This window comes from Alistipes sp. dk3624 (assembly GCF_009557455.1).
Taxonomy (GTDB): Bacteria; Bacteroidota; Bacteroidia; order Bacteroidales; family Rikenellaceae; genus Alistipes_A; species Alistipes_A hominis.
On the sequence record NZ_CP045651.1, the window covers coordinates 1 to 115,343 of the forward strand.

General features: G+C 54.5%; 102 protein-coding genes, 2 tRNA genes, 1 other RNA gene and 3 pseudogenes (1 of these 108 running past the window's edge). 54 read left to right on the top strand and 54 right to left on the bottom strand.

Features of this window, described 5'->3' with window-relative positions; all coding sequences use genetic code 11:
- The 6 genes from dnaA (at position 1) to GFH31_RS00030 (ending at position 6,383) form a co-directional block, all read left to right on the top strand.
- The gene (gene dnaA / locus GFH31_RS00005; RefSeq protein WP_055204531.1) at positions 1-1,416 is read left to right on the top strand and encodes a chromosomal replication initiator protein DnaA; all 1,416 of its coding nucleotides are present in this window, start codon (positions 1-3) and stop codon (positions 1,414-1,416) included.
- Between the two features lie 148 nt (positions 1,417-1,564).
- Positions 1,565-2,026 (top strand): thioredoxin-dependent thiol peroxidase, encoded by a 462-nt coding sequence (gene bcp / locus GFH31_RS00010; RefSeq protein ID WP_055204532.1) that lies wholly within the window; start codon positions 1,565-1,567, stop codon positions 2,024-2,026.
- Positions 2,027-2,066: 40 nt separating this feature from the next.
- Positions 2,067-3,083 carry a recombinase RecA gene (gene recA, locus GFH31_RS00015; protein WP_055203983.1) on the top strand — a complete coding sequence of 339 codons (1,017 nt, stop codon included), beginning with the start codon at positions 2,067-2,069 and terminating at the stop codon, positions 3,081-3,083.
- Positions 3,084-3,211: 128 nt separating this feature from the next.
- Positions 3,212-5,440 (top strand): RelA/SpoT family protein, encoded by a 2,229-nt coding sequence (locus tag GFH31_RS00020; RefSeq protein ID WP_101570771.1) that lies wholly within the window; start codon positions 3,212-3,214, stop codon positions 5,438-5,440.
- Between the two features lie 2 nt (positions 5,441-5,442).
- On the top strand, positions 5,443-5,922 hold the full coding sequence (locus GFH31_RS00025; RefSeq protein ID WP_101570769.1) for a hypothetical protein: 480 nt from the start codon (positions 5,443-5,445) through the stop codon (positions 5,920-5,922).
- Positions 5,923-5,933: 11 nt separating this feature from the next.
- Positions 5,934-6,383: a DUF2867 domain-containing protein gene (locus tag GFH31_RS00030; protein WP_153498022.1), complete on the top strand. Its 450-nt coding sequence runs from the start codon at positions 5,934-5,936 to the stop codon at positions 6,381-6,383.
- A gap of 401 nt (positions 6,384-6,784) precedes the next feature.
- On the opposite strand, the gene GFH31_RS12830 is transcribed toward GFH31_RS00030, so the two are convergent.
- Positions 6,785-7,183, bottom strand: a complete 399-nt coding sequence (locus tag GFH31_RS12830; protein ID WP_228385772.1) for a hypothetical protein — start codon at positions 7,181-7,183, stop codon at positions 6,785-6,787.
- A 482-nt stretch (positions 7,184-7,665) separates the two neighbouring features.
- On the bottom strand, positions 7,666-8,337 hold the full coding sequence (locus GFH31_RS00040; RefSeq protein WP_153498023.1) for a recombinase family protein: 672 nt from the start codon (positions 8,335-8,337) through the stop codon (positions 7,666-7,668).
- Positions 8,338-8,851: 514 nt separating this feature from the next.
- Here GFH31_RS00040 and GFH31_RS00045 point away from each other — a divergent pair.
- Positions 8,852-8,922: transfer RNA gene (locus GFH31_RS00045), tRNA-Cys, on the top strand.
- Positions 8,923-9,325: 403 nt separating this feature from the next.
- Here GFH31_RS00045 and GFH31_RS00050 read toward each other — a convergent pair.
- On the bottom strand, positions 9,326-11,080 hold the full coding sequence (locus GFH31_RS00050) for an Ig-like domain-containing protein (RefSeq protein WP_153498024.1): 1,755 nt from the start codon (positions 11,078-11,080) through the stop codon (positions 9,326-9,328).
- Between the two features lie 1,378 nt (positions 11,081-12,458).
- On the opposite strand from GFH31_RS00050, the gene GFH31_RS00055 reads away from it, so the two are divergent.
- Positions 12,459-12,854 (top strand): hypothetical protein, encoded by a 396-nt coding sequence (locus tag GFH31_RS00055; RefSeq protein WP_147387395.1) that lies wholly within the window; start codon positions 12,459-12,461, stop codon positions 12,852-12,854.
- Positions 12,855-12,924: 70 nt separating this feature from the next.
- Here GFH31_RS00055 and araJ read toward each other — a convergent pair whose 3' ends face one another.
- The gene (gene araJ, locus GFH31_RS00060) at positions 12,925-14,073 is read right to left on the bottom strand and encodes an MFS transporter AraJ (RefSeq protein ID WP_101570746.1); all 1,149 of its coding nucleotides are present in this window, start codon (positions 14,071-14,073) and stop codon (positions 12,925-12,927) included.
- Between the two features lie 126 nt (positions 14,074-14,199).
- A complete protein-coding gene (locus GFH31_RS00065; protein ID WP_055204024.1) occupies positions 14,200-15,810 on the bottom strand; it encodes a BACON domain-containing protein in 1,611 nt (536 codons plus the stop codon).
- Between the two features lie 499 nt (positions 15,811-16,309).
- Here GFH31_RS00065 and GFH31_RS12995 point away from each other — a divergent pair, with 499 nt between their 5' ends.
- Positions 16,310-16,468, top strand: a complete 159-nt coding sequence (locus GFH31_RS12995) for a hypothetical protein (protein WP_153498025.1) — start codon at positions 16,310-16,312, stop codon at positions 16,466-16,468.
- Positions 16,469-16,510: 42 nt separating this feature from the next.
- On the opposite strand, the gene GFH31_RS00075 is transcribed toward GFH31_RS12995, so the two are convergent.
- The 11 genes from GFH31_RS00075 to GFH31_RS00125 form a co-directional block, all read right to left on the bottom strand.
- Positions 16,511-17,752, bottom strand: coding sequence for a phosphatase PAP2 family protein (locus tag GFH31_RS00075; protein ID WP_125147158.1), 1,242 nt, complete (start codon positions 17,750-17,752; stop codon positions 16,511-16,513).
- Positions 17,753-17,799: 47 nt separating this feature from the next.
- Positions 17,800-19,743: a sensor histidine kinase gene (locus GFH31_RS00080; protein WP_101571587.1), complete on the bottom strand. Its 1,944-nt coding sequence runs from the start codon at positions 19,741-19,743 to the stop codon at positions 17,800-17,802.
- A 17-nt stretch (positions 19,744-19,760) separates the two neighbouring features.
- Positions 19,761-22,127, bottom strand: coding sequence for a TonB-dependent receptor (locus GFH31_RS00085; protein ID WP_153498026.1), 2,367 nt, complete (start codon positions 22,125-22,127; stop codon positions 19,761-19,763).
- A gap of 276 nt (positions 22,128-22,403) precedes the next feature.
- On the bottom strand, positions 22,404-22,820 hold the full coding sequence (locus GFH31_RS00090; RefSeq protein ID WP_055204030.1) for an ACT domain-containing protein: 417 nt from the start codon (positions 22,818-22,820) through the stop codon (positions 22,404-22,406).
- A 24-nt stretch (positions 22,821-22,844) separates the two neighbouring features.
- Positions 22,845-24,146, bottom strand: coding sequence for a phenylacetate--CoA ligase family protein (locus GFH31_RS00095; RefSeq protein ID WP_118458662.1), 1,302 nt, complete (start codon positions 24,144-24,146; stop codon positions 22,845-22,847).
- Positions 24,147-24,202: 56 nt separating this feature from the next.
- Positions 24,203-25,519, bottom strand: coding sequence for an aminotransferase class I/II-fold pyridoxal phosphate-dependent enzyme (locus GFH31_RS00100; protein WP_101570738.1), 1,317 nt, complete (start codon positions 25,517-25,519; stop codon positions 24,203-24,205).
- Between the two features lie 19 nt (positions 25,520-25,538).
- Positions 25,539-26,132 carry an indolepyruvate oxidoreductase subunit beta gene (locus GFH31_RS00105; protein ID WP_101570735.1) on the bottom strand — a complete coding sequence of 198 codons (594 nt, stop codon included), beginning with the start codon at positions 26,130-26,132 and terminating at the stop codon, positions 25,539-25,541.
- Between the two features lie 5 nt (positions 26,133-26,137).
- On the bottom strand, positions 26,138-27,754 hold the full coding sequence (locus tag GFH31_RS00110; RefSeq protein ID WP_055204036.1) for a thiamine pyrophosphate-dependent enzyme: 1,617 nt from the start codon (positions 27,752-27,754) through the stop codon (positions 26,138-26,140).
- Positions 27,755-27,776: 22 nt separating this feature from the next.
- Positions 27,777-28,544: an amidohydrolase gene (locus GFH31_RS00115; RefSeq protein ID WP_055204037.1), complete on the bottom strand. Its 768-nt coding sequence runs from the start codon at positions 28,542-28,544 to the stop codon at positions 27,777-27,779.
- Between the two features lie 182 nt (positions 28,545-28,726).
- On the bottom strand, positions 28,727-31,294 hold the full coding sequence (locus GFH31_RS00120; RefSeq protein WP_153498027.1) for a hypothetical protein: 2,568 nt from the start codon (positions 31,292-31,294) through the stop codon (positions 28,727-28,729).
- A gap of 259 nt (positions 31,295-31,553) precedes the next feature.
- Entirely contained in the window at positions 31,554-32,228 is a 675-nt protein-coding gene (locus GFH31_RS00125; RefSeq protein ID WP_101570731.1) for a porin family protein, read from the bottom strand.
- Positions 32,229-33,101: 873 nt separating this feature from the next.
- On the opposite strand from GFH31_RS00125, the gene GFH31_RS00130 reads away from it, so the two are divergent.
- Both GFH31_RS00130 and GFH31_RS00135 read left to right on the top strand, forming a co-directional pair.
- Positions 33,102-34,067 (top strand): hypothetical protein, encoded by a 966-nt coding sequence (locus tag GFH31_RS00130; RefSeq protein WP_055204541.1) that lies wholly within the window; start codon positions 33,102-33,104, stop codon positions 34,065-34,067.
- A gap of 437 nt (positions 34,068-34,504) precedes the next feature.
- Positions 34,505-35,473, top strand: a complete 969-nt coding sequence (locus GFH31_RS00135; RefSeq protein WP_153498028.1) for a hypothetical protein — start codon at positions 34,505-34,507, stop codon at positions 35,471-35,473.
- Between the two features lie 341 nt (positions 35,474-35,814).
- Here GFH31_RS00135 and GFH31_RS00140 read toward each other — a convergent pair whose 3' ends face one another.
- Together GFH31_RS00140 and GFH31_RS00145 are read right to left on the bottom strand one after the other, a co-directional pair.
- Positions 35,815-37,047 carry an energy transducer TonB gene (locus GFH31_RS00140; RefSeq protein ID WP_172970764.1) on the bottom strand — a complete coding sequence of 411 codons (1,233 nt, stop codon included), beginning with the start codon at positions 37,045-37,047 and terminating at the stop codon, positions 35,815-35,817.
- Positions 37,044-37,616 (bottom strand): RNA polymerase sigma factor, encoded by a 573-nt coding sequence (locus tag GFH31_RS00145; protein ID WP_101570722.1) that lies wholly within the window; start codon positions 37,614-37,616, stop codon positions 37,044-37,046. The genes GFH31_RS00140 and GFH31_RS00145 overlap by 4 nt, the downstream gene beginning before the upstream one ends.
- A 117-nt stretch (positions 37,617-37,733) precedes the next feature.
- Here GFH31_RS00145 and GFH31_RS00150 point away from each other — a divergent pair, with 117 nt between their 5' ends.
- Positions 37,734-39,575, top strand: a complete 1,842-nt coding sequence (locus GFH31_RS00150) for a vWA domain-containing protein (RefSeq protein WP_153498030.1) — start codon at positions 37,734-37,736, stop codon at positions 39,573-39,575.
- A 100-nt stretch (positions 39,576-39,675) separates the two neighbouring features.
- Here the strand turns inward: GFH31_RS00150 and GFH31_RS00155 are convergent, their stop codons facing one another.
- Positions 39,676-40,206, bottom strand: coding sequence for a DJ-1/PfpI family protein (locus tag GFH31_RS00155; protein ID WP_055204054.1), 531 nt, complete (start codon positions 40,204-40,206; stop codon positions 39,676-39,678).
- A gap of 167 nt (positions 40,207-40,373) precedes the next feature.
- On the opposite strand from GFH31_RS00155, the gene GFH31_RS00160 reads away from it, so the two are divergent.
- The gene (locus GFH31_RS00160; protein ID WP_153498031.1) at positions 40,374-40,715 is read left to right on the top strand and encodes a winged helix-turn-helix transcriptional regulator; all 342 of its coding nucleotides are present in this window, start codon (positions 40,374-40,376) and stop codon (positions 40,713-40,715) included.
- 174 nt (positions 40,716-40,889) lie between these two features.
- On the opposite strand, the gene GFH31_RS00165 is transcribed toward GFH31_RS00160, so the two are convergent.
- The 8 genes and pseudogenes from GFH31_RS00165 to GFH31_RS00205 form a co-directional block, all read right to left on the bottom strand.
- Positions 40,890-42,059 carry a MalY/PatB family protein gene (locus GFH31_RS00165; RefSeq protein WP_118458626.1) on the bottom strand — a complete coding sequence of 390 codons (1,170 nt, stop codon included), beginning with the start codon at positions 42,057-42,059 and terminating at the stop codon, positions 40,890-40,892.
- 3 nt (positions 42,060-42,062) lie between these two features.
- Positions 42,063-43,496, bottom strand: a complete 1,434-nt coding sequence (locus tag GFH31_RS00170; protein ID WP_153498032.1) for an MATE family efflux transporter — start codon at positions 43,494-43,496, stop codon at positions 42,063-42,065.
- Between the two features lie 18 nt (positions 43,497-43,514).
- Complete coding sequence (locus tag GFH31_RS00175) at positions 43,515-44,381, bottom strand: DUF3737 family protein (protein WP_101570716.1); 867 nt, start codon at positions 44,379-44,381, stop codon at positions 43,515-43,517.
- Between the two features lie 11 nt (positions 44,382-44,392).
- Positions 44,393-44,962, bottom strand: a complete 570-nt coding sequence (locus GFH31_RS00180) for a DapH/DapD/GlmU-related protein (protein ID WP_101570714.1) — start codon at positions 44,960-44,962, stop codon at positions 44,393-44,395.
- A 15-nt stretch (positions 44,963-44,977) separates the two neighbouring features.
- The gene (locus GFH31_RS00185) at positions 44,978-46,024 is read right to left on the bottom strand and encodes a cyclophilin-like fold protein (RefSeq protein ID WP_118458628.1); all 1,047 of its coding nucleotides are present in this window, start codon (positions 46,022-46,024) and stop codon (positions 44,978-44,980) included.
- 240 nt (positions 46,025-46,264) lie between these two features.
- The gene (locus GFH31_RS00190) at positions 46,265-47,086 is read right to left on the bottom strand and encodes a carboxymuconolactone decarboxylase family protein (protein ID WP_153498033.1); all 822 of its coding nucleotides are present in this window, start codon (positions 47,084-47,086) and stop codon (positions 46,265-46,267) included.
- A gap of 11 nt (positions 47,087-47,097) precedes the next feature.
- Positions 47,098-47,478, bottom strand: a pseudogene (locus tag GFH31_RS00195) (putative quinol monooxygenase); the annotation flags it as partial.
- Positions 47,479-47,734: 256 nt separating this feature from the next.
- Positions 47,735-48,820, bottom strand: coding sequence for an alpha/beta hydrolase (locus GFH31_RS00205; RefSeq protein WP_101570709.1), 1,086 nt, complete (start codon positions 48,818-48,820; stop codon positions 47,735-47,737).
- Between the two features lie 167 nt (positions 48,821-48,987).
- On the opposite strand from GFH31_RS00205, the gene GFH31_RS00210 reads away from it, so the two are divergent.
- The 7 genes from GFH31_RS00210 to GFH31_RS00240 all read left to right on the top strand — a co-directional run bounded on the left by GFH31_RS00210 (position 48,988) and on the right by GFH31_RS00240 (position 55,306).
- Positions 48,988-49,884, top strand: coding sequence for a helix-turn-helix domain-containing protein (locus GFH31_RS00210; RefSeq protein ID WP_118458634.1), 897 nt, complete (start codon positions 48,988-48,990; stop codon positions 49,882-49,884).
- A gap of 19 nt (positions 49,885-49,903) precedes the next feature.
- On the top strand, positions 49,904-50,737 hold the full coding sequence (locus GFH31_RS00215; RefSeq protein WP_153498035.1) for a helix-turn-helix domain-containing protein: 834 nt from the start codon (positions 49,904-49,906) through the stop codon (positions 50,735-50,737).
- Between the two features lie 290 nt (positions 50,738-51,027).
- A complete protein-coding gene (locus GFH31_RS00220; protein ID WP_153498036.1) occupies positions 51,028-51,843 on the top strand; it encodes a helix-turn-helix domain-containing protein in 816 nt (271 codons plus the stop codon).
- A 113-nt stretch (positions 51,844-51,956) separates the two neighbouring features.
- The gene (locus GFH31_RS00225; protein ID WP_118458668.1) at positions 51,957-52,523 is read left to right on the top strand and encodes a DapH/DapD/GlmU-related protein; all 567 of its coding nucleotides are present in this window, start codon (positions 51,957-51,959) and stop codon (positions 52,521-52,523) included.
- 2 nt (positions 52,524-52,525) lie between these two features.
- The gene (locus GFH31_RS00230) at positions 52,526-53,680 is read left to right on the top strand and encodes an aldo/keto reductase (RefSeq protein WP_153498037.1); all 1,155 of its coding nucleotides are present in this window, start codon (positions 52,526-52,528) and stop codon (positions 53,678-53,680) included.
- A gap of 355 nt (positions 53,681-54,035) precedes the next feature.
- Positions 54,036-54,437: a hypothetical protein gene (locus GFH31_RS00235; protein ID WP_228385773.1), complete on the top strand. Its 402-nt coding sequence runs from the start codon at positions 54,036-54,038 to the stop codon at positions 54,435-54,437.
- Between the two features lie 155 nt (positions 54,438-54,592).
- Positions 54,593-55,306, top strand: a complete 714-nt coding sequence (locus tag GFH31_RS00240) for a flavodoxin (RefSeq protein ID WP_153498038.1) — start codon at positions 54,593-54,595, stop codon at positions 55,304-55,306.
- A gap of 225 nt (positions 55,307-55,531) precedes the next feature.
- On the opposite strand, the gene GFH31_RS00250 is transcribed toward GFH31_RS00240, so the two are convergent.
- Genes GFH31_RS00250 through GFH31_RS00260 form a run of 3 tightly spaced genes read right to left on the bottom strand, consistent with a single transcriptional unit; the run spans position 55,532 to position 57,708 of the window.
- Entirely contained in the window at positions 55,532-56,140 is a 609-nt protein-coding gene (locus GFH31_RS00250) for a flavodoxin (protein WP_153498039.1), read from the bottom strand.
- Positions 56,141-56,167: 27 nt separating this feature from the next.
- Positions 56,168-56,848: a dihydrofolate reductase family protein gene (locus GFH31_RS00255; RefSeq protein WP_153498040.1), complete on the bottom strand. Its 681-nt coding sequence runs from the start codon at positions 56,846-56,848 to the stop codon at positions 56,168-56,170.
- A 14-nt stretch (positions 56,849-56,862) separates the two neighbouring features.
- Positions 56,863-57,708 (bottom strand): SDR family oxidoreductase, encoded by an 846-nt coding sequence (locus GFH31_RS00260; protein WP_118458642.1) that lies wholly within the window; start codon positions 57,706-57,708, stop codon positions 56,863-56,865.
- Positions 57,709-58,080: 372 nt separating this feature from the next.
- Here GFH31_RS00260 and GFH31_RS13000 point away from each other — a divergent pair, with 372 nt between their 5' ends.
- Both GFH31_RS13000 and GFH31_RS00270 read left to right on the top strand, forming a co-directional pair.
- Positions 58,081-58,218 (top strand): HNH endonuclease, encoded by a 138-nt coding sequence (locus tag GFH31_RS13000; RefSeq protein ID WP_118458644.1) that lies wholly within the window; start codon positions 58,081-58,083, stop codon positions 58,216-58,218.
- A 77-nt stretch (positions 58,219-58,295) separates the two neighbouring features.
- Positions 58,296-58,457 (top strand): hypothetical protein, encoded by a 162-nt coding sequence (locus GFH31_RS00270; RefSeq protein WP_153498041.1) that lies wholly within the window; start codon positions 58,296-58,298, stop codon positions 58,455-58,457.
- Between the two features lie 87 nt (positions 58,458-58,544).
- Here GFH31_RS00270 and GFH31_RS00275 read toward each other — a convergent pair.
- Positions 58,545-59,102, bottom strand: a pseudogene (locus GFH31_RS00275) (Fic family protein); the annotation flags it as partial.
- Positions 59,103-59,564: 462 nt separating this feature from the next.
- Between GFH31_RS00275 and GFH31_RS00280 the strand changes: the two are divergent.
- The 3 genes from GFH31_RS00280 (at position 59,565) to GFH31_RS00290 (ending at position 61,895) form a co-directional block, all read left to right on the top strand.
- On the top strand, positions 59,565-60,515 hold the full coding sequence (locus GFH31_RS00280) for a GNAT family N-acetyltransferase (RefSeq protein WP_101570705.1): 951 nt from the start codon (positions 59,565-59,567) through the stop codon (positions 60,513-60,515).
- Between the two features lie 124 nt (positions 60,516-60,639).
- Positions 60,640-60,984 (top strand): cupin domain-containing protein, encoded by a 345-nt coding sequence (locus GFH31_RS00285; RefSeq protein WP_253906318.1) that lies wholly within the window; start codon positions 60,640-60,642, stop codon positions 60,982-60,984.
- Positions 60,985-61,046: 62 nt separating this feature from the next.
- On the top strand, positions 61,047-61,895 hold the full coding sequence (locus GFH31_RS00290) for an RteC domain-containing protein (RefSeq protein ID WP_118458654.1): 849 nt from the start codon (positions 61,047-61,049) through the stop codon (positions 61,893-61,895).
- 355 nt (positions 61,896-62,250) lie between these two features.
- Here the strand turns inward: GFH31_RS00290 and GFH31_RS00295 are convergent, their stop codons facing one another.
- From GFH31_RS00295 to GFH31_RS00325, 7 genes are all read right to left on the bottom strand, one after another.
- Positions 62,251-63,477, bottom strand: coding sequence for a site-specific integrase (locus tag GFH31_RS00295; protein WP_118656565.1), 1,227 nt, complete (start codon positions 63,475-63,477; stop codon positions 62,251-62,253).
- 270 nt (positions 63,478-63,747) lie between these two features.
- Positions 63,748-63,820, bottom strand: a tRNA-Lys gene (locus GFH31_RS00300).
- Between the two features lie 117 nt (positions 63,821-63,937).
- Positions 63,938-64,399 carry a ribonuclease HI gene (gene rnhA / locus GFH31_RS00305; RefSeq protein ID WP_101570697.1) on the bottom strand — a complete coding sequence of 154 codons (462 nt, stop codon included), beginning with the start codon at positions 64,397-64,399 and terminating at the stop codon, positions 63,938-63,940.
- A 92-nt stretch (positions 64,400-64,491) separates the two neighbouring features.
- A complete protein-coding gene (locus GFH31_RS00310) occupies positions 64,492-64,875 on the bottom strand; it encodes a TraR/DksA family transcriptional regulator (protein WP_055204085.1) in 384 nt (127 codons plus the stop codon).
- Positions 64,876-64,970: 95 nt separating this feature from the next.
- Complete coding sequence (ileS, locus tag GFH31_RS00315; protein WP_153498042.1) at positions 64,971-68,414, bottom strand: isoleucine--tRNA ligase; 3,444 nt, start codon at positions 68,412-68,414, stop codon at positions 64,971-64,973.
- A gap of 103 nt (positions 68,415-68,517) precedes the next feature.
- Complete coding sequence (locus tag GFH31_RS00320; RefSeq protein ID WP_172970765.1) at positions 68,518-69,444, bottom strand: DMT family transporter; 927 nt, start codon at positions 69,442-69,444, stop codon at positions 68,518-68,520.
- Positions 69,445-69,568: 124 nt separating this feature from the next.
- Positions 69,569-70,000, bottom strand: coding sequence for an META domain-containing protein (locus GFH31_RS00325; protein ID WP_101570694.1), 432 nt, complete (start codon positions 69,998-70,000; stop codon positions 69,569-69,571).
- A gap of 143 nt (positions 70,001-70,143) precedes the next feature.
- Here GFH31_RS00325 and GFH31_RS00330 point away from each other — a divergent pair, with 143 nt between their 5' ends.
- On the top strand, positions 70,144-70,518 hold the full coding sequence (locus GFH31_RS00330) for a RidA family protein (protein WP_055204093.1): 375 nt from the start codon (positions 70,144-70,146) through the stop codon (positions 70,516-70,518).
- A gap of 99 nt (positions 70,519-70,617) precedes the next feature.
- Here the strand turns inward: GFH31_RS00330 and GFH31_RS00335 are convergent, their stop codons facing one another.
- Entirely contained in the window at positions 70,618-71,913 is a 1,296-nt protein-coding gene (locus GFH31_RS00335; protein ID WP_153498043.1) for a glycosyl hydrolase family 28-related protein, read from the bottom strand.
- Positions 71,914-72,222: 309 nt separating this feature from the next.
- On the opposite strand from GFH31_RS00335, the gene GFH31_RS00340 reads away from it, so the two are divergent.
- Entirely contained in the window at positions 72,223-73,362 is a 1,140-nt protein-coding gene (locus GFH31_RS00340) for a 6-bladed beta-propeller (protein WP_153498044.1), read from the top strand.
- 102 nt (positions 73,363-73,464) lie between these two features.
- On the opposite strand, the gene bla is transcribed toward GFH31_RS00340, so the two are convergent.
- The 10 genes and pseudogenes from bla to prfA all read right to left on the bottom strand — a co-directional run bounded on the left by bla (position 73,465) and on the right by prfA (position 84,059).
- Positions 73,465-74,451: a class A beta-lactamase, subclass A2 gene (bla, locus tag GFH31_RS00345; protein ID WP_153498045.1), complete on the bottom strand. Its 987-nt coding sequence runs from the start codon at positions 74,449-74,451 to the stop codon at positions 73,465-73,467.
- A 16-nt stretch (positions 74,452-74,467) separates the two neighbouring features.
- Positions 74,468-76,075, bottom strand: coding sequence for a 4Fe-4S binding protein (locus tag GFH31_RS00350; RefSeq protein WP_153498046.1), 1,608 nt, complete (start codon positions 76,073-76,075; stop codon positions 74,468-74,470).
- Positions 76,076-76,090: 15 nt separating this feature from the next.
- A complete protein-coding gene (locus tag GFH31_RS00355) occupies positions 76,091-77,029 on the bottom strand; it encodes a DUF362 domain-containing protein (RefSeq protein ID WP_101570684.1) in 939 nt (312 codons plus the stop codon).
- Between the two features lie 36 nt (positions 77,030-77,065).
- Positions 77,066-78,943 carry a TonB-dependent receptor gene (locus tag GFH31_RS00360; protein ID WP_101570682.1) on the bottom strand — a complete coding sequence of 626 codons (1,878 nt, stop codon included), beginning with the start codon at positions 78,941-78,943 and terminating at the stop codon, positions 77,066-77,068.
- A 13-nt stretch (positions 78,944-78,956) separates the two neighbouring features.
- Positions 78,957-79,239, bottom strand: a pseudogene (locus GFH31_RS00365) (phosphoribosyltransferase).
- Positions 79,240-79,243: 4 nt separating this feature from the next.
- Positions 79,244-79,753, bottom strand: a complete 510-nt coding sequence (locus tag GFH31_RS00370) for an ECF transporter S component (RefSeq protein ID WP_153498047.1) — start codon at positions 79,751-79,753, stop codon at positions 79,244-79,246.
- Between the two features lie 63 nt (positions 79,754-79,816).
- Entirely contained in the window at positions 79,817-80,941 is a 1,125-nt protein-coding gene (locus GFH31_RS00375) for a DUF362 domain-containing protein (protein WP_153498048.1), read from the bottom strand.
- 256 nt (positions 80,942-81,197) lie between these two features.
- Positions 81,198-81,779 (bottom strand): HdeD family acid-resistance protein, encoded by a 582-nt coding sequence (locus GFH31_RS00380; protein WP_055204543.1) that lies wholly within the window; start codon positions 81,777-81,779, stop codon positions 81,198-81,200.
- 343 nt (positions 81,780-82,122) lie between these two features.
- Positions 82,123-82,950: an orotidine-5'-phosphate decarboxylase gene (gene pyrF / locus GFH31_RS00385; protein WP_153498049.1), complete on the bottom strand. Its 828-nt coding sequence runs from the start codon at positions 82,948-82,950 to the stop codon at positions 82,123-82,125.
- Positions 82,951-82,973: 23 nt separating this feature from the next.
- Positions 82,974-84,059 carry a peptide chain release factor 1 gene (gene prfA / locus GFH31_RS00390; protein WP_118457503.1) on the bottom strand — a complete coding sequence of 362 codons (1,086 nt, stop codon included), beginning with the start codon at positions 84,057-84,059 and terminating at the stop codon, positions 82,974-82,976.
- A gap of 172 nt (positions 84,060-84,231) precedes the next feature.
- Between prfA and GFH31_RS00395 the strand changes: the two genes are divergently transcribed.
- Genes GFH31_RS00395 through bioC form a run of 6 tightly spaced genes read left to right on the top strand, consistent with a single transcriptional unit; the run spans position 84,232 to position 88,488 of the window.
- Positions 84,232-84,636, top strand: a complete 405-nt coding sequence (locus GFH31_RS00395; protein ID WP_118457480.1) for a YbaN family protein — start codon at positions 84,232-84,234, stop codon at positions 84,634-84,636.
- Entirely contained in the window at positions 84,593-85,183 is a 591-nt protein-coding gene (locus GFH31_RS00400) for a purine phosphorylase (protein WP_101570672.1), read from the top strand. The genes GFH31_RS00395 and GFH31_RS00400 overlap by 44 nt, the downstream gene beginning before the upstream one ends.
- On the top strand, positions 85,180-85,980 hold the full coding sequence (locus GFH31_RS00405; protein WP_118457478.1) for a 1,4-dihydroxy-6-naphthoate synthase: 801 nt from the start codon (positions 85,180-85,182) through the stop codon (positions 85,978-85,980). The genes GFH31_RS00400 and GFH31_RS00405 overlap by 4 nt, the downstream gene beginning before the upstream one ends.
- A complete protein-coding gene (locus GFH31_RS00410) occupies positions 85,977-87,098 on the top strand; it encodes an aminotransferase class I/II-fold pyridoxal phosphate-dependent enzyme (protein WP_101570669.1) in 1,122 nt (373 codons plus the stop codon). The genes GFH31_RS00405 and GFH31_RS00410 overlap by 4 nt, the downstream gene beginning before the upstream one ends.
- Positions 87,080-87,724 carry a pimeloyl-ACP methyl esterase BioG family protein gene (locus tag GFH31_RS00415; RefSeq protein WP_118457476.1) on the top strand — a complete coding sequence of 215 codons (645 nt, stop codon included), beginning with the start codon at positions 87,080-87,082 and terminating at the stop codon, positions 87,722-87,724. The genes GFH31_RS00410 and GFH31_RS00415 overlap by 19 nt, the downstream gene beginning before the upstream one ends.
- Before the next feature lie 2 nt (positions 87,725-87,726).
- Positions 87,727-88,488, top strand: a complete 762-nt coding sequence (gene bioC / locus GFH31_RS00420; protein WP_055204125.1) for a malonyl-ACP O-methyltransferase BioC — start codon at positions 87,727-87,729, stop codon at positions 88,486-88,488.
- Between the two features lie 3 nt (positions 88,489-88,491).
- On the opposite strand, the gene rnpB is transcribed toward bioC, so the two are convergent.
- Positions 88,492-88,892: RNase P RNA component class A (rnpB, locus tag GFH31_RS00425), an RNA gene on the bottom strand.
- 160 nt (positions 88,893-89,052) lie between these two features.
- On the bottom strand, positions 89,053-90,210 hold the full coding sequence (locus GFH31_RS00430) for an FN3 domain-containing metallophosphoesterase family protein (RefSeq protein WP_118457474.1): 1,158 nt from the start codon (positions 90,208-90,210) through the stop codon (positions 89,053-89,055).
- A 131-nt stretch (positions 90,211-90,341) separates the two neighbouring features.
- Here GFH31_RS00430 and GFH31_RS00435 point away from each other — a divergent pair, with 131 nt between their 5' ends.
- The 11 genes from GFH31_RS00435 (at position 90,342) to GFH31_RS00485 (ending at position 104,092) form a co-directional block, all read left to right on the top strand.
- Positions 90,342-91,547, top strand: a complete 1,206-nt coding sequence (locus GFH31_RS00435) for an S-adenosylmethionine:tRNA ribosyltransferase-isomerase (RefSeq protein ID WP_118457472.1) — start codon at positions 90,342-90,344, stop codon at positions 91,545-91,547.
- Between the two features lie 2 nt (positions 91,548-91,549).
- Positions 91,550-93,292 carry a YgiQ family radical SAM protein gene (locus GFH31_RS00440; protein ID WP_101570661.1) on the top strand — a complete coding sequence of 581 codons (1,743 nt, stop codon included), beginning with the start codon at positions 91,550-91,552 and terminating at the stop codon, positions 93,290-93,292.
- Positions 93,293-93,366: 74 nt separating this feature from the next.
- The gene (dnaB, locus tag GFH31_RS00445; protein ID WP_055204133.1) at positions 93,367-94,959 is read left to right on the top strand and encodes a replicative DNA helicase; all 1,593 of its coding nucleotides are present in this window, start codon (positions 93,367-93,369) and stop codon (positions 94,957-94,959) included.
- Between the two features lie 73 nt (positions 94,960-95,032).
- Positions 95,033-96,568, top strand: a complete 1,536-nt coding sequence (locus GFH31_RS00450; RefSeq protein WP_055204136.1) for a YifB family Mg chelatase-like AAA ATPase — start codon at positions 95,033-95,035, stop codon at positions 96,566-96,568.
- A gap of 15 nt (positions 96,569-96,583) precedes the next feature.
- Complete coding sequence (locus GFH31_RS00455; protein ID WP_153498050.1) at positions 96,584-98,104, top strand: ComEC/Rec2 family competence protein; 1,521 nt, start codon at positions 96,584-96,586, stop codon at positions 98,102-98,104.
- A 21-nt stretch (positions 98,105-98,125) separates the two neighbouring features.
- Complete coding sequence (locus tag GFH31_RS00460) at positions 98,126-99,313, top strand: THUMP-like domain-containing protein (protein ID WP_118656582.1); 1,188 nt, start codon at positions 98,126-98,128, stop codon at positions 99,311-99,313.
- A gap of 6 nt (positions 99,314-99,319) precedes the next feature.
- Entirely contained in the window at positions 99,320-100,786 is a 1,467-nt protein-coding gene (locus GFH31_RS00465; protein WP_153498051.1) for a Na+/H+ antiporter NhaC family protein, read from the top strand.
- A gap of 33 nt (positions 100,787-100,819) precedes the next feature.
- On the top strand, positions 100,820-102,127 hold the full coding sequence (locus GFH31_RS00470; RefSeq protein ID WP_101570652.1) for a YhjD/YihY/BrkB family envelope integrity protein: 1,308 nt from the start codon (positions 100,820-100,822) through the stop codon (positions 102,125-102,127).
- Positions 102,111-102,923: a Rossmann-like and DUF2520 domain-containing protein gene (locus tag GFH31_RS00475; protein ID WP_153498052.1), complete on the top strand. Its 813-nt coding sequence runs from the start codon at positions 102,111-102,113 to the stop codon at positions 102,921-102,923. The genes GFH31_RS00470 and GFH31_RS00475 overlap by 17 nt, the downstream gene beginning before the upstream one ends.
- The gene (locus tag GFH31_RS00480) at positions 102,899-103,435 is read left to right on the top strand and encodes a KdsC family phosphatase (protein WP_055204144.1); all 537 of its coding nucleotides are present in this window, start codon (positions 102,899-102,901) and stop codon (positions 103,433-103,435) included. Before GFH31_RS00475 ends, GFH31_RS00480 begins: the two co-directional genes overlap by 25 nt.
- 36 nt (positions 103,436-103,471) lie before the next feature.
- Positions 103,472-104,092: a DUF4923 family protein gene (locus GFH31_RS00485; RefSeq protein ID WP_118457465.1), complete on the top strand. Its 621-nt coding sequence runs from the start codon at positions 103,472-103,474 to the stop codon at positions 104,090-104,092.
- A 16-nt stretch (positions 104,093-104,108) separates the two neighbouring features.
- On the opposite strand, the gene xerD is transcribed toward GFH31_RS00485, so the two are convergent.
- Complete coding sequence (xerD, locus tag GFH31_RS00490; RefSeq protein WP_118457463.1) at positions 104,109-105,011, bottom strand: site-specific tyrosine recombinase XerD; 903 nt, start codon at positions 105,009-105,011, stop codon at positions 104,109-104,111.
- 131 nt (positions 105,012-105,142) lie between these two features.
- Here xerD and prmA point away from each other — a divergent pair, with 131 nt between their 5' ends.
- The gene (gene prmA, locus GFH31_RS00495; RefSeq protein ID WP_101571575.1) at positions 105,143-105,994 is read left to right on the top strand and encodes a 50S ribosomal protein L11 methyltransferase; all 852 of its coding nucleotides are present in this window, start codon (positions 105,143-105,145) and stop codon (positions 105,992-105,994) included.
- Between the two features lie 24 nt (positions 105,995-106,018).
- A complete protein-coding gene (locus tag GFH31_RS00500; RefSeq protein WP_101570648.1) occupies positions 106,019-106,591 on the top strand; it encodes a porin family protein in 573 nt (190 codons plus the stop codon).
- Positions 106,592-106,680: 89 nt separating this feature from the next.
- On the opposite strand, the gene GFH31_RS00505 is transcribed toward GFH31_RS00500, so the two are convergent.
- Positions 106,681-107,727 (bottom strand): DUF2776 family protein, encoded by a 1,047-nt coding sequence (locus tag GFH31_RS00505; RefSeq protein WP_101570646.1) that lies wholly within the window; start codon positions 107,725-107,727, stop codon positions 106,681-106,683.
- Positions 107,728-107,931: 204 nt separating this feature from the next.
- Here GFH31_RS00505 and GFH31_RS00510 point away from each other — a divergent pair, with 204 nt between their 5' ends.
- From GFH31_RS00510 to GFH31_RS00545, 8 genes are all read left to right on the top strand, one after another.
- A complete protein-coding gene (locus GFH31_RS00510; RefSeq protein WP_101570644.1) occupies positions 107,932-108,384 on the top strand; it encodes a DUF2059 domain-containing protein in 453 nt (150 codons plus the stop codon).
- A 223-nt stretch (positions 108,385-108,607) separates the two neighbouring features.
- Entirely contained in the window at positions 108,608-109,936 is a 1,329-nt protein-coding gene (locus tag GFH31_RS00515; protein ID WP_101570641.1) for a TolC family protein, read from the top strand.
- 21 nt (positions 109,937-109,957) lie between these two features.
- The gene (locus GFH31_RS00520; protein ID WP_153498053.1) at positions 109,958-111,133 is read left to right on the top strand and encodes an efflux RND transporter periplasmic adaptor subunit; all 1,176 of its coding nucleotides are present in this window, start codon (positions 109,958-109,960) and stop codon (positions 111,131-111,133) included.
- Positions 111,134-111,159: 26 nt separating this feature from the next.
- Entirely contained in the window at positions 111,160-111,906 is a 747-nt protein-coding gene (locus tag GFH31_RS00525) for an ABC transporter ATP-binding protein (protein WP_055204160.1), read from the top strand.
- Between the two features lie 10 nt (positions 111,907-111,916).
- Entirely contained in the window at positions 111,917-113,137 is a 1,221-nt protein-coding gene (locus tag GFH31_RS00530) for an ABC transporter permease (RefSeq protein WP_055204161.1), read from the top strand.
- Between the two features lie 57 nt (positions 113,138-113,194).
- Positions 113,195-114,253, top strand: coding sequence for a sensor histidine kinase (locus GFH31_RS00535; protein WP_118457499.1), 1,059 nt, complete (start codon positions 113,195-113,197; stop codon positions 114,251-114,253).
- Between the two features lie 2 nt (positions 114,254-114,255).
- Complete coding sequence (locus GFH31_RS00540; protein WP_118457454.1) at positions 114,256-114,984, top strand: LytR/AlgR family response regulator transcription factor; 729 nt, start codon at positions 114,256-114,258, stop codon at positions 114,982-114,984.
- A 56-nt stretch (positions 114,985-115,040) separates the two neighbouring features.
- A complete protein-coding gene (locus tag GFH31_RS00545) occupies positions 115,041-115,295 on the top strand; it encodes a TIGR03905 family TSCPD domain-containing protein (protein ID WP_055204168.1) in 255 nt (84 codons plus the stop codon).
- Positions 115,296-115,316: 21 nt separating this feature from the next.
- Here the strand turns inward: GFH31_RS00545 and GFH31_RS00550 are convergent, their stop codons facing one another.
- Positions 115,317-115,343, bottom strand: partial view of a hypothetical protein gene (locus GFH31_RS00550; protein WP_055204170.1) — the final stretch only. Its footprint extends 153 nt past the window's final position; 27 of the gene's 180 nt are visible here — the last part of the coding sequence; the start codon falls outside the window, past its right edge — the gene reads right to left on this strand; the stop codon is at positions 115,317-115,319.

Sequence of the window (115,343 nt, forward strand, 5' to 3'; positions counted from 1 at the left end):
ATGATAGTTAATAACCAGACATACGGTGATGTGTGGCAAAGTTGTTTGACCCGTATCCGCGAGCATACCTCCGACGAGGAGTTCGCCAAATGGTTCAAGCCGATCGTGCCGCTTGATTTTGACGGGGTGACCTTGAAACTGAAGGTGCCTAATGAAAGTTATGTGTACCATATCGAAAAACACTTTATTCCGCTTTTGCGTCCGATCATTCACCAGATGTTTGGCTTGAAGACCAAGCTGCGTTATGCCGTGCCGCGTACCGAACAGAGCGCTCCTACCGTAGTGACGGATGCCGACATGACGGCCATCAATACGTTCGTCACGCAGTCCGATACGACAAATATAAAGAATCCTTTCGTTATTCCGGGGATTCGCCGGATCGTAATCGACCCGCAGTTGAATCCGAACTATACGTTCGATACGTTCGTGGAGGGCGAATGCAACCGACTTTGCCGTTCGGCCGGGCTGTCGCTGGCCGTGAATCCGGGCAATACGCCTTTCAATCCCTTATATATTTACGGAGATTCGGGGTTGGGAAAAACGCATATCGCGCAGGCGATCGGCATGGAAATCAAGCAGCGCAAGCCGCAGATGCAGGTGTTGTACGTGTCGATGAACAAATTCCAGGCGCAGTTCCAGAACGCCGCGCTGAAGGGGGAACTGAACGACTTCATTCATTTCTATCAGATGCTCGACGTCCTGATTATCGACGATATTCAGGAACTGGCTGGGAAGGATAAGACGCAGAACGCTTTTTTCAATATTTTCAACCACTTGCACCTGTCGAACAAGCAGTTGATCCTGACTTCCGATAAACCGCCCGTCGAGCTGAAAGATATCGAACAGCGGCTGATCACCCGCTTCAAATGGGGGCTTTCCACGCAACTGTTGCAGCCCGATTACGAAACCAAGGTGAAGATCATTCGTAACAAGGCCGTGAAGTTGAATGCGGAGGTGCCGCAGGAGGTGGTCGAGTTCTTGGCCGAGAATATCAACGCCAATGTCCGGGAGATCGAAGGGGCGCTTTCGTCGCTCGTGGCCAATGCCTCGTTCCTGGGCAAGAAGATTTCGATCACGCTGGCCCGCGAAATTCTGAAAGTATACGTGCAGTTCAATCAGCGGGAAATCACGATCGAGCATATCCGCAAGGTCGTTTGCGAATACATGGGACTCAGTGCGGAGGTGTTTAATTCTCCGAAACGGACGCGCGAGATCGCGCAAGCGCGCCAGATAGCGATGTACCTGAGCAAGCAGCACACGAAGGCTCCGCTGACGACCATCGGCGCGGCGATCGGCGGCAAGAACCATGCGACGGTGTTGCACGCCTGCAAGGCGATTTCGAATCTGATGGAGACGGACAAGGTGTTCTGCCACCAGGTGGAGGAGATCGAGAAGAAGGTGCTTGCGCGGTCGTAGCGCTTTTCGGAAAAAGGTGCGCTCCGTAGCGGGCGACGCGGTGAAAAGTTTTTCTGGCGTTATATTTGACCGGAAAAACTTTTTGACTTTCCCGGAAATGTGTATCTTTACGAACAATAGGCACCGGAATTTTTAAATGCGAAAGAAAATGGCAAAACTGAAAACGGGAGATCCCGCTCCGGCTTTCGAAGCGGTCGATCAGGACGGCAATATGAAAACGCTGGCCGATTACCGCGGCCGCAAGTTGATCCTTTATTTTTATCCGAAGGACAATACGCCGGGTTGTACGGCCGAAGCGTGCAGCCTGCGCGACGGACGGGATACGCTGCGGCGAATGGGCTTCGAAGTGGTCGGCGTGAGTCCCGACAGCGAAAAGTCGCACCAGGGCTTTATCGCAAAGCAGGGGTTGAATTTTACGCTGTTGGCCGATACGGACAAAAAAATCGCGGAAGCCTACGGCGTGTGGGGCGAGAAGAAGTTTATGGGAAGGACGTTCATGGGGATTCTGCGGACGACGTTCGTGATCGACGAACAGGGCGTGATCGAGAAGATTTTCGATAAAGTGCGGACGAAGGATCACTTCGAACAGATCGTCGAAGCTTACCAGTAAAACCGGAAAAATTTGAAACAAGACTACTAAACGAAAAAATATGGCAGAAAAGGAGAAGCCTCAGGTGAATCCTGAGAAGCTCAAGGTATTGAGCGCCGTGATGGATAAGATCGAGAAGGATTTCGGGAAAGGCGCCATCATGAAAATGAGCGACCGGGCGGTCGACAAAGTCCCGGTCATCCCGTCCGGGTCGGTAACGATCGACCATGCGCTCGGGATCGGCGGGTATCCGAAAGGACGTATTATCGAGATTTTCGGCCCCGAATCGTCGGGTAAAACCACGCTGGCTATCCACGCGATCGCCGAGGCCCAGAAAGCGGGCGGAATCGCCGCATTTATCGACGCGGAACATGCTTTCGACAGCACGTATGCGCAGAAGCTCGGCGTGGATATCGACGACCTGCTGATTTCGCAGCCCGACAACGGGGAGCAGGCGCTGGAGATCGCCGACCACCTGATCCGTTCGAGCGCCATCGATATCGTGGTGATCGACTCGGTCGCCGCGCTGACGCCGAAGGCCGAAATCGAAGGCGAGATGGGCGAATCGAAAATGGGGTTGCAGGCGCGACTGATGTCGCAGGCTTTGCGTAAACTGACGGCCAATATCAGCAAGACGGGAACCGTTTGTATTTTCATCAACCAACTTCGCGATAAGATCGGCGTGGTTTACGGGAATCCGGAGACTACGACGGGCGGTAATGCGCTGAAATTTTACGCCAGCGTCCGGGTCGATATCCGCAAGGCTTCGGTGATCAAAGACGGAGAAGAACAGATGGGCGCGCGGGCGCGTGTCAAGATCGTGAAAAACAAACTGGCTCCCCCGTTCCGCAAAGCGGAATTCGATATCATGTACGGCGAAGGAATTTCGAAGATCGGCGAGATCATCGACCTGGGAGTGGATCAGGGAATTATCAAGAAGAGCGGCTCGTGGTTTTCTTACGGCGACAGGAAGATCGGACAAGGGCGCGATGCCGTCAAGGAGGCGTTCAAGGCCGATCCTGAGTTTGCGGCCGAGGTGGAGGCCAAAGTGCGCGAAGCGCTTGCCGCCGCCGGTTAGCGGGCGCGGGTGCGGTACGGCCGGCGGGAGACACAGCCTGATTCCGTCCGGGGCGTACCCGAAAACATGTTTTGTCTTGTCCTCGGCGGGCAAGGGATTGATGTCGGCGTATGTAAAACGGGAGATTGATGGGTTATTCGCAGGAAGATGAACGCATGATTGGCGAGCAGTTTGACAAACTGATGCGGAGTTGTGCCAAAATCTGTAAAAATGAATATGACAGGGATCTGATCAAACGGGCCTTTTTCTTGGCGAAGGAGGCTCACGAGGGAGTGCGCCGCCGTTCCGGGGAGCCTTACATCGTGCACCCGCTGGCGGTGGCCCGGATCGTCGTGGATGAAATCGGCCTCGGCGTCAAGTCGGTGATCGCGGCCTTGTTGCACGATGTCGTCGAGGATACCGACTATACGGTGGAGGATATCGAAAGCCGTTTCGGACCCAAAATCGCGCTGATGGTGGACGGACTGACCAAAATGTCGGGCGTTTTCAAAACCAGCGCTTCGGAGCAGGCGGAAAATTTCCGCAAAATGCTGCTGACGCTTTCCGACGACGTCCGGGTGATCCTGATCAAGATCGCCGACCGGCTGCACAACATGCGTACGCTGGAATCGATGCCTCCGCATAAGCAGATGAAAATCACCAGCGAAACGATCTATCTGTTCGCTCCGTTGGCTTACCGCCTGGGGTTGTTCGCGATCAAAAGCGAACTGGAGGATCTGTCGTTGAAATACCGTTTCCCGGAAGATTACCGGCAGATCGAAGCCAAGATCCAGGAAACCGAAGCCGACCGGTCGAAATTTATCGAAAAATTCAGTCAGCCGATTATCGAGAAGCTCAAGGGCAACGATATCGACTTCGAAATATCGGGGCGCGTCAAGTCGATCTATTCGATCTGGGCCAAAATGCAGCGCAAGCATATCGCTTTCGAAGAGATCTATGATCTCTTCGCGATTCGCATCGTGTTCCGGCCTTCGCCGCTGATTCCCGAAAAGTCGCAGTGCTGGCACATCTACTCGTTGGTAACCGATATTTACAAGCCGAAACCGGATCGGATCCGCGACTGGGTGAACATTCCGAAAGCGAACGGTTACGAGGCCCTGCACTCCACGGTGATGGGGCCTGACGGCGTGTGGGTCGAGGTGCAGATTCGTTCGCAGCGGATGGAAGAGATTGCCGAGCGGGGATTCGCCGCGCATTGGAAGTACAAATCGGGCGAGTTGTCGAAGGAGGAAGGCGAATTCGACCGTTGGATGAAGCAGGTGCGCGAAGCGCTGAACAGCCCGACGGACAATGCCGTCGAATTCCTCGACAATTTCAAACTGAGCCTTTATACCTACGAGATCGTCGTGTTTACGCCGAAAGGCGATTCGCGGACATTGCCTCAGGGCGCTACGGCGCTCGATTTCGCTTATGAGATTCATACGAAGATCGGCAACAGCGCGATGGGCGCCAAGATCAACCGGAAGATCGAATCGATTTTCGCACCGATCAGCAGCGGCGACCAGATCGAGATCATCACGTCGAAAAATGTGAAGCCGAAGGCCGAATGGCTCGATCATGTGATTACGACCAAGGCCAAGCAGTCGATCATGGTTTTCCTGAAAAAGGAGAATCTCAATAACATCGCTAACGGGATCGTGCTGTTCGAAGGAAAGCTCAAGGAGTTCGGCATCGTGCCGAGTGCCCGCGTGTTCCGGAAAGTGCTGCCTGCTTACGACTGCGCTACGAAGGACGAGTTTTACAGCAAGTTGGGGGCCGGCATCCTGAAACTGGACGGGATCGAAAAGATCCTGCGCGACAATCCTGCCAATAAGATTTTGAAATTCTGGACGTTGCAGATACCGAATCCATTCAAGTTCCTCGGAGGCGACGATAAGAAAAAAGGGAAAAAGGTAATTGACGGCGCATCGCCGGAGGATGCGGACGATCCGGAGTTCGAGATCGCCCCGTGTTGCAATCCGATTCCGGGCGACGAAGTTGTCGGTTACAGCAATCCCGATACGCACAAGATCGACGTTCACAAGAAAAACTGCAACGAACTGATTAAACTGGCTGCCCAGCACGGCAATCGTCTGACGCCGGTCACCTGGTCGAGCCACAAGGCGATGTCCTACCTGTCGATCCTCGAGTTGCGCGGAATCGATCGGATCGGGATCCTGATGGAACTGTCGCAGGTGATTACCGGCGAGCTGAACACAAACATCCGGGAGTTGCATATCCAGAGCCACGACGGTATCTTCGAAGGGCGGATCAGCCTCTATGTGAAAAATATCAAGGATCTGAAGATGATTATCGACAAGGTGATCCGGATCAAGGGGGTCGAGCAGGTAAACCGGGTGGAAAATAAAATCGAATAGCTATGGATCTGAAAGAGTTGCTTCCGGTACTTCTGATTACTGTCTTCGCAATAATTTCCGCTGCGAAAAAGAAAAAACAACCGGTTTCCGAAAGCGAGGAGCAGGCGGATACCGCTCCGTCCGATTCTCCGTGGGACGACCTGATGCGCGAACTTAAAAAAGGGGGCGGAGCCGATACGGAATCTGCGGCCGATTCGCGTCCGGTGCAGCGGACTGTTCCGGATGCGGACGCGCTGCCGACGGAGATGCTGTCTTACGACGACGAGGCGATCGAAGCGTTCGAGAACCGTACGGTCTTTTCGTACGACGACATGGTCGGAGATAACGCGCCGGAGCCGATGTCTACCGCGGATCAGGGGAATTCCCCTACTCCGCAGCTTGCTACGGAGCCGGAACCGGCTTCTTCCGAAAGGGCGTTTCCGGGCGGTTTCGATCCGAAAATGGCCGTGCTGTATTCCGAAATTCTCAAACCGCGTTTTTAAATTTTTTCAGCATGTATTCCGATGCGGATTCCGCCGAACCGATCCGGGCCGATTATTCGGACTCTTACAGTCTCGACGTAAGCTCCGATGCGGAATTGCGTCCCGGGAAACTGTTGGAATCCGTTTTCTCCGATACTCCGCGCTGGGTGAACGGGCTGATGAAAATCCGTAATGCGCTCGTTGCGCCTTTCGGTTTGAAGACGGGAGAATCCCGTGTTTTCCGGAAAGCGATCGTCGAAGAATCGGAGCGGGAAGCGGTACTGTCCAATGACGATAAACATTTGATCTTTACGGTCTCGCTCAGCGTGCTCCCCCGTCCCGACGGGGTGCGGCGAATCAGTATTTCCACGGCGGTGCAATACCATAACCGGCTCGGCCGGATCTATTTCGCACTGATCCGGCCGTTTCATCGGATCATCATCCGCCGTATGCTGCGCCGGATCGCTTCATCGGTCGGCTGACGGCAGCGTCTCCCGGACAGGATTACTCTTTTTCGATAAAGGAGCGCTATGTGCGGTAGCCGTCTAACGGGGCGTGATGCACGAAGGTGCAATCAATTGAAACGAAAGTTGAATATCGTTTTGACAACTCGTTTTCGCAAAATTTAAGGGCGTAAAAAACAAAAGCGACATAACAGTCGCTTTTGTTTTGTTTGTGTACATAGTTTAACCCCTATCGGGTAATCGGTGTTTTATCGGGTTTGGGTCACTCCAACTTGACCCCCTGCCTTATTCGGCGACAACTTCCCATTTCAAATCGCCACCGCCTTCGATCGTCTGCCACTTGTAACCCGTGGCCGGTTCGTAAACGACCGAGGTTGTATGGTTATAAGCTTTGCCGCTGAATTTACCGCCTTTGAGAATTACGCTTCCGGTCGGCAGATCAACGTCATTGTCGCCCGACACGACAGCGCTCGTTCCCTCGATCTGCAACCCCCCCCGGACCGGTCATTGGCTGCGGAAAACTCTCCGCCCGTAATCGTGACTTTCGCGCCGTTGGTTATATATAACGCATAAAAGGCATCTATCTGCCCCGGCGTATTTACCGTGTAATACTTGCCACTGCTGATGACCGCATCCTGACAACTTTCAATGGAGATGCCGCCCTGAATGCCTTTGACCTCGCAACCGTCGATTCTTACTTTCGAGCCGAACAGACGCATTGCGTAAGCCCAGTGCGTACCGTTATCCTTATTTGAGGAAGTAGATTCGAAATAACTGTCAACAAGGGTGATCTCTCCGCTGGCGACGTCGCGTCCCATACCGCAGACGGTGAACTCGCCCGAAATGATCCTGGCGTTCTTTATGGTTACATTCGCATCATTCCAATAAGCGATTGCCGCACTATTGTAAGGATGCCCCGTTGATGAGTTTCCATGCCAATGGTATTCGGGGTCGTTAATCCAGGGTAACGCCGTCGATAACGCACTCTCCGCCCATGACATGGATCAGCGATTTCTGGTAGCCGTTACCCAGGTCGCTGTTGTCCTCCGAAGTATTGTCTATCGTACCCTCCCCGGTCAGAGTTAGGCCCTTTTCAGCCGTCAGGAAGTTGGTTTACAACAGCAAACTTACGGAAATTAGAAACGATTTCCAAATAAATATTGCAAATATATATCACACAACAAATTGCCAAAAGTATGTTTCATTGCTTTTTAGGTTTACACCTCCTTTTATTCATATACCACGAGATAACCAAGAATTAAGCCCGAAGTTGTATCTTCGGGCTCTTGAAATACCACGCTCAGGTAAGCGTTTGTAAGCGATTGCTGCGGAAACGCCGTACCCGTCGCATTTCTTTCTCCCGGAGAGCTTGCTGTACCGATGGGTAGCTCCGGCGGAATTTATCGAAGGTGTCCCGCGAGAGATCGAAACGTTTGCATATGTCGGTGACGGATTTGTCCTGATGCAACATCCGGATAACGTGCTGCCGATTCTCGGTCAGCACGTTGAACTTCGTATAACTGCCCTTTCTGCGGCCAAGCACCACGCCTTCGGCTTTGCGTAGGGCCAGCGCCTCTCTGGTGCGCATCGAGATCAGGTTGCGTTCGATTTCGGCGACCAATCCGAATGCAAAACAAAGCACTTTACTGTTAATGCTGTTGTCGAATGTGTAACCCTCTTTGGTCGTGTAAAGATTGATCTCCTTTTGCAGGCACCTGCCCATGATCGCCATCACATCCGTGAGCGTCCGGCTCAGGCGCGAGATTTCCGTTACGATCAGCGTATCACCCCGTTTCATCTTACGGAGCAAAGTCCCAAGTTTGCGGTCCTGTTCCCGTTTGCTGCCACTGGCCACTTCCGTAACCCAGTTGTCTACGATCCAATTCCGACTCTCGGCGAAACGCCGGATCTCGTCCTGCTGGTTGCCCGGATTCTGTTTCCCGGTGCTTACCCGTAAATAACCTATTATCATATTTCGTTTGATTTTTCTGGGCAACGTCGCCCAGGCGCACAAGGTATGATTATGGTTGTACTTGCTGAATTTTCACCGTTTCCCGGCATACCGAGAAACGTATTGAATAACAGAGACCGGATCTAAATCACGCTTTACTACTCCCTGAAACACAAAAAGTCCAAAATAAATAATGAAATGATTACATCAGGTGGTAAGCGATGGATGCAGGAATCGTTTATTGAAACATGCCGTCACAAAGTAAATCGGGCAGAGAAGAGAAACAGTACAATTACCGGCTGATCTCCAGTTGTGTTCTCCCTGTGTTGGACGGCGAAAAAGTTCATATCGGCCGAATGTCCGCCACGCTTCGTTGCGAAAGGTGCCGAGATCGATTTTATATTTCGCGGTACGTTTTATCCGTTTCCGAACAAAAGCAGCACACCTTAAAGGAATATCCGTATGAAAATGGGAGATTTAGTCCTGTAAAATTTTGGGCGTATGAAATATTATCGTATATTTGCACTCCCGAAAGGGTCTGATGGCCGAGTGGCTAGGCACAGCTCTGCAAAAGCTGCTACAGCGGTTCGAATCCGCTTCAGACCTCGACAAAGCCGCCTCACAGTGCACTGTGAGGCGGCTTTGTTTTAAATTTGTACGGCATTTTATTTGATGGAATTAAAAACAGATAGGACAATTTCCGTGATAATATCACTTAGCAATCATCAAAAAGGGTATGACAATAGCTGGGAGCATTTACAATCCCGAATCTGAGTAAAGAAATATGGACAAAATTAAAAGAATATAGATTCATAAACGATAGTGAATTTCCGGGAATCCGTGCAGATATTTTTATGCTTTTACCTCGTATTAACTGCTCCGCAATGGCAAACACATAAAATCAGAGCATCCCACATTCGGAGGGATGCTCTTTCATATAATTTGCGTATCGTTAAAAGATAGATTAAAAAGTTATATCGTAGTCTGTCTTCTTTAGTTATACAAGAAATTAGCGGTAGGTAAACGAATAGACGGCCGAATTCGTACCGCGATCCAGTTCGGTATCTTTTCTGTTTTTGATCTCGTATTTATATCCTGCTTCAGGGTATTCGGGATGGACGGGTTCATTACCTACCACGATGTCGTATTCATGCTTGATTTTGGCCACGGTTGCGTGTGCTGTGACCGAAGCGACCGTACCGTCGTCGTTAAAGACGTAATCCAGGCGCTCCTCCGTGTCCTCGACATAAGTGTAGTATTCGTAACTCTTATGAACCTTCACATTGGGCTCCGGATAGCCAGGAGTAGCGACAGAGGCTTCTTCATCGTCACTCCATCCGGTAAATATTGTCGTGTAACGGTCCATACCGCGACCCGCCAGGCGCAGCAGAGCCAAGCGCCCGAGCCGGCCCGGCACCTCTCCGTCTTCGGTTTCTTCCAATAGCATATCCGGTAAAAAGAGCATATTGATGTCCAGATTCAACTTGTCGTTCGGCGTCTGGTTGAAATATTGCTCGAACCCGGACACTTCGTCCGGCTGAGCTCCGTCGGAATAGGAACCGCCCGACAGCACACCGTCTTTATAGGTATACGTGTTCCACGTATTGGAGTAGGCGACGCGCGAGATACGGTCTTCGTCGTTATATTCTATCTCATAGGTGTAAAACTCATAATTATCTTCGTCATGGGAATAGGGATGCGATTTGCCCTGTCGGATGTATCCTTTGTCGTTCAGCAGGACGTCGTAGGTTTGTGTTCCGGCGTCCGACCACCGATCCTCGATGCGGAGACGATCCGGTGCCGAGTAGTCGATGTTGCTGACCAGTTGGCTCGAACCTTCCGGATCGTTGGTGGGGCGGATGTCGATCGTATATGACGAAACGCGATTATGGTCGTCGTATTCGAACGTATAGGTCGCCTCCTCTTCATCGTGATCCGAAGTGGGGAGTTGATTCCAATAAGTTACCGTGCGTTCGATCCGGCTGACAAGAGCGTAGCTCGAGGGATCGGGTACGACAGGTTCGTCGTTGCCCACCGTTACCGCGCAAGAGGCCGACACTTCTTTGTTAGAGGAAGAGGTAGCCGTAACGGTCGCCGTTCCGTCGGCTATCGCGGTGATTTCGCCGGTTACGGGATTTACGTCCGCAACGGCAGGGTTGCTGCTCGACCATACCACCGATTTGATCGTGGCGTCGGTAGGCTCTACGGTGGCGGTCAGCGTCGTTTTAGCTCCTGCATCCAACGAAAGTTCGGTTTTGTCGAGGGTAATCTTCGTCACTTTGACCGGCGGCTCGTTCTCGCTGCCGTCTTGCTTGGTTCCCTCCTGAACGACCGTTACGGTAAAGGTGTTGTTGCCCGAACGGATGGTAATCGTCGCCTCGCGCCGTTCTCCCGTATAGTTCTGGTCGATCTCGATGCGGAGCGTAATCGTCCCGGCCCCGCCGCTATAAGCCTCCTTGTCGCCGTTGTAGAGTTTCAGCCAGACTACGTTATTGCCGTTGTTGTCGGCAGCCCGTGTAACGGATTTTGTTTGTACGGATGCCAATGCCGAAGCCTGCGCCTGCACTTCGTTCACGGTCGCCGTCCAGGGGGCGCTGGCCGTGAAAGAAAAGCCGCCGCCCGTACTCTCGTTATCGGCATAGGCGTTTTGCGTAAGTTGTTCCTGTGCGGGCGGAGTGAACGGCTCGCCTTCTCCGCCTTCGTTTTTGCTGCAACCGGCAAGAATCGCCGTTGAAAGCATCAATAAAAACAGATGTTTTTTCATTTGTATAAATCATTTCCGCCCGTCCCCCGGCGGAGTTTTAGTTACACATAAAAAGACGTGGGACAGTACCTTTTTATCTGCTTCTGAGGTCTACCACAACCTGCGATCAAATAAATGAGTAAAGCCCACGTTTCCGCAGGCATTAACTTTACTCTTGATCGCTTTAAAAGTGGTAATTTCAGAAGCAAGAATAAAAGCTAACGCTTTTTATATTTTATGTCTTGTATATTTCCGTTTATGCCATAGGCTCGCCTTTAATTAATTGGTTTATCGCGGTAAATATACGAAAATTTGTCTAATATATTAATGAAATGCCGGGTTTAGGATTTATTTCATCCCCATTCCCCGACCCTGCTCGCGGTCTTTGATCTTGATTCCGATATGCTCCAAAAACTCTTTCGCCTTTTGCCGGAACCATCTCAGAATCGGTATTTGGTCGATGAACAGTTGAAACCCTCCGGGGCCTTTCTCATCCTTTGTGAGCCTCGCTTCGGCATTTTCTGCATCGAAATGTTGGGAGTGTTCGCTTGAATATAGACTACTGGAAAAACGGACGGGCCGCATGTTCACGAGATTACGGGCCTATCCGTCGGAGAACCCTATCGCTCGGCAATACTCTCCCCACTTGATAAGTTGAGGCGTTCGTCTTACTCTAACCTATTCAATGTTAAATTTAATACCCAAAACGCGAATTACAAAGAATTATCCGATTTACTTTGATTCAGATGAAATTCTATTGCCAGCCCAAGCCTGAAAAATCGTGAGCCGTTTATAAATATCTATTCTGACTAAAGCCAGAGGGAATATACATAGCATACGACCACGTTTGCGCTTTCATAGCAATAACGAACTCTTACATTTGTATTCCCTATATCCGATAGCGATTCAATTGCGGATTCTACCATTTACAAACGAAGCGCAATAGGTTCATCATTGCCAGACCCAATGCGGGTGCCACGGCAGTTGATATGGCCATCGAAAGTCCGTACATGCCCAGCCCTTCTCCCATGCGTTCATGCGGAATGATGTCCGTCACTCAGGTGGAGGAGGCGTTGCTCGATGCCGCGTGAAACAGTTTTCTTCTATCCGTATAAAATCAGATTGGCCGATTCATTGGTTTTCATATTGGATCTTCACGCCGGCGACGGCGCTTTCGTTCGGGTATTGTCTTACCGCCGAAGGAAGCGATAACCCCGACACATGTATATACTATCCTACCGGTTTCAGTCCCGTTTTGAATTACAAAGTTACTCCGCGGGGCCTTTTTATAATCCATAATTCGAAGGAGAGGAATTTCGTTGAACTGTCTGCATCGGATACTATGCCTTTGTTAAAGGTTGAGTTGCCTGATTACGTCGATGTAAAACGTCGATCGGTATTGGAGAAATATATGACTTCGTTGTGGAATTCATCGATTGCCTATCAAGAAGAACCGAAAATAGCCGTAAACGTGTCCCAGCTCGGAGATCTTTTGGAGATATATAAGCAGGGGCATGACGGGATCATTTCAATAATAGGCGAAGGAGGCGTACCGGACGTCATCCGGGGAGCGGATCGTAAAGAAATGATTGAACTTGTACGGCGAGGTAAAAATGTTCCGGATGGCTCTGATCAACTATTGGTATATGATCTTGACGGTACGATGCTTCGGAAATATAAATTGAATCGTCGCGTGAACGGATTCGATATAGATACGGTCAATCAGGTGCTGGTCATGGTGAATTCGAACACCGAAGCGCCGATGTATACTTTCCCGCTTCCGGAAGGGTTTTAGACCGTTTCTTATCTTTTTCAGACAGATTAAAGACACATATCAAATACGGATCTTTCGTCTTCCGCACGGTTTACCGACTCCGTTCGTATTTGCGGTGGAATACGGTCAGCAGGACGAAACCGGCCAGGGCGAAAGGCGCTCCGACCAAAGCCGGATACTGGTATCCCAATCCCGCATCCAGCGGCAATCCGCCGCAATAGGCTCCGATGGCGTTTCCGAGATTGAATGCTACCTGCACGCTTCCGGCGCCGAGCATTTCGCCGCCTTTGGAGTAGCGGATCAACAGAATTTGCTGCGGGCTCGATACGGCGAACAGTCCTGCGGTGCACAGACACATCAGCAGTGCGCCGAGCCAGGCCGTATGTGCGGTGAAGAACAGCAATAGCAAGATTACGAAGATCGATCCCTGCGAAACGGCGGCGACCCGGCCCGGAGTGAACCGGTCGGACAGACGGCCGCCGGTCAGGTTCCCCACGACCATACCGAAACCGGCCAGTATCATCAGCAGGGTCAGCCTGTCGGGGGAAAATCCCGAAACGTGCACTAACATCGGACTGACGTAGCTGTACCAGCAGAATACGCCGCCGTTGCCGAGCATCGTGGCGAAAATGAGCAGCCACGGGGCCGGTGATCGCAGGAAGCGGAACTGCCCCCGGAATCCCGTGTCCGGTAGATTTTCCACCGGCGGAATCCATCGCCAGATGTAGTAAAGGACGATCATTCCCCAGCATCCCACCAGCAGGAAAGTGACTCTCCATGAAAGCATCGAACTGAGCGCCGTACCCAGCGGAACGCCGAGCAGGTTGGCGATCGTCATGCCGGCTATCATGATGGAGACCGCTTCGGAGTCTTTCCCCTTGTCCGCCAGTTTTTCGGCAGCGATCGAACCGACCCCGAAATAAGCGCCGTGCGGCAGTCCCGAGACAAACCGAGCCGCCATCAGCGTCCAGAAATTCGGGGCGAGGGCCGCACAGACGTTTCCGGCCATGATGACGGCTACCAGTACCAGCAGGATGCGTTTCAATGGGTGTTTGCGGGCCAGGATCAGCATCGGGGCGCCTACGCATACGCCCAGCGCGTAGGCCGAGATCAGGTGTCCGGCTTCGGCGATGCTGACGTGCAGGTCGGACGCTATGTCCGGCAGAATCCCCATCATCACGAATTCGGCGATCCCCAGCGCCAGGGTTCCGAAAGCCAGCGCAATAAGACTCTTTTTCATCGACAGACGTTTTTCCGGCTGCAAAGGTAATAAAGCGAAGCGTCCCGGAGAAAAGATTTTATGAAACAAGCCAGTCCGTTCGCAAATGAACGGACTGGCTTGTTCGGATACGTTTTTTCTGGAGGATTATTCGTCCAGTTTGAACGTGATCAGCAATCCTTTGTGGTCGCTGGGCCAGTGTCCTCCTGCGGGGGCGATGAATTCGTCCTTGCTGTCGTTTTCCACCCGCTGGCTACGGACGATTGTGCCGGACGGCCCTACGATTTGGGCTTTCTCGACGCTGAGCCCCTGTCGGGGATAGTAATAAACGAAATCGATCCGGTCGCGTTCGTCGGCATCGCCGGCCCATACCAGCGTGCTTACGTCGACGTCTTTGTTATCGGCCGGCCAGGTAAGCCCCGGATAATCCACGACGTTCGGATACGTTTCGCGGTAAGCGTCGATGAATCCGTTGTCGTACATCAGCATGGAGCTCTGCCAGTTCACTACGCAGCCGTTGTGGTCCCATAGATCTTTCGTATCGGCCTGCCAGTCGAGGTGGGAAGGTTCGTTCAGGTCGCCTGCGAAGAAGACGAGCGCGCCTTTGGCGATCTCGTTTTTCGCATCGTCGATGAATTGCTGGGTCGACTGCGGACGTCCGGACAGCCGGTTGCGTTCCAGGATCAGGGCTACGTCCGTATTCGGGCCGGTAGCCATTTTGCTCCAGTCGCCGTTGTTGCCCCCGTCGTTGTACCCGCGCGGGTAGTAGCAGGAGTAATAGACGTAGTTGGCATGTGAGGGATAGACGGCGATTCTGCGGCCGTCGACGTTGCAGACCCCTTTGAACATCCATTCGTTGATCTTCTGCGTTTCGGTAATCCGGTATTTCGACAGCAGTCCGCGGCCGTCCACGCGGCTTTGGTAATAGGTCAGCCCTTTTTGTTTCAGTGCGTCCACGAGCAGGGGCATGATCGCTTCGTCCCCGCCTTTGTACAGTTCGCAGAACGTAGCGAAATCGGGTTGCAGCGATACGATCTGGTCGACCAGCGCATTGAAAGCGTTCGGAACTTTCGTACATTCCATCCACAGGTTCAACTGCAGCAGCGTCAGCCTCGGCTCGCAGGCCTGCTTAACGGTTACCGTGACGTCGTTTCCTTTTGTCGGCGAGAACGTGATCGTGCCGGTACGTTCTTTGTCCGTATCGTTGGCCAGCACCTGGAACCGGATCGTGGAGTCTTTCATCGAAGATTTGGCTTCGGCCGGGAGAATCCATTTTTCGGCCGATTTGTCGATCGTGTGCTCGTATCCGACGTTTGCCGATACTTTGACGGCGATCAGCGTGTCGCCCGGTTTGAGGTTGAACAGTTGTTGTTCGATGACGACGCCTTCCTGGGTGTCCTGCGTGATTTTTATGCTTTTGCTTTCGGTGCCGCAGGTTACGGTCAGCGTCGCTTCGCGCGCTTCGTCGTAGGAGGTGTTTTTACCGACCGACAGGTTTATCTGGGATTTTCCGGCTTTTCCTTTCAGCGGAGTCGCATTGAGCCATTTGCCGCTTCCCGAAACGTAAACGACTTCGGCAGTCCACTCTCCCGGCGCTTCCAGCGGAACGTTTTTGTTGGCTCCGGCCACCGGAACCGCCCAGTCTTCTTCCGAAAACTGGAACGTGTAAGTTTCGCCCGGCGCTTCCTCGCTTTTACCGCATTCGTAGAACATGACGGACAAAACAGTCAACAAACTGTACAGAATTACTTTTTTCATCTAATTATTTTTTGATCGAAAATGTTGCATTTTTGTTAAAAAGTTTCACAAATATGCTAATTATTTTGCGTTTTTCGAAGATTTACTCTCGTTTTTAGCGGTCCGTTGCTCTTACCGATACGGCGATATGCAGCTTTTTCTTTTATGGTTCAGTACGTTGGAGGCCGTTGAAAAATGATCGTTTTGCAGGAATATATTTTTCATATCCTGTTTTTTTAACGTGTTTTTTTCCGATTTATTACCATCTTAACCGATAAAATATTTGGTTTTTTCGTTGAAACCTGGAGTCGTTCGACAATCTTTGTGAAAAAGTGTATCGCTGCCTTCGTCCGGGCGGGACGTTCGTTTTCTCGGTCGGGCATCCGGTCTTTACGGCGCAGGGACATGAAGAGTGGTATTGCCGGACAAGGTAATCGACTGCACTGGCCGGAGTTGTTTCAGTCAGGGGCGGCGCGTTTCGAACTTTCTCGGCGAACAGGTCGTAAAGTACCATAAAACGTTGACTACTTATGTAAACGGACTGATTCGACAAGGGTTCGGGATTACCGGGCTGGTCGAGCCCGAACCCGGCGAGAAATTGCTGAGAACCGTTGCCGGGATGAACGACGAGCTGCGTAGGCCGATGATGTTGATCGTATCGGCCGTTAAAGAGCGTTGAGGCGACGGACGTTTTCTGCGGGATGCGTCCGCCGGCTGCGTGTCAGAACATGATGCTGGCGCCGCCGCAGAGCGTGAGAACGTGCCGGATTCCTCCGCGTGGAACGAAACCGGAGGTGACGAGATCGTAGTCGGTAGAGAATTTCATCCCGAATTTGTGGTTGGCCAGGAACGTGACCGACAGGCCCGTTCCGAACCCGAATCCGTTCTTGTCGCCGATCCGGATGTCCGAAAGCCGACAGGAGGGATAGTGAACATATCCGGCGAGCAGTTTGCCGCCGACCAGCCAGCGGCAGGTCAGCGGATAGGAGAAAAACGGGCCGACGTACCCGGAGATCATGTCCAGCGATTCGTCCTGAAGGATTTTATCGACCGACAGGGGCATGTTGGAGATGGTCGCGCGTCCTCCGATCCCGATGTGGCGCGTGATGAACCAAGCGCCTTCGACGCCTGCCGTGCCTCCGGTCGAAAGCGACACTTCGCGGCCGTCTTCCAGCGCGTAGCGTCCCGGTGTCAGGTTGAGTCCCAGGTAAAGCCCGAAAAACGAAGGTTTGTAACCCGGATCGAAAGGTCTGTCCGGCAGTCGCGCATACGTGATCCCGCGACCTTTGAAGATCAGGTCGGCCAGGTAATACCCCACTTCGGTAGACAGAATGCCGATGCCGGCCCCTACCAGCACGTCGCTCAGCCAGTGTTTGTTGTTCATTTGTCGTGACAGGCCGGTGAGCGTGGCCGCCGTATAGGCGCCGATGCTGTACCACGGACTGCGGGTCATGCCGTACTCTTTGTGCAGCATGGTCGCGGTCATGAAGGCCGTTGCCGAATGTCCCGACGGGAACGAGTGGCGGTTCGATCCGTCCGGGCGCATCACTTTGACCGTGTGTTTCAGGGTGTTGACCGCGATCGCCATCAGCGAGGCCGAAAATGCGTCCGAAACCAGCATTCGTCCCCAGGAGCTTCTTCCCTGTATGCCGCCGATTTTCAGCCCCAGCATGGCGATGGCGGGGGCGTATTGCAGGTAATCGTCGTAATGGTGTCGGAAGGAGGGCAGGAAGTTGTCGCGCAGGCTGTGGAAATGCGAGTCTTCCCCTGCCACGATCAGTCCCGCTGCGATCAGCGGGACGGCCACGTAGGTCATGCGGTAGGTTTGCGACGAAGTGAACCGGTCCCATTGGTCCCGCGCGGGCGCTGCGAGGGCCGGCAGCGAGTCCTGCAGGCATGTACGGCGATAGACGGACGGGATCTGCCCCGAACTTTCGTATCCGGCAATCAATATCATCATCATCCCCAAGAACAGATTCCGAGAGAGCGTTATGTAACGGGAAATACGGGTCACGGGACAATCGGGTGCGAAAAGACGAACCGCGCTCCCTCAGTGTATTCCGGATCGATCCAGATGTTCCCTCCGAACCGCAGTACGATTTGTTTACAAATAGCCAGGCCGAGACCGGTGCCTTGTTTGAATTCGTTCAGTTTTTCGAATCGGTTGAAAACCCGTTCCTGCCGTTCCCGCGGGATGCCGCATCCGGTATCGGAAACCGAGAACAGAATCCGCCGCTGCTCTTTTTGTATTTCGAATGCGAGCGCGATCGTGCCCTTTTCGGTGAATTTGCTGGCGTTTGTCAGCAGGTTGATCAGCACCTGCGACAGGCGTTGCGAGTCGGTCTTCAGGATAAAGGATTCGACGGGAGGATTAAAAACGCACTCCACGCCTTTTTTACGGCCGTGGGCGGTCGTCGAAATGACCTGCTGACAGATGGCGACGATATTCTCCGGATGCAGCGTGAAACTGATTTTCCCCGTCTCGAGCCTCGAAATATCGAGAATATCCCCGATCAGCGTCAGCAGCAGGTCTGAATTCTGGTTCACGATGCCCATGTATACGTTCCGGTCTTCTTCGGAAATGGATTCGTCGCCCAACAGGGCGGAGAATCCGACGATCGCATTCAGCGGCGTCCGGATTTCGTGGCTCATGTTCGCCAGGAACGCCGATTTCAGCATGTCCGATTCCTCGGCTTTCTCTTTGGCGGCGATGAGCTCCCTACCCCGGTTCTCCAGGCTGATTTTCAGTTTTTTGTTCCGGTAGTAGAGGTAATACAAGAAGGCGATGAACAGCGAGAGCACGATGAAAATAACGATCAGGATCAGGATGTACGATTCGTATTTCTGCAATCGCGCCTCTACGGTGTCTACGACGATACTACCCGACGGCAGTTTATATTCCGCGATTCCGAACTCCTTGAGTTTTTGCAGGTCGAAACGATATTCGTTTTCCGTCGGATCGAAATGTACCGCCCGGGGTTTCTTTTTATAGAAGTCGGCTATTTGCCCGGCTATTTCGCTGGCTCCGTTTTCGTATTTGGGGATGTAGCCTCCGATAGCCCCGCTGCCGATCCCCGAGCCGCTGACCGAAAAAACGGGCAGGTGGGGTTGATCGGCCAGGAGCGTTTTCAGCGAATTGTCCATAAAATACTGGCCGTCCTGACCTACCCGCCAGGTGCCGATCAGCAGCACCGATTTGCGCGGCAGCCGTTCGATGGCTGCATAGGCCTTTTTCTCCCCGTTCCGCCCGTCGATCAGGGTGAGGGTCAGGTCGGGATGGCTGCTCATTTCCTGCTTGACCAAAGCCTGCAGCGAAATACCCCCGTAGGTATTGTCCGATAGGAATGCGATGTTATCTACGTTCGGGTAGAGGGAACGGATCAGGTCGATGTTTTTGGCGATGTCGTACCGGTTGAGACTTCCTCCCCCGTTTCCGATGCTGTCCGCCTGCCGTATCATATCGACGGACTCGGGCATCCATTTATCCGTAACCGGACGGTTCCGGTCCGGGAGCGGAATTCCGTTCGTGCTGGCGTAGCATCCGAAAAACGGAATGTCCTGGGGAAAGCTGTCCAGGGAGACGAACGATGCCCATGCCTCCTGACCGAGCAGGATAACGGCTTTCAGCCGGTTCCTGTCGTAGCGCTCCAACACCGAGATAAGCCGGTCTTTCCACAGATTGGCTTCCGCTACGCTTTTGCAACCCAGATCTTCGATCAGAATTTCGAACGGAACGTTTTCGTTGGCGATCTTATGTTCGAAGTCGGATATGAAACTCGACATGCGTCTGGTATCCGGGTTGTACGACGCGATGATCAGGATGGTGCCCTGATCCCCGGGACTGTCGAGGCTGTTTTTGGCCGCGATGCCGATCGGAAACAACAAGCTGACGAAGAGCGCGGCCGTCGCGCACCCGACTATGAATTTCAGCTTATTGAGTCTTCTGACCGACATATTTTTCCCCGATTTGGTTAAAACGATATCCTGAGGCCGGCTGTCCAGGTAATGCCGAATCCGTACCATACGACGGCGGTTTCCCGCGTATGATCCGATCCGTCCAGTGCGTCGGATATGTATTTCCGGTTGAACAGGTTGTTCACGTTGCCGAAAAGCTGCCCCCGAAAAGTACCCATTTTGAAATCGTAATTGAGGTTCAGGTCGACCGTCGAATAATCCGGCAGCTTCCAGGCTTCCGCCCTGTCTTTTTCATCCGTGCGGTCGGCTGCGGCGAAATCGGCATAGTGGCGCCCGTAGTAGTTGAAGTCGACGCCGAGGGTCAGTCCCGATACCGGCATACAACTGAGCCCCAGCATCGCGCTCGTCTGCGGCGCGTTGCCGACATGCAGGTTCTTGATGTAGGCGTGGTATTCCCCGATTTTTTCGTTCTGCTCGTTGAACAGGGTGAAATTCACGTCGTTGGTCCAGCGCCAGTCACCGATCGTAAAGAAGCCGTACACCCGCAGCCATTCGAGCGGCTGGTAGCTCGCTTCCAGTTCGATACCCATATGCCGTGCGTCGATGTTCGGGATACAGGCTCTGGGGCCGTTCCAACTGCCGATCGCCTTGGTCACGCTTTTGTCCATCCATTGGGTGTAGTAACCGTTCAGCATGACGCTCAGCGTCCGGTAATTGAATCCGTAGCCGATTTCGCCCGTCGCGATTTTTTCGGGGATCGGGTTCGACAGCGGCGTGTTGTCTACGAAGATGTTGTCCATCATCGGCGCTTTGGTTACGTAGCCGCCGTTGACGAATACGTTGTGCATTCCGTTGAAGCGGTAGTTGAAACCGGCTTTCACGCTGAACGGCACGAAATTGCTCCACGGGGTTTTTACGTTTGCAACGGGATAGGTCTCCTGGTTGCCGTACGTCCCGTATTTTCCGGGATCTTCGCGTTTGTAGGAGTGACTGGTCACGGAGGTCGAGACGAATGCCTTGTAGTGCTCCCGGTTGTATTCCAACTGGGCGAAAGCCCCCATCCACAGGATTTTGCTGAGATAGTCCTGGTTGACTTTGTCGCCTTCCCGCAGTTTCGTGTCCGGATCGCGCCATGCGAGTTTGTTGTCCTTGTAGTAGGCGCCTCCCAGCAGATCCGAAATCTTGTCGTAGTGATAGCCTTTATAATAACGCCCGTCGATACCGACCGTCAGTTTGAGCGATTTCGACAGTTCGTTCGTATAGGTGGACAGCAACCCGTACCAATCGTGCGAGTTGGTTCCCATCGTGAAGATGGCGTCCGAACCGTGGTCGGAGTTTTTGTTGTCTTCCATCACCGGCAGGTAGTCGATCAGTCCGTCCGGGGTCAGCGAAGTGTTTTCGTTGGGCCGTCCGGTCTTATAATTGTATTGCAGGCGGTTGGCGTCTTTGCCGTACACTTTTCGGCCTCCTCCCGTCGCATTGGAGACATAAACGGAGGTCGACAGCGTGGATTTGCCGTTGATCTGCCAGAAATGGTTCAGCGAGATTTGCGGCTTGTGGTATTCGTTATAGCCCGAATAGGTCGGAACGATCTGTCCGTTGATATAACCGTAACAGGTATTCATCCGGATGCCGTCTTTATGGAGGTCGTAATCTTCGATCGACTGTTTGTTGCTGCGCCGGTTATGCCACTGCGGCGCGCCGAAGGCCGTCAGCGACAGGATGTGGTTGCGTCCGAATTTTTTCGAAACGTTCGCAAAATAGCTCCAAGCTTCGAAATTCGTTCCTTTTACGTATCCGTCGCCCGTCGTGCGGGTTCCCATGATCGAGAAGGCCCACCCTTTCGGAAGCAGACCCGAAGAGAGGTTGAAGCCCATTTTCTGGTAACGGTCGTTCCCGATGCCGTAATACACGGAACCCTGCCGGTTGACTTCGGTGCTCTGGGTGACGATATTGACCGTCCCGCCGACCGAAAAGAGACCCAGTTTGGAGAGCCCGATACCGCGCTGTACCTGGATGCTGTTCGTAACGTCGGCCAGTCCCGACCAGTTCGACCAATAGACGCTTCCGTTCTCCATGCCGTTGACCGGGATGCCGTTGATCAGCACGGCGATGTTTTCCGAACCGAAGCCGCGCAGCATCAGCCGCGAATCGCCGAAGCCTCCTCCCTGCTTGGTCGCATAAATCGACGGCGTGGATTTCATGATTTCGGGAAATTCCTGATTGCTCAGTTTGGTCGCGATGTCTTTCGCGCTGATCGTCGACAGTACGACCGGCTCGACGCCTTTGTCATGTCCGTAGGAAGCCATTACTTTCACCTCTTTCAGTCCGATGGACAGGGTGTCCGCATCTTCCGGAATATTTTGGGCGCTTATGGCCGATACGCAGGACATGCAGAAGAACGGGAGCAGGAGTTTTTTCATTCACAGGAATGTGTAAGTACAATCGGTGCAAATTTAGAAACTTTTTCCGATTTACTGTGTCTTTTCGTCTTTCCTGCATGTCAATATTTTATCCGTTGATATACAAAAAGTTTTTCCGGATGGAATTAAATGCGGCCGGAGAATCTTTACGATCACTACAGGAGCGTTTTACGCCGAATCGTACCGGGTCGATTGCCGGAAGTGCGGAATAACAAAAAGCGGATGATTTTTCATCCGCTTTTTGTCGTTTTTCGATATATTGGAGCCGCTGCCCGTTTATTCGGAACGGAACGAAACCAAACGACATTTGCACCGGTTGAGCGTTTCGATACATTTGGCCACGTCCGTAGGACGGATGATCACGCTGGCCAGTTCCCCTTCGGAAAAGGCGTACATATATTCGATGAAGACCTGCTCGCGGGCCAGAATATCCAGCACCGGAGAGAGCGAGCCCGGCGTGTTGGGGCAGTTGATTCCCACCACGTCGGTGAGCGTCACCGCGAATTTAGCTTCGCGAAGCACCCGTTTGGCCGCTTCGACGTCGGAGACGATCATCCGCAGAATACCGAAATCGGCGGTCTCCGCCATGCTGAACGCATACATGTTGATGCCGTGTTCGCCCAGGATGCGGGCCACGTCGTTGATGCGTCCCGTCTTGTTTTCCAGAAATACCGATAATTGTTTGATCGTCATGATTATCCAGTTTTTAAGGTTTGTCTATTTGAGTACGCGTTTATCGATCACCCGTTTGCTTTTGCCTTCGCTGCGCTCGATGCTGTGCGGTTCCATCAGACGGATGTCGGCCCCGATGCCCAGCACGCTGTGCAGACGGTCGGCGATCCGTTTTTTGAGCGCCATCATCTGGCTGATCTCGTCCGAATAGAATGCTTCGCGCACTTCGACCTGCACCTGCAGCGTGTCGAGGTTGTTGACCCGGTCGACCACCAACTGATAGTGCGGTTCGAATTCCGGCAATTCCAGTACCACGCTTTCGACCTGGGACGGGAAAACGTTCACGCCGCGGATGATCAGCATGTCGTCGCTGCGGCCGACGATACGGCTCATCCGGACGTTCGTGCGTCCGCAGGCGCAGGGTTCGTAGGTCAGCGAACAGAGGTCTTTGGTGCGGTAGCGCAACAGCGGCATACCCTCTTTGGTCAGGGTCGTGAGCACCAGCTCGCCCTGCCCGCCGGCGGGCTGCGGTTCCAACGTGTTCGAATCGATGATTTCCGGATAAAAATGGTCTTCGACGATGTGCGAACCCGATTTGCAGCGGCATTCGTACGATACTCCGGGCCCCATGATCTCGCTGAGCCCGTATATATTGTACGCATCGACGCCCAGCTTCGCTTCGATCTCGCGGCGCATGTTTTCGGTCCACGGTTCTCCGCCGAGAATGCAGGTACGCAGCCGAAATTCGCTGCGCGGAATACCCGACTTGATGATTTGTTCGGCCAGGTACAGGGCGTAAGACGGCGTGCAGGCCAGCGCGGTGGAGCCGCAGTCGTGCATCAGTTGGATGTGCTTGGCCGTATTGCCCGTAGACATCGGGATGACGGTCGCTCCGAGGTGTTCCACCCCGTAGTGCAGACCCAGTCCGCCCGTGAAAAGGCCGTAGCCGTAGGCGACCGTGAACAGGTCGTCGCGCGTGGTGCCGAAAGCCGTCAGGCAGCGTGCGATCGACTCCGACCAGATCGAAAGATCGCGGTGCGTGTAACCGACCACCGTGGGTTTGCCGGTCGTCCCGGACGAGGCGTGCAGCCGGACGATCTCCGATTGGGGGGCGGCGAACAGCCCGTACGGGTAATTGTCCCGCAGATCCTGCTTGGTAGTGAAAGGCAGTTTGACGATGTCGTCGATCGTGTCGATGTCGTCGGGCGTAAGGCCCATCTGCTGCATTTTGTCGCGGTAGAAAGGGGTATGGTGGTAAACCCGGTGCACCAGCTTTTTGAGCCGGGCTCCTTGTAGCAACCGCATCTGTTCGCGGTCCATACACTCCTTCGTTTGATTCCAGATCATAATTTTGTAGATATTCCGCATCCGGCGATGCGGTGGGTTTTCATTCGGTTTTCAGGTTACAGCGGGTGGTCGGTTTTGAAGGCTTTGAGTCGCTGTTCGAGGATGTCGAACAGTTCGTCCGTCATCCGCGACGTGCAGGCGCGGATGCCTTCCTGCAGGCTGCCCGTGGTATTCAGCGTGATCGAGCTGATCCCGTAGTAGAGCAGTTCGCGCATCAGTTCGCCCGAAGTCATTCCCGGGTAGCCGATCGTGAAGAAGAATCCGTCGCCGATCGGTTGCTCGACGTCCTTGTCGTATACGACGTGAAAGCCGTTTTCGCAGAAAAGCCGCTTCATCTTTTCCGCCCGCCGGCCGTATTCCATCGTGTCGGCCACGAAATCGATCTGTCCGTCGCAGGCCGCTTTGTACATCGCCGCGAGGCCGAACTGTACCGAATGGCTGGCGCCGGAAGTGATCATGTACATGATCGCGTTGGTAAACGTGTTGCCGAAAAGTCCGGCTCCGTTGTAGCGTTCGGCCAGGGCCGGGTAACGGCGGTTGAAGAGTTTGTCGGAAATACATACGACGGCCATTCGCTGGCCGGCATAGCTGAATATTTTCGAGGCCGACAACATCAGCATGTAGTTGTCGGTGTAACGCGCTACGGTCGCCTGGAAAGGAGGTTCGAACGGACGGCTCAGATCGCGTCGGAAATCCATCGCGAAGTAGGCCAGGTCTTCGAGCACGATCGTGTCGTACTGCGTGGCCAGCTCGCCGATAATCTGCAATTCCTCCTCTTCGAGGCAGATCCAGGCCGGATTGTTCGGGTTCGAATAGATGATCGCCGAGATATTTCCCTCTTTCAGAAAGCTTTCCAGCTTATCGCGCAACGCTGCTCCCCGATAGTTGAAAATGTCGAACTGGCGGTATTTGACACCCAATATTTTCAATTGCGATTTCTGGATCGGGAATCCCGGGTCGATGAACAACACGGTATCCTTACCGGGCGAGCACTGGCTCGTGACGATGAACGAGCCGAACGATCCCGCGACCGATCCGGTAGTCGGAATACAGGCTTCCGGCGTGATGTCTACGTTCAGGAAGGCCTTTACGAAGCGCGAGGTTTCGCGTTTGAGCTCCGGAACGCCTTCGGCGGCCGGGTAGATGGCTGCGATACCGGTGTCGAGCGCCGCTTTTTCGGCGGCGATTCCTACCTGGTTGGGGCTCAGGCCCGGTACGCCCTGGTCCATCCGGATGAAAGGGATGCCCGTGCGCTGCTCCAGGGCCGAGGCCAGCAGCACTACCTGTCCGATCGTGGCCTGTGCCAGGTCGGTGATCTTCAGCTCGTCGACGATCGATTCGACCAGTTGTCGACTGAATACGCTATTTTGCATGTTTTTCGTTTTCGCTTTTTTACAGATGTTTCCGCATGATGTGCTCGGCGGCTTCTCGGCCGCATGCCAGCGCTTTGAGGTTCATCGCGACTACGTCGTCGCCTTTGCGTCCGAAAAAGCGGCGGATACCGTCTTCGATTTTTTCGATCCCGATGCCCAGGATCGGCGACGCGGCGCCCAGCAGCACGACATTGGCGGCGCGCGGGACGTTGTTCTCTTTGGCCAGCGCATCCACGTCGAGCAGGATGACGCGCGGCAAGCGTTTCAGGTCGGCCAGCAGGTCGTCTACCTGCGGGTAGTTCGGAATGTTGACGAAAGGCGCGGCGTTGGTCACGATCCAGCCCGTGTCGGACAGGTAAGGCAGGTAGCGCAGCGCTTCCATCGGTTCGAGCGACAGGATCAGGTCGGCCCCGCCGCGGGCGATCAGGTCGGAACGGATCGGTTCGGACGAGATCCGCAGGTTCGATTGTACGTCGCCGCCCCGCTGGCTCATGCCGTGCACTTCGGCTTGCTTGATATGCAACTTTTCTTCCAGGGCCGCTTCGCCGATGATCGCTGCGATCGAGAGGATGCCCTGGCCCCCTACTCCGGACAGAATGATATCTAGTTTCATAGGTTTCAAGATTTGGTCGTTTTGTTTTGTCGGGCTTCCTTGTGGTGCCGTTTGAGGGTCTGGATGCATTCGCGGCGCGGGATGATGACCGAGACGCCCCGGTATTCGATCTCTTCGCGCAGGATGGCGGTGATCTCGTCCATATTTTTCGGCAGCGGAACCACCACGCGCACGTGGGCCGGATCGACCCCTACTCCGAGGCAAATCGCTTCGAGCTTGTTCGTCCCCGCGGAGTCCTGGCCGCCGGTCATCGCCGTGGTCAGGTTGTCGGAAATCACGACGGTGATGTTGGCGTTCGAATTGACCGCGTCCAGCAGGCCGGTGATGCCCGAATGGGTGAACGTTGAGTCGCCGATGACCGCTACGGCAGGCCACAGGCCGGCGTCCGCAGCGCCTTTAGCCATCGTGATCGAGGCTCCCATGTCGACGCAGGAGTGGATGGCGCGGAACGGGGGCAGCGCTCCGAGCGTGTAGCATCCGATGTCGCTGAATACCCGGTAATCCTTGTATTCGCGCACCACGCGGTTCAGCGCGTCGTACGTGTCGCGGTGCCCGCAGCCCGAACACAGCGCCGGCGGACGCGGGGTTACGTGTTCGCTCGGGGCGAAACCGGGCGCCGATTCCAGTCCCAGCGCCTGTTTGACATTGTCCGGGGTCAGCTCCCCGGTGCGGGGCACATCGTTGCTGAGGCGTCCGCGGATACGGACGGCGGTAGGCAGTACGCCGCGCAGTTGTTCCTCCACGAACGGCTGTCCGTCTTCCAGTACGAGGATTTCGTCGCAGGTTTCGGCCATACGGCGCACCAGCGTTTTCGGCAGCGGATACTGGGACAGTTTCAGTACCGGGAAATCGCATCCTGCCGGAAAGTTCTCCATCAGGTAGTTGTAGCCGATACCGCAGGCGATTACGCCCGTTTTCCGGTTCGGGCCGTCGGTATAGCTGTTGTAGGATGATTCGGCGGCGAGCGCTTCCAGTGCGGGCTGTTGTCCCAGCAATTCGCCGTAGCACCTGCGTGCGTTGACGGGCAGCAGCACCCAGTGCGCCGCGTCGTCCGGGAAACCGAGCTCGTTCTGTTCGCGGATGCGGCCCGGGCTAATGACGGCCCGCGAATGCGCCATCCGCGTGGTAATACGCATCAGTACAGGCAGTTTGTGCTGTTCGGAAAGATCGAACGCATAGGACATCATGTCGTAGGCTTCTTGCTGCGACGAAGGTTCCAGCATCGGCGTGAATGCGAATTTGCCGTAGAAGCGGGAGTCCTGTTCGTTTTGCGACGAGTGCATCGACGGGTCGTCGGCCACGAGGACGACCAATCCGCCGTTGGTGCCGGTTACGGCCGAGTTGACGAAAGCGTCGGCGGCTACGTTCAGGCCCACGTGCTTCATGCAGACGAGCGCCCGCTTGCCGACGTAAGAGACGCCCAGAGCGGCTTCCATCGCCGTTTTTTCGTTGGTGCACCAACGGCTATGCACGCCGCGCAGCGTGGCCAGTTCCGAGGTCTGGATATATTCGGTGATCTCCGTCGAGGGAGTTCCCGGGTAGGCGTACACGCCGGTAATCCCGGCATGAATGGCTCCCAATGCGACGGCCTGGTCACCCAGCAGCAATAATTTTTCTTCCATATTGATCGTGTGAGGTTAGCTGTTAGATATTCAGTGTGAAAGGATCGGCGTCCTGAAGCGCCGGGAATTTTTCGCGGAAGGTCGTCAGGGAGATTTTGTCCGCTTCGGCGGAGAGCGTCGCCGGCTGTCCGCCCGTGCCGGCATCGGCCAGCGGTTTGCCGAGGAAGTCGAGCAGTACAGTCCCTCCGCAGTAGTTGCAGTTCGGATCGTCTCCCACCCGGTTGACCCCGGCCACGTAGCAGACGTTTTCGATCGCCCGCGCTTTGAGCAGCGCGTTCCAGGCTTCTACGCGCGGCGTCGGCCAGCTGGCTACGTAGAGAATCATGTCGTAGTCGTCCCGGTTGCGCGACCAGACCGGGAACCGCAGGTCGTAACAGACTTGCAGCAGGATGCGCCAGCCTTTGTATTCCGCGATCACGCGCCGGTCTCCGCCGGTGTATTCCTTGTGCTCGCCGCCGTAAGTGAAGAGGTGGCGTTTGTCGTAATGTACCGTCGCACCGTCGGGACGGACGAAATAGAACCGGTTGAAGTAGCGGCCGTCCTGTTCTACGGCTACGCTGCCGGCCAACGCGGCTCCTTTCTTCCGGGCCGTCCGTCGCATCCATGCCAGAGTCGGCCCTCCGTCCGGTTCGGCGGCTTCGCGCGGGCGGGTGCAGAACCCGGTCGGGAACATTTCCGGCAGTACGACGAGGTCGGTTTCTCCGACCGCAAAGATTTCCCGTTCGAAACGGTTGCGGTTGGCGGCCGGATCGTTCCAGACGAGATCGGCCTGTATCAGGGTGATGTTCATAAATTTTTTCAAAAACGCTATATCTTACAAAAGTAAGATTTATATCCTGAAAAAAATAACAATCGGTTAAAATTTATTTGTCGGCTGCCGGCGTTTGATTCCCGGTTCAGGGATAAATTTCACGCCGGAAAGCGTTGAAAAACTATCGTAGGCGTATCCCGAATCAAACAAATGCGCCAAAATCACTCCAATCTTTGTAGCGTTCTGCATACCGATCCGTCCGCCGCGATACCCTCGATCACGATTTCCAAACGAGACTTGTTTTTGTCGTTGGTGTAAAACTCGATCGAACCCTTGCCGTCGTTCCCAAGTTGTAAATAGGGTTCCCAATAGAGTGTCGTCCTGCGATCCGGGGTTTTATTCGCCAGTCGCTCCGGAGTGTCGTAAACAGGATGGTAAAACTCGGCTCCAGGTATATAACCCACCGTTCTGTACAGGCCGAACTGGCGTTTTCCCTGGGCGTCCTCTTTCAGATAAATCTCGAAACGGCAGGGATAATCCGGGCTGGTACCGATCGGCAGATACGGAAGAAACTCCCGCAGCGGAGGTCCAGGCATAGGCATGAGTACCGTACGGATGTATTCGATGTCCCTGACCGTATATAAGTTCAAAAACTCGGTACCCATAATCACCTCGCCATTCAGGCGGAATTGAAGCGGGACACTCATTCTGCCCCCCATATCTATACACCATCCCAAAGGCATCTGTTTCATTCCCGGAAAGTGTTGTACATATTTCTCCAGCGACATCGTACTCAGTTTTGCGAACTGCGCCGTATCCTTGTGCAGTCTCTTTTCGATTCGCAGGGCCGGAGCGTTCGGATCACGGCCATGAACCACCACCTCGTCGATCTGGTACGTTGTAAGACTGTCCAAACCCGTTGGAGGCGGAGACGCCCGACGAACCTCTTCGAGCCGCTTTTCCCTGATTGTCTCGCTCTGATAAGGAGCCAGGGGCGTAAGCCCCGGACGGTAATAAGTGTCTTCGAAATGGATCTCGTAGGGAATCTTCCCTTTTTTGTTGTAAAACGGGATCAGAAATACCGTCGTATCCTGAAAATCCAACCCTTCGAACAGAAAGTGTCCCGCACTGTCCGTCGTGGCAGTGAACGCCCGGTCGCCCAGACCGTCGCCCCGGGAGGCGAACGCCGTCAGGGTCGCTTCCCCAACGCCTTTGCCGAACATATTGTTCACGCGACCCGAGAAAAACTGTCCGTGCTCGAAAAAGAATTTCGGCCTGAACGGAGCGGTGCGGAACAGACTGTCCGTACGGAAACGCCGCCAGCCGTGCGTTAGCATAACCAAATCAAGGCTGTGCTGCCGGGCCGGCGAGTCGTCCAGAAAATAGTACCCCGGATTGTGGACGTATCCCTTCAGATCGGAGGTCAGCAACAGATAAGTGTATATATGATCGGACAGGGAATCCGGTTTCACGGCATCCGCATCCGTTACGCTGACCGAAAACCGTCCGGAGAGGGGTTGCTCTCCCCTTTTCAGCGAAATATCCGCCCGCACCTTCTCGCGGGCTCCGTAGGCGGGTTTGTCGGCGCGGACGGTGAAACGGGGAGTACTGCCGGGTTTGCGGATATAGACCAACCGTTCGGTGCGGGGACAACCGGTCGAGTCTGTCAGCAGCAGGTGAAGGATACCTTCCGGTAATGAATCGGTTCTTATCGTTCCTGTATTTTGCCGCGCGTCTACCGGGTGCAGCAGACAGCACACGCCCCGCGTATGTCCGACCAAAAGGCCAGACGCGGGAACTTTTCCCAGAATCCGGTAACGAATGTCCCGGTTTCCCTGAACGACCTGCAAAGCGCAGGCGTTGTCACGCACAGCCGGAAGGGAAACGGAGACGGAAAGCGTATCGAGGAACGCGACCGCGCGATAGCTCTCGCTCTCGCGGGGCGTGAGCAGGAAACGGCCCATTCCGTCGTGCTCGCTGCGGAAGCGGGCTACGGTATCGTTGCCGCCGTTCAACAGATACCCCTGCACGTCCGCAGGACTGCCGTCCGGACGGACCGCCCTGAACGCAACGATCTGGGGCATGTCGGATCCTACCAGTTCGCCCCCTTCGGGAAGGAACTGGATGTCGAACGATGCGCGGGGCGGTTCGATAAAGACCGTACGGCGGAAAACGGAATCCTCGCGTATCGAAATCCGGATATCGGCATAGGCCCCGCGGGAAGCGGAATCTCCGGGCAGGGGAACCAGTACGGCGCCCGTGGACGAAAGACGCTGCGTACCGGAACCCAGGTGTTTCCCGTTCTTATCGTACAGATCGAACGACGCTTCCTTTTTCGAAAGGGGGCGTTCGTAACGGTCGAGAAAACGGACGACCATACGCTTGTCCGTATAAGTGACCGAATGGCGGACTTTCGAGATATTCTGTCCGATCACGATGTTTTTCTGGAAGAAACCGGAGGCGTCGAAATTGAGCATCCAACCCGTATAAGCCCGCAGGGTGTATTCCCCGGAAAAAAGAGTATCGGCCAACGGGAGGCAGTTTGCGAACCCCATCGAATCGCGTTTGATCTTTCTCGAAGTCACCAAACGTTTGGCCCGGTCGTACAGATCGACGTAAATGAAATTGGAGAGCGTATCGGGTCTGTGGGATACGGCATCCGTCAGATAGGCCCGGAACCAGATCGTGTCTCCGACCCCGTAGTAGGGCTGGTTCAGATGAAGGTAGAGCTTCTCGGGATGTTTGGCGGCTTGCGCGTCGAAAAAGGACTGTATCCCGGAATCTTGCATAGCGTTCCGGTTTTCGCGGGCTGTTTGGGCACGGGTGTGCGGGCAGGCAAGATAAACTGCCGTACATAAAATCAGCAAAAATCTATCCATAGCGCATATGGTATTGGATTGTATCAAATTTATAAAATATTCGATTGATTTACAAAACAATTCGACGTTCGTTCGTGTCGTGCCGGAAAATAATAAAGAAAGCGGGCGACTTTACAAAAGTCACCCGCCCGTATCAGAAAACGGTTCTGGAAGTATTTCCCCGATAGGTTTAGAATTTCCAGCCGAGAGTCAGCGAAAATACCCGGTTTTTGATTTTTTTCAGGTCGCCGCCTTCTTGCGCTATTTCCTCTTTGAACGTATCGGTCGCGATGTCGTTCAGCGAGAAGTTGTAGCGGGCGTCGATTACCAGTCCGTAGTCGAGGGTATAGGAGAGGCCGACGGGAATGGCGATGTCGGTCGTCCGGAACAGGTTTTCGTCTTTGAGGTCGGCGGTTTCCCACGGTCCGTCGTTGCTGCGCACCCGCAGTTTGGAACCGATGAGGAATCCCGGTTGGATGCCGGCTTTCAGGGCCAGTCCTTTGGTTACGTAAAAGTTGGCCAGGATCGGAATGTTCAGGTAATTGAGCCGGTAGCTAAACTCTTCGGACTCGGTTACGAATCCTCCTCCCGGGCCCCGTTCCGTCCACGTCGCCTTGTCGGTGGAACCCTGCCGGGAATAGAGCACGTCCGCCGAGACGGCGAGCCATTTCAGCGCGCGGTATTCGGCGAAAGCGCCGACGATCAGCGAGGGTTTCGTTCCGTTCAGGTCGCGGGTATTCTCGGCGGAACTAGCGTACAGGTCGGCGATGTTGATTCCGACTTTCGGGCCGAACGTAAAGGTTTTCTGCCCGGAAACGACTCCGGCGGCCAGCACAACTGCGATTAGGAGAATTGTTTTTTTCATAAGGCGGGTTTTTGTCCGTAAATAATTGACTGAAAATAAAACCGAGGAAATCTGTCGTTACTGCAAAAGTAAAAAATAATTCGTAAAAAAGTCTCCGTTGCAATCCGATATGCAGCGGAGACCGTGTTCGATTGAACTGGGTATGTAACCGAAAATCCCGAAGGACGTTTCAGTAGACGTTGGTCTGCAAAGTAAATCCGGCATTCATCTGTCCGGTTCGAGACTGTTCAAGACCAATCGGGCGGTGATTTTCGGATGGCGTCCGCTCCGGCGGTACCGCACTTTCCCTGAAAATCCGTTGTCCTGTATCGATCGTCGTCGTGGCCGTGGTAGGCAGGAGGGGAAACGTTAATCGAAAAAACGCCTCGGAACCAAATCGGTTCCGAGGCGTCGGGGAAAACAGTAAACGTGGACCGCTTACGGATTGTCCGCCTGATTTTCGAGCCGGGTACGGCCCGCCGTTTCATAAACATAAATAATTTTTGTACTGCACTTTGCGAAGTTTTTGGAAGAAATATCTTTTCATGTGGCGTATGTTGTTTTTTTACGGGCGGAATCTCCGAACCGGTATTCCCGAACGGATCGGCCGTCCTCTGTACCTGCGTTTTATTCGCATTTTACGATTTGATTTGAGCATTATTATTCGTACCTTTCGGTACTGCAAATGTATTTTCAGAGAACGGCATATTGGTGTCGTTTATAAAGTATTTAAATTCAAATATTTTCTAATAAAACAACCCGGGAGTCGGGAACGGTGCGATTTTCGCAACGCGCTCCGGATGGAACCGCCCTGTTTTGCCGACCGGCGCAGCGATCGCCTTCGCGGTTTCTTTTTGGGATTAAAAAGTAAAAAACATGGATACGACGGAAATGATGATGACCGACAAGCTGAATTCCGGCCTGATCGAGTCGATGAAAGAAAAGATTCCGGAGGGAGCCAACCTGGCGAACCTGTTGATGGATATACTGTATATAGGTAAAGAGGCCGTTTACCGGAGGCTGCGGGGCGAAGTGCCCTTTACGTTTACCGAAGCCGCGGTGATCTCGCAAAAGTTGGGCGTATCGTTGGATCAGCTGATCGGCGCCAACTTCGGCGGGAATGCGCTGTTCGGGCTCAATATCGTGCATTATGCCGATCCGGTCGAGACGTATTACGCGATGATCGACGGTTATGCGAAGATTTTCCGGGAATTGAAACGAGAGCCCGAGTCCGAGCTGGCGACTTCGTCCAACATCATTCCGCAGACGCTTTATATGAAGTACGATATGTTGTCTCGTTTCCGGCTGTTCAAATGGATGTACCAGCATGACAAGATCGACTGCACGAACCATTGTTACGACGATCTGGTGCTGCCGGAAAAGTTGTTGCAGCGGCAAAAGGAACTCGTCGACGAGGCGCAGCAGTTCGAATCGACCTGCCATATATGGGACAGCATGATTTTCCAGTACTTGGTCAACGATATCAAATATTTTACGAAAATCCACCTGCTGACCGAAGATAACGTGTTTCAACTGAAAACCGAACTGCTCCAATCCCTCGATGAGTTGGAGGAGATCGCCATGAAAGGGAAATTCGCATCGGGGAAAGACGTTCATATTTACATTTCGAACATCAATTTCGAGGCGACGTACAGTTATGCCGCGTCGAAGTACCGCCATGTCAGCATGATCCGGATATACGCGATCAATTCCATTACATCGCGCGATACGGAAGTGTTCGGCAACTTGAAGGAGTGGATCCGTTCGCTGCGGAAGTTTTCCACGCTGATTTCCCAGAGCGCGGAAATGCAGCGGATTCAATTCTTTAAAAAACAGCGCGAGATTATCGCGGAATTGTAGTGTAAGGGTTTCCGCAACTCTGCGGAACGTCTTGTTGCGAAAAACGAAAATACGGTAGTTGAAAAGCAGCCGGGTTGCATTATGCGGCCCGGCTGTTTTTTGTGCGGTGCAATATTAGAAATCGTTCGTTTCGAATCCTGCGGATACGGAAACTTTTATTCGAAGCGGAAGACGCATCTTTGTATGGATGAGAAAAGGAGGGAAAAAAAACGGCGCGGTCGATCGCCGGACGGGCAGTCTGCCGGTGCCGGGTATCGTGCAGCGAAAGGGAGCCGGGCGTGCGGATGGCGCAAGCAGGAACAGCGGGAGATGCGCGCGCCTGATTCCGAAAATACCGGTTTCTCCGGTCCGCGGAGCCGCTGATCCGTCCCGCGAGTTCGGGCGGCGCTTCCGGGCGTAGAATGAAATGACTTAATGAACGACAAAAACAAAAAACAATGAAAAACGAGATGGTTAATGAATTGATCGGAGTCATGCGGGAACGGATTCCCAAAGGCAGCAACCTGGCCAATTCCCTGATGGAGATCCTATGTATGGGTAAGGAGGCCATTTACCGTAGGCTGCGGGGCGAGGTCGCCTTTACGTTCGAAGAGGTTTCTCTGATCTCGCAGCATCTGGGCATTTCGCTCGACAAAATTGTCGGACGCCGGATGCTCAACGATACGATGTTCGACCTGAACCTGCTGCATACAGGGGATCCGATCGAGAGTTATTACGAAATCCTGGTGCGTTACGCGAAATTGTTCGACCTGCTGCGCGACGATCCGACGGCGAGCGTGGCGACGGCTTCGAACCTGATTCCGTTTACGTTCTATTCTCCGTACGAATGCCTTTCGAAATTCCGTCTGGGCCGCTGGATCTACCATCACGGTAAAATGAAGCCTCCCGCCAGCCTGTCCGACCTACAAGTGCCGGACAAAGTGCCCCAGATGCACTGGAAACTCAGCGCAAGCATCCGGCAGTTGTCCCACACCAGTTTTATCTGGGATTACAACATATTCCGGTCGATCGTCAAGGAGATCCGTTATTTTGCCGGACTCGACCTGCTCTCCGCCGAGGACGTGAGAAATATGAAGAAAGAATTGGGACTGCTGCTGTCGGAACTGGAAGCCGTGACGATGACCGGAGAGTTCAGCAAGGGACATTCGCTGGCGATCTACCTGTCGGATATCAATTTCGAGGCGACTTACACGTATGTCGAGAAGGGCGATTTCCAGGCCTGCCTGTTCCGTGTTTATTCGATCAACTCGATGGATTCGCAGAATCCGCGCATGTGCAACATTCAGAAAAACTGGATACAGTCGCTTAAACGTCATTCGACGCTGATCTCGCAGAGCAGCGAGATCCAGCGGAGGCAATTTTTCAACGAACAGCGGGAGATCGTCGAAAGCCTGCAGGAAGCCTGATTCGTTCTTTGCCGAAAACGGGCGAAGGCCGGGCCGTATGTATGTACGGGTCGGCTTTTTTGCGTAACGGGACGTACTGTATCGTTTCGTGTACCATGTCCGGACGCGCTCGTTGAGGAGCGGAAATTTTTACGTTCGATGCAGACCGTCATGCCGGGACGGTTTCCGGTGACGAATCCGTTGCGGGCGGCAATGAGCGCGGGGTACGCCGCCCGGACGGAAGAGTTTCCGACCTGTCTGCCGGAAAACGGGATTCCGGGAGGCTCCCGTGAAAGCGGAAAGAGAAAGGAACAGTCGCTCTTGGCGGTTGCATCCGGCGCGGGAAACGGTTCGGTCCGAGGTCAGAACCGGATGTCGAGGCGAACGAAGCCTTTGCCGGGCGTCCAGTCGGGGCCTTCCCGCACGAGGCGGACGGCTTCCCGGTCGGCTGCGGTACCCAGGCTGCGGATCACTTCGATGTCGACGGGGCGTCCTGCGGAGTCGATCCTGAAACGGAGAGTTACTTTGCCGTGCGGTAGGTTCCCGTCGTCCGGATAGACTTTGCGCTCGTCCAGATACCGGAGATAGGCTTTGTGTCCGCCGACGGGGATGGATTTGCGGACGTCTTCCTGTCGTGCTTCGGGTTTCTGCGTACCGTAGCCTACGACGATGCATTCTGTCAATTGCTCGTCGTCCTCCTGCAATGCGAGCCGTATCGGGCGGGAGGTGTCGGCCGGTATTTTTTCGGTGCGATATCCCAGGTAGTTGATTTCCAGTGTGTCGGTTCCCGGAATTTTGGATAGCGAGAAATTTCCGTCGCTGTCGGTTACGGTGCCTTTGCCGGGTCCGGAAGCGACGGTGGCTCCGATAAGCGGCGTGCCGTTTCTATCGGTGATCCGGCCCCGTACCGATGCGGGTCTCCCGATTTTCCGGAAGATTCTTTCGGAATCGGATGCCGGGGAGACCTGAACGGAGGATTGCATTTTCTCCGGGCGGTCGCTGCGTTCGGCGGCGATGTCGGCAGCGACCGGCAGGGCGGCCTCGTCCTGCGAAAGGCTTTCTTCGGAAGGAGCCGGCGGCGGAGTGCCGGCGACGGTTTCGCCCGGCCGGGATTTTTCGTTTTCGGCGTATTCTGCCTCTTGTTTCGCAAGGGGCGCCCGGTCTTCGGCTGCGGGCGTCTCTTCCGGATAGACCGACGGCGTTTCGGCGGCGGTTTTTGCCTCCGGGCGGGATTTTTCGGGCGTCGCGGCGGCGAGTACGACGGAATCGGCCGGAACGGAGCGTTCGGGCGTATCCTGCCGCAGTGCAATCGCCGGTTCCTGCATCGGAATATTCCGTAGCGTCAGCAGGTATCCTCCCGCGCCGGCGCACAGCAACAGCGCCGCCGCCGCGCTCCAGTAAATCCTGCGCCGCAGTTTTCCAGCGGCGCCCGTCACCCGGCGCTGCATTCGCCGGATCGCATCGCCCGGATCGCCCGGCACCGCATCGTATCCTTCCAGCGCATCGTGCAGGAACGGATCGTCCATCGCTTCGCGTTCGATGCGGCGGGCTTCCCTACCCTTGCGGTTTCCGGTTATGTAATCGATCAGTTTCATCGTTCCGTCCGTTTTTCGATGCAGATTTTCAAGTTGCGTTTCCCGTTCTGGATGTAGCTTTTGACGCTTTTCAAGTGCCATCCGGTCGCTTCGGCGATATCGGCGTAGGACATCTCTTCGAAAAAGAAATGCCGGATGCTGATCCGCTGCGGTTCGGGCAGTTCCTCGAGGCAGGCTTTCAGCGGTTCGTTCCGCGATACCGCTTCCGGTTCGTCCAATAGATGCGTAATTCCCGCCGATTCCATAAATCGCGCGTCCGGTTCGTGCGGAATTTCCCGTTTCGTTTTACGCAACTGCTGCAGGCAGTGATTTTTCGCCGCACTGTAAATCCATGTCCGGAATTCGCGGATTTCGTACCGTGCGATTTTGGGTTGCAGCTCTTCGAACAACGCCATTACCGCATCTTCCGCGAGATCCTGCCTTTGCAGGTATTTCAGGCATACGCCGTACAGCAACGGTATATACCGGCTGTACAGCGTGCCGAAGCAGCTATCCTGTCCGGTTTGGCGAAGCCGTCGCAGCAATTCGTCGTCGTCCGGTTCCCGGGTATGGGTCTGTGCGAAAAACAAGCCTGTTTTTGTTTTAAAGGTAGCTATTTTTACGGTTCGTCAAAAAATTTCCGGGTAATTTATGGAATTTCCGTGCGGAAGGCATCTATCAGGCAAACGAACCTTAAAACATGGATTATGAAAAAAGGAATTTTAAGAAAAACGCTGGTTGCGGCTTTTATGCTGCTGGCTGCGGCGCCGCTGCTGCGGGCCGAACGAATCGACGTGAGCGGACGGGTGACCGATGCCGACCGGACCCCGCTGCTCGGGGTAATCGTCAGGGCGGGAGCGGCCGACGGCGTGCTTACCGACGTAAATGGAAATTTTTTGGTGAAAGGCGTCGAACGCGGGAGTATGCTTACTTTTTCGTATATCGGGTATAAGACCCGTTCGGTAGCCGCCGATTCGGTTCGGCTGCACGTGGTTCTCGAGAGCGATAACTTGCAACTGGAAGAGGAGTGCGTAGTCGTCGGTTACGGGACGGAGAAACAGAGCCTGCGGGCGGAGCGTATGCCGCGGGCGGTTTTCGCCGCGGATTGCGGCCTACCCCTGCCCGCGCCGGTTGCCGGAAACGGCGAAGCGTACGCCGCCTTTGCCGAAAATCGGTTCCGTTCGGCGCAGTCCGAACCGCTGTCCACCTTTTCGATCGACGTGGACGGAGCTTCTTACGGCAATCTCCGGCGCATGATCGGCAGGGGTGAGACGCCTCCGCAGGACGCGGTGCGGATCGAGGAAATGGTCAATTATTTCACCTATGGTTATAAAAAGCCCGAGGGGAACGATCCGGTGGCTATTTCGACCGAAACCGGGATTTGCCCGTGGAACGAGGCGCACCGGTTGGTGCGGATCGGTATCAAGGCGCGGGAGATCGCTTCCGAGGCTTTGCCCGCGTCCAACTTCGTGTTCCTGATCGATGTTTCGGGATCGATGTACGGCCCCGACCGACTCGGGCTCGTCGTTTCTTCGATGAAGTTGCTGATCAACAACCTGCGCGACAAAGACCGCGTCGGCATCGTTACTTACTGCGGCAGTGCGAAAACGGTTCTGGAGTCCGTGCCGGGCAGCGAAAAACAGAAAATCAGGGACGCGCTCGAACAACTCGAGGCCGGCGGTTCGACGGCCGGCGGCGCGGGGATTCAGAAGGCTTACGACCTGGCTCGGCGCAGTTTTATCGACGGCGGTAACAACCGGGTGATCCTTTGTACGGACGGGGATTTCAACGTCGGCGTTTCGAGCGAGGCGGAACTGGAACGGTTGATCGCGAAGGAGCGTCAGAGCGGCGTTTTTTTGACGGTTCTCGGTTACGGGATGGGGAATTACAAGGACGGAAAGCTGCAAACGCTGGCCGAAAAGGGTAACGGCAACCATGCCTATATCGACGACCTGCAGGAAGCGAACCGCGTGTTGGTGAACGAATTCGGTTCGACGATGCACACGGTCGCCAAAGACGTGAAATTGCAGATCGAGTTCAACCCGGCTCGGGTTCAGACTTATCGTCTGATCGGATACGAAAGCCGGTTGCTGAACAAGGAAGATTTCAACGACGACACGAAAGACGCCGGTGAAATTGGCGCCGGGCACTGCGTGACGGCCCTTTACGAAGTGGTTCCGGCGGGTGCGGCGGGGAACGTTCCGGGTAGTGTCGATCCGCTGAAATACCAGTCGGCCGCTCCGGTTCCGTCCTATGCGGGGCCCGATTCCGAGATGCTGACCGTCAAACTCCGTTACAAGGAGCCGGACGGAGACGTCAGCAAAAAAATGGAGGTCGCCCTGGTCGATTCGGGCGGAGACCGGGTGTCGTCCGATTTCCGTTTCGCTTCGGCCGTGGCGATGTTCGGACAGTTGCTGCGCAATTCGGATTTCCGAGGAAAAGCCACGTACGACGATGTGATCGCGCTGGCCCGCCGGGGACTCGACGACGATCCGCAGGGATACCGGCGGGAGTTTATCCGGTTGGTCGAAACGGTGAAAAACCTGTAACGTTCGAAACCGGGAATACAAAACGGGGAGGCGTGAGACGAGCGCCTTCCCGTTTCGTATTCAGGATATGGTCGTGTGAGGAACGACCGGTTGCCGGTAGTTACTTTTTCAGTTCCTCCACGACTTTCGGCAGCATCGTCCGGATGGTGTGTTCGTCTTTGGCCGTGTAGAAATTGCCGTCGGTCACCGAATCTTCGTCGGTGGCTTTGCCTTTTTGAATGGCGGTTTTCGCCAGCGGATGCAGCGCCAGTTTCCGGCCGGCGGTTATCCCGGCGAACTCGAACATCATCGCGGCGGCGCAGTGCCCGATCATGATTTTCCCTTTTTCGCCGAATGCTTTCAGTACGGCCATCAGGTCGACGTTGTACGGTTTCTCCGCGTTTTGCTGGAAGACCGGCACGGCGTCGCCGCAGGCGAATACCAGGGCGTCGAATTCGTCTTCGCGTCCTTTGAGGTGGGCGATCACGTCGTCGGCGACCAGCGCGATGCCCGAATTGCTTTTGATCTCTTTCGAATTCGCTACGGCGAATACTTTGCAGGGAATCCCGTTTTCATAAAATGTTTCCAGGTACTCGAACAGGCCGAACCCGTTTACCGGATTGACGGCCACGACAGCTACTTTCTTTGCCATGACGTTTGATTTTTTTAGTGAAACAAAAGTTATCTTTCGTAAGTTCGTTATATTTGTGAACAAATGTAGCGGAAACGAAAAGTAAAAACAAGAAGGCACTTGCAGATAAGTAAGTTACACGCATGTAACCGTTGCTGATCTTCAGGGAGTCGTTATCAGAAAAAATCATGCAAAATTTTCATCGCGACGGAATATGTCCGATCCGGGACGTGCTGAGCCGGCTGGGCGACAAGTGGTCGTTGCTCGTGCTCGTTTCGCTGCAAACGAACGGAGTCATGCGTTTCGGCGATTTGCAGCGGTCGATCGGCGACGTGTCGCAACGGATGCTGACGGTCACGCTGCGCACGCTGGAGGCGGACGGGATCGTGGAACGGAAAGCTTATGCCGAGGTGCCTCCGCGGGTGGAATACCGTCTGACCGACCGGGGCCGGAGCCTGATGCCGTACCTGAACGGGTTGGTGGAATGGGCGCAGCGGCACGCGGACGGCATTCTGGAAAGCAGAAAGTAGAAGCGACGCATCCGCCCTGGTTCGACGATACGATCGAAGAGGTGCTATGCGAAAATTCTGGGCGTGCATTGGGCGACGGCCTTTCCCGGACGCAGATAGGATGGGTAGGTCATATGTGTATGATTTAATGTCGGTTATGTTTCGATGCCCGATTTCAGATTATCTCCGGCCGATTCAATCCCGGCGGCGCTCCAGGACACGTACCGTCCGTTCCAGTCCGTCGGCAAGCAGCGTCCGGGGACAGGCGATATTCAGCCGGATGAATCCTTCTCCGCCGGGGCCGTACAGCGTGCCCGAATTGACCATCAGTTTCTGTTCTTCCTGCAAACGCAGGGCCGTATCGTCCGAGCCGATACCGGTCGCCCGGCAATCGATCCAGACCAGGTAAGTTCCTTCGAGCGGCAGCACGGGGTATTGCGGCAGTCGTTCTTCGAAAAAGCGGCGGAGGTATTCGTAGTTTCCCCATAAATACTTTCGCAGGGCGTCGAGCCACGCCCCGCTTTCGTCGTAAGCCGCTATCGTGGCCGCCACGCCGAACGGGTTGACGTCGCACACTTCGTTGATGTTGACGGCGCGGTCGATGCGGCGGCGAACCTGTTCGTCGGCAGCGACGATGTCGGCGATTTGCAGCCCGGCCAAATTGAACGCCTTGCTTGGGGAGACGCAGGTCGCGGAGTTCATTAGGAAGCGTTCGGACAAGGAGGCGAAAGGCGTATAGTCATGCCCTTCGTAGGTCAGTTCGCAATGGATCTCGTCCGCAACCACGAATACCCCGTGCCGCAGGCAGATGTCGCCGATACGCCGCAACTCTTCCGGCGTCCAGACCCGTCCGACCGGGTTATGCGGGTTGCACAGCAGCAGCAGCTTCGCTTTCGGATCGGCGGCTTTCGCTTCGAGATCGTCGAAATCGACCGTATAGCGGTTGTCCCGGTAAACGAGGCGATTGGCCGACATTTCGCATCCGTCGTTGCGGATCGACGAGTAGAAACAGTTGTATGCCGGGGTTTGGACGATCACCCTGTCGCCCGGAACCGTCAGGGCTTTGATGATCGCCGATAACGCCGGTACGACGCCGCTCGTATAGACGATCCACGGGGGATCCACCTGCCAGCGGTGACGGTTCCCGAACCACCGCACGACGGCATCGTAATAAGCCTGCGGCACTTTGGTATAGCCGAAAATCCCGTGCGCCACGCGCCGCTGCAAGGCTTCGATAACGGCTGGAGCGGTACGGAAGTCCATGTCCGCCACCCACATGGGCAGTACGCCCTCTTCTTCGGGGGTATCCCATTTGTAGGAGTTCGTCCCGCGACGCGGGATAATTGTGTCGAAATCGTATTTCATAATTTATTTTTTTATCCGTAATTTATAAATCCAGTTACCGCCCCAGAGTCTGACTAAGAATATCGCGCCTCGGAAACAAAGTTCGATGCACATGGCGAGCCACACGCCGCGCAATCCCATCGTGGGAGCGAGCCATGCGGCCAACGTCAATCGGACGCCCCAGATACTCGCGAAATTCATCAGGCTGGGAACCGATGTGCTACCCGCTCCGACGAAAACGCCGTAGGCCACGATGGAAGCTGCGAACATCGGCTCGGCAAAAGCTTCGATTCGCAGTATTTCGACTCCCAGTACGCGGATTTCCTCGACGGGCGTCATCACGCCGATGATTTGCGGAGCCGCCATATACATCAGCGCGCCCATGATCCCCATGACCGACATCCCCGACCAGACGGTGATGTTGGCGAAACGCCTGAGCAACCGGATCCGGTTCGCTCCGAGACTTTGTCCGACCAGTGTCGTAGCCGCTTCCGCGATGCCGTAGCCGGGCATGTAGCAAAGGCTTTCGGCTATGATGGCGAACGAGTTGGCGGCTATCGCGACGATGCCGAGCGGGGCGACGATAACTGTCGTCATGATCTGCGCGCCGCAAATGGCCGCGTGTTCGAATCCCATCGGCAGGGCGATGCGCACGGCTTTGCGCAACGTATCCTTTCGGGGCATGAGAAGCCCCCGTTCCCCGGACAGTTTCAGCAGGGGCGACCGGAGGCAGAGATACCACATCATCCCTCCGCCAGTCGCCAGTTCGGCGAGCACCGTTCCCAATGCCGCGCCTTCCACGCCCAGGCCCGCACCGGGTACGACGAAACTGAAGTCCAGAATCTCCATTTGCCGTGTCGGGAAGATCAGAAAGAAATTGAACACGACGTCGAGCAGGCACATCAGTACGTTCAACAGGCTCGGCACGCGCATGTTTCCGCTGCACCGCAACATCCCGCCCGCAAGGAAATTCAGTTGCAGGGCCGGCAAAAAAAGCGAAAATATCCGAAAGTAAACGGACGAATCGTGCCGTATGGCCTCGTCGCCGCCCAGCCAGCCTGGAAGCGCTCCGCCGATGGAGACGCCGACGGCCGCCAGCAAAGAACCGAATATAAATGTAGCCGCAACGGATTCCCGGAGCACCTTTCTGGCCCCTGCGAAGTCGCCGGCCCCGATCCGGTGCGCCACCTGTACGGAGAACCCCGTTGCTGCGGCCGCGCACAGTCCCCAGAACAGCCACGTCGTGGTCGATACCAACCCGATGGAGGCCGATGCGTTCGCCCCCAGGCTCCCTACCATCGAAGCGTCGATATACTGCATCGCAATGGAAGACAACTGGGCCATAACGGCCGGCGCACTGAGGTAGGCGGTCAATCGCAACTGCTGCCCCAGCGTCATCTTTTTTCCTTCGCGGATGAGCGATAAAAGGTAATCGGTATTGTCGTTTCCCGTTCCCATCGGCCTGTCCGGAAATTATCAGGCGGAGAAACAAGTCCGTTCGTCCCGGAGTTTCAGCGCGCAGTCGGCAGGAGCCTTGATATGCTTGTCGAGGATAATCTCGCCGTAACTCTCGGCGATTATGCGGCCGCTGCGGGGATTCTTCACGCTGCGGACGGGGCTGTCGATCGTGGCGTGTACGCTGCTGTACTCGAAAGCCAGGTCGCAGTCGTCGGCCATCACGCAGTTCTCCAACACGAGGTTTTCCGCATAGCACAGGGGCTGCGTACCGGAAATTCTGCAATTCACCAGACGCAGGTTGCGCGAGTGCCAGCCCAGGTATTCGCCGTTCAGCTCGGAATCGTAAACCGTCACGTTTTCCGTTTCCCACAAAGCGTCCTTCGTCGTGATTTTGGCATTGCGCAGTTCCATGTTCTTCACATACTGGAACACGTATTTGCTGTCGCTTTCCAGTCCGTCGATGCGGAGTCCGTTGCAGAACATAAACGGATAAGTTCCTCCGTGCAGCTTCAGATTCTTTATGTTCAGCCGGTTGCACCGCCAGAACACCTCGTCGGCGTCGGTCATCTCCACATTTTCGATCTCGATGTCATGCATCTCGCGGAACATCTTGGGAGCGTCGATCCGCGTATCGGTCATTTTCAGGTGGTCGGAATACCACAGGGCGGAACGGGCGCCGACATCGAAGAAGCATCGGTCGATGGCGAAGCCGTGGACGTGCCAGAAAGGATAATTCCCTTCGAACCGGCAATTGACGGCTTCGATGTTGCTGCACTCTTTAATGGCCGACTCTCCGGCGCGGACGGTTACGTTCTCCAGCCGGAGATCGTGCGATTCGAACAGGGGGCGCTCGCCTCCGAATTCCGTATTCGAAATAAGTTTCATCGTTTATCGTGTTATTCGTTTTTGATCGATTTGATGAGCCGTGCCGGAATACCGCCGACGACCGTATTCGTCGCCACGTCTTTCGTTACTACGGCCCCCGCTGCCACGACGGCATTGTCGCCGACGGTTACGCCCGAAAGAATCGTGGCGTTCGACCCTACCCAGACGTTCTTTCCCAAAACGATCGGGGCGGGATAAGTCGTTTTACGGTCTTCCGGAGCAAGTCCGTGATCGAGCGTGGCGAATACGACGTTGTGCCCGATTTGGCAGCCGTCGCCGAGGGTTACCCCGCCGTGATCCTGAAAGTGGCAGCAAGCGTTGATGAACACTTCGTCTCCTACGGCGATGTTCTTACCGAAGTCCGTATAGAACGGCGGGAAGACGCGGAGCGATGGCGGAACCCGGTAGCCGAACAGGTCGGAAAGCAACCCGCGCACTTCGTCCGCCGTATGGAAGGATGCGTTCAGCCGGAAGGTGACGCGCCTCGCCTCGTTGCTCATTTCGTCCATAAAACGGCGAATCTCCTCCGAGTCGAGCGCCTGGCGCGTCTTCGCGTATTCTTTGAAAGTTTCGATAGTCATGTTTTGTTCGTTATCTTATTGCCGTTCGAATTTTACCCGCACATCGCCGGCGACACGCAACGCCTCGATGCCGTCGCCGTCGATATGTCCGATTTTAATCAGGTCGTTGCTCCGCGATCCGTTCTTGCAAAAAATCGCCACGTTACCCCACGGCGCGTAGATCGTGATGTCGCCGGGTATGGGGACGCAGCCGCGCGCGGTGCCGGCGGTCGTCAGTGCCGGGGAAGGATAGAAAATCTTTTCGGTCGTCTGGTTGTAGTCGTTCAGCGTCACTTCCAACGGCAGGCGCGAAAGGAAATCCCGTGCGGCGGCATTGTCTTCCATCGTGGCGGTAATCGTGCGGTCGCCGACCGAGATGTTTACGTTCGGCGATGAGATGCCGGGTGTGACCGGTTCTTCACGGCCGGCGCCGATTTCGTCGAGCCATTCCGCAACGCGGCCCTCCATCTGGGAAAGTGTCGAGGAGGTCAGCAGCAACGTTCGATCGACGAAGGTCGCTTCGGGACAGAGCGACCGCGCTTCGCCGATCGAAGCGGATATACCGCTGCCGCCGCTCGTGGCGAACAGGGCGATCCGCCTGCCGGCGAGTTTCGAGGCGTGTTCGTGCAGGAAAGCCTGCATTGGCGTCGCCATGCTGCCGTACCAGATCGGATAGCCGACGAACACGATATCGTAACCGTCGAAGCTGTCTACCGAAGTGCCGACGGCCGGATAACGGCCTTGCTCGATAGCGGCCAGTTCCTCTTGCGCTCGCTCCAGCATGGCGTTATAGTCGTTCTCATAAGGCATTTGAGGTTCCACCTCTATCATGTCGCAGTCGAGTGCCGTCCGGATCTGTCGCGCCATACGTTCGGTATTACTCGTGCGCGAACTGTAAAGTACCAGGTATCGGCCGCTGCCTTCGGGAGCGAGCGTATCGGAATCGTCCGTATCGTCTCCTCCGCCGGGCTGTTCGGGAGTTTCGGGCTGTCCGGGCGTAAACGGTTCGTTGTCGGAACCCCCGCAGGCTACCATCGACAGAACGGCGAGCAGCAGGAACGGAAGCAATAGTAATTTTTTCATCTCTCTTTATTTATATTATTTATTTGATACAAAAGTAGATTGTCCCGGTCGTACTTTTTGTAGATAATTCCCCGGTTTATATACCCGAATTACGGATTGTGCTTCCGATTGCAAAAACGTCCCGTCGCAACAAAAGAACTCCCGTAATACGATCGATTACGGGAGTCTGTTTTCGGTATGCCCGTATTCATTTCGGACATTCGATGCCGTAGAGCCGTTCGACCTTCGCCGGCGAACCTTTTATCGCTGGTCGAGTTGACCGTATTCTTCGTCCGTAACGGGTTCGAGCCACTCGTTGGAAGCGTTCTCGCCGGGAACCTCGAATGCAAGATGGGCGAACCAGCTATCGGTCGCCGCCCCGTGCCAGTGCTTGACATTCGCCGGAATGTGGATGACCGTGCCGGGAAGAATCTCCACGGCCGGCTTTCCCTCTTCCTGATACCAGCCGCGCCCGGCCACGCCGATCAGCATCTGTCCGCCGCCGTTCGTCGCACGGTGGATATGCCAGTTGTTCCGGCAGCGGGGTTCGAACGTGACATTGGAGATCGATACCTGCTCGCGCGAAATCGGGGCGAGGTAGCTGTTGCCGGTGAAATACTGGGCGTATGTCGTATTCGGTTCGCCGATCGGGAAAATCATTTCGCGCTGGAAAGCGGCCTTGGCGTCCTCGCCGGCCGTATCCTCGGCCCACACGCCCTTTGCCAGGTTGAATGCCGCCCACGCTTTCGGCCAACCGGCATAGAAACCGATGTGGGTGATAATTTCGGCGATCTCCGTGCGGGTGATTCCGTTCTTTCTGGCCGACTGAAGATGGAAAACGAGCGAATTGTCCGTAATGCCTTGACTGATCAGGGAAGCGATGGTCACTACACTGCGGTCGCGCAGACCGAGTTTATCGGTGCGGCTCCACACTTCGCCGAAAAGGACGTCGTCGTTGAGTTCCGCGAATTTGGGAGCGAAGTCGCCTAACTGGTCGCGTCCGGCCGTTTGTACGATTTTTTCCTGTGCCATAACGTTGATTGTTAACATGCTGAATACTGAAAATAAAAGGAATTTATTCATAATCGTTTCGTTTATTGGATGAAGTTATTGATGCGGTTTGCTGGGTTGAGCGGCGTCTGGTCGGAGAGCACGAGCGTCTTGACCATATGCAGCGTTCCCTGTTTGTATTTCTGAAAATGCTCCGATGCAACGTGCGATTCGTAAGCCTCGCGGCTCGCATAGGTTTCGAGAATGGTTATCCTGCGGGGATTCTCCTTTTCGCTGACCGCATACATGGTCAGCACCCCCGGCTCGGTACGCAGGGAGATTTCGCCCACTTCGGTCGCATACTTCATATACTCGTCGAGATATTCCGGATAGACCTCTACTTTCGACAGCCGCACGATGCCGTCGGCCGCCATCGGCAGTTTGGCGCACATGCCGGGTTGCTTATCCAGATTCAGACATTTGCCGCATGACGGCAGGACGAACAGAGACAGAAAGCCTATGATTGTTTTGACCATAATCAGTTTTTATAAACCTGTTTTATTCGTCGATCTGACTTTCGGCGAGGTGACCTATCAGATCGATTTGCGCGTATTCCCGGTCGAACGTTTCCGTTTTCCAGGCCGACGGACGAATCATTCCCGCTCCGAGCAAATTGTCGAGATGGTCGGAATGGGCCTTAGCCGTCGCTGTTCGGTAAGCGGGATTTCGGCAATCGGAATCCTATTTTCCTTTCAAGGCTTCCTTAAAAAAAACGTCTATTTTGTCGAAAGGTATGACATCGAGGTTGTCGTAAAGATCGACGTGGTTGGCTCCGGGGATAATCAGCAGTTCCTTGTTGTCTCCCGTCAGCCGTTTGTAGGCGTCTTCGCTGAAATAACGCGAATGGGCCTCGGCCCCGTGTATCATCAGTACGGAGCTGCGTATTTCGCCGATGTAGGAGAGGATCGGCATATTGACGAATGCCAGGGAACTGGTTTTGATGATTCCCTCGTTTGAATTCGGCGACCGGCGGTGGTAGCCCCGTTCGGTCTTGTAATAGTCGTGGTATTGACGGACAAAGAGCGGAGCGTCTTCGGGAACCGGGTCGACTACGCCGCCGTTACGCTCATAACTGCCGTTGCCGTAGTCCTTGCTGCGTTGGGCGTTCAGTTGTTCGCGCAACTTGTAGCGATCGTCGGCGCTCATGGCGTCGAAATATCCGTTGGCATTCACGCGGCTCATGTCGTACATGGTGGAAGTGACCGTAGCCTTGATGCGCGGGTCGTTGGCTGCGGCATTGAGCGCGAACCCGCCCCAACCGCAGATGCCGAGAATGCCGATGCGCCCGGGATCGACATCTTCGCGGGCGGTCAGGTAATCGACCGCCGCGCTGAAATCTTCCGTGCTGATTTCGGGCGAAGTGAGGTAGCGGGGCGCGCCGCCGCTCTCTCCGTAAAACGAGGGGTCGAATGCGACGGTCAGAAAGCCGCGCTCGGCGAGGGTCTGCGCATAACGGCCCGAAACCTGCTCTTTCACCGCCCCGTAAGGGCCGCTGACCGCGACGGCGGCCAGGCGTCCCCGCGCATTCTTCGGTTTATACACGTCTGCGGCGAGCGTGATGCCGTAACGGTTGTGGAAAGTGATTTTCGAGTGTTCCACTCGGTCGCTCTGCGGGAAGGTCTTGTCCCACTCCTGCGTTAATTCCAATGTGTCCATGTCGGTCGATTTTATGTTTTTTAACGTTGTCTTTCCCGATGCCGCGACGTTCGTGAAAGCCAGAAACGTCAGCAGGCCCAATGCCGTTTTCAAAAAAACTCTGCCATCCATAATTTTCAGTTTTTATTAAACTTCCGATTGCAAAATTACCGCGATAAAACGGCGGGATTGTATACGATTTACCGATATTCATACCCGAATCCCCGATTCTGCAGTGAGGCCGTGCGCCGTTTGAATTAAATAAGTTATTTTTGCTCGAAAGAAAACCGTTCAGACCTATGGAAGAGATTATAAAACTCGACGAAGTAGACAAGTACAACAAATTTTTCGGACTCGAGACGCGGCATCCGCTGGTAAGCGTGGTCGATTTGTCGAAAGCGACGCGGTGGCCCGAGCATTTCAGGATCAATTATTGGGTGTATGCCCTTTTCCTGAAGGATACCCGTTGCGGCGACATCATGTACGGCCGTCAGAGTTACGATTATCAGGACGGGACGATCGTTAGTTTCGCGCCCGGACAGGTCGTGGAGACCGAGATGTCGCAAAATACCCGGCCGAATGCCCACGGTATCCTGTTCCACCCCGACCTGATCCGCGGAACGGCGCTCGGTCAGGAGATCCGGAATTATTCCTTTTTTTCTTACGAAACCCGCGAGGCGTTGCACCTCTCGGAAGAGGAGCGGCAAACCGTGATGGATTGCCTGTATAAGATCGAAGCGGAACTGAAGCACGGCATCGACAAGCACAGCCGCCGGCTGATTACGGCCAACATCGGGCTGTTGCTCGACTACTGTATGCGTTTTTACGAACGGCAGTTCACCACGCGCGAAGAGGTGAACAGAGACATCATCGTCCGTTTCGAACGGTTATTGGACGACTATTTCGACAGCGAGGCCCCGTTGCAGGAGGGACTGCCGACCGTCAAATACTTTGCCGACAAGGTGTTTCTTTCGGCAAACTATTTCGGCGATATGATCCGCAAGCAGACCGGACAGACCGCTTCGGAATACATTCAAAACAAGCTGATCGAACGGGCCAAAGAATCTTTGCTGTCGACCGATAAGACGACGAGCGAGATTGCCTACGGCCTGGGCTTCCAATACCCGCAGCACTTGAGTCGGATGTTCAAACGGGTTACGGGTTGCACCCCCAACGAGTTCCGCTCGCGGAAATAGTTTTTATGCGGAAAAGGCGATGAGCGACTTGCAATTTCCCGGTCTCTATATCGGCGAAGCTGCCGATCTCCGCCCGGCGCTCCCGTCCCTCGTCCGATGCGGATACTATGCGCTGGTCATGGCGGCGGATGTTTCCGAATCCGGGACGAAATACGGCCGGCAGTACTACGATTACAACTGCGGGACATTGATCTGCCGCCATCCGGACGCTGCATATGCAGGACTTCCGGCCTCCTGCCTGTGGGCGGTTGCATTCCACCCCGATCTGTTCGAGGGCTGCGTACAGGAGAAACGGGCCGAAGAGTATACGTTTTTTTCGTATGCTCCCGCAGAAGCGCTCCACGTATCCTGCGAAGAACGTCGCATCCTCACCTCCTGTTTCGACGATCTGCGCCGGGAACTCCGTCACGGTGCGGATCGCTACACGCGCGCGATTCTGACCCGGCATATCATCCGGCTGCTGGATTATACGACCCGCTTTTACGAGCGGCAGTTCATCACCCGGAATACGGCGAACGAAGCCCTTGTCTGGGAGTACGAAGCCTTTGCCGACCGCTACCTCACCGACGGAAAATGGGCGATACGGGGCCCTCTTACCGCCGCACGTTGCGCGGAACGGCTCCGGTTGTCGGAAGCTTATTTCGAAGACCTTCTCGAACAGGAACTCGGGCACACGCATCATTGCCACATGCAACTCAGGCGTATCGAGATCGCGAAACGGAAATTGCGCCTGTCACAGGAACCGCTTTGCCAGATCGTACGAGAACTCGGATTCCCTTCGGTGCAATATTTCGGCTTTCTCTTCAAGAAAATGACCGGACTTTCCCCCGGCGAGTATAAAAGAATAAATTGAGTTGATAAATTTGGACAGGTCTTGTCCGATCCTATCGGCTCTTTGTCGAAGCGGATTCCGAACGTAGATCACAACGTTGGTTACGTATTCCTGTCGCTTTATGTCGTACAGATTCTGGGTGATAAAGGAATCTTCTACGGGACATCTATTTCTATGTAAAAAACAAAGATAATGATATGTTAATACTATACAAGTCTTTTAACGTCACTAAACTCAATAGATAAAAAATGAGCTTTACAACAGATAATAATAGACGCAACTCGTTATTTTTGCAAAAAATAGAGATTGATATGGAACAACTGAATGTATTTGACTGCTCGAATGTCCTTATAGCAAGTTTTTTCACAGATGACAGAGGCTGCGCCCACGAGAATCGGGAACACACGCTGATCTACCTGTGTTCAGGCGAACTTGAAATCGAGGAACGCGGCAAGAAAACGATATTGCATCCGGGCGAGTGCGCGTTCATGCGGCGAGACAACCGCATGTGGTTACAGAAACACGCCGACGAGGAGCATCCTTACCGCTCCGTCGTGTTGAAATTCACGAAACCGTTTCTGCGGGAGTTCTACCAGACACTCGACAGAAAAGAGATTCCTATGGAATCGAAGCGTGAAAAAGTGAGCTTGCGTGTATTGCCGAATAACCGTCCGGACATCCGCAGCTTGTTTGAGTCGGTTGTCCCCTATTTCGATGCGGGCGTGAAACCCTCCGATGACGTGTTGAAACTCAAGATGATCGAGGGGGCTTATGTCTTACTAAACACGGACAAGAATCTCTACGCTTCACTGTTCGATTTCGTTGATCCGTGGAAAATAAACATCATCGACTATCTGAACGATAACTACATGTATGACCTGTCGATGGAAGAGATCGCAAGTTATACCGGTCGCAGTCTGGCGACGTTCAAACGCGATTTTGCCAAAGTTAGCGACTTGACGCCGCAGAAATGGATCATTAAACGCCGGTTGGAGGCCGCACACGAGTTGATAAAGTCCGGTAAGAAGCGGGTAACGGAAGCCTGTTTCGATGTCGGGTTCAAGAATCTTTCCCATTTCTCGAAAGTTTATAAGGAAACATACGGTTATGCTCCCAGTATGATTTGAGCTGGAAGAAAATCGGAATGAACTTCACGACAAAGTTGTTTGAGCCTCGCAGCAAAATGGTTGCGAGGTTTCCTTTTTACCTTTGCATCAGAATATTAAAAACAAAAGAAGTTATGAATGATATTTTTGCAAAGGACTTGAACGGCGAAATGGTCTCGCCTAATGACGCAGGTTACGAAAAGCTGATTGCAGACATCTTCGCCACGATGAAAACGGCGACGGAGATGAACACGGGCTATCGCACGCCTGAAGAGGTACACGAGTATATGGGGCGCATTCTCGGCAAACCGCTCGATAAGAGCACCACCGTATTGCCGCCTCTCTACATCGACTACGGCAAGCCCGTGACCGTCGGCAAGGGATGCTTCATCCAACAATGCTGTACTTTCTTCGGTCGCGGTGGCATCTCCATCGGCAATGATGTTTTTATCGGCCCGAAGGTTAATCTCATAACCATCAATCACGATGTCAATCCCGACAACCGCAGTGCCACCTACGGCCGCCCGATCGTCATTGAGGACAAGGTGTGGATCGGTATCAACTCTACAATATTGCCGGGCGTTAGGATCGGCTACGGAGCCATCGTCGGCGCCGGCAGCGTGGTGACGAGAGACGTGCCGGCCATGACCGTCGTAGCGGGCAATCCGGCAAGAATCATCAAAACGATCGAAAAGAAATAGATATGGAAGAGAAAAAGGGAATGAGCCGGCGCAGTTTTTTGAAGACTGCGGCCGCAGTAGGAGCGGCACTGACTATTCAGCCCGCAATAGATAAGGTAAAAGCCGCCAATGTCGCATTCAACGGAGAAAACGCATTGTCCACGGAAAAAGGCGGTATGCCGCACCGTACGCTCGGCACGGGCCGGGCGGCTTTCGAAGTGTCCGCTATTGGCTTCGGCGTGATGGGCATGACCTACAACCGTAGCCAGCACCCGGACAAGAAGCAGTGTATCCGCCTGCTACATGAAGCTGTGGAACGTGGCGTAACGCTTTTCGATACGGCCATCATCTACGGGCCGCTGACCAACGAGAATCTGGCAGGCGAAGCGTTGGCGGAGTTCAAAGACAGAATCAACGTGACGACCAAATTCGGACACGAAGTCATTGACGGCAAAGGCACGGGGCGTCAGGACAGCCGTCCTGCAACGATTCGCAAGTATTGTGAGGATTCGCTCCGCCGCCTGCGGCTCGACACGCTGTCTATGTTCTACCAGCACCGCGCCGACCCGAACGTGCCTGCCGAGGAGGTGGCGCAGACCATCGCCGACCTGATGAAAGAGGGCAAGGTGCAGCACTGGGGCATGTGCGAGGTCAGCGCCGACACCATCCGCCGGGCCCATACCGTATGCTCGCTGACAGCCATTCAGAGCGAATACCACCTGATGCACCGCGACGTGGAGACGAACGGCGTGCTGAACACCTGCCGCGAGCTGGGTATCGGCTTCGTGCCGTACAGCCCGATCAACCGGGGATTTCTGGGCGGTTGTATCAACGAGTACACGGTCTTCGACCCGACGAACGACAACCGTCAGACCCTGCCGCGTTTCCGGCCGGAAGCGATACGAGCCAATACGCGCATCGTGAATGTGCTACAACAGTTCGGTCGCACGCGCGGCATGACTTCTGCGCAGGTGGCTCTCGGCTGGTTGTTGCAGAAAGCCCCGTGGATCGTGCCGATTCCGGGAACCACGAAACTCTCGCATCTGGAAGAAAACCTGTGCACGCTCGATTTCGACCTCGCAGCGGAGGAGTGGCGAGAACTCGAAACAGCCGTCGTCGCCCTTCCCGTCGTGGGCGACCGCTACAACGCCGAACAGCAGCGGCAGGTGGGACGATAATGTAAAGTATTTACTATAATGGATTATCTTATGAAACCATAGTTGGCGGAGGATAGGCGGAAGACGCCACCGGTGAGGATGCAAAAGCGGTATTCCAGCGCGAAATGATTTTCCCATCGGAGAAGTGTAAAGCACTGGCATGGCGCAGCAGCCGACAGTTGGTTTGCGCACCTCGCATTTGACGTTCCCGGAGAAAAAACATCCAACGAGTGGCTCGAACCCGTAACCGACGAAGAGTACGACAAATTACAATAATCTTGAACTTACGAACGAAGTAAATTGAGCCTCGCAGCAAATACGTTGCGAGGCTTTGCTTTTACCTCTGCATCAAAGGAATAACTAAAAAATATCAGATATGAAAACGAAAATATTGCTTCTGTTCGCGTGGCTCATGGCGACTGCCACAGGATGTTCCGCTGATGAATCTCGTAAGGATTTGTCGGATATGCCTCCGGCCGAGAAACTGGAAGAACCGGTCGCTCCTGCCGGTAACCGCAAGGCACAGATCGTCTATTTCTCCCATACGGGCAATACGCGGACAATAGCCGGTTATATTCACGACATGGTAAAGAGCGATATGGTGGAACTCGAAACCGAGGATACTTATACCGATATTACGATACGCTGTTGGCGCAAATCCGTCAGGAGGTCGCAGATGAGTATTGTCCGCCGTTTGCGACACGCAGCGAAAACATGCTGGATACGGACAAACGATATGTTCCGACCTTGTTCGATTTCAGCGGAACATGCGGAATGAATCTGCTCGACCTGTTGCGAAAAGAAGAGGATGTTGAAATCAAGTGGCAAAAAATACTGAATGAGCTTTATAGCAAACTTAATTGAGCCGACGAACAAAGCCCGTTCGTCCGGCTCTGGCTATTTTTGCAATGTAAACCAGTAAAATATATGAATATGAAAAAGTTTCTGTATCTTCTTTTTGCGATGTTCATCACAGTGGGATTGAACGCCTGTTCTCCCGATGACGATCCGGAGAATGAACCCCCGACGGAAATTCCTGAAAATCCGGACGACCCCGATCAGCCGGATAATCCGGACCCCAATCCCAACCCTGACCCTGGCCCGAACCCGAATCCGAATCCGAATCCGACAACAGGAAAGACGCTCATCGTCTATTACAGTTTCACGAACAACGTGCATACCGTCGTGGGTGACCTGCGCACGCAGATCGAAGCCGATGTGATACGGGTGGAACCGGCCGAGAAAGGACTCGACTATGCAGCGAACAATTACGCCATCGGCAGTGCATTGATTCAGGCGATCCGGAACAATCCCGGCAATGCATCTTCTTATCCGGCAATCGATCCCGTAGAGGTAGAGTTCGGGCAGTACGGCACCATCATCGTGGCGGCGCCGCTTTGGTGGAGCAACATGGCGGCTCCTTTGCAGACGTTCCTGTTCAACCATGGTGCGGAGATGGTCGGTAAGCGCATCGGTCTGATCGTATCGAGTTCGAGTAGCGGCATCAGCGGCGTGGAGTCGGACGCCAAGCGGTTGATTCCCGACGGGAACTTCCTGACGCCGAGCCTCTGGATCCGTTCGTCCCAGACGTCCGACTGCCACTCGATGATAGCCCAATGGCTGGAAGATATAGGTTATACGGAATAAAATAGGAGACGGTATGAAAAAGATATTCATTCTATCGATGCTGCTTGTTCCGGTGATGGTTTTCGCGGTATCCTCGTCGCCTATTTATCAGCGACAGGAACGACGGCACGAACCGCCGAAAAACTGGCAAATGTTACGGGAATGAATTAGAAAAGCGGGATAAATAATTTAGCCCCTGCCGGATAAATTTGCGGCAGGGGCTGTTTGTGATGCACAAGAATTCCTTTATTTCAATTTATTCAGCCAGGACTGCACGGTCTTTTTTGCCTGGGCCTGCGAGTTCTGGGCGGTAGTTCCTTGAACTGCGAGACCTTTGGCAATGGTCGCGCCCTTGCAGGCTTGTTCCAAAAGACGCTCCGTGCCGGACAATCCGCTGCCCTCGTGCGTGCAGAACGGGATGACGGTCTTCCCATTCCAGTCGTGCTTTTCGATGAAGGTATAGACCGCCATCGGCATATCTCCCCACCAGTTGGGATAACCCAGGAAGATGACATCGTAATCCTCTGCGGCAATGTCCTCTTTTACGGCAGGCCGGGCCTTGTTCTCTTTTTCTGTTTTGGCAATGTCCACACAAGCCCTGTATTCATCGGGATAAGGCTTCACCGGTTCTATCTGAAACAATTTGCCATTGGTCTCTCCCGCAATCATCTCGGCAATGATGTGCGTATTGCCTTTGCTGATGTTTCCGACATTGTAATTCTCTCCGGTACGGGAGAAAAATGCCACCAATACTTTCTTGTCTTTCATTATATTCTCTTTTGGTGCAGTGTTTTGTGCGAATGCGGAAATCCCGCATATGCAAAGCACGGTTAAAATCGACAGAATCTTTTTCATGATTTCATACTGTTTTCGGAGGTTGTATTATTTACACCGATAACGAATCCAGACCGTTTCCGTTCCGGCTATCCGCTCGACACTTTGCAGTTTCAAATGATAGGGTGCTTCACTCTTCCAGGTGCAGCCGTCAAACAGGGCGGTCTGTCCCTTGCGGCCGTCAATACCCGAAGCCAGCAACAGGCTGACTTCATCGATGAGTCCGGCTTCAAGAAAGCCTCCGTTGATATTGCCTCCACCGACAATAATCAAACGTTTCACATCGAATTGTTCGCTTAAAATATCCGTTGCACGGTGCAGGTCGATGCGCTCTTTTCCCGTCGCTATCCATGATACATTGTTCTTGCGAAGCATCTCAAGATGGGGTTCCGGCACGTTCTCGCTCATCACCACAAGCAGGGGATGCCCGTCCGCCTCGCCGGATGCCATCTGCAACCGTCCGTGGGTATTGACGATGACGGTGTACTCCCCGCTTTCCACTGCTTTGTGGACAGACTCTTTGCCAAGTCTCGCACCGGCATACCCGGAAATTTCCTCCTTTACTGCGGTACATTCAAGCGCGGCCGTCACCCGACCGGATAATTTGGAACTCGAACCGAAACTTTCCAATGTGGTGTAATACTCTTCACCGCTGATCTGTGCCACCATCGGACAGTCGATTCTTCCGTCGATGGATGCCACCATGTGGCAAATAATATAAGGTCTCATAACTTCTTTATATTTTATTTGTTATCTGTTTTTTCAGGTTTCAACTCTCCGTAGAAATAGGCCGCGGTGGCCCCTCCGTCGATGAGAAAATCGGAGCCCGTGATAAACGCTCCCCGGCCGCTCATCAGTAGTTCGGCGACATTGGCCACTTCGTCTGCCGTTCCGGGACGACCTGCCGGACATTTGGCGAACATGTTCTTGTAAAATTCGCCTCTCGGACCGTTGAACTCGTCGATAGCCAAAGGTGTTACGATGATACCCGGCGAGATGGAATTGACACGCGCTCCCCGTTCTCCCCATTTTACGGCCTCCGCCATGACACGCTTCACGTTGCAGCGTTTCGCCATCTGGTAGGCGTGCAGGGTGTCGCGGATGCGGTCCGGTTGCAACATATCCAATGCAAGCAGCGCGTCAGTCGGAGTGGTGGCGAGCAGCTCGTCCTCTTCCGGAGTGAGAGCCGGCATACGGTGTCCCGACTGACTGGAGATGGTAACCCCGACACCGCCGCACCCGATTACCTTGCCAACTTCTTCCAGCAAGAGGGCCGTTCCATACAAATCCACCCTCAAAATGGTTTCAATGGGTGCCTGACTGGGAGATACGCCCGCAGCATTAACAAGCATTGAAATCTCACCAAACTTTTGGGCTTCGGCAATCATGTTCAAAATGGATTCCCTTGAAGACAAATCCATCTCTACGGGACTCGTATCAAATCCTGCTTCATTCAAAATCCTGCTGACACTTTCCGCATTTTTCTGCGTCCTGTCGCCCACTACGATTTTCTTTCCGTAGCCCATTCTTCGAGCTATTGCCATCCCTATCTGACCGGCTCCGATTAAGAGCATTACTTCTGTATTCATATAACATTCAGGTATTTTTTATTTTGCAAAAATAGCGGATAAAGTATATATAGATGATAGACGGATTACGGATAAGTTTACCTAAATTACGGTTCTTGATTTTTTCAGTTTATAGGTTCCATTGCAAATCCTTATTTTTGTATCCGAATTAAGCGTAAATGAGGATGAATGAGAGAGTAAAGGAATTTAGAATAGACATGCGCCAACCTGAAGAAGCCGATCCCGCCGAGGGTATTCGTTGCACACAACTGTGTTTCAGAATCAATCACACCATGCCGATGACGGACGAGTATGACCGGCTTGTATCCGGAACTGTTTGCCGGTAATATTTTGAGTCGCTGCGGCGACACCGGATAGTACGAGACCGTCGGATTGCTCATCGTCCCGATCAATCGAGGCGGCGCGAAGCTCGATATGGCCAATCTTCAGAGCCTTTGTTATCCGTGCCATAACCGCGTCGGGCATCGAATCGCACACGAGATAACCAACACTTGGTTGCCTATGATATAAACCGATGAAAATGGGCGTGCGGTTGTGGTTTGCAAGCGAAAAAATGGAGCCGCCTGCGCCCATTATGAAAACCGAATATGAGAACGACACTGAACCTGACGCAGATCGTGGAGGAGTGGCTCGCCGAGACGGACATCCTTACGGCGACGAAGGCCGCCGCCGTAAGGTGGCCCGCATCGACATATTCGAGACTTCGATACCTAATTAATGGACGCACGGTCATCCATATCCCAGCGTAAGGGCAAAGTAGATAAACGCGATACGGTCGCCGTGCCGGGGATGATCGCGGAGCAGGACAGTTGTAACGTTTGGGGGCACGAATAGAATCAATACTTGATCTTGAAATAGTCGAGTATCGCCTTATCGTTATCTTGTGCGTTAAGACAGGTATCCGTTAGATACTCTTTTACTTCGGGCCAGCGTTGCAAGTCTCGGTAATAAAACATCTTCAGGTCGTCGGTGATGATGAAAGACACGATGCCGTTTGCGAGGCACTCTTTGAAGAGGAGGAGCCGACCGACACGACCGTTGCCATCCTGAAACGGATGTATGGATTCGAAACGCTGATGCAGGTCGAGCAGATCGGCGAACGACTTTTTCGATTTGGCGTTGTATTCGGCAAGCAGGGCTTTCATTTCGCGTCGCACATTTTCCGGTGCGGTGGTTTCGGTACCGCCTACCTCATTTGGTAGGCGTTTGTATTCTCCGACGGCGAACCACTCCTTGCGGCTGTTCGATGTTCCCGATTTGAGTATTGCGTGCAATTCTTTGATAAGAGATTCGGTAATCCTCTCCTTGGCACGATCGATAATGAGGTCGATGCAACGGAAATGATTTGTCGTCTCTATGATATTGTCTGTACGCACGCTCTCGCCCTCGATTCCGTCAATAACGAAAAATCCTCACAACATCAATGTTGTGAGGATTTTGCTTGATTTTTCTTCCTAAGGCTTGCTTAAGTTGTGATCCGCCTGGGTTATGAACCAAACGTTATTTCTTCCTCAATATCAGTACTTTCGGAAATTTTGGCTTTGCATCCGTCACGCTTTAGTCCTTAAAAACTGTCTGCTCTTGTCCGGTGTCTGTCTGCCAACATCTTGGGTTCAAATGTACGCATTATTTTTGAATTTTGCAAACCGTTGAAAATAAACATTCTAAGGTTAGTGTAAGGTGCAAGCTATATATATAAATATATACTTGCACCTTGCACTAAAATTTGTAGGCATAAATTCTCAAAATAAACTTATTACTTGCCAAGAGAGAAAAATATTTTCTGTATTTCTTTTGCAGATAAAAGTTTGTTTTATACTTTTGTGTAATCAATTACGTTTTTAATAACATATAATATGGGATTTTTTGAAAAAACAGGTAAAATGGCTATTGGTAGCAGATTACGTATGCTTACCGATAAGGTTACAGCTGACGCATCTCAAATTTATCAATTGTATGATGTGGATATAAAACCTAAATGGTTTCCCGTCTTTTTTGTATTATCTGATGGAGAAGCTAAGACGATAACGGGTATTGCCAAAGAAATAGGTCATACTCACCCGTCAGTGAGTAATATTGTAAAAGAAATGGATGCAAAGGGGCTAATAAAAGAAATAACGGACAAAACAGACAAAAGAAGAAATGTTATTGTTCTGTCTGATAAAGGAAAAGAAATGGCAGATATTTTATCTACGCAATGCTCTGATGTAGCAACCGCAATCGAGAATATATCAAAAGAAACACGTAATGATTTATGGAGAGCTATTGAAGAATGGGAAGAATTACTTTCTGAGAAAAGTTTATTTCAACGGGTGAAAGAGGCGAAAAAGGCAAGAGAAAGCCATGATATACAGATAGTTTCTTATACCCCAAGTTTTCAAGCTATATTCAAATCGTTGAATGAGAATTGGATAACTGCCCATTGGCGTTTAGAAGCACATGATTTGGAATATCTTGATTATCCTCAACAAAATATTATTGATAAAGGTGGATATATTTTTGTTGCGACTTACAAAAACGAACCAGTTGGCGTATGTGCTCTCTGTAAAATGGATGATTTAATATTTGATTACGAATTGGCAAAACTTGCTGTCAGTCCAAAAGCACAAGGGAAAGGTATTGGCATTCTGTTATGTAAGGCTGCTGTAAATAAGGCAAAAGAACTTGGAGCCAAGAAATTATTCCTTGAAAGCAACACACTGTTAAAACCTGCTATTCATATATACAAAAAGATAGGATTTAAAGAACTTTCTGAATATCATCCTGCTTATGAAAGAGGTGATATTCAAATGGAGCTGACAATATAAATCGACAATATTTATGCTTAGTAGATTATTCGTTTTGAATGTAGCTAATTTATGTAGTTGTCCTTTTAATGAAAACATATTGAAAACAAATAACGAAAAAGCAATTAATCTAAAAAGTAGAAAGATGACAAAGATAAAAATTGTGGTACACAAAAAAGATGCCTTGAAAAAAGTATTTAAAGGTGTTTCATTGGATTCTTTGGCAATTGGTGAAAAGTCAATGGTAGCCAAGATGAATTATGTAAAAGGTAATTTCGCCACAACGCATCAACACCCGCATGAGCAATGCGGCTATGTTATTTCAGGTGAATACCGATTGAAAGTGGAAATACCGGAAGAAAATATTGATATATTGCTTCATGCAGGCGATAGCTATGCTATTCCGGGGAACACGCCCCATTCGTTTGAAGTTATTGAAGGTGGTGAGGTTGTTGATGTGTTCACTCCTCAACGAGAAGATTACTTGTAATAATTGAGAATCCACCTTGCTGTTGATTTTAGCAAGGTGGATGACTTACAAAAGAATTACAGATGAAAGAGAAACTTTCCCAAATATTAGTTCTAATAGATTCAGAAATAGATGAAATTGACCTCTACGGTTATGATATTATTCCGACTTCTCTTTCAATGGTGCATCGGTTACAAGACGTATTGAATGATTTAAGAAATCAATTACAAACTTATGTTTTCCCTACTAAGGAAGATGAAATATCATTCTTTAAGTCCCAGAAGCCGGAAATACTTGGTCGATTATTGTATTTTCATAAAATATATCGTATAGAAACGCAATGTCCTAATGGTAGTAATGAAGCCGTTAGAAGCTATCTTAATAAGGAATTGGACAATCTGACCTATTTCTTCAATAGGAATTTAGATTTTTATCAGTATTATCGTTCACATTCAACCATATATGATGAATACTATTTTGTTCGTGGAAAGGCTGATTTAAGATTATGTACGGATAGCGTACAACTTGACAAAGATCCAAAATTCTCAACTGGATATGATTACAAGGTCGCAAAAATTATAGCCAATGAGATGTTACGTATTTATTTAAATAAGAGGTTAGTTAAACTGGAAACCGATAATCTTGTAGAAGATAACCTGCAAAAAGGCACGAAATGTCCTTTTCGTTTCACGGGTAAAAAAGTTTTTCTTATAGAATTGGGTTATTCTCTTGTTTCTTCGGGGGACATTAACAATGGAAATGTGGAAATTAAAGAAATAATGAACTTTCTCGGCACAGTGTTTCAAGTGGAATTAGGGGATTATTATGCTGCTTATATTGCCATGAAAGAACGGAAGAAAGACCGGACGGCATATCTTACCCGTTTGCAAGATTGTCTGATTAAGCGTATGGACAAAGATGATAGCAAATAATATTTTTTTCTTTTCGCAAGTAATTATGTTCTTGCAATAAATAAACCATTCAGTATTTCAATCAATATTGAATGGTTTATTGTTTTCATTCAATATTGCCATATTGAAATCTTGCTTTCAATCAATCAAGCTATCAATATTTCAATAAAACAAGATTGCAGAATTACAAAAATAAACTCATCGGTCGGGGAACGCCCAGCGGCAAGGGGCGGGACCACCCATCCCGACGAGCGAAAAAATCTTTAGTTGGGGAATCTCTTTCTTCTATTGGCAAACGACTTCGGAGTGAATTTGCCCAAGGTGTGATTTGTGTGCCACAAATCACACCTTGCTGTTATCTGACGATAACATAGTTTCATCGGCTGGCAGTCCTGTGTGGAACATCCAACTTTTGAGCCAATATTTCCATGTCGCTACTTACTTTCAAATTGGTAATCCTCGCATAAATTTGAGTGGTTCTGATATTGGTATGTCCCAAAATCTTAGATACCGTTTCAATGGGAACACCATTGGCAAGCAGCACCGAAGTCGCACACGAATGTCTTGCAACGTGGTAGGTCAAGGTCTTTTCAATTCCGCAAATGGCTGCGATTTCTTTTAAGTAATCATTCATTTTCTGATTGCTGATAACTGGTAAAATCTTACCGTTTGGCAATTTGTCTTTGTCCTTTTCCAATATGGCTTTTGGTATATCCAGCAATCGGACGGTAGATGTAACATTTGTTTTGTGTCTTTTCCGTATAATCCACAAATTACCGTCAAATCCGGTGCGAATGTTCTCTTGTCTTAGTTCGCATACATCAATGTAAGAAAGTGCCGTATAGCAGCTAAAAATAAACAAGTCACGCACTTGTTCCAGTCGCTTGGTGCTGAACTCGTGATTGTAAATAGCGGTAATTTCTTCCATAGTCAGATAATCCCTATCGGTACGTTCAAACCTTACCCGATAACTCCCGAAAGGGTCGGCAGTCACTAAACCCGTATTCTTGGCAAAGTTTACCACCGTGCGAAAGCGTTGTACGAACTTCATAGCCGTATTATGGCTACATCCGTAGTTGTTCTTGATATACAGCAGGAAATCTTCAATGAATACCACATTTATATCTTTTATGAGCATGTCGGAAACGGAGTACTTGAACTTCATAAACTCGATAAGCCGTTTCTTTGTCAGTTCATAACGTGAATAGGTTTTGTCTGTGGTATTCATTTTGACCTTTTGTAAATACTGCTCGTTGTGCTGTTTGAAGAACTCTATCAAAGTCCGTTCTCTTGCTATCTTGCCTAAAAAAGCGTTCTTTACCAGTTCTGCGGTTACATATCCGTCTTGCGCCATTAACGCATGGTAATGTTGATGAACTGTGCTGCGAATACTTTCCAGCATGGAATTGATGTGTACGGCTTCTGCGGTTCTGCCGGAAGCCTTGCCTAATTCCACGCTCCAGTGAGCCGGATTTATTTCCAGTTTGGTGTTAAACTGGGCTACAACTTGGTCGATAGTGATACGTGCGATAATCGGTGCGTTACCGTTCTTCTTTACTGCATTTCGTTTGACGAAATAGAGTAGCTTAAAAGTACTTCTCATAATCTCTTTTTTTAGTTACAAACTTAAATTGATAAACTGAAAATGAGATATTTGCAGTACGGACAAATCAAGACAACAAACCGCCAATTTTGGACATTCCGTGACCTAAAATCTTAGAGGGTGGACAGGTCATGAATTGGTCACAAAAGTGTGTCATTTTGTGACCTTTTCGTGTCTTAGGTCACAGACATTATACAAAGAAAAACTCCTACAATACCTTGATATTGTAGGAGTTGTACATTTACTGTCCATTTCTGTCCAGCGTTTCTGTGATCCAGCCGGGGCTCGAACCCGGGACCCCAACATTAAAAGTGTTGTGCTCTACCAGCTGAGCTACTGAATCTCCGTTTTTGGTGGTGCAAAGATAGACAGATTTTTCTTTAAACCAAAAATAAAACGGTTTTCTTTGCCTTTTTTTGTCATTTTATCGCAGTTCGCACCGGTCGTTTCGTGCGGTCGTTCAGGTTTCGGGGCGGTACCCCGTGTCGGGAGGAAGGTTCGGCAAAGATGCCGCCGCGACGGCCAGTCGGTCGCAGCGTTCGTTTTCGGGAATGTCGGCATGTCCTTTCACCCAGACGAAGCGAACGCGGTGGCGGCGGTACGCTTTCAGGAACCGCGTCCACAGGTCGGCATTTTTTTTATCTTTGAAACCTTTGCGTTCCCAACCGAAAACCCAGCCTTTTTCGACTGAATTGACGACATACTGCGAGTCGCTGTAAATCGTCACTTCGCACTGGTCGTACCGGAGCGCTTCGAGCCCCGCGATGACGGCCATCAGTTCCATCCGGTTGTTGGTCGTATGGGCGTAGCCGGCGCTCAGTTCTTTGCGGAACGGGCCGCTCAGCAGGACTACCCCGTATCCGCCGCGTCCGGGATTCCCCTGTGCGGCGCCGTCGGTGTAAATCGTAATTTGTCTCGGCATATGCGTTAAAAAAGAGGGACGCGCCCTCTTCTTTGTTAGTAAATTCGACCCCGGTACGGCCTGAGGAAGCCTCCGCCCTACCCTCGTGATTGCTATTTGTGCTCGCCTTTGGCTTCGATACACAGCGTGGCGTGCGGTACGATACGCAGGCGTTCCTTCGGGATCAACTTCCCCGTTTCGCGGCAGATGCCGTAGGTTTTGTTCTCGATGCGGACGAGCGCTGCCTCCAAATGCTGGATAAATTTTAGCTGCCGTTGGGCAAGGCGTCCGGATTCTTCTTTCGACAACGTGGCGGCACCCTCTTCGAGCACTTTGAAAGTCGGCGAGGTATCCTCGATATCGTTGCTTGCGGTGTGCGTAATAGTCGATCTCAGCAAATCGTAGTCAGCCTTTGCCTTTTGCAATTTTTCCAGTATTATCTGCTTAAACTCCTGCAGCTCCTCGTCGGAATACCGTGTTTTTTCATTTTCAGACATGGCCCTAAAGTTTTTGGTTTATGTATAAAAATAATATTAATTTACGAATCGGCAAAAGTTTTTGGCGGTAACCCCGGAAAATAATCGTCCGCAGGTTATGCTTTTTTGACCAATATGCTGACTGTCAAATCGTCCAACTCGATGTTTTGCGTGTCGGGATCGGTTATCGAATCGGCTGAGGAAATACTTACCGCCAGCGTTTGCGCGGCGATATAATCGCCGTACGATTCGACCGCTCCGTCGGTTTGACCGTTCTTGCCGATCGTTATCCGGATTTTGTCCGTGACTTCGAACCCGCTCTCTTTTCGGATGTTCTGGATACGGTTTACCAATTCCCGTGCCATTCCTTCTCGCTTCAGCTCTTCGGTTACCGTGATATCCATCGCGACGGTCAGTTTCCCTTCGGCGGCGACCAGCCAACCCGGCATGTCCTCCGACGTGATGTCGAAATCGGCGGCCGTGGCTTCGATCTTCACGCCGTCAATTTCGGCCGTCCACGAGTCGGTGCGTTCCAACTGTGCGATGTCGGCCTGCGAGAATCCGGCGACCAGCGCCGAAATTTGTTTCATCTGCTTTCCGTACCGAGGCCCTAACGTCTTGAAATTCGGCTTGATCCGTTTGGTGATTACGTCGGTTGTGTCTTCGATGAATTCGAGTTGCTTGATATTCACTTCGTTCAGGATCAAATTCTTGACGGCTTCGATATGCTCTTTCAGCACAGGGTCGAGCACCGGGATCAGGATCCTGCTCAGCGGTTGGCGCACCTTGATATTGACCTTGCGGCGCAGCGCCAGCACCATCGACGATACCTTCTGGGCGAGCGCCATTTTCTCTTCCAGGTCGCTGTTTACCAGCGAATCGTTCGCCTTGGGGAATGCGCTGAGGTGTACCGACGCATCGCAGTGGCGTCCGCTGAGGGCGTTCAGGTCGGTGAAGATCCGGTCGCTGATAAACGGCGCGAACGGCGCAGCCAGTTGCGAAACGGTCTCCAGACAGGTATAGAGCGTCTGGTAAGCGGCCAGTTTATCTTCGGAAAGTTCGCCGCCCCAGAAACGTTTTCGGTTCAGGCGCACGTACCAGTTCGACAGGTTTTCGCCGACGAATTCCTGGATGGCGCGAGCCGCCGGCGTCGGATCGTAATTTTCGAGCGCGTCCGTTACCTCTTTGACCAGCGTGTTCAGCAGCGAGATGATCCAGCGGTCGATCTCGGGACGTTTTTCGACCGGCACTTCCGGTTCGCGGCCGGTGAATCCGTCCACGTTGGCGTACAGCGCGAAAAAGCTGTACGTATTGTACAACGTTCCGAAGAATTTGCGCCGTACTTCGTCCACGCCTTCCACGTCGAACTTGAGGTTGTCCCACGGCTGCGAGTTCGAGATCATGTACCAACGTACCGCGTCCGCCCCGTATTTTTCGAGCACTTCGAACGGATCGACGGCGTTGCCGAGGCGCTTGCTCATCTTGTTGCCGTTCTTGTCGAGCACCAGACCGTTCGAAATGATGTTTTTGAACGCCACGCTGTCGAACAACATCGTGGCCAGCGCATGCAGCGTGAAGAACCAGCCGCGCGTCTGGTCCACTCCTTCGGCTACGTAATCGGCCGGATATACTTTTCGGAACTCCGCATCGCCGATCTCGAACGGATAGTGCACCTGGGCGTAGGGCATGGCCCCCGAATCGAACCACACGTCGATCAGGTCGCTCTCGCGCACCATCTTTTCACCTTTGTCGGATACCAGCACGATGTTGTCCACATAGGGCCGGTGCAGATCGAATTTTTCGTAATTCTCTTTGCTGAAATCGCCTTCGACGTAACCTGCGAACGGGTTTTCGGTCATAAAACCGGCGGCGACCGATTTGTCGATTTCGGCTTTCAGCTCGGCGACTGAGCCGATGCATTTCAGTTCGCTGTGGTCTTCGGTCGCCCAGATCGGCAGCGGGGTGCCCCAATACCGTGAGCGCGACAGGTTCCAGTCGACAAGGTTCTCGAGCCATTTGCCGAAACGTCCCGAACCGGTGCTGGCCGGTTTCCAGTTAATCGTTTCGTTCAGCGCGATCAGCCGGTCTTTGACGGCCGTCGTTTTGATGAACCACGAGTCCAGCGGGTAGTACAGCACCGGTTTATCGGTACGCCAGCAATGCGGATAGTTGTGCGTGTGCTTTTCGATCTTGAATACTTTGTTCTCGAATTTCAGCTTCATGCACAGGTCGACGTCGAGCGTCGGATCGTTGTCCGTCAGCTTCGGATCGTAAGCGTTTTTGACGAAACGGCCTTCGTATTCTTTGTAGGCAGTCGTATCGACATGGGTTTTCACGAACTCCGGATCCAGGTCCGCGATCAGGAAAAATTTCCCGGTACGGTCGACCATCGGCTGGCGTTTGCCGGCGCGGTCGGTCACCATCAGCGGGGCGATTCCGTTTTGCCTGGCTACGCGGTCGTCATCGGCGCCGAACGTCGGAGCGATGTGCACGATTCCCGTCGTGCCGTCGTCGGTCGTCACGAAGTCGCCGGTGATGACGCGGAATGCGTCGCCGTCCGGCTTGATCCACGGGATCAGTTGTTCGTATTCGACGCCGGCGAGGTCTTTGCCCATGTACTCTCCGATCACCCGGTACGGAATGTTTTTGCCGTCCCCGCCGTAACCGTCCAGCGGCAACTCTTCGTTTTTCTTCGGAAAAAAGTTATGCAGCAGCTCTTTGGCCAGGATAACGGTGATCGGTTCGGCCGTATACGGATTGAACGACTCTACTTTTACGTAACGGATTGCGGGCCCTACGGCCAGCGCGGTATTCGACGGCAACGTCCACGGCGTGGTCGTCCACGCCATGAAGTACAGCGGCGCCCCTTCGACCCCTTCGAACAACGGCTCGCTTTTCGCGTTGCGAACGATCCGGAACTGCGCCGTGCAAGTCGTGTCCTTCACGTCGCGGTAGCAGCCCGGCTGGTTCAGCTCGTGGTTGCTGAGCCCCGTGCCGGCGGCCGGCGAATAGGGCTGTATCGTATATCCTTTATACAGCAGTCCCTTCTTGTACAACTCGGCGAGCAGGAACCACAGCGTCTCGATGTACTTGTTGTCGTAGGTGATGTACGGGTCGTCCATGTTGATCCAGTACCCCATGTCGCGGGTCAGCCGTTCCCACATGTCGGTATAGGTCATCACCTCGCGGCGGCAGATGCGGTTGTACTCCTCGATCGAAATTTTCGTGCCGATGTCCTCTTTGGTGATGCCGAGCTTCTTTTCGACGCCCAATTCGACGGGCAGTCCGTGCGTGTCCCATCCCGCTTTGCGGTGTACGAGAAAACCCTGCTGCGTTTTGTAGCGGCAGACGATGTCCTTGATCGTACGCGCCATGACGTGGTGGATCCCCGGCGTTCCGTTGGCCGACGGAGGACCTTCGTAGAAGACGAACGTCGGATGTCCCTCGCGGGTCGTTATGCTCTGGTGGAATGCGTCGTTGCGGTCCCACTGTTCGAGAATTTCCCGGTTGATCTGCGATAGATCGAGTCCTTTATACTCTTTGAATTTTGAACTGCCCATGTTTCGATAACTTGACTTTTGCAATAATCTGCAAAAATAGCTATTTTTTGGCAGATTGTCAATAATATCCCGGGATTATGCGAAATCGGTTCTGCCGGCGGGTTCACTCCCCGCCGTGCCGCGGGGCCGACGGATGGTTTTTATATGCGTTGACTACCAGCAGTACGCCGACGAAAACCGCGATCGAGGCGAGTCCACGATCCCAGGACAGTTTGTCCATGCCGAGGGCGACCGAAAGCCCGGTCGCGATGACCGGTTGCAGGTAGAAATAGACGCTGCTAATCGTCGGTTTGACGTAGTGCAGACTGAAAATAAGCAGGTAATTCGGTCCGAAACTCGGGAGCAGGACGGCGTAGGCGATTACCCACCAGATGTGCGGCGGGATGGCGGCGAAATCGGTATGGATCACCGAGCTCAGTCCGAACGGAAGCAGCATCAGCGCGGCCAGCGGATACATCCAGCGCAACAGGGTGATCGGTTTGTAGCGCATGATCAGGTCTTTGAGCCATACCATCGAGAACGACGAACTGACGATGCCGAGGAAGACGATCGCGTCGCCGCCCAGTTTGGCCGTCGCCGCCGTCGTGCCGCTGTTGCTGAGAATCACCACGAGCGCGCCGGCCAGGCCGATCACCATGCCGACGATTTTCATCGGAGTGAACCGGTCGATCAGGAAAAATACCGAGATCACCAGTACGAGGATCGGCCCCAGCGTGGCGATGATCGAGGCGTCGATCGGGCTGGTATGCTGGATGCCGACCATCAGGAACAGTTTTTTTGCGACGCCCATCAGTACGGCTGCCCCGATGAATTTTACGATGTCTCCTTTGCGTTGCACCCGTTCGACCGGAACGAAAAAGAACGACAGCAGAGCCAGGATCGCGGCGATACTTACCGCCAGGGTCGCCAGTGCGTAAGGCGACATGTATTGCGGCATAATCATCTTGTAAAACGGGTAATTCATCGCCCAGACCAGATTGGCCAGGATCAGGCCGAGGTGGGCCTTGGTCTTATTTTGCAGTGCGTTCATGGATGGATGATTGATTCGTGGGGAATCAATTCGCAAAAAACGCGCCGGGAATACCAGGAAAACGATGCGCCGTCCCGAGGAACGGCGCATCCGTTTTTTTTAGCAGGTATTCTCCTGTTTCCGTTTATTTCATCGTCGTGTCCTGCGCCTGCATCACCATCAGCATTTCGCCGTCGTGCATCAGCATCAGCAGGTCTCCGTCGATCCGGTAAGAATCCACCCGGTCGAGTTCTTTGATGAATTTGTCTTCCTGAGCCTGATTCGCACACATGGCGCGCGTCGAAGCGACCGATTCGATTTTGATTTTGCCGTTGTCGGACAGCGTGTAATTGCCCATGATCGAATTGCAGTCGCCGCGTCCGCCGAAACGGCCTTTTTCTTTGCTGAATACCAACGTATAGTTGTTGTCGGCTTTGAACGGCTGTCCTTCCCATTCGACCATCGCCCAGGTGGTTTCGGTCAGGGGTTTGGCATTCTTTTTTCCTTTGCGACAGGAGCAGCAGGCCGTAACCGAAACGGCGAGAGCGATTGCGAGAATCAAACGTGCGGTTTTCATAATAAGTTGATTTTATTTGTAATTGTTAAAAATACCCTCCGAAAAAACGGCAAGCAAAGCTAATAATAATTTCCGAGAACCCGTCCGGATTCCGGATGATGTTTTAAATTTGCACGACAGTATAACCGATAAATTACAGAGCCATGAAAAAAGTTATTGCAACCGCGGCGGCCCCGCAGGCCGTAGGCCCTTACAGCCAAGCCGTCGAAGCGGACGGGACGGTTTACGTTTCCGGCCAACTCCCGATCGATCCGATCAGCGGTACGATGCCCGATACGGTCGCCCGGCAGACCGAACAATCGCTGCTCAACATCGGGGCGATCCTCGCCGAAGCCGGATGCTCGTTCGACAACGTGGTCAAATCGACCGTTTTGCTCGACGATATCAGCAATTTCGGGGCCATGAACGAAGTCTACGCTCGATTCTTCACCGGGCAGATGCCGGCCCGGGTGTGCTATCAGGTCGCGGCGCTGCCCAAAGGCGCAAAAGTCGAGATAGATGTGATCGCCGTAAAATAGACGCGGTACGGCTTTCGTATCGGGAAAACAACCGGACAGCAACGTCCGGTCGTTTTTGTCGTTGGGAAAGCGTTGCCGGGCGGGCGGCCGCTTGCGGGCTTATTCGAAGTCGAGGGTTTTCAGGGTTCCGTTCGGATCGACGTACCGGATCAGGGCGTTCGCTCCGTCGGCCGATTTCGTAAAGTCGGGACTCCCGGTATACACGTTTCCGATACACCTGCTGCTGACCTGCGACCGGTTTCGAATGGCGGTGCCGTCCATGTTGAAAATATTGCCGTCGATCAGCAGGTTGCCCGAGTTGGGAAGGATGTCTATGCACACCCTCTTCGGCGATGCGGGTTCGGTAAATTGGTTGTGCGACACGATGAAGTCGTTCACGGCGTCGCATTCGATGTCCTTCGACGTGTAGGACGACACGCTGTCGGGATCCGCATGCCACCTGCTCGCCGCCCGGTTGAAGCAGTAAAACAGGTTTCCGGAGACGAATCCCTGCCGGATGCCTTTCAGGGCCAGTCCTTTGACCTTGTAGTGGATGTGGCTGTCGGTCAGGTGAAACGCCGGTTCGCCCCACCCGTCCGTTCGTGCCGACAGCCTTACCCGAATGCCGGTGTCCTGCCCTACGAAGTAGCAGTCGGATACGATCCCGTCCTCGCTGTCTATTTCGCTCCGGTACAGCAGGCCGTATTCCGCCCCTCCCCAGAAGTAGCATTTGTCGACGAGCGGGCTGTAACAGTCCAGCAAGGCGAATCCCGCAGCCATTTTACCGTGCGAATCGCCGTACTCGGACGTGATCTTGACATTGTCCAGCATCGGATACCAGGCGTTCTTTACGACGATTCCGTTGGCGAAATAGCCGTTGCTGAAATGCGGCCCCCGCACCAGCAGGTTCCTTGCCTGGAACATCCTCGAATGGTGATCTCCGGGGTTCTGGTCGGCCGTATTGAATTCGACCGCCGTACCGAGGCCTTTTTTTACGGCGACCAGCGAAAGATCGCAGACGGTCACGGTCAGCATATTCGTCGCCAGATTGAAATAAAGCCCTCCATCCTCGTTGTCGCAGATCAGTTCGGTCGCGTCCTCCCCCGCTCCCCTGACGCAAATTCCCGAATGGTAATCGTATCCGCCGAACTGCGGCTGGTCGAAAACGATCCGTCGGGATATCCGGAACGATCCGGCCGGAAGGACGATCTCGACCTGCCTTTTGCCTTCCATCCGCCGGAATATTTTCTCGAAGGCCGGGGCGCAGTCGGTCGTCCCGTCGTTTTTCGCTCCGAAGTCCAGGATGTTGTAGGTGGCGCATCCGCGGTCGTCGCGGTCTTTCGGCCGGGCGGCCAGGCTGTCGCAGCCGGTCGCGATGCAGAAAAGCGTACACAGCAGTAAGGAATGAAATCTCATAATTTTCTGTTTTACGGACTTTTGAACGGTACGGTTAAAACCCGTTCGGGGTGTTTCCGACACGGAATGCAATATTGCAAAGATTTCCGGAATAAATCAACGACGGGCAGACTAAAGATGGGTATTTTGTCCACATACCTGATTCGATTTAATTTATCAGTTAGTGCCAAATTTGCATGTAAAGATTAATCGGTTTATCTTCGGGATGATATAAGTATATGCCATTAGGCGCGTTGTGCGCGTCTTTTGCCGTAATTGTTTTCTTCAAGAGTAAACTTCATTTGAACAATGATTTATAGTTGATTGCCGATGTACAAGTCGTCGTTTATTTGTTTCTGGGTTTCTGTTTTGTGGATCGCTGGCTGTACTTCGTCCGCAGAATCCGGATCCGCCCCTGTTTTTACGGTGACTGTTCGGGAAGCGAATACGGGTTTATGCGATTCTCTCTGGCGTTATTCGAAACCGGTATTTCTGGAAACCACTTCCGAATCGGCGCTGAGTATGATCTCGAAAGTCGTTCTGTGGAACGGTCGGATCTTTGTTTCGGATAACCGCTATGATAAAATATGCGTGTTCGATACCGCCGGAAAGTTTTTATGGAATATTCGCCGGGTCGGCAGAGGGCCCGGGGAGTATATCGGAATGACGGATTTCGTGATCGATCCCGACCGGGAAGAATTGATCATCTATGCCGATAAGCCCTACAAATTGATTCATTGCGGTGTACAAGGCGATTTCCGGTATGAAAGCCGGTTGCCGGACGCTCTGTTCAAAGAGTTGGCTTTTACGGAAAAGTACCTTGTCGCGATTAACAGCCAGCAGATGTTTCCGGCCGATTATCTGTCCCTGATAGAACGGGGACGGGAAGATGGATTTGTAAAAATTCCTTTTGAACGTCCGATTCCTTTCAATACCTATTCCATCGGGCGGCAGCTCGTCGTTTCCGATCATCTGAATTTTACGTGCCGGTACGACAATACGGTCTACCGATTGGACGGGAAGGAAATCGTACCTTGGTTCCAAATCGATTTCGGGGAGAAAAATTTCCCTGCGTCGCGGTTGAATGTACAATTGACACAGGAGGAGTTTTGGGATTTGCTGGTAAAGGGTTACGTTTATTCCGTTACGAACGTCACCGAAGACGGGAAAACGGTTTATTTTACGACGAACCTGTCCGGATTGGGGAAGATCGATCTGGAAGGACGGCAAACAACTTATTTGCGGTCTCTTAAAGATGGACGTCTGGGGGTTTTCCTCGGGGAAATGCTTGCCGTCGAACACGTCGGAGGGCATCCTGTGGTCGGGTTCTTTCAGACTTTACAGCAATTGAAATTGTCGGTATCCGACCGGGGAAATTCAACGGATTCGGTTTTTCTGAGCCGTGTGCGGACAGCCCGGGAGGATGATAACCCGGTTTTGTTTTTTTATTCGAATCATCCGTTCGAATAAAGGTTGTATTGCCGAACTTCTGAGCGTAAGTACCGCTTCCCGCTACCTGCGGCGTCGCAACCAAAGAAGAGCGCTTGTTTGTTTGGCAGGGCGCTCTCTTTTTTACGGACTCCCGGCCGCATCGTCGGCCGACACGCTTTCGGGGCGGCAAAGCGTCGGACGGTTCGGATCAGTCGGACGTATCATAAAATCGTATACGATTGCGGAAATGCGGGCGATTATGGAGGCGTTCGTCGGATCGTCTTCCTGCGAATCGCTGACGAATACGGCGATGTAGTATCTTTTGCCGTCCGGCGTCAGCACGAATCCGGCGTCGTTGTCGGCGATTTTGACGCCCGTTGAGGTGCGGTCGGAAGAGCCCGTTTTGTGGCCGACCGTGCAGTCCGGGGGCAACAGACTTTTGAGCTTGTCCTGCCCGGTCGAGGTTTCCGTCATGATCCGGATCAGGAATTTTTTGTACTTGGATGCGAACAGCCGGTTTTCGAAAAAGGTCTCGATCAGGCGTGCCGTCGCCGTCGGCGTACTACGGTTCAGGTATTGGTTCTCGATCCGGTCGTGCATCGTTTTTTCCGAGGCGGAAATGAACGTGTTTTCGATGCCGAGGCCGCGCACGTATTTTTCGACGGCTTCGGGGCCTCCGGCATATTCGAGCAGGATGTCGCAAGCGTTGTTGTCGCTGTGCGCTACGCTGTATCTCAGCAGTTCCGCTATCGTAATCGAAAAGTCCCGGCCCGGGTGTCGTTCTCTCAGCGGGCTGTATGTGTCCGGGTGCATGTCCGAAGCTTTTATGCGGACGACGCTGTCCAGCGGGGTGCGGTTCTTGTCCATGCGGTCGAGTACGGCCAGGGCGGTGTGGAATTTGAATACGCTCATCAGCGGGAACAGGATGCTGTCGTTCGCCGCGACGATTTCGTCCCGGTTGGACAGTACGGTCACCCCGACGGTCGCCCGGTACCGGGACAGCACGGAGTCGATTTGCCGGACGAGCGTTCCGCATTGCGGTTTTGCCGTAGCGCATAAAGCCGCGAACAGGCATACGGCCGTCAGACAGCCATATGCGGCGATTCGTCGGACGGTTTCGGCGGTCATAAGCGGTCTGCGCATTTTAAAATCCGAAATCGTCGATTTTGATGTCGCTGCCGCCCGACCGTTCGAACGGTTTCGCCTGCTGTTGCACCGGATTGCCTTCCACGTGGATCGCCCGGAACGGTCGTGCCGGGCAGACGTATTCGCAGCCGCCGCATCCGACGCAGATATCCGGGTCGATCGACGGGATGGTCAGTCCCTCCTTGTACGGGATCATCGTCACCGCTTGCGTCGGACAGTGCTCGGAGCAGGCGCCGCAACTCGTTTCGTCGGCATAGACGATGCAATCTTCCTTAATGAATACGACGCGCCCCACCTGCGTCAAGTGCTTTTGCTCGACGGTAAGCGGATGGATCGCCCCGTTCGGACATACGTCCGAGCAGACGGTACAGTCGAAATTGCAGAATCCGCGGTCGAAATACATTACCGGCTGCATTACCCCGCCGAGTCCGTATTCGGTTACGGCCGGTTTCAGTACGTGCGACGGGCATTTGGCGATACATAGGTGGCAGGCCGTGCAGTGTTTGAGCAGGTGTTCCGGGCTGACCGCTCCCGGGGGGCAGAGCGGATGCTGCCGTTTGTACCCTTTGCGGCCCGATAGCAACTCTTCCTGTTTCCTGGCGAATGCTTCGGGCAGCAGGGCGGCGGTCGCCAGCAGCGTGCCGAGGAACTGCCGCCGCGACCGGTCGGGCGATTCGGAAACGCCTGCCGTTTCGGGCGGGCTGCAAGGGGCAGGTTGCGAAGACGTAGGAACCGTTTGCGGGATACCGCCCTTTTTTACGGCCAACGGAACCGCCGCTTTCGATGCGGTGGACGAGAACTGGATCGCCTGCTGCCGGCAGTTGTCCAGGCAATCGAAACAGGCTATGCAACGGCTGTAATCGACCGTGTGCGTCTTGCGGTCGATGCACGACGCTTTGCATTTCGAAGCGCATACGCCGCAACCGTTGCAGTTGTTCTTGTCGATCCTGATTTTGAACAGCGCGTATTTGCTCAGGAAACCCAGCAGCGTGCCGACCGGACAGATCGTATTGCAGTACGAGCGACCGTGTTTCCATGCCAAAAAACCGATGATTCCGAACGTGGCCAGTGCGACGATAAAAGCCAGCGGGCTGACGACGGCGACTTCCGTGCGGTAGAAAGTATAGTTGTCGAATTTCGTGAAAATCGCTTCCAGCAGGTTGTTGCCGGCCATGTAGACCGGGCTGAAGACATTCGATACCAACCGCCCGTAAGCCCCGTACGGATCGAGCAGGCTCAGCACGACGGTCAGGCCGAACAAGTACGTGACTACGACGACTCCGAGCACCGACCACCTTAGGATCGTTTTCGCCGGCGCGAACGCGAACCGTTTCCGTTTTTTCTGCAACCGGCCGGCGATTCGGTTCACGATATCCTGGAAAATGCCCGTCGGGCAGACGACCGAACAGTAAATCCGCCCGAACAGCAGCGTCGCCAGAATTAGCCCGGCCAGCGTGACGAGGCTCAACGACAGCACCGCCGGCAGGAATTGGATACTGACCAGTCCGTGAAAACTTTCCGGCAGCCATCCGGCGAAGTCGAGGAAGTAGAGCGTAATCAGGGTAAAGGTCGCTGTCGCCGCTACCACACGCAACTTTCTGAGCATGATGTTTTCGTCTTTTTACAGTTTGATTCGTTTGACGTTCAACTTATCGAGATCCGTCGTGCCGATGTTCAGCGCCTGGCCGTTGGCCAGATGTCCGACCGATTCCATCGGCATTTCGCGGATCTGGTTGAAGAATTTCGTGGCGGCCGTGTCGACGGCGACGATGTCCGGCGATACGAAAAGCCCTTTGGCGAGCACCACGTCGTCGGCCGACTGACCGCGCGGTCCGTTGGTCTTCATCACGCGGTAGGCGTCCACCACGTTCAGCGCCGGTTTCTTTTGCAGCGTGCAGATGTCGGCGATGCACTGCTGCAGGTCGTCGCGGTGGAATGCGCCGCGATCCCAGACGATGCCCATCAGGTTTTTCATCGAGATGGTCAGGTTAGCTCCCCCGTGGTGTTTGAGCACCGGTACGTTGATCCAGACGTCGCTGTCGAGGATCGCCCGGTGCACCTTGGCGTTTTTGAGGATTTTGCCGTGCGGCAGCGAAATGTCGCGGTAATAGGACTCCTCGTGGGCCGGAACGACTTTCGCGCCTGCGGTTTTGGCGGCATCTTCGATGCCGCTGTTTTTATAACATTTGATCCAGTCGTCGCAGGTGTGGTCGAAAACCGCGACCTCCTTGGCTCCGGCGGCCAGGCACTGCTTGACGATCTCGGCGATCAGCTTGGGATTGGTGTTGCCGGCCAGTTCGGGCGTTTTGTCCCAGCCGATATTTGGCTTGACGGCCACTTTGGCCCCTGCTTTGACGAACTTTTTCATGCCGCCCATCTCGGCGATCGCTTTGCGGAACATGGCGTCCGGTTCGCCGCCCATGACGGCGATCAGGTCGGTTTTTCCTCCCGTAGCGGGGTCGGTGACGGATTGGGCCAGCAGATCCATCGTCCCGCCCGGCTTGATAATCATCGCAACCCCCGTCAGGGCGATCGCCTTTAAGAAATCTCGTCTGTCCATCGCGTTTGTTTTTAGTCGGTTTGTTTTCGAAGTATATCAGAAGCGCAGGTTCACGCCGCCGAAAACCGTGGCTCGGGGCATCGGGTAACCGGCGTTGATTTCGTAGTCCTGGGCCAGCAGGTTCTCGCCCCGCGCGAAAAGTTCGACGACGGAGCTCGCTTGCCACGAGGCGCGTAGGTTCCATAATACGAATTGCTCCGTGCCCGGCGCTTTCAGATCCGTATAGAGTCCGCGGATGTATTGCACCCCGGTCGATACGCTCCAGCGCGGCCGGATAAAGTCGATACCGGCGTACAGTTTGTGCTGCGGCGCCGCCAGTATTTTGTATTCCATGTGCAGCCAGCTGTAATTGCCCGAGAAGGCCAGCGACCGGACGGCCCGGTATCGCGCGGTCAGTTCCACGCCGTAGTTTTCGATCCGGCCCGTGTTGACGTTTATCGGCCGGTTGCCGTCGAAAACCGCCTGGATCGTGTTGTCGCCCTTAAGGTAGTAAACATTGGCGCTCAGCGACAGTTTGCGTTGCCAGAAACTCTGCGTAACGGAGAACTCGTAATTCATCAGCCTTTCGGGTCGCAGGTCGGGATTTTGCGGCGGAAACATGTACATTTCGCGGATGGTCGGCGTCCGGAATCCTTTGCTGAGGATCGCTTTGAGGACGGTTTCGGGCGCTATCGGGAAACTGATCCCGAACTGCGGGACCCACTGCGCGCCGAAGTGCGGGTTATAATCCATGCGGACGCCCGCGTTCAGCGTCATCCATCTCGCGAGCGTCTGCTGCATGTTCAGGTAGACCGCCACATCGTTCAGCGTCTTGTCGGCCAACTGTTCGTCTCGGTCGGGATAGCGGTTCCAGGCGCGTCCCCCGCTGCGTTGGTAGTCCGCTCCGAGCGTCGTCTGGTTGCCCGTAAACAGCCGGTACGACTGGTAGGCTGTGATGCCCAGCATCCGGTCCCGCGAACGGAAACGGTAGTCCGGCGACGGTTGTCCCGGGCTGTGCCCGTCGTCGATTTTGTGATATCCGAAGTTGTAAAAGAATTTCAGCGATCCCGACGTGCGTTCGTAGCGGTTGTCGAGCGAGAACGAGGTCATTCCGCGGGTAATCAGCGCATCGTTGTCGATCAGCGGAGCGGTGACGGAACCGGGGTTCGAGGCGGCGAAATGGTTCAGGTTCACGTCCGCGAACGCTTTCCAGTGCGCGGTGAAGTCGTAGCCCAGCTTCAGGTAGCCTCCCCAACCGCCGAATCCCATGTCCTTGCGGTGTCCGTCGGTACGACTGTAATTCAGCGCGGCGAAACTGTTGAATTTTCCTTTCCGCACGGCGTTGCTCACTTCGACGTTCAGCGTGTTGAACGAGCCGTACATCAGACGGGCCGTGTTGTAGACGCCATCCGCTTGCCCTTTTTTCGTGATGATGTTTACGACGCCGCCCATCGCGTTCGACCCGTACAGGATCGAGGCCGGGCCGCGCACCACTTCCACCCGTTCGGCGTTCATCGACTGGTAACTGTCCGCCAGCGGATGCCCCATCAGGCCCATGTACTGCGGATGTCCGTCGATCAGCACCAGCACCCCGGAAGTGGGTTCGCCCCCTACTCCCCGGATTTTCATGCCGCCGGCCGCGCCGGCCGCCACGCCGTACCCCATCACGCCGCGTCCGGTGATGAACAGTCCGGGCACCTGTTCGGTCAGCACCGGCAGCAGCGACGGTTCGAACCGCCGTTCGATTTGCCGTTCCTCGACGACCGATACGCTCATCGGCAGGTTGCGGAGGTTTACCGCCGGCCGCGATCCGGTCACGATCACTTCGTCCATCCGTACGGAGTCGGCGAAGCGTTCCGGTACGGCGCTCCGTGCGGAAATCATGCCGCAGCATGCCATTGCGGCGCATAGGTAAAGTTTCGTCAGTACGTTCATACGGTCAGAGTATTCATGGAAATCGGAAGCAAGCTTCGTTGTACAGCGCGTAGTCCGCATTCCCCTTCACGTCGAAGTCGACCGGGGCCAGCCGTTTTCGGTTTGTCGTATTTCGGCCGCTGGCATTCGTCGCGCAGGTTGATTCGCAGCGGGCGAACCTCTTTGTTCAGCCGCAGGTTCAACGGCGCGGCCGGTATGATCCCGCCGTTGGCGATCGCTACCAGCAGGTCGAAATCTTCCGGGATCGGGATTTCCCGGAAACGGGTCAGCACTTCTTTGAATGTTTTTCCCGACATCGTGTCAGCGTTTGGCCAGCCATTTCAGCAGCGCGTACCCGGCTACGATCTGCAACAACATGCCCGGAACGCCGAGACGGAAATCCTGCATGGCGGTGAGGAAGCTGCCTGTGAGGGCCCATTCGAACAGCGAGCCGATGATCTGGTAAGTCAGTACGACGGCGACCATCGCCAGCATCGAAACGTTTTTCAGGTAACGGGCCGCCATAGCGGCGGCTACGGCCAGCGTGACCGATTTGATCAGGATCTCGGGCAGTACGGCGGCAGCGGGCATCCCGAACAGCGCGCTGTTCGCCAGCGGAGAGAGCACGGCCGTCAGCAGGCCGACCCGGATGCCGAATTTATAGGCTGCGATCAGCGTAAAGAAGTAGATCGGCAGCAGGATCAGTCCCCCCTGCGGAATCAGATGGCATAATTGCGGCAGAATCAGATTGCCGGCTACGAACAGCAGCGTGAACCAATAGGTCTTGGCCTGTCGGAAGTTCAGCGAATAGAGTTTTACAGTCGTTTCCATAACATAGTTGTATTTTAAAGTTATTCGATTGCGGTATTGCGGAGTATCTTCGGGGAGGAAACGTTACCTCACCTCGATCAGTTCGTATTGCATGTTTCCGATTCCGATCTTTTCGGCGTGCGTCAGTCCGGCCAGCCAGTCGGTGTCGGGATGCATCAGATGGAATTTGTCGGTGTCTTCAAAGTGTTCGTGCGGACGGCTTTCGGTAAGCCGGTTGATCGTCTGCAGCGCAGGCGCGTGGATCACCAGGTCGGCGCAGGCTTTGTCCAGGGCTACCGGGTCGAATGAAGCGGCGATTCCGAGGTCGGGGACGACGGCGGCGTCGTTGTGATTCCAGCAGTCGCATTCCGGCGAGACGTTCATGATGAAGCTGACATGGAAGTTCGGCTTGTCTTTCAGCACGGCCTTCGTGTATTCGGCGATTTTGTAGTTCAGGCGTTCCGATGTATCGTTGGCCCCCATCGACGCGCTGTCGTACTGGCATAACGCGATGCATTGTCCGCAGCCGACGCACTTCGAGTAGTCGATCTCGGCTTTCCGTTCCGGGTTCAGGTGTATGGCGTCGTGCGCGCAGTGTTTTACGCAGATGTTGCAGCCTCGGCAGTTTTCCGTTTTGACGACGGGCTGGGCCGCGCAGTGCAGTTCCAGCTTGCCGCCGACGCTGGCGCAACCCATGCCGAGGTTCTTCAGCGTACCGCCGAATCCGGTCTGTTCGTGTCCTTTGAAATGGGTCATCGAGATGACAATGTCTGCGTCGGCGACGGCCGCGCCGATTTTCGGTGCTTTGCAGTATTCGCCGTCGATTTCGATTTCCCGGTAGTCGATGCCTTTCAGTCCGTCGGCAATGATGACCTGACATTGTGCGGAGATCGGGTTGTAGCCGTTCTCCATAGCGCTCTGTAGGTGGTCGACGGCATTCGCGCGTCGTCCCGAATAGAGCGTGTTGGCGTCGGTCAGGAACGGTTTCGCGCCGAGCGAACGCAGCAGTCCGGCCATCCGGGCGGCGTACTGGGGCCGCAGGTAGGCCATGTTGCCCGGTTCCCCGAAATGAATCTTGATCGCGGCGAAACGGTTCTCGAAATCGATGCCGGCGATGCCCGCCCGGCGAACCAGTCGCTCCATTTTGTCCAGCAGGTTGCTGGTCGGCGTGGTGCGGAGGTTTGTGAAAAATACTTGAGAAGAAGCCATGTCCTGAATAAATTGGGTTGAAGCCGACTTTGTAGCGAGTCGGCGATTTTTGCCCAAAAGATACGGATTTTTAGAAAAAGATTCTAATTTTCCCATTGAAAAAGCGGATCGAGGACGATTCCGGATTTTGCGGATCTGATCTTTCGCGTACGGACGGGCGGTTGTACCGCAAAAGCGATGTTTTTCGGGAAAGGCGTCGTGCGAAACGAAAAATCCCGGCCGGAGCCGGGATTTGCAGAGAAAAATAACGAATATTCTATTTCATATGTTTGTGTACGTCGCGCAGTTGGAAGGCGAAAATACAGGCTGACATCCCGGCGAAAAGCAGCGAAATGCCTACCCAGATGATCACGGCCGCCGTCCCGAACAGTATCGGCTGGAACAGGATCCACATCGAAAGCAGCAGCAGTAGGACGCCGCTTACGATCGTCCATCCCGAACCGGGAACGTTCATCGCGTTCATGTCGCTACCCAGTCCGATCGCGCTGAAGCTGCGGAACAACAACCAGAAAGCGAGGAAGATCGGCAGCGTCGCTGCGGACAGCGCCGTATTCAAGATCAGGATGACGCCCAAGATCACCTCGATGATGCCGCCGGCCAGCATCCATCCGCGTCCGGTCATGTAGTGTTTATTGCCGGCCGAAAGAATGATCTGGAACAGGCCGGAAAAGAAGATCAGAAAACCGAACATCAGCGACATGCCCAGGTAACTTTGCGCCGGGTACAGGAATACGACCAGGCCGATGATGAATAGCGCGATGCCGGTCAGCAGCAGCAACCACCAGTAACGGATCGCCTGTTTCGAATGTTCGAGCAGCGTTTCAAAAGAATTGTCCATAGTTTGATTTTTTAATGAAATATTACTTAATTTTGAACGATAGAAAATTTTATATACCGAGCGATTCGTTTCGACCCCGTCAAACGGACGGAAGGGTTCGAACGGTTTGTCGGGTAACGCCGTAACGGAGTGCTCATTTTCAGTGCCAGTTTTGCGAAATCCCGGGTCACGCCGTTTTTTGCGGGATAGAAAAGTCCGAACGAAACAGACCGGAAAGGAATATCCTTTTCATATCTCATGGAATTATGTCGCCGGATCGGGAGAGTGTCGGCGTATGCGGATGAAAATGAAAACGCCCCGAAATCGTATGATATTCCGGGGCGTTATTTTTCGGAATCGTTTTTTACAGGCCGTGCGCGGACAATAATTCGGCCATCTGGACAGCCATTTCGGCCGCTTTTTTCGCGGCCGTGTCGGCAAAGAGTTCCGATCGGTCGGCATAAATGATCCCGCGCGAGGAATTGACCAGCAGGCCGCAACGGTCGTTCATCCCGTAACGGGCCACTTCTTTGAGGCTGCCGCCCTGCGCGCCCACTCCCGGGACGAGCAGGAAATGGTTCGGGATCAGTTCCCGGATTCCTTTCAGCATCCGGGCTTGCGTCGCGCCGACGACGTACATCATGTTTTCGGCCGTGCCCCATCCGCTCGATACGTCGATCACTTTTTCATAAAGATAGCCGCCCTCTTCGAGCCGCTGCATTTCGAAATCGGCGGCGCTCGGGTTGGATGTCAGCGCCAGAACGACCGCCCATTTGCCGTCGAAGCGGAGGAACGGGTCGACCGTGTCGCGTCCCATGTACGGAGACAACGTCACCCCGTCGGCCAGATCTTGGCTGAAAAAGGCGCGGGCGTACATCTGCGACGTATTGCCGATATCGCCCCGTTTGGCGTCGGCGATAATCATGATTTCGGGATAGTTATCCCGGATATATCGCACCGTTTTGACGAAACTTTCCCAGCCTTTCGCGCCGTTTTCCTCGTAAAAAGCGAGGTTGGGCTTGTAGCATACGGCGTATGCCGCCGTGGCGTCGACGATCGCCCGGTTGAAGGCGAAAACCGGATCGTCTTCGGACAGCAGGCGCTGCGGGATTTTGTTCGGATCGGTGTCCAGGCCTACGCACAGGAAACTGCGTTTCCGCCTGATCTGTTCGAAAAGTTCCGATGAAGTCATGGAGTATTCGTTTTTGAGGTTCGTTACTCTTCGCTCGCGCGCAGCCGTTCGGCATTCTCTGCTACCTGTAACTTGTCGATAATCTCCTGGATGTCGCCGTCCATCACGGCGCTCAGGTTGTAGAGCGTCAGGTTGATCCGGTGGTCGGTCACGCGGCCTTGCGGATAGTTGTAGGTGCGGATCTTGGCGCTGCGGTCGCCGGTCGACACCATCGTCTTACGCTTGCCGGCGATCTCGTCGAGGTATTTTTGGTACTCCAGGTTGTAAATACGGGTACGCAACTCTTCGAACGCCTTGTCGAAGTTCTTCAACTGCGATTTCTGATCCTGGCACTGCACGACGATGCCCGTCGGGATGTGGGTCAGCCGAATCGCCGAATAGGTCGTGTTGACCGACTGGCCGCCGGGCCCCGATGCGCAAAAAATATCCTTGCGGATGTCATTCATATTGATTTCCAGGTCGAACTCTTCGGCTTCGGGCAGTACGGCCACCGACGCGGCCGACGTGTGTACGCGGCCTTGGGTTTCGGTCTGCGGCACGCGCTGTACGCGGTGTACGCCCGATTCGTATTTCAGCACGCCGTAGACGCTGTCGCCGATCACTTTCATCACGATCTCCTTGAATCCGCCCGAAGTGCCCTCGCTCATGCTGTTGATCTCGTATCTCCAACCGCGTTTCTCGATGTATTTGGTATACATGCGAAACAGGTCGCCGGCGAACAGGGCCGCTTCGTCGCCGCCGGTTCCGCCGCGGATTTCGACGATGGCGTTCTTGCTGTCCTGCGGGTCGGCCGGGATCAGCAGCAGCTTGATCTCCTCTTCCAGCCGCTCGAGTTCCGGTTCCAACTCGGCGACCTCCATGCGCGCCATTTCGCGCAGTTCGTCGTCCTTTTCGGTCGTGAGGATCTCTTTGGCTTCGGCGAGGTGGTTCAGCGCCGTCCGGTATTTTTCGCTGGTTTCGACCACCGGCTGCAGTTCTTTATACTCTTTGTTCAGCGCTACGAATTTTTTCATATCGGCGATCACTTCCGGATCGGTCATCTGCTGGCCGATCTCTTCGTATTTGATCTTCAGTCCGTCGAGGCGTGAAAGTATCGAATTTTCTGACATAAAAATGATAATTATCGGATGATGCTCCCTGCGAGGCGTTTCCGGTGCGCAACGCGTTCCTTTTGAGAAACTGGGGATTGCACCTGCCGGATGCGATCCGCCGGCCGCCGGAAGCGTCACAAAGGTAAACATTTTTTTGATTTTTCGTATCTTGCGCCCGTTTCGTACGACTATGAAGAATACGCTGCTCAAAATCGCCGGATACCTGGCCGTCGGGCTCGGTTTCGTCGGGGCTTTCGTTCCGATGCTCCCGACCACGCCTTTTCTGCTGCTGGCCGTTTACTGCTTTTCGAAAAGCGATCCCCGGATGAACCGCTGGATGCTTCAGAACCGGGTTTTCGGCCGCTACCTGCGCGATTACAGGAGCGGTCAGGGAATCCCGCTGTCGGTCAAGATAACCGTGTTGTCGGTGATGTGGAGTTCCATGCTGTTCGTCGGCATCGTATTTAATAGCCGGATTTGGGTCGCCGTTTTGCTTTTTACCGTATCTTTGTTCGTCTCGATCCATATTCTGAGAATCAAAACCGCTTGCCGTGAAGAACGAAAAGATCGTCATACTGAGTCCGACGGAGCCTGAAATAGCGCCTTTCCGCTACGGTGCCGCCGACGGGCCCGAAATCCGGATCGCCGGGGTCGGCCCGTATCGCTGCGCTGTGACGACAATGGCGGCGGTCCGCGATTGCGACCCGCAGTTGTTGATCCTTGCCGGGATCGCGGGGGCGTATCCCGGCAGCGGATTGTCCGTCGGGCAGACGGTGCTGGTCGCTTCGGAGTGCGCCGCCGATGCCGGTTCGTTCGTGGCCGGCGATTTCACGCCGAAGTTCAGTGGGCGTTACGACTGCCCGTGGCTGCCGGCAGGGGTTCCGTTCCGTGCGGTCGATAGCAACAGCGTCGGCGTCGCGGGTACTCCGTTCGCCGATCGCGTCGGGGTGCAGATCGAGAATATGGAAGGCGCGGCGTTCTTTTATGCCTGCCTGCAGTGCGGAGTGCCGTTCCTGGAACTGCGCGCCGTTTCCAACCGCGTCGGCGATCCGTTTCCGGAATGGGACGTCCGGGGGGCGGTGACCGCGTTGGCCGACTCGCTGTGCGAATTGTTGCATTTCTTAAATACCGAGCGAACATGAAATTACAGCTTCATATATCGACTTGTCCGAACGATACGTTCATGTTCGATGCGATGGTGCACCGCCGTATCGACACCGAGGGTCTCGAATTCGACCTTTCGCTGGCCGATATCGAACAACTGAACGCCGGAGCGTTGCAAGGCGTTCCGGACATTTCGAAATTGAGTTATGCGGTCGTGCCGCAGTTGCTCGACCGTTACCGGGTGTTGCACAGCGGCAGCGCGCTGGGGCGCGGCAACGGGCCGCTGCTGGTCAGCCGCCACCGGATTTACCCGGACGAAGTGAGCGGTATCCGGGTGGCGATCCCCGGCGAGCACACGACGGCCAACCGCCTGTTGGCGACGTTGTATCCGGGCGTGACCGACAAGCGGGTCTATCTTTTCTCGGACGTGGCCGACGCCGTAATGAGCGACGAATGCGACGCCGGGGTGCTGATCCACGAAGGACGTTTTACGTACCGCGAAAAAGGGTTGCGGCTGGTGGCCGATCTCGGCGAGGAGTGGGAGAAAAAGACCGGACTGCCGTTGCCGCTCGGCGCGATCGCCGTATCGCGGCGATTCGACCGGCAGACGCAGCGGAAGATCGACCGGGTGTTGCGACGCAGCGTCGAATTCGCGTTCGCCGAGCCGTCGGCTTCGGCGGAATTCGTGCGCGGGTATGCGCAGGAACTCAGCGAGGAGGTGACGCGCCGGCATATCGAATTGTTCGTAAACGAATATTCGGTCGATCTGGGGGCCGAAGGAAAGAAGGCGGTGTGCGCGTTGCTGGAAAGAAAAGAAGAGGAGATTTTCGTATGATGCGCGAAACATTGCGGCGGCTGGCGGCCGAAGACAACCTGCGGACGCTGCCCGAAATAGGGATCGACGGGAAATACGTCGTTTACGAAGGTCGTAAATACCTGAATCTGTCGTCTAACGATTACCTGGGCCTTTCGTGCAGCGGCCTGCACCGGGAGTTTATGCGGCGGATGACCGACGGAGGGGATTTTCTGCTTAGTAATCCGTCTTCGCGGCTGATTACCGGCAACAGTCCGGATTACGGACGGCTTGAGATGGCGCTGTCGGAACTGTTCGGCGGGCGTGCCGTACTAGTCGTCGGCTGCGGTTACATGGTCAATTCGGGCGTGCTGCCGGCCGTTACCGGCAAGGGGGATCTGGTACTGGCCGACAAGCTGGTGCATGCCAGCCTGATCGACGGACTCAGGTTGTGCGAAGCCGACTGGAAACGGTTCAACCACAACGATACGGGACATTTGGAGCGATTATTGGCCGCCCACCGTCGTTCGTACCGGAACGTTTGGATCGTGACCGAATCGATTTTTAGCATGGATGGCGATCGCGCGCCGCTGAAAGAGCTGGCCGCGCTGAAACGGCGTTACGACGCGAAGCTGTATGTCGACGAAGCGCACGGATTCGGGGCCTGCGGGCCGCAGGGATGCGGAGTCGCCGCGGAGATGGGCGTCGGGGACGATTGCGATGTCCGTATTGCGACGCTCGGCAAAGCGCTCGCGTCGCAGGGGGCGTTCGTCGTTACGGACGGGCTGACGCGCGATTTCTTGATTAACCGGCTCCGGACGCTGATCTTCTCGACGGCGCTGCCTCCGATTTCGCTGCGCTGGTCGGAATACCTGGTGCGGCGTTTGCCGGAGATGGAAGACCGCCGCGCCCGGCTGCGGGAATTTTCGCGGTTGATTACCGGGGATGCGTACCGTTCCCACATCGTTCCGCTGCCGGCCGGAGAAAACGGCCGGGCGATTGAAATGAGCCGGCGTTTCCGCGAAGCGGGCTACTGGGTGATGCCGGTTCGTTATCCGACGGTGCCGAAAGGGAAAGCTCGGGTGCGCGTGTCGCTCAGCGCGGCGCTCACGGCCGACGAAATCCGAAAATTTACCGAAATATGCGCAAGTATTGGTTGACGCGGGACGGGAATCCCGGCCTGATCCTTTTCATGCTGGGCTGGGCGGCGGATCATCACGCGGTCGAGCACCTCGCGCCCGAGGGGTACGATATGCTCTGCGTATACGATTACCGTACGCTGGAACCGTTCGCTGCGGAGGAGTTTTCCGCCTACCGGAATGTCACGCTTTTTGCATGGTCGTTCGGGGTGTGGGCCGCCGAACGGACGTGCCGCGACGTTGCGTCGGATTGCGCCGTCGCGCTGGGCGGAACGCCCTATCCGGTGGACGACCGTTTCGGCATTCCGCGCAGGGCGTTCCTGGCGACGCTCCGGGGACTGCGCGGCAGCGGGGCGGAAACGTTCAACCGCCGCGCCTACGGCGCGGATTACGACCGGCTCGCCCCGTTTTTCGACGAGCGGCCGTTCGAAGACAAACTCGACGAACTCGGCGTGCTGTTCGAACGCTCCGCCGAACCGTATACGCCGTCGCTGGATTGGACGGCGGCGGTCGTGGGCGACCGGGACGCGATTTTCCCGCCGGCGAACATGCTTGCCTACTGGAAAGAAAAGGCCGTCGTAAAACCGTTGCCGCACTACCCTTTCGGCGATCCCGGCATCGTGTCCGGCTACTTAAAAAAAGATTGAAAATGACAACCGATAAACAGTTACTCAAAAAACGTTTTGCCGCCACGTTCCGGCAGTACGATTCGCTGGCCGTCGTTCAGCAGGAGATCTGCGGCCAGTTGGACGAAATGATCGGGCGGATCTGCCCCGGGCGGATCGGCCGGGCGATGGAGGTCGGCTGCGGAACCGGCTTCCTTACGCGCTACCTGCTGCGGCGCTATCCGGACGCCGAATGGATCGTCAACGACCTGATCGAAGAATCGGAAATCTATTTGCGGCCTTATGCGTCCGGACACTATGTGGAATACCTGTGGGGCGATGCGGAACTGCTGCCGCTGCCCGGAGAGCTGGATATGATCGCGTCGGCGTCGGCCGTGCAGTGGTTCGACAACCTGCCGCTTTTTATCGACCGCGCGGTCGGGAGCCTTTGCTGCGGCGGTTACTTCGCGTTTACGACGTTCGGTACCGACAATTTCCGGGAGATCCGGGCTACGACCGGCGAAGGGTTGCATTACTATACCAGCGAGCAGTTGCAGGAGTTGTTGACCGCTGCCGGATACGGGATCGTCGAAACGCTCGAATACACGCGCCATCTGCCGTTCGACACTCCGGCCGACGTATTGCGGCATATCAAGGCCACCGGCGTGAACTCGATCCGCAAGGCGCGCTGGGGAAAGCAACAGTTGATGGATTTCGAAACGGCTTACCGGGAACATTTCAGTATGCCGGACGGTCGCGTCGCGCTGACCTACCATCCGATCCTCGTCCTGGCGCAGAAAAAGTAAAAAAGCACAGCAGGGCTTGTAAGCCGGGTTCTGTACCTTCGCGAGCGAAGGCCTCTGTCATTTATCTAGGCCGGCGGTCACCCGCACGGCTCGTCAGCAACCTACCCCCCGACATCGGACGAGCAGCCCTACAACTGCCGGTATACATGGTCTTGCAACCCGCGGGACGTACTGACCGGCACGTGTCGCCACGGCCGCGGTGGGCTCTTACCCCGCCTTTTCACCCTTACCGTCCTTGCGGACGGCGGTCGTTTTCTGTTACGCTTGCCATTCCCTCGCGAGAATCTTCCCGTTAGGAAGCGCGGCGCTCTGCGTTGCCCGGACTTTCCTCCCCTCCCGTATGCGAACCAAAATATCGTCGAATGCATTCCGGCCCCGGGAGCAGCGACAGAGCTTCCCTGCTGTGCCCCGCAAAGGTAATCAAATGAAACCGAAATACGGGCCGTCCCGCCGTTAATTTTATCTTCCGGAGAATCGTCGTCCGGAAGTTCCTGCCGGTAGGCCGTGAAAAAAGCCGGCACCTTATTTTCAGGCGCCGGCCTTGTAGAAAGTCGATACGGCGGGTTACTTGCTGATTGTAAATTCTTTGAGCGTGTTGCCTCCGGTGTCCGTCACCTTCGCTTTCAGCGTGCGTCCGTCGATATCGATCCGTGCGACGCTTTCGGTGCTGTTGACGATTACCGGGAAAGTCAGTCGGTCGTACTTGTCCGGCGACATGAATTCGTAAGCGTGGGTGTGCCCGGAAATCATCAGGTCGATCTTCGCTTGGTTGTACAGCGGTAGGAATTTGTCCGTGATGTCCTGTATCCCGTGGCGCTCGGGATTGTCGCTCTCCATGTGCGAAAGCGGCGGGAAATGGTTCATCACGATGCGCCATTTCGCGCTTTTGTACGCTTTCGAGCGTATCAGTTCGCCGAACCAGGCGGCCTGTTCGGTACGGTATCCGTCGAAGTCGGTCAGTCCGGCGTAGACCCAGAAATCGTCCGGCTTGTCCTCGCCGCAGTCGAACACGATGAACATGATGTCGCCCACGCGGTAGGCTCCGTAATATTTTCCGCTGCTTTTCGGAACGTAGCGGGCGTATTCGCGGGCCATGTTGCCGCGCGTTTCGTGGTTGCCGCGCACCAGTACGAACGGTTTTTCCGAGGCGAACAGCTCGACGCTTTTATCGATGAAGCTCCGGAACGGCGTTTCTTCGTTGTCGTAGTAATTCATCATGTCGCCGACGTAGAAAATCATATCGGCGCTGCCGACGCCGGCCTGGTTCAGCAGGCGGCCCAGTTTATCGGGCTGCTGATGCATGTCGCTCAGCGCGATGAACGAGCAGGCGGTCGCTTTCGGATCCGGAGTCGAGAAGCGGCGCCAGGGCGAGACGATGCTGTCGCCGAACGTCACTTTGTAAGGCTGGAAGTCGGCGATTTGCTTCGAACAGAGCCGGTACTGGTAACGGGTGTCCGGCCGGAGGTTTTCGACGCGAATCACGTTGAACGTGTTGTAGGCGTCGCGCAAGCCGTTCCTGACGGTGTAGTGTCGTTCGGCTTCTCCGCCGTCCGGTTTCACTTCCACCCACGAAAAGCCTTTGTCGCTGGTCGTAAAGACGAATGTGACCGCGTGTTCGGAGAGTTCTTGCAGATATGGGCCGTGGTTGAACGTGTACGACTGTGCCGACGCGGTATATAATACGGCCAGTAGGCCGAGAAAACAAAAGACGATTTTTTTCATCGAGATGTTCGTTTAGTGATTTTTCGAATACCAAAAGTACGAAAAAAAGGGATTCGCCGGTCGGATATGGCTCGAAACCGTTCGTTTTTTATTTCCTTTGCAGGAAAATCCGGTTCGCCGGTCAACTGTGCATGAAACAAAATATCTGTATATCCGATTACGATTATCCGCTGCCCGAGGAGCGGATCGCCAAATTTCCGCTGGAACGCCGCGAGCAGTCGAAACTGTTGCTCTGCCGCGACGGACGGGTTTCGGAAGACCGTTTTTTCGAAGTGGGGAAATACCTGCCCGAAGGCAGCCTGTTGGTGTTCAACAATACGAAAGTAATCCGGGCGCGGCTCGTTTTCTATAAGGAAACCGGAGCCCGGATCGAAATATTCTGCCTCGAACCGCATGATCCGGCCGATTACGAGCGGGCGTTCGCCGCCAAAGAAAGTTCCGAGTGGTCGTGCATCGTCGGTAACCTGAAAAAGTGGAAGGACGGCCCGTTGCATATCGATTTCGAACTGAGCGCATGTTCCTGCCGCCTGAGCGCCGAAAAGGTATCCGCCGGGGAGAAGGAACAAATCGTCCGGTTCCGCTGGGATGTCGACTTGTCGTTCGGGCAACTGCTCGAAACGCTCGGGCGGATTCCGATTCCGCCCTATTTGCGCCGCGAAAGCGAGGAACTGGACAACAGCCGCTACCAGACAGTCTATTCGAAGTTCGAGGGATCGGTCGCCGCGCCGACCGCCGGCCTGCATTTTACGCCCGAACTGATCGAATCGCTGCGTCGGGCCGGGCATCCGACCGACGAGGTGACCCTGCACGTCGGGGCCGGCACTTTCCTGCCGGTCAAAACGGACCGCGTGATCGACCACCGGATGCATACCGAGCATTTCGAGTTTTCGGTTTCCACGATCCGGAATCTGATCGCATACGACGGGCGCGTTACCGCGGTGGGAACGACCAGCGTGCGGACGCTCGAATCGCTGGCGGCGCTCGGCTACCGCATTGTCCGCGACGGGGAGCCGGATCCGGAACGAGTCGTCGGGCAATGGGAAATTTACGACATTCCCGACGGGCTGGACGGCCGGGAATTGCTGGCGGCGTTGGCGGACTATATGGAACGGGAGCGGTTGCAGAAGATCAAAACCTCCACGCGGATCATGATTATGCCCGGATACCGGTTTCGGGTCGTGAACAGCCTGATAACCAACTTTCACCAACCGAAGAGCACGCTGTTGCTGTTGGTGTCGGCCTTTATCGGCGAGGATTGGCGCAGGGCGTACCGCTATGCGTTGGACAACGGGTTCCGGTTTTTAAGTTACGGGGACAGTTCGCTGTTGATTCGGTAAAGATGGGGATTTCGTATAAGATAACGGATTGGCTGCCGACTTCGGTCAAAGAGGTTCGAGCGCGCGGGTGGGACGAACTGGATGTGATCTTGTTCTCCGGGGACGCTTATGTCGATCATCCGTCGTTCGGGGCCGCCGTGATCGGCCGGTTGCTGGAGGCCGAAGGACTGCGCGTGGCGATCGTGCCGCAGCCGAACTGGCGGGACGACCTGCGCGATTTTCGCAAGCTGGGCAAGCCGCGGCTGTTTTTCGGCGTGTCGGCCGGAAGCATGGACTCGATGGTCAACCACTATACGGCCAACAAGCGGCTGCGCAGCGACGACGCCTATACGCCCGGCGGAAAGGCCGGTTTCCGGCCCGATTATGCCGTAACGGTTTATACCCGCATTTTAAAACGGCTTTTCCCGGATACGCCGGTCGTGATCGGCGGGATCGAGGCTTCGCTGCGCCGGGCCGCGCATTACGATTACTGGAGCGACTCTCTGAAACCTTCCGTGCTGGTCGACAGCGGGGCCGATCTGCTGACTTACGGCATGGGCGAACGGGTGGTGCTCGACATCGCGCGGGCGATGCACAACGGTTACAACCTGAACCTGCTGCGCAAATTGCGTCAGGTGGCCTTCCTGGCCGACGATAGGTATGTGGATTCGCTCGGCGACGAGGCGTTGAGGCTGCACGGTTTTGAAAAATGTCTGAAAGATAGGCGGGCGTTCGGCGAGAATTTCGTCCGGATCGAAACCGAATCGAATCGGATGGAAGCCCGGACGCTGGTCGAGCCGGTCGGCGACCGTTTCGTCGTGATCAATCCGCCGTATCCGAAACTGTCCGAACAGGAGCTGGACCACAGTTTCGGCCTGCCCTATACCCGCTTGCCGCATCCGCGCTATAACGGCAAAGGCGATATTCCGGCTTACGAGATGATTAAATTTTCGGTGAACCTGCATCGGGGCTGTTTCGGCGGGTGCAGTTTCTGCACGATTTCGGCGCATCAGGGCAAGTTCGTTTCGAGCCGCAGCGAGGAGTCGGTGCTCGACGAAGTGCGGAAACTGACGCGGATGCCGGGTTTCAAAGGATATATTTCCGACCTGGGCGGGCCGTCGGCCAATATGTACCGGATGGGCGGGCGCAACGAAGCGTTGTGCCGCAAATGCAGCCGTCCGTCGTGCATCTATCCGTCGCTGTGCCGCAACCTGAACAACGACCACCGGCCGTTGATGGAACTGTACCGTAAGGTAGACCGGTTGGCCGGAGTCAAAAAATCGTTTATCGGCAGCGGAATACGCTACGATCTGTTCGGCGACAACAACCGGGATTACCTGCGCGAAGTGGTCGTGAACCACGTATCCGGGCGGCTGAAAGTGGCTCCCGAACATACCGAGGACGGCGTGCTGCGGCTGATGCGCAAACCGTCGTTCGCGCTGTTCCGCGACCTGAACGAACGTTTTCAGAAAATATGCCGGGACGAGGGATTGAATTATCAGTTGATCCCCTATTTCATTTCGAGCCATCCGGGGTGTACCGAACGGGATATGCGCAACCTGGCGGCCGAGACGCGGCGGCTGCATTTCCGGCTCGAACAGGTGCAGGACCTGACCCCCACCCCGATGACGCTGTCGTCGGTGATGTTTTACACGGGCGAAAATCCGTACACGGACGAAAAAGTGTATGTCGCGCGTTCGCAGGACGAAAAGCGAAGGCAGAAAAGTTATTTTTTCGGATGGAAAGACCGGCGCGGCGAACGGTAAGTCCGAAAAATCGCCGCGGTCTTTCCCCGTGTCGATTAAAATCGTATCTTTACATGACCGTTGAGAATTGAATTATGGCAAAACGTTACACCCCGAATCCGAACAATGAAGAGGCTGCGGCCGCGCTGACCGATACGGTCGGGTTGATTCCGCCGCAGTCCGTCGAACTGGAAGAGGCCGTGCTCGGCGCCCTGATGCTCGAAAAGGACGCCGTGATCGAAATACAGGGGATCATCACTCCCGAAGCTTTTTACAAAGAGGCGCACCAGATCATCTACAAGGCGATCATGGAGCTGTCGATGGAACTCAAACCGATCGACCTGTATACCGTTACCGAAAAACTGAAGCAAACCCGCAAACTGTCTGCAGTGGGCGGTGCGGCCTACCTCGCGCAGTTGACCCAGAAGGTGGGATCGGCGGCGCATATCGAATTTCACAGCAAAATTATCGCCCAGAAGTTCGTCCAGCGCGAGCTGATCCGCGCGGCGACCGAGATACAGAAGAAAGCGTACGACGAGTCGATGGACGTAACCGACCTGATCGACTTGGCCGAAGGCGAGATTTTCAAAGTGTCCGAAGGCCACGTGAAGCGCGACGTGCAGAAGTCGCGCGATATCCTGACTAAAACGCTGCTCGCGATCGAGGAGGCTTCGAAACGCGAGGGCGGGTTTAGCGGCGTGCCGACCGGGTTTACGCACCTTGACCGGCTGACGCTCGGCTGGCAGCCTTCCGACCTGATTATCATTGCGGCGCGCCCGTCGATGGGTAAGACGGCTTTCGTGTTGTCGCTGGCGCGCAACGTGGCGGTCGATTTCGAAAAAGGGGTTGCCTTCTTCTCGCTCGAAATGAGCGCCGAGCAGTTGATGATGCGTCTGATCGTCGGCGAGTCGGGACTCGACTCGCGCGACGTGCGCAACGGACAGTTGACGCCCGAGCAGTGGAAGCATCTCGAATCGTCGATCAAGCCGTTGGCCGGTGCGCCGCTGTTTATCGACGATACGCCGGCCCTGTCGATTTACGAGTTTCGTTCGAAGGTGCGCCGGCTGAAGACGCAGTACGATATCCAACTGGTGATTATCGACTACCTGCAGTTGATGACCGCCGCGGTCGATACGCGCGGCGGAAATCGCGAGCAGGAGGTGGCGATGATTTCGCGTTCGCTGAAGGCGATCGCCAAAGAGCTGAACATCCCGATCATCGCGCTTTCGCAGTTGAACCGTTCGGTCGAGTCGCGCGGCGGCAACAAACGGCCGCAACTGTCCGACCTGCGTGAATCGGGCGCCATCGAGCAGGACGCCGACTTGGTGGCCTTTATCCACCGCCCGGAGTATTACGGGCTGATGACCGACGAGGACGGCACTCCCACGCAGGGCATGGCCGAGATCATCGTCGCCAAGCACCGTAACGGCGCGGTTGATACGATTAAGTTGCGTTTCCGCAAAGAACAGGCGAAATTCATGGATTACGACGATATTTCCGGCGACGGGTTTTCGATGGACAGCAGCATGAATTCCGAATTCGGATCGGCTATCGACGGCGGAAATGCCGGCGGCGGAGCAATGAACGATTTCGGCGGGTATGGCGAATTCGGCGTGCCGTCGGGATCGGCGCCGAACAAGCTCGGCGGTTTCGGCACGCCGCCGGACGATGAGAATCCGCCGTTCTAAACGAGAAAAGGATTTGATTTTTGAATAACCGCTTCGGATCTGTCCGGGGCGCGTAGCAACGCAACAGACTGTTATGTTCGTTAAGAGTTACGGAAGCGCCGTTGTCGGCATCGAGGCGATCACGGTCGCCGTCGAGGTGAATATCTCGGCGGGGATCGGACTCTACATGGTCGGACTGCCGGACAATGCGGTGCGCGAAAGCCAGGAACGTATCCGGGCCGCTTTCGAAAACTGTTCGTACAAGATGAGCGGTCGGAAGGTGATCGTCAACCTTGCCCCGGCCGATATCCGCAAAGAAGGGTCGGCTTACGATCTGCCGATCGCGGTGGCTGTTTTGGCGGCTACCGAACAGGTGGATTCGGCTCCGCTGGCTCGTTATGTGCTGATGGGCGAGTTGTCGCTGGACGGTTCGCTGTTGCCGGTACGGGGCGCGTTGCCGATCGCCATACAGGCGCAGAAAGAGGGATTTAAAGGGGTTATCCTGCCGAAACAGAATGCGGCGGAGGCGGCGGTCGTCGGATCGCTGGAGGTTTACGGAGCCGGTCATCTGCGCGAGGTGGTCGGATTCCTGTGCGGGGAGCATACCCTTTCGCGGACAACGGTCGATCTCGAAGGACGATTCCGGGAAAATGCCGAACGGTTCGACGTCGATTTCGGCGACGTCCGGGGGCTGGCGCATGTGAAACGGGCGCTGGAGATCGCGGCGGCCGGCGGGCACAACGTACTGATGATCGGGCCTCCGGGGTCGGGCAAAACGATGCTGGCGCGGCGTATGCCGTCGATTATGCCGCCGATGACGTTGCAGGAGGCGCTCGAAACCACGAAGATACATTCGGTAGCCGGGAAGCTCGGCGCCGAAACGGGTCTGTTGGTGACGCGGCCTTTCCGGTCGCCGCATCATCTGACTTCTCAGGCCGCTCTGGTCGGCGGCGGAACGTCGCCCCAGCCCGGCGAAATATCGCTGGCCCACAATGGAATCCTGTTCGCCGACGAACTGCCCGAGTTCGGACGCAGCCTGTTGGAGACGCTGCGTCAGCCGATGGAAGATAAAGTAATCACGGTCTCCCGTTCGAAATACACGGTGCAGTATCCGGCCAATTTCATGCTGGTCGCTTCGATGAACCCGTGTCCGTGCGGTTATTATAACCATCCGACCAAAGCGTGCGTCTGTTCGCATGGGGCGGTATCCAAATACCTGAACCGGATTTCGGGGCCTATGCTCGACCGGATCGACCTGCACATTGAGGTGATTCCTGTGGATTTTTCGGAGTTGTCGCAACCGGGGGCTGCGGAGAGCAGCGCCGCAATCCGCAGCCGCGTGGTGGCTGCACGGCAGGTTCAGACCGAACGTTTCGCCGGAACACCGGTATATACCAACGCCATGATGAACAGCCGTCAGTTGCGGGAATTCTGTCCGCTTTCGGCCGAATCGAGCGCTTTGTTACGCAAGGCGATGGAACGTTTCAACCTGTCGGCGCGGGCCTACGACCGGATTCTCAAGGTTTCGCGGACGATCGCCGATCTGGCAGGAGGCGGGCGGATCGAACCGGCGCATATCGCCGAGGCGATCGGTTACCGGACGCTTGACCGCGATACGTGGGGCGCTTAAAAACCGACGGACGCGATGCAACTTTCCGATAAAATCGACATAACGCCTTTTGCGAGGATACTTCCGTTTTTCGCGGCGGGTATTCTCGCTTTCCGGTATGTGACCGCCCCCGACTGGCTGATCGTCGCGGCCGCCGTTATCGGCTATGCCGTCGCATGGCGGCAGCGTAAAGGTTCCTGCCGGTGGTGGACGGTGGCTGTCGCGCTCTTCTTTTCGGGGATACTGGTTACGGCCGTGAGCGCCCAGAAGGAAGCGATGCCGCGCGGCGAAAGGCTGGCTATGGTGCTCGAAGTCGGACAGAATCCGGTTTCGAACGGCCGGTGGCGGCAGACCGTGGCTCGTGTGGGGGCATACCGGCCGCTGGACTCTGCCGGGAGCGGTTGGCGGGGCGTCGATGAAAAAGTCGAATTGCGGGTCGATACGGCGGAACGGGTCGCCGTGGGCGAGCAATTGTACGTGGTGGGCTACCTGAATCCCGTGGATACGGCCGGGAGTCGCTACGGGACGCTAATGCGCAGCCGCGGAATCGGCGCGCGCGTCTATGTGCGCGGGGATCAGGTGATTTCGCGCCTGCCAGGGAACGGGCGCCGGGCGACCCGTTATGCGGCGGCGCTGCAACGGTGGGCGGTCGAACGTATCCACCGGCTGCATGTCGGCGAGAGGGAACAGGAATTGCTGTCGGCTCTGATCGCAGGGGATAAACGGAACCTTGACCGCAGGCTGAAAGCGGACTATTCGAAAACCGGCGTGGCGCATATTCTGGCCGTGTCGGGACTGCATATGGGATTCGTGCTGGTGATTGCCAACCTGCTGTTCGGTTGGACGGTGCTGCTGCGGTACGGTCATGTGGCGAAAAACGTACTGGTCATATCGGCGTTGTGGTTTTATGCCGTGATGGCGGGGCTGTCGCCGTCTGCTGTGCGGGCGGCGCTGATGCTTTCCGCCGCACAGTTGGCCCTGGCCTGTTCGGTTCCGGGAAACGGTTACAACGTCGTGCTCGGCGCGGCGACGCTGATGCTCGCCGCCAATCCGTTCTATCTTTACGACCTCAGTTTCCAGTTGTCGTTTATGGCCGTGCTATCGATCCTGTTTTTCTATCCGCGACTGTATCGCAGAAAACTATGCCGCAACCGGATCGCCGATGCGGTGTGCAGTTCGGTGTTGCTCGGCGCGGCGGCGCAGATCGGGACGCTTCCGCTGGTCGCCTGGAATTTCGGGAATATACCTATAATTTCGCTGATCATTAATCCGTTGGTTATCCTGACGGCCTTTTTGTCCGTTTTTACGGGGATTTTGTGGGTGCTTTTCGCTTTTCCCGGACTCAACGCGGTCTTCAGCGCGGTAGCGGGTGCTTTGTTGCAGGCGCAGAACGGGATCGTAACGTGGGCCGCCGGCACGCCCGTCGCTTCGGTTTCGGGCGTGCGCTTCGACGGGTACGGCGCGGCGGCCGCTTATGTCGTATTGGCGGCGTTGGCCGTCGGGTTGAAATGGCGGGAGGATTCTCGCAAAGAATATTTCGGGGGAGTCGCCCGTTGAATTTGGAACGAATGATCGAACATGACGCACGAAGAAGTTGATTGGTTGTTGCGGGAAGAGTCCCGGCAAACGGTTTTGAAATATCTGGACGAGCGGCCGGAACGACTCGCGCTGCGGCTGGGCGGCGGCGGAGCGTTGCTGGCCACCCAGTTGAAATATTTACAGCGTGCCCGGACCAAACTCCCGTCCTATTACCGGGCCCGCTGTATTTTGCCGCCGCTGGCGTTCGAGCAGGCCAGCAGCGAGGCGGTCGCCGCCGAAAAACGGTACGGAGGTGCGCTCTGCATCGATCTGACCTGCGGTCTGGGCGTCGATTCGGCCCATTTTTCGAAAAGTTTCGACCGGGTGATCGCCGTCGAACGCGATCCGGTTACGGCCCGGGTCGCCGCCGTGAATTTTTCGCTGCTGGGGATTTCGAACATAGAGGTGGTGAACGACTCCGCCGAACATTTCATAGAGTCGTTTCCCGGGACGGCCGATCTGGTGTATGCGGATCCGGCGCGGCGCGGCGAAGGGAACCGGAAAGTGTTCCGGTTCGAGGAGTGTTCTCCGGACATCGTCTCGCTATTGCCGGCGATCCGGGAGAAAACGCGCCGGGTCGTGGTCAAGGCGTCGCCGTTGTTCGACATAGACGAGGCATTCCGACTGTTCGGCGACCGCATAACCGTCGATATCGTTTCCCGGCAGGGCGAGTGCAAAGAGGTGTTGATCGATGTTCCTTCGGCGCCGGACGCGCCGGCCGGAAGCGTCCGGGCGGTCGCGGCCGGCTGCGGTTCGCTCGTATTCGGACGGGGGGACGGCGAGCCGGCGCAGACGTCGGATTTCGAGCCGCCGTACGGGTATCTGTTGGTGCCGGACGTGTCGCTTTGCAAGGCCCGTCTGGTACGGAGATACGCTGCCCGGATCGGATGCTACGCCGTATCGCAGAGCGGTTACTGCCTGTCGCGGCAGGCGCCCGACCGGTTCTTCGGCCGGGTCTACCCGATCCGCGAGATGGCATTCTATCAGCCGAAAAAGCTGAAACAAGCCCTGAAAGCGGCGGGAATTTCCCGCTGCAATCTACTGAAAAAAGAGTTTCCGTTCGATGCCGAAAGAATTGCCCGCGCGCTGGGCATCCGTCAGGGCGGGGACGATTCTTTCGCTTTTACCCGGATCGAAGGAAAATTGTACGCCCTGATGCTCGGGGAGGAAATCCCATCAAAAAGATGACCGACGATGCGGAAGACCGTTAAATCCCCCACTGTTTTTCAGTCCCTTATTCCGGTCGCCGTACTGATCGTGCTTAACGTGACGCTGCTGGGCGACGAGACCCTCGCGGGAGCCAATCAGATGTCGCTGCTGATCGCTTCGGGCGTTACGGCCTGCATCGCGATTCGCAACGGGAAAACGTGGGGGGATATTCTGGAAGGAATCGTGCGGACGCTGACCGGAGCCATTCCGGCGATCTTGATTCTGCTGATGATCGGGGTGCTCTCCGGAACGTGGATGCTCAGCGGAATTATTCCCGCGATGATCCATTACGGGCTGTATGTGCTGCGTCCCGAATACTTCCTGCCGGCTACGGTGGTCATTTCGGCGCTGATTTCGCTGGCTACGGGCAGTTCGTGGTCGACGGTGGCCACCGTCGGGGTGGCGTTGCTGGGAATCGGACGGACGCTCGGGTTCGGAGACCCGGTGATCGCCGGAGCCATCATTTCGGGGGCATATTTCGGCGACAAGGTTTCTCCGCTGAGCGATACGACCAACCTCGCCGCGGCGATCGCCGGAACGAATCTCTTCACGCATATCCGTTACATGCTGTACACGACTCTGCCCACGATCTTCGTAACGCTGATTATTTTTACGATACTGTCGATCGGCGGCGGTAAAATTGCAGCGGATGTTTCGGTAGCCGATACGCAGCGGATGATTACGGATTATTATTACATTTCTCCGGTGCTGTTTCTCGTGTCGTTGGCGGCGGTGGCGATGATCGTGTTCAAAATGCCTCCGGTGCCGGTGCTTTTCGTCGGCAGCCTGCTCGGCGGCGTGATGGCGGTCGTATGCCAGCCGGAACTGATCGGTTCGCTCAGCGGCGACGGGACGTTGACGGCCGGGGGCGCTTACCGTGTCGTCAGCCGGGCGATGTACGGAACGGTATCGCCGGAAACGGGCGATCCGATGGTCGATTCGCTGTTTACGTCGAGGGGAATGGCCGGGATGCTGAATACCGTCTGGCTGATTATCACGGCGATGATTTTCGGCGGCGTGATGGAGGCCGGACAGTTTTTGGAGCGGATCACGACGGCGCTCATCCGCCGCGTACGTTCGACCGGAGGACTCGTGAGCGCGACGGCGGGAACCTGCGTGCTGTTCAATTCGACCGCATCCGACCAGTACCTCGCCATCGTGATCCCCGGCAAAATTTTCGGCAGTGCGTACCGGCGCAAAGGGCTGGCTCCCGAAGTGCTGAGCCGGACGCTGGAAGACGCCGGTACGGCCACCTCGGTGCTGATCCCGTGGAATACCTGCGGCGCGACGCAGGCCGGCGTGCTGAACGTGGCGACGGTCGCTTACCTGCCCTACGCTTTTTTTTGTTACATCAGTCCGCTGATGTCGATCCTGTTCGCCTGGCTGGGTTTGCGTATCCGCAGAATCCCGCCGCAGGGCGCTTTGCCGGAAACGGAAAATCGAAATAAATAGTTACCTTTGTTACACGGCCAAGGAAGCGAAAATATGATCAGGAAAATCATTCAGTATATCACGCACGACATCTGGGTAAAGAAAGAACACGAATACAAGTCCCGGAAAATGCGTTGGGCGGTGCGCCAGTTCAAAGTGTTCATCTTTACGGCGCAGGGCTTCGGGCAGCACGGGATTCTGGTGCGCTCGGCCGCGCTGACTTTCTATACGCTGATGTCGATCGTTCCGGTCGCCGCGCTCGTATTCGGGATCGCCAAGGGGTTCGGACTCGAAACACGCCTGAACGAGTATCTTTACAACCAGTTCCCGCAGTATACCGTCGTGATCGACCAGGTGATCGCATTCGCCAACGCGATGTTGCTGCGTACCAAGGGCGGACTGATCGCTTCGGTGGGTTTGGTCGTGCTGTTCTGGGCCGTGCTGAAAGTATTCGGGAACATCGAAAGCGCTTTCAACAACATTTGGGAAGTGCGCCGTTCGCGCAGTTTCGCACGCAAATTCAGCGATTATACGACCGTGATCGTCGTAACGCCGATCCTGTGGATCATCTCCAGCAGCATCGGGCTGCAGATACAAAAACATCTAATGCACCTTACTTCGTCGCCCGTGGTCAGCGTATTCCTCGGACTCGCTTCGCTGGTGATGATCTGGCTGATGTTCGCATTCGTCTATCTGGTGATGCCGAATACGAAAGTGAAGCTGCGCAGCGCCGTTTCGGCCGGGGTGATTGCCGGGACGATCTTTCAGTTGTTCCAGATCGCCTATATTTTCATTCAGTCGCGACTGACCAGTTATAATGCGATATACGGCAGTTTTGCCGCCGTGCCGTTGTTCCTGATTTGGTTGCAGAGCAGTTGGCAGATCGTGCTGTTCGGCGCCGAGCTGTCGTTCGCCTACCAGAACATCCGGAAGTTCGAGTTCGAAAAGATCGCCAAGGAGATGAGTTACGAGTACCGCAAGAAGGCGCTGCTCGTGGTGATGCACCAGATTATCGCGCATTTTCTCGCGCGCGACGGAGCCGTATCGTCCGAAACGGTGGCTCAGGATCTGAACCTGCCGGTGCGCATCGTGCGGGATGCCGTTTTCGACCTCGAAAAGGCTGGGCTGATCGTGTCGACGGTCAGTAAAGAAGATAAGGTCAACCTGTACGTGCCGGCCCGCGACGTGCATACGCTGCGGGTCTGCGACGTGATCCAGCAGGTCGAGGCGAGCGGAATGGCGTCGCTCGATTTGCAGCAGAGTCCCGAGTTCCGGCAGATCGACGCGATCGTGAACCGGCTGAACCTGACGGTCAGTCGCAGCGCGGACAATGTTTTACTGATGGATGTACGAACGGAATAAAGATATTTACAGCCGGAACGGAGTGAAAAGAGTCGTTATCATAGGAAGCGGAAACGTGGCCGAGGCGCTGGCGAAAGCGATCGGAGCCAGTCGTTACGAATTGGTGCAGATCTATGCCCGCAACCGGGAACGCGGGCAGGCGATTGCCCGGGCGGTTCGTTGCGCCTGCGCCGACGATCCGAAGCGAATCGCCGAAGCGGATATCTACCTGATGGCGGTCAGCGACCGCGCCGTACCGAAATTGTCCGAGAGTTTCGACTTCGGGGATGCGGTCGTCGCGCATACGGCCGGCAGCGTCGCGCTCGGAGAACTGGCCCCCCGCATCCGGAACAAAGGGGTCTTTTATCCGTTGCAGACTTTTACGGCGGGGCGCAGTCTCGAACTGAGCGACGTTCCTCTTTTTATCGAGGGAAACAACGATTTTACGGTCGATGCGCTGGCCGGACTGGCCGGGGCGCTGAGTACGCGGGTGCGGATCGCCGATTCGCGGCAGCGGATGCGACTTCATCTGGCGGCCGTGTTCGCCTGCAATTTCGCCAACCACATGTTCGCCGTCGGGCAGCAGTTATTGCAGGAGTACGGCCTGCCCGCCGACCTGATCAAGCCGCTGATCCGGGAAACGGTCGCCAAGGCGCTCGACAGCCCGTCGGCTGCGGCCGTACAGACCGGCCCTGCGCGCCGCAACGACTACCGTACCCGGCACAAGCACATCGAAATGCTGCACAATCATCCCGAACTACAAAACCTTTATAAAAACATAAGCCTTAATATATGGGAAACTTCAAAGAAGATATAGCGCGCGTCCGGGTTTTCGTATTCGATGTGGACGGGGTGCTGACCGACGGCGGGATTTCCGTCACTCCGGAAGGGGATTTCATCCGCAAGTACAATTCGAAAGACGGTTATGCGCTGTCGCTGGCATTGAAAAAGGGCTATCACATAGCGATCATTACCGGCGGCAAGGGGAACAGCCTGAAGGTGCGTTTCGACATGCTCGGCGTCGATCACGTTTATATGGATTGCCACGAAAAGCTGAAGGCTCTGAAAGAACTTTGCGACGAATTGGACGTCTCCGCCGACGAGATTCTTTACATGGGGGACGACGTGCCCGATCTGGAGCCGATGCGGCATGTCGGTATGCCGGTTTGTCCGGCCGACGCCGTGGCGGAGATCGTCAATGCATCGCGTTACGTGTCGCAGTTCGGCGGCGGGCAGGGATGCGTGCGGGATGTGGTCGAGCAGGTGATGCGGGCCCGCGGCGATTGGTACAAGGAGGGCGACGCGCCGATCCGGGTCGCTTCGCGTTAAGGCGGGTTCGATTTTAGAAATTTTAATTCCGAAAAAATGAAATATTTTGTATTGATGTTTTTGTCGTGCTGCATGTCGTGCCTGACGGTAAACGCCCAGTGGTCGCTGAAAGACGTTTTGAACAAGGAAACGGTCGGAAATCTGGCGGGTTCGCTGATTTCGTCGAAAGTCACGGCGGCCGATCTGGCCGGGACATGGGCGTATTCGAAACCCGCCTGCGAGCTGGAGAGCGACGATGCGGCGAAAAAAGTGGGCGGAAGTCTCGTCTCTTCGCAAATCGAAGCGAAACTCGCGGAGTTGTATGCAAAAGCGGGCATCTCGGCCGACCGGTTTTCGGTGACGTTCAATACCGACAGCAGTTTTGTCTGCCAACTGAAGAACCGCAGTATCGGGGGAACCTTTTCTGTGGACGGCGAGACCGGGCAGATCAGTCTGAAATACGGAGCCGTGGAAGGGCTTGCCGGCGCCGGTTCTTTGAACCTTTACGTCCGCAAGACGGGCGACCGTATTCGGCTGCTTTTCAAGGCTGACAAGTTGCTGGAAATCGTTTCTGCGGTCGCTAATATGACCCAGAACGCCACGGTGAACGCAATCGGCAAGGTGGCGTCGGCTTATGACGGTATGCTGCTCGGCTGCGAGCTGACTCCCAAGGAGTAAAACGGTTCCCGCCGGGTCAAAAATCCGACAGCGGATGGTGCGACTCAACGTTGTCGCGTAGGTTTTCGCGATCGAGATGGGTGTATATTTCGGTCGTCAGGATCGATTCGTGCCCGAGCATCTCCTGTACCTGGCGGATGCTCGCCCCTCCTTCGAGCAGGTGCGTGGCGAATGAGTGACGGAATGTGTGCGGACTGATCGTCTTGGCGATCCCGGCGGCTTTCGCCGCTTCGCGGATGATGTGGAAGATCATAACGCGGGTCAGCCCCCTACCCTTGTTGTTCAGAAACAGCGTGTCGGCCGAACGCGGGTCGGTTTCCTGCCTGGCGCGCTGTTCGAGGTAACAGCCGATCAGCCGGACGGCCTGTCGGCTGACCGGCACGAGCCGTTGTTTGTCCCCTTTCCCGATCACGCGGATGAATCCGTCGTCGAAAAACAGGTCGCTGATTCGCAGCGATATCAGTTCGGAAACCCGCAGGCCGCAACTGTACAGCGTTTCGATCATCGCCTTGTTGCGGTGTCCGAAACGGCTGCTCAGGTCGATCGTATCCAGAATGGCTTGGATCTCCGCGACCGAAAGGACATCGGGCAACTTGCGTCCCGTTTTCGGCGGGTCGATGAATTCGGTGGGCAGGTTTTCGATCCGGTCGTTGATCAGCAGGTAGTTGAAAAAACTTTTCACCCCGCTCAGAATCCGTGCCTGCGTCGTCTTTTTCACGCCTTTGTCGTACAAGTATGCCAAAAACGATTCGATGTGCTGCTCGCGCACCTGTTCCGGCCCGATACCGAATTCGCTGTCCATATAGCCGGCCATTTGCCGCAGATCCCGCAGGTAGGCCTCGGCCGTATTGTCCGAAAGTTTTTTTTCCAGTTTGATATAAAAGGTGTAATCTTTCAACTCTTTATCCCAATCTCGCATGACCTGTGCTTATTTTCAGTCAAAATTACTATTTTTGTAAAATAATCAAGTTTTTTGAAAGAAACAAAGTACGGGGAAAGCTGGTATCGGTTTTGCAGATTCCGAAGAAACCGGTTGAATCGTTAGAGCGCATGAAATATACCGAATTTGTAATCGAGGCCGCCACCGAGTCGCAACGGGAGATGTTGATCGCCGAATTGAGCGACTATCCGTTCGACGGCTTCACCGAAGAGGAGGATTGTTTGAAGGCCTATATTCCCGAGGCGGATTTTCGGATGTGGAGATCCGCGATCGAGGAGTCGCTCGAACGCAATCGCTGCCGGTATACGGCGGCGGAAGTTCCCGACCGGAACTGGAATACCGTCTGGGAATCCAATTTCGAGCCGATCGACGTCGAAGGACGTTGCCGGATACGCGCTCCTTTCCATTCGAAAAATCCCGCTTGCGAGTACGATGTGGAGATTATGCCGAAAATGTCGTTCGGCACGGGTCATCATGCGACCACCTATCTGATGGCGGCCGAAATTATGGATGTCGATTTTGCCGGAAAATCGGGACTGGATATGGGAAGCGGCACCGGGGTGCTTTCCATTCTGGCCGTGAAACGGGGAGCCGTACGGGTCGATGCCGTCGATATCGACGAGTGGGCATATCGCAACGGGACCGAGAATATAAAGGCCAACGGAATGGAAGGACGGATCGTCCCGTTGCAGGGCGACGCGTCTTTGCTGGCCGGGAAACGTTACGATTTCGTGCTGGCCAATATTAACCGCAACATTCTGCTGGCGGATATGCCGGTTTATGCGGCGACGCTGACGCCGGGAGGAATGCTGCTGGTGAGCGGTATCCTCGAAGCCGATATTTCGGCTATCGAAAGCCGGGCGGCGGCGTGCGGGCTGGATGCCGACGGTGTGCGCAGGCGCAACGGTTGGGCGGCGGTGCGTTTTGTCAAGAATCGTATTACACCTGATAAAATCAATTGATTACTAATTAAAAATTATGCGATCATGAAAAAAATTGTTGTTGCAGTTGTCGCCATGCTGGCGATCGGAACCTCTTCGTTTGCACAGGGATTCGGCTGGGGTGTCAAGGCCGGTCTGAACGTTTCGGGAATGAATAATACCGGACTCGATTCGAAGACCGGACTCACGGCCGGCGTATTCGTCGACTACCGGTTCAACGATTGGATCGGGATGTCTGCCGACCTGCTCTTCTCGCGCGAAGGCGCTATGCTGAAAAGCGGCGGAGACAAGTACATCGCCAAGACCAACTACCTGAATTTGCCGATCCTGGCCAAATTCTACGTGCTCGACCAACTGGCATTCAACATCGGTATCCAGCCGGGCGTGCTGTTGTCCGGCAAAGATAAGGTTAAAGAGAGCGGCGAAGAGACGGCTTTCACGACGACCAATAACTATAAGTCGTTCGATTTCGCATTCCCCGTGGGCGTAAGCTATGAATTTTTCAATAAGCTGATTCTGGATGCCCGTTACAACATCGGTGTGGCGAACATCTCCGCCGGCGAAGGAGGAAAAGTTCATAATAACGTGTTCGCCCTTACGCTCGGTTACCGTTTCTAACCGGACGTGTCCGGCTATGTGGTCGGAGCGTATGAAAATAAAAACCCATCTTCCGTGAAGGAAGATGGGTTTTTGCTGTTTTTTGAAGGTTATTTGGATTTTTTCGCGCCGCTTTCGAGGATGCTGACGATCGAGAAAAGCGTGAAACAGATCGCTCCGAGACCGACGATTACCCGGGCGGGAACGAAAAATTTCTCTTTGTAAACAGCTTCTTCGAACAGAAACGAAGCGAGGAACAGACAGATCAAGGCCGTCAGTACCGGGATCAGCGGGATACGCGCGGCCAGCGGAAATTCGGCTTTCCATATTTTAACCAGCAAGATGACCTTGCTGGAAATGCTGTAACAAACCAGGCCCAGGCCGATCAGGACGAATCCGACGAAGTCGCGGGTTTGGCCGTAATAGACGAAGATCACGATCAGTCCCCAGATCGTGGCGATCGTGCCCATGATCAGCACCAGTCTCGGCCAGATCTTTTTTTCCCGGTCCGCATAGACGTTCCTCTCCTGACGGACAATGCTGGCGACCAATGCGATCAGCGAGGTGCAGATACAGGCGATACCCCCCATCACGCTTCCGGCTACGAAATGAGGCGTGCTGCCTCCGGCCAGCAGAACGATCGTCCAGGCCCAGGCCAGCGCCGCGAAGAATGCGGCGATCGATTCGAAAATCAGCTCCTGCTGTTGGGTAAATCCTTTGGCGTTGATCTCGCGGCTCGGCGAAGTGCTGTTTTCGGGGATCAGCGAGAAACGCGTGGATACGGTGGCCGCCGTCGCGACGCATCCGGTGATTAACCCCAGTCCGCAGACGATGTGCCCCGCTACGAAAAATTCGGCGACTTCGGTGTCTTTGAAAATCGCGATGCCGCAGATGAACGTGGCGAGGGCTACGGAGTATCCGAGAATCGGCAGAAAATACTTGGCGAACGGATTGTACGTGTGGATGATCTGGCGGATGATCGTGGCGGCCGTCGCAAACAGTGCGATGCAGATCGATCCGAGGAAGAAAACGACCGGGCCGGCGATCATCCGCGAAGAGTCGTCGCCCCACAGGTAGATGTAGCCGCCGTAAAAAAAGCAAAACAGGGCCATTACAAGCGGTATGGCTCTGAACAATACGCTGATTCCGTAATTCATATGTCTTGTTTTAATGGTTGAACATTGCCGGTTTTCATTCAAAAACTGCGCCCCGTTGTTTTTTTATAAAAAAGAGAAGATTATTTTGCGGATATTCGATTTATCGTTACATTTAACGTATTGCTATCTTTATTTATTCGGACGTACCGCACGACCTGCGGCGTAAAGAAGGAAATGATCGAGTATGGATTTTAAATCGAAAAAATGAAAAAGTTGGTTTTACTGTGCGGAGCCCTTGCGCTGCTCGCGTTGGAAGTTCGGGCGCAAACGCCGGAGTATACGGCGAAAATGACGAGAATGCTGGAACTTTCGGGTTCCGATGCGGTTATGAAAGAACTGCCGAAACAGATGATCGGCATGATGAAGCAGCAGGTGCCCGCAATGCCGGATTCCGTTTCGCGGCAGATCGAGGATCTGATGGCGGAATACTTTCCGAAAATGCTCGAAATGATGACCCCGATCTACGCCAAGTATTACACCGAGGAGGATCTGGACGGACTGATCGCGTTTTACGAAAGCCCGCTGGGGAAGAAAATGGCTTCGACGCAACCGTTGATTTTAAAGGAGGTGATGGGCGTGGTGCCGCAGTGGGCCGCCGAATTTGGCAGTAAAATGTCTGAGATCGTAAAGTCGGCCAAAATACAGACGCAGCCGTAATCGGACGGGCCGTCGTGCTACCGGGCGGCCGCTCCAAATGGGGCGGTCGCCTTCGTTTCGGAAAGAGACGTCATCTGGATGAACTGCATCGGGTGCCGACGCGGAACCTGTCGATGAAAAAGGGGCGTTGGTCGATGGAAATGCGGGATACTTATATTTCATTTGCCGTACGGATCGGATAAAATTATGTTTGCATTGAGAAATCTCATAATGCAAACCGAATATGATAAACAGATTTAAACCGATTCCGGCCCTTTGTCTCCTGCTGTTCGCGGGACAGGCGGCGTGGGCCCAGTCGCCGGGAGGATGGTCGCTCCGCAAATGCATCGACTATGCGCGGGAAAACAATATCCAGGTACATTCGACTCAAGTGACCCAGCAGAGTTCACAGGAAGACCTGGCGGAAGCCAAGGCTAAACGGGTGCCTTCGCTGGATTTCTCGACGTCGCAGAATTACGTCAATCAGAAAAGCGAAAAGACGGACGGGAATTTCGAAGCTAACGGAACCTATTCCGGAAATTATGCGTTGAAGACCGGCATCACCATCTACAACGGGAGCAAGCTGACCAATTCGCTGCGGCAACAAGAGGTGATCAACAAAAGCCGGCAGTTCCAGGTCGATATGGCTCGGAACGACATTGAGATCGCCGTGACGCAGGCCTATCTGAACATCCTGTACGCCAATGAAAACGTGAAGATCAGCCGACAGACCGTCGAGTCGTCCGCCGCGCAGTTGGAGCGTTCGAAGGCGTTGCTGGAAGCCGGCTCGATCGCTCCGAGCGATTATGCCCAGATGGAGTCGCAGTACAGCAGCGACAAATATCAACTGACGGTTAGCCAAACATCGCTGGATCAGAATATTCTGACTCTTAAACAGTTGCTCGAACTGGGATTGGACGAATCTTTCGACGTGCAGTTTCCCGACCTGAGCAGCGAGGACGTGTTGGCCGAAGTGCCGGCGCTGGACCGGGTGTACCAGCGGGCGTTGGAGGTGATGCCTCAGGTCGAAAACAGCCGTTTGAACGTGGAGTCGGCCCAGTTGGGCGAGAAGATCGCTGCCGGAGACGGACTGCCGAGCCTGACGGCCAGCGCATCGATCGGTACCGGGAATATTTCGGGAACGAACTACTCTTTCTACAATCAGTTGAATAACAAGTTGAATGAGAATGTGGGCATTACGCTCAGCGTTCCCATTTTCAACAATCGTAAGGCGAAGTCGTCGATCGCACGGTCGCGTTTGCAAACCCGTCAGGCCGAACTCGATTACCAGAGCATGGAAAAGGATCTGCTGAAAGACGTCGAGTCGCTGTACCAGGATGCCGTTTCGGCGCAGAGCCGCTACCTGGCTGCCAACGACAAAGTAAAATCGGCCGAAACCAGTTACGGTTTGGTGCTGGCTCAATTCAACGAAGGGATGAAAAATACGGTCGAACTGCTGACCGAGAAGAACAACTACCTGTCGGCGCAGCAGGAACAGATCCAGGCCAAGTATCAGGCCGTGCTGTCGATCAAACTGCTGAACTTCTACCAGAACGAACCGATTACGCTGTAAACAATCAAAAAAACATAATTCATGAAAACATTGAAGAAAATAGGAATCGCCATCGTCGTAATCGCCGTACTGGCTGTCGCTGCATTCCTGATCCTGCGCAAAAGCGAAAAGCCGCAGATGAAATACAAAACGGCGGAAATACACCGGGGGTCGATCGTGAATACCGTTACCGCGACGGGTACCATCGAACCGATCGTCCAGGTGGAGGTAGGTACGCAGGTATCGGGCATCATCAATCATATTTATGTGGATTACAACTCGGTGGTGAAAAAAGGCGAGGTGATCGCCGAATTGGACAAAACGACGTTGGAGGCGGATTTGGCGTCCAGTTCCGCGACTTTGCAGTCCAATAAGACGGAATACGAATATCAGGAGAAAAACTTTCTGCGTATCAAAGGGCTGCACGAAAAGAAGATGGTCAGCGATACCGATTACGAGACGGCCGAATACCAATACAATAAAGCGAAAAGCAGTTATGAAAAATCGCAGTCGGATATTACCAAGGCGCGGCAGAATCTGGAGTATGCGACGATCTATTCGCCGATCGACGGCGTGGTGATCGACCGTGCGGTCGAAGAAGGGCAGACCGTTGCCGCCAGTTTCAACACCCCTACCCTGTTTACGATCGCCAACGATTTGCGCCAGATGCGCGTGATCGCCGACGTGGACGAGGCCGACATCGGAGGCGTGGTCGAGGGGCAGCAGGCGACGTTCACCGTCGATGCCTTCCCGGAGGATGTTTTCAAAGGATCGGTAACGCAGGTGCGTCTGCAGCCGACCACCGAGTCGAATGTGGTTACCTATGAAGTGGTTGTCGACGCTCCGAATCCGGATCTGAAGCTAAAGCCGGGACTGACGGCCAACCTGACGATCTATACGATGCAGAAGGATAGTGTGTTGTTGGTGCCTTTGAAAGCGTTGCGTTTCCTGCCGGAGAATGCCCCGGAACCGGTCGCAGATTCGGCCAATCCGCGTGCGCGGGTTTTATGGACGCAGTCGCCGCAGGGATTGCAGCCGGTAAATGTCACGACCGGCGACAACGACGGGATTTTTGCTGAAATAACGGGCGATATCAAAGAGGGCGACAAAGTAGTTACCGGCGTGGATATCGGAGTGGCGTCGATTTCGGACGGACAGGGCGAAGCGAATCCGTTTATGCCGTCTCCTCCGGGGGCGCGTAAGAATGCGAAAAAATAGATTTTCCTACTTATAAGGATTTGATCATGGAAAAGTATATTATACGGGTTGAGAACCTCCGCAGGGATTTCGTCGTGGGCGGTGAAACGGTGCATGCGTTGCGCGGGGTGTCGTTCAGCATCCGGGAAGGGGAATTCGTTACGATCATGGGAACCAGCGGCTCCGGCAAGTCGACGCTGTTGAACCTGCTCGGGTGTCTGGATACGGCGACCGCGGGCGAATACTACCTGGACGGGATTTCGGTGCGCGAGATGAGTCGTAACGACCGCGCTACGTTGCGTAACCGTAAGATCGGCTTCGTATTCCAGTCCTACAACCTGTTGCCGAAGACGACGGCGCTCGAAAACGTCGAACTGCCGTTGTTCTACAATCCGTCGGTTTCGGCGCGCGATCGCAAAGAACGTTCTATCAATGCTTTGCATGAAGTGGGACTTGCCGACCGAATTCATCACCGGTCGAACCAGATGTCCGGCGGCCAGCAGCAGCGGGTGGCCATCGCGCGGGCCCTGGTGAACGATCCGGTGATGATTCTGGCCGACGAGGCGACGGGTAACCTCGATACGCGGACGTCGTTCGAGATCCTGACGCTTTTTCAAAAGCTGCACAGGGAAGGGCGTACGATCGTTTTCGTAACGCACAATCCGGAGATCGCCGAGTTCTGCAGCCGCAACATCGTGCTGCGCGACGGGCGGATCGTCGAGGACGTGCAGAATACGCAAGTCCGTTCCGCCAAAGAAGTACTCGATTCGCTGCCGCAGGACAGCGGCCAATAAAACGGGGATTATGAATTACAAGAATCTGATAAAAATTGCGCTGAAAGCGCTTTCGAACAATAAGTTCAGGGGCTTTTTGACGATGCTCGGGATCATCATCGGCGTCGCGTCGGTGATCGCGATGCTGGCCATCGGTCAGGGGTCGAAACGCAGTATTCGGGAGCAGATTTCCGAAATGGGATCGAACATGATCATGGTACATCCGGGAGCCGGCCGTTTCGGCGGCGTACGTCAGAGCGCCAGTAGTATGCAGACGCTAAAAATGGAGGATTACCAGACCATTATTCACGAGGCTTCCTATATCAGCGCCTGCTCGCCGGTGGTGAACAGCAGCGGACAGGTCGTCAACGGGGCCAACAACGCCCCTACTTCGGTCTACGGCATCAACCAGGACTATATGGAGATTCGAAAATATTCGGTCGGCGAAGGCGAAATGTTCACCGATCAGGATATCCGGCGGGCCGCCAAAGTGTGCGTGGTCGGGAAAACCGTGGTCGAGAACCTGTTTACGAACGGTGAGGATCCGCTCGGCAAGACGATCCGTTTCGGGAAGATTCCGTTCAAAATCATCGGCGTGCTGACGCCGAAAGGCTATAATTCGATGGGACAGGATCAGGACGACCTCATACTGGCTCCGTATACTACCGTGCAGAAACGTATTCTGGCGATCACTTATCTGCAGGGAATTTTCGCATCGGCTATCAGCGAAGAGATGTCCGGCGAGGCGATCGACGAACTGACGGCCATCCTGCGGCAGAACCATAAGATCAAGGCGGGGGACGACGACGATTTCAACATCCGTTCGCAGGAAGAACTGAGTTCGATGTTGAGTTCGACGACCGACCTGATGACCATCCTGCTGGCCTGTATCGCGGGCATATCGCTGTTGGTCGGCGGGATCGGGATCATGAACATCATGTACGTGTCGGTAACCGAGCGTACCCGGGAGATCGGGTTGCGGATGTCGATCGGAGCCAAAGGACGGCATATCCTGTGGCAATTTCTGATTGAAGCCGTGATTATCAGCGTGATGGGCGGTATTATCGGAGTCGTTCTCGGGATCGGGGCGTCGGCAGTGATTAAGCATGCGGCCGGCTGGCCGGTATTCGTGCAGCCCTATTCGGTGATTTTGTCGTTCGCCGTCTGCACCGTGACCGGAATCTTTTTCGGGTGGTATCCGGCCCAGAAGGCCTCGAACCTCGACCCGATCGAAGCGATCCGCTACGAATAGCCGGGCCGGATTGGCGGATTGAATAAAAACGCTTAAATTTACGGAAACAAAATGAACATGCCTCAGAGTAAAAAGAACCGGTTTTTCCAGATTGCAATCCATTCGATCGCCTGGGGATTGATGTTCACGTCGCCGTTCTTTTTTGCGTACGGAAGGAATGACGCGACCTTTTCGTTGAGTCGATATCTCGATTTCTGTGTCGTTCCGGTGACGTTCATCATCGTGTTTTACATCAATTACTGCGTGTTGATCGACCGGCAGTTGTTCCGCAAGCATCTGGGACGTTTTATTCTGATGAACTTGCTGCTGATCGTCGCGGTAGACCTGTTCCAGCATTTCTGGCACGAGATTTTCCGACTGTACGTTATGACCGATCTGCCCCGGAAGGGTGACGGACACCACGGCCCTCCGGCCTATTTTTTCCTGATGTGGAATTTTATGCTGCTGGCGCTGACGGTCGCTCTGAGCGTGGCGATCAAAATGACCGGTAACTGGTACCGTACCGAGGCCGAAAAGCAGGAGATCGAAAAGGAACGGACGCAGGCCGAACTGAAAAACCTGAAGAGTCAGTTGAATCCGCATTTCCTGTTCAATACGCTGAATAATATCTATGCGCTGATCCAGTTGAATCCCCCGCAGGCGCAGTATGCCGTCCACAGCCTGAGTCATTTGCTGCGTTACGTGTTGTACGACAACAATCAGAACTTGATCTCGCTCGACAAGGAGTTCGCATTTATGAAAAATTACATCGAGTTGATGAGCTTGCGGTTGTCGTCCGATCAGGTGAAATTGAATATCGACATTCCCGATGACGGCAGGGGGTATATGGTAGCTCCGCTGCTGTTCATCACGCTGATCGAGAATGCGTTCAAGCATGGGGTAAGCCCGTCCGAAAAATCGTTCGTCAGCATTGCTTTCCGGATTACCGAAGCCGATACGCTGGTCTGCACGATCGAGAATAGCTATTTCCCGAAAGACGACCACGACCGCAGCGGTTCCGGGATCGGGCTCGACAATCTGCGTAAAAGGCTGAACCTGATTTATCCGAACCGGCACATTTTGCGGACGGAACGGCTGGGAAATCGTTATATGTCGCAACTGATTATAAACCTTTGACGATGGCTATCGAATCGCTTGTCGTGGACGATGAACCGCTGGCGCGGGACCTGCTGGCGGGTTATGTAAAGCAGACGCCGTTCCTGCATTTTGCGGGAGCGTGTTCCAGTGCGGTCGAAGCGCTGACCGTTTTGCAGCGCGAAAAGATCGACCTGATTTTTTTGGATATCCAGATGCCGCAGCTCAACGGGCTGGAGCTTTCGCGGATGATCGGAACGCAAACGCGGGTGGTTTTTACGACGGCGTTTGAACAGTACGCGCTGGAAGGATTCCGGGTCGATGCGCTGGATTACCTGCTCAAACCGATCAGTTATGCCGAGTTCCTGCGGGCCGCCGACAAAGCGCAGCGTTGGTTCGGGCTTCAGGACGGCAAACAGGAGGGGCCAGTTGCCCAGGGCCGATCCGCGCAAACTCTTTTCGTCAAGACCGAATACAAGATGGTGCAGCTGCGCCTCGATCAGATCCTGTATATCGAAGGCGTGAAAGATTACGTAAAGATACATACCGAAGACGGGGCTTCCGTGATGACGCTGATGAGCATGAAGGCTATCGAGGAAACCCTGCCTGCCGACCGTTTCGTCCGGGTGCACCGTTCGTTTATCGTCCATGTGGACAAGATCAAAACGATCGAACGGAACCGGATCGTGTTCGGGAAGGTATATATTCCGGTGTCCGACTCTTACCGGGAATGTTTCATGCAGTTGCTGTCGCGTCGCTCGTTACTGTTGTGATGGATAAAACGGCCGGAATTTGCTACCTTTGCAAGTCGAATTCAAACTTTCATGCAATGAGCGCAAAAACGATTGATTATACTCCGGTAGGCGGGGTATGTTCCAAAATGATCCACGCGGCGGTCGAAGACGGTAAAATATGCGAAGTGGTCTTCGTCGGCGGTTGTCACGGCAATACGCAGGGGATCTGCTCGCTGGTAAAAGGGATGCCTGTGGACGAAGCGATCGCCCGTTTGAAAGGGATCGATTGCAGGGGAAAAGGCACTTCCTGCCCCGATCAGTTGGCCCGGGCACTGGAACAGGTCGGATAACCGGACGTGCCGGTATAAGAACTACCGCCTTCCCTCTTTCCGGTCGCG

Bases quoted from the DNA above. Each gene is read 5' to 3' on its own strand.
- GFH31_RS00520 (WP_153498053.1), top strand. From the start codon at position 109,958: ATGAAAACATTGAAGAAAATAGGAATCGCCATCGTCGTAATCGCCGTA.
- GFH31_RS00095 (WP_118458662.1), bottom strand. From the start codon at position 24,146: ATGATCTGGAATCAAACGAAGGAGTGTATGGACCGCGAACAGATGCGG.
- GFH31_RS00485 (WP_118457465.1), top strand. From the start codon at position 103,472: ATGAAATATTTTGTATTGATGTTTTTGTCGTGCTGCATGTCGTGCCTG.
- GFH31_RS00410 (WP_101570669.1), top strand. From the start codon at position 85,977: ATGATGCGCGAAACATTGCGGCGGCTGGCGGCCGAAGACAACCTGCGG.
- bcp (WP_055204532.1), top strand. From the start codon at position 1,565: ATGGCAAAACTGAAAACGGGAGATCCCGCTCCGGCTTTCGAAGCGGTC.
- ileS (WP_153498042.1), bottom strand. From the start codon at position 68,414: ATGGGCAGTTCAAAATTCAAAGAGTATAAAGGACTCGATCTATCGCAG.
- bioC (WP_055204125.1), top strand. From the start codon at position 87,727: ATGACAACCGATAAACAGTTACTCAAAAAACGTTTTGCCGCCACGTTC.
- GFH31_RS00175 (WP_101570716.1), bottom strand. From the start codon at position 44,381: ATGAAACTTATTTCGAATACGGAATTCGGAGGCGAGCGCCCCCTGTTC.
- GFH31_RS00455 (WP_153498050.1), top strand. From the start codon at position 96,584: ATGCAACTTTCCGATAAAATCGACATAACGCCTTTTGCGAGGATACTT.
- GFH31_RS12830 (WP_228385772.1), bottom strand. From the start codon at position 7,183: ATGGGACGCGACGTCGCCAGCGGAGAGATCACCCTTGTTGACAGTTAT.
- GFH31_RS00310 (WP_055204085.1), bottom strand. From the start codon at position 64,875: ATGTCTGAAAATGAAAAAACACGGTATTCCGACGAGGAGCTGCAGGAG.
- GFH31_RS00460 (WP_118656582.1), top strand. From the start codon at position 98,126: ATGACGCACGAAGAAGTTGATTGGTTGTTGCGGGAAGAGTCCCGGCAA.
- GFH31_RS00210 (WP_118458634.1), top strand. From the start codon at position 48,988: ATGGAAGAGATTATAAAACTCGACGAAGTAGACAAGTACAACAAATTT.
- GFH31_RS00130 (WP_055204541.1), top strand. From the start codon at position 33,102: ATGATGACCGACAAGCTGAATTCCGGCCTGATCGAGTCGATGAAAGAA.
- GFH31_RS00505 (WP_101570646.1), bottom strand. From the start codon at position 107,727: ATGAATTACGGAATCAGCGTATTGTTCAGAGCCATACCGCTTGTAATG.
- GFH31_RS00160 (WP_153498031.1), top strand. From the start codon at position 40,374: ATGCAAAATTTTCATCGCGACGGAATATGTCCGATCCGGGACGTGCTG.
- GFH31_RS00515 (WP_101570641.1), top strand. From the start codon at position 108,608: ATGATAAACAGATTTAAACCGATTCCGGCCCTTTGTCTCCTGCTGTTC.
- dnaA (WP_055204531.1), top strand. From the start codon at position 1: ATGATAGTTAATAACCAGACATACGGTGATGTGTGGCAAAGTTGTTTG.
- GFH31_RS00110 (WP_055204036.1), bottom strand. From the start codon at position 27,754: ATGGAAGAAAAATTATTGCTGCTGGGTGACCAGGCCGTCGCATTGGGA.
- GFH31_RS00530 (WP_055204161.1), top strand. From the start codon at position 111,917: ATGAATTACAAGAATCTGATAAAAATTGCGCTGAAAGCGCTTTCGAAC.
- GFH31_RS00465 (WP_153498051.1), top strand. From the start codon at position 99,320: ATGCGGAAGACCGTTAAATCCCCCACTGTTTTTCAGTCCCTTATTCCG.
- prmA (WP_101571575.1), top strand. From the start codon at position 105,143: ATGAAATATACCGAATTTGTAATCGAGGCCGCCACCGAGTCGCAACGG.
- GFH31_RS00240 (WP_153498038.1), top strand. From the start codon at position 54,593: ATGAAAAAGTTTCTGTATCTTCTTTTTGCGATGTTCATCACAGTGGGA.
- GFH31_RS00510 (WP_101570644.1), top strand. From the start codon at position 107,932: ATGAAAAAGTTGGTTTTACTGTGCGGAGCCCTTGCGCTGCTCGCGTTG.
- GFH31_RS00270 (WP_153498041.1), top strand. From the start codon at position 58,296: ATGAGAACGACACTGAACCTGACGCAGATCGTGGAGGAGTGGCTCGCC.
- bla (WP_153498045.1), bottom strand. From the start codon at position 74,451: ATGACCGCCGAAACCGTCCGACGAATCGCCGCATATGGCTGTCTGACG.
- GFH31_RS00525 (WP_055204160.1), top strand. From the start codon at position 111,160: ATGGAAAAGTATATTATACGGGTTGAGAACCTCCGCAGGGATTTCGTC.
- GFH31_RS00480 (WP_055204144.1), top strand. From the start codon at position 102,899: ATGGGAAACTTCAAAGAAGATATAGCGCGCGTCCGGGTTTTCGTATTC.
- GFH31_RS00140 (WP_172970764.1), bottom strand. From the start codon at position 37,047: ATGAAACTGATCGATTACATAACCGGAAACCGCAAGGGTAGGGAAGCC.
- GFH31_RS00040 (WP_153498023.1), bottom strand. From the start codon at position 8,337: ATGATAATAGGTTATTTACGGGTAAGCACCGGGAAACAGAATCCGGGC.
- prfA (WP_118457503.1), bottom strand. From the start codon at position 84,059: ATGTCAGAAAATTCGATACTTTCACGCCTCGACGGACTGAAGATCAAA.
- GFH31_RS00475 (WP_153498052.1), top strand. From the start codon at position 102,111: ATGTACGAACGGAATAAAGATATTTACAGCCGGAACGGAGTGAAAAGA.
- GFH31_RS00540 (WP_118457454.1), top strand. From the start codon at position 114,256: ATGGCTATCGAATCGCTTGTCGTGGACGATGAACCGCTGGCGCGGGAC.
- GFH31_RS00350 (WP_153498046.1), bottom strand. From the start codon at position 76,075: ATGCTCAGAAAGTTGCGTGTGGTAGCGGCGACAGCGACCTTTACCCTG.
- GFH31_RS00335 (WP_153498043.1), bottom strand. From the start codon at position 71,913: ATGAGATTTCATTCCTTACTGCTGTGTACGCTTTTCTGCATCGCGACC.
- GFH31_RS00360 (WP_101570682.1), bottom strand. From the start codon at position 78,943: ATGAACGTACTGACGAAACTTTACCTATGCGCCGCAATGGCATGCTGC.
- GFH31_RS00085 (WP_153498026.1), bottom strand. From the start codon at position 22,127: ATGAAAAAACTCCTGCTCCCGTTCTTCTGCATGTCCTGCGTATCGGCC.
- GFH31_RS00250 (WP_153498039.1), bottom strand. From the start codon at position 56,140: ATGAAAAAGATTCTGTCGATTTTAACCGTGCTTTGCATATGCGGGATT.
- GFH31_RS00230 (WP_153498037.1), top strand. From the start codon at position 52,526: ATGGAAGAGAAAAAGGGAATGAGCCGGCGCAGTTTTTTGAAGACTGCG.
- pyrF (WP_153498049.1), bottom strand. From the start codon at position 82,950: ATGACTTCATCGGAACTTTTCGAACAGATCAGGCGGAAACGCAGTTTC.
- GFH31_RS00280 (WP_101570705.1), top strand. From the start codon at position 59,565: ATGGGATTTTTTGAAAAAACAGGTAAAATGGCTATTGGTAGCAGATTA.
- GFH31_RS00190 (WP_153498033.1), bottom strand. From the start codon at position 47,086: ATGAATAAATTCCTTTTATTTTCAGTATTCAGCATGTTAACAATCAAC.
- GFH31_RS00165 (WP_118458626.1), bottom strand. From the start codon at position 42,059: ATGAAATACGATTTCGACACAATTATCCCGCGTCGCGGGACGAACTCC.
- GFH31_RS00435 (WP_118457472.1), top strand. From the start codon at position 90,342: ATGAAACAAAATATCTGTATATCCGATTACGATTATCCGCTGCCCGAG.
- GFH31_RS00370 (WP_153498047.1), bottom strand. From the start codon at position 79,753: ATGGAAACGACTGTAAAACTCTATTCGCTGAACTTCCGACAGGCCAAG.
- GFH31_RS00320 (WP_172970765.1), bottom strand. From the start codon at position 69,444: ATGAACGCACTGCAAAATAAGACCAAGGCCCACCTCGGCCTGATCCTG.
- GFH31_RS00120 (WP_153498027.1), bottom strand. From the start codon at position 31,294: ATGCAAGATTCCGGGATACAGTCCTTTTTCGACGCGCAAGCCGCCAAA.
- GFH31_RS00375 (WP_153498048.1), bottom strand. From the start codon at position 80,941: ATGGCTTCTTCTCAAGTATTTTTCACAAACCTCCGCACCACGCCGACC.
- GFH31_RS00380 (WP_055204543.1), bottom strand. From the start codon at position 81,779: ATGGACAATTCTTTTGAAACGCTGCTCGAACATTCGAAACAGGCGATC.
- GFH31_RS00355 (WP_101570684.1), bottom strand. From the start codon at position 77,029: ATGGACAGACGAGATTTCTTAAAGGCGATCGCCCTGACGGGGGTTGCG.
- GFH31_RS00415 (WP_118457476.1), top strand. From the start codon at position 87,080: ATGCGCAAGTATTGGTTGACGCGGGACGGGAATCCCGGCCTGATCCTT.
- recA (WP_055203983.1), top strand. From the start codon at position 2,067: ATGGCAGAAAAGGAGAAGCCTCAGGTGAATCCTGAGAAGCTCAAGGTA.
- GFH31_RS00395 (WP_118457480.1), top strand. From the start codon at position 84,232: ATGAAGAATACGCTGCTCAAAATCGCCGGATACCTGGCCGTCGGGCTC.
- GFH31_RS00080 (WP_101571587.1), bottom strand. From the start codon at position 19,743: ATGTCGGTCAGAAGACTCAATAAGCTGAAATTCATAGTCGGGTGCGCG.
- GFH31_RS00220 (WP_153498036.1), top strand. From the start codon at position 51,028: ATGGAACAACTGAATGTATTTGACTGCTCGAATGTCCTTATAGCAAGT.
- GFH31_RS00090 (WP_055204030.1), bottom strand. From the start codon at position 22,820: ATGACGATCAAACAATTATCGGTATTTCTGGAAAACAAGACGGGACGC.
- GFH31_RS00255 (WP_153498040.1), bottom strand. From the start codon at position 56,848: ATGAGACCTTATATTATTTGCCACATGGTGGCATCCATCGACGGAAGA.
- GFH31_RS00545 (WP_055204168.1), top strand. From the start codon at position 115,041: ATGAGCGCAAAAACGATTGATTATACTCCGGTAGGCGGGGTATGTTCC.
- GFH31_RS00030 (WP_153498022.1), top strand. From the start codon at position 5,934: ATGTATTCCGATGCGGATTCCGCCGAACCGATCCGGGCCGATTATTCG.
- dnaB (WP_055204133.1), top strand. From the start codon at position 93,367: ATGGCAAAACGTTACACCCCGAATCCGAACAATGAAGAGGCTGCGGCC.
- GFH31_RS00100 (WP_101570738.1), bottom strand. From the start codon at position 25,519: ATGCAAAATAGCGTATTCAGTCGACAACTGGTCGAATCGATCGTCGAC.
- GFH31_RS00340 (WP_153498044.1), top strand. From the start codon at position 72,223: ATGTACAAGTCGTCGTTTATTTGTTTCTGGGTTTCTGTTTTGTGGATC.
- GFH31_RS00205 (WP_101570709.1), bottom strand. From the start codon at position 48,820: ATGGATGGCAGAGTTTTTTTGAAAACGGCATTGGGCCTGCTGACGTTT.
- GFH31_RS00225 (WP_118458668.1), top strand. From the start codon at position 51,957: ATGAATGATATTTTTGCAAAGGACTTGAACGGCGAAATGGTCTCGCCT.
- GFH31_RS00025 (WP_101570769.1), top strand. From the start codon at position 5,443: ATGGATCTGAAAGAGTTGCTTCCGGTACTTCTGATTACTGTCTTCGCA.
- rnhA (WP_101570697.1), bottom strand. From the start codon at position 64,399: ATGCCGAGACAAATTACGATTTACACCGACGGCGCCGCACAGGGGAAT.
- GFH31_RS00235 (WP_228385773.1), top strand. From the start codon at position 54,036: ATGAAAACGAAAATATTGCTTCTGTTCGCGTGGCTCATGGCGACTGCC.
- GFH31_RS00440 (WP_101570661.1), top strand. From the start codon at position 91,550: ATGGGGATTTCGTATAAGATAACGGATTGGCTGCCGACTTCGGTCAAA.
- GFH31_RS00185 (WP_118458628.1), bottom strand. From the start codon at position 46,024: ATGAAAAAATTACTATTGCTTCCGTTCCTGCTGCTCGCCGTTCTGTCG.
- GFH31_RS00535 (WP_118457499.1), top strand. From the start codon at position 113,195: ATGCCTCAGAGTAAAAAGAACCGGTTTTTCCAGATTGCAATCCATTCG.
- GFH31_RS00215 (WP_153498035.1), top strand. From the start codon at position 49,904: ATGAGCGACTTGCAATTTCCCGGTCTCTATATCGGCGAAGCTGCCGAT.
- araJ (WP_101570746.1), bottom strand. From the start codon at position 14,073: ATGAAAAAGAGTCTTATTGCGCTGGCTTTCGGAACCCTGGCGCTGGGG.
- GFH31_RS00135 (WP_153498028.1), top strand. From the start codon at position 34,505: ATGAAAAACGAGATGGTTAATGAATTGATCGGAGTCATGCGGGAACGG.
- GFH31_RS00290 (WP_118458654.1), top strand. From the start codon at position 61,047: ATGAAAGAGAAACTTTCCCAAATATTAGTTCTAATAGATTCAGAAATA.
- GFH31_RS00470 (WP_101570652.1), top strand. From the start codon at position 100,820: ATGATCAGGAAAATCATTCAGTATATCACGCACGACATCTGGGTAAAG.
- GFH31_RS00180 (WP_101570714.1), bottom strand. From the start codon at position 44,962: ATGACTATCGAAACTTTCAAAGAATACGCGAAGACGCGCCAGGCGCTC.
- GFH31_RS00020 (WP_101570771.1), top strand. From the start codon at position 3,212: ATGGGTTATTCGCAGGAAGATGAACGCATGATTGGCGAGCAGTTTGAC.
- GFH31_RS00050 (WP_153498024.1), bottom strand. From the start codon at position 11,080: ATGAAAAAACATCTGTTTTTATTGATGCTTTCAACGGCGATTCTTGCC.
- GFH31_RS00430 (WP_118457474.1), bottom strand. From the start codon at position 90,210: ATGAAAAAAATCGTCTTTTGTTTTCTCGGCCTACTGGCCGTATTATAT.
- GFH31_RS00325 (WP_101570694.1), bottom strand. From the start codon at position 70,000: ATGAAAACCGCACGTTTGATTCTCGCAATCGCTCTCGCCGTTTCGGTT.
- GFH31_RS00295 (WP_118656565.1), bottom strand. From the start codon at position 63,477: ATGAGAAGTACTTTTAAGCTACTCTATTTCGTCAAACGAAATGCAGTA.
- GFH31_RS00285 (WP_253906318.1), top strand. From the start codon at position 60,640: ATGACAAAGATAAAAATTGTGGTACACAAAAAAGATGCCTTGAAAAAA.
- GFH31_RS00155 (WP_055204054.1), bottom strand. From the start codon at position 40,206: ATGGCAAAGAAAGTAGCTGTCGTGGCCGTCAATCCGGTAAACGGGTTC.
- GFH31_RS00170 (WP_153498032.1), bottom strand. From the start codon at position 43,496: ATGGGAACGGGAAACGACAATACCGATTACCTTTTATCGCTCATCCGC.
- xerD (WP_118457463.1), bottom strand. From the start codon at position 105,011: ATGCGAGATTGGGATAAAGAGTTGAAAGATTACACCTTTTATATCAAA.
- GFH31_RS00260 (WP_118458642.1), bottom strand. From the start codon at position 57,708: ATGAATACAGAAGTAATGCTCTTAATCGGAGCCGGTCAGATAGGGATG.
- GFH31_RS00330 (WP_055204093.1), top strand. From the start codon at position 70,144: ATGAAAAAAGTTATTGCAACCGCGGCGGCCCCGCAGGCCGTAGGCCCT.
- GFH31_RS00125 (WP_101570731.1), bottom strand. From the start codon at position 32,228: ATGAAAAAAACAATTCTCCTAATCGCAGTTGTGCTGGCCGCCGGAGTC.
- GFH31_RS00065 (WP_055204024.1), bottom strand. From the start codon at position 15,810: ATGAAAAAAGTAATTCTGTACAGTTTGTTGACTGTTTTGTCCGTCATG.
- GFH31_RS00150 (WP_153498030.1), top strand. From the start codon at position 37,734: ATGAAAAAAGGAATTTTAAGAAAAACGCTGGTTGCGGCTTTTATGCTG.
- GFH31_RS00405 (WP_118457478.1), top strand. From the start codon at position 85,180: ATGAAATTACAGCTTCATATATCGACTTGTCCGAACGATACGTTCATG.
- GFH31_RS00500 (WP_101570648.1), top strand. From the start codon at position 106,019: ATGAAAAAAATTGTTGTTGCAGTTGTCGCCATGCTGGCGATCGGAACC.
- GFH31_RS00075 (WP_125147158.1), bottom strand. From the start codon at position 17,752: ATGATGATGATATTGATTGCCGGATACGAAAGTTCGGGGCAGATCCCG.
- GFH31_RS00115 (WP_055204037.1), bottom strand. From the start codon at position 28,544: ATGAACATCACCCTGATACAGGCCGATCTCGTCTGGAACGATCCGGCC.
- GFH31_RS00450 (WP_055204136.1), top strand. From the start codon at position 95,033: ATGTTCGTTAAGAGTTACGGAAGCGCCGTTGTCGGCATCGAGGCGATC.
- GFH31_RS00105 (WP_101570735.1), bottom strand. From the start codon at position 26,132: ATGAAACTAGATATCATTCTGTCCGGAGTAGGGGGCCAGGGCATCCTC.